A 111,110-nucleotide genomic window follows, 5' to 3' on the forward strand; every position below is an offset into this window, starting at 1 on the left:
CCTACTGGCGTGCGGGTGCTACAGCTGACCCCGCGAAGGGCTCCACCTTCATCTATGCGGCTCCCGCCAAGGGCCGGGGACTAGGGACGGCCATGACCGAGCACCACTACGTCCATCTGGGCAACATCAACGGGACGCTCGCGGTTTATCGGGTGCTCAACCGGGGCACCTTAAAGCGCCTAAAGCGCTGGCCCTCTCCGGTGCTGCGCCCGAACCATGATCGGAACCGAGAAGCCCTGGCGAGCACCATCAAGGGCACGATCGAGGCGTTCATGGGAGACGCCCATGTCTGAGCGTCTGACCGAACAGGAGCACGATGCGCTGCTTCAGCAGGACTTCGGCGGTGACGAAGAGCTGGCCCTAGCCTTCGGCGTCCACTGCCGGGCTCTGCTGGGCGGCAAGCTGCCCGGCAACGCCCACGCTGAGCCCGCCTACAGCTCCACGGCCTCCGACCACCGCAAGGACGGCACGGTGCGCACCTACGCCTGCCTCGCGGATCACCGGGGCCTCGTCGCGGTCTACCGGCTTCGTGCGAGCGGCCGTTTCGTGCGCATGACGCGCTGGCCGGCGTGGATCGTCGCGAACGACCAAGATCCGGAGTGGCGTGAGCACTGCCGGTGCATTGAAGCGAACCGGCGGCGACGGCAGCGGCGGCGCATGGCGAAATTTCAGCAGTGGGCGGATGGGTTCATCGCTCGCACCATGCCTCCGGTCACATCCGCGGTCGCCGCCTCTGGTCTGCTCTGCGCGGGATCACCCTAGTAGGCTGGCGCCTTTGCAGATCGGCTCATTGCGGCCCGGTTCTAGACTGCAGTCCCAAGATAGGCTTTTTGTCTTGTCCGCATGGGCATGCCCCTGCGTACATCACCAGAGCCATCAGAAACCTTGTACGTAAGGGTTGATCCGTCCTTTCGGACATGATTATATAGGGACATTACCTCAACGGACAGATTGCTCGATGAAGACCGTCCTTTACGCCCGGGTCTCGACCACGGACCAGACAATCACGCACCAGCGCACCCAGGCTGAGGCCGCCGGCTTCCAGATCGATACTGTGGTGGCCGACGAGGGTGTCTCTGGCGTCACCACGCGCCTTGCGGATCGTCCAGAAGGTCGCCGGCTGTTCGACATGCTGCGCCAGGGTGACGTGCTGGTGGTTCGCTGGGTTGACCGCCTTGGCCGCGACTACGCTGATGTCACCGAGGTTATCCGCGAGTTCATGCGCCGGGGCGTGATCGTGAAGACGGTCATCAACACCATGGTGTTCGACGGTGCCACCACCGACCCCATGCTGATGGCCGTGCGCGATGCGCTGATCGCCTTCATGGCGGCCACGGCGCAGGCGCAGGCCGAGGCGACCAAGGAGGCGCAGAAGGCTGGCATAGCGCACGCCAAGGGCCGGGAGGATGCCTACCGGGGCCGGAAGCCCAGCTTCACACGGGAGATGTTCGAAGAGGTCGTGCGACGCATCAACAACGGCGAGACCGTTCAGGCCATCGCCAAGGCCACTGGGATCACGCGGCAGACCGCCTATCGGATTCGCGATCACCGGGCTGAGGCTGAGGCCGCGCTGGCCAGGTGGGCGGCATGAAGGGGGCTAGCACCATGCCAGCTTCGAAGCGCGGCTACACCAAGCCCTCGCCGGCACAGTGGGCCGAGATCGTCGCGCAGTGGGAGACGGGTGAATTCACCTTGGCGCAACTGTCCCACCAACACGGCGTCACCGTTCGTGGCATCCAGATGCATCTGGCGAAGCACAAGATCACGAAGGGATCACAGGCGAAGGTCGTTGCCGCCAATGTGATGGCTAAAGTCTACGAGGAGACATTGCCGGATGTAGACGCGACGGTGCAACGTGCCATCGATACTCGAGAAGCTGCCTATCGAAATGCTGTTGCAATCGAGAATATGATTCTCGAACGACTTCAAGGTGCGGCCGCAGACCCGACCACAACCTTTGCAGCCGCTAGCGCAATCAAGATGCTTGGGATCGCAGCGGCGGCACTTGAACGTTTACACGGGCTCAAGCGCGCAGCCTTGGGTCTCAATGACGATAACCTGATCGATGATGATTTGCCGACCCTTCAGATCCAGGATCTGTCAGTCGAGGAGATCGCCGAGATGCATCGGAACCAGCATGAAGATGATCTCGATCCTGGTGCCTTCGCTGCTCTCGATAACGAGGTGCTCGTAGTCGATTGATTGCGTCTCCCCTTCGTAATCGAAGTCACAAAGCCACATACTGAAATCAGTCCGAAGTCCCAGCGAAAATCACGATCCCTTGAAGGGGGTCAACACTGCAGCGACAGGAAAAATTTGAAGGCGAAATTTCTCGGGATCATCACATCCGCAGGACAGGAATAACTTTGGATGGTATAATCACAGGGTATTTGGCAAGGAGGCCTCCCGTGAGCCATTCTACGATCAGTCTACCGCTTGCCCGAGCGGATCAACTCCGACAACTTGGGCGCCATCACCAAGTACCTGCCGCCGAACTGATGGACGGCTACATTAGGCAGGCATGGGACCAGGCCGGCTTCACACCCGAGTTGCCGCCGTTCCAGATAATCGACACCCGCGATGATGCGACCAGCGCGCCTCGCGTCGCGTTCTCTGCGCCGCAAGCCGACATTCTGGAATTCACGCCCGCTCAAGCGATGCAGTTCGCTAACGGCATCACCGATCTATTGGACGGCATCGCAAGCCGGTTCGTTGTCTCGGGCTCATGCGCTGGTGAGCGCGCTGGCGTGGTCGGCGAAAAGCGCGGCCGCGGATTCGCCCTCAAGGTCGCGGGCAGTCTCGTCGCCGGCTCCCAGGTGACAGTGATCGGGCTGACCACCAGCGTCGCCCGTGATCTTGCTCGGCTCCTGGCAGATCGTGCCGCTAAAGCGACGGATTGGGTTTCATGAGGCTCAAACCCCTGAAACCCGGCAAGCCTGCCGGCCCTAAGAAGCCGATCACTCCGAAGGCTCCGCGAACGCCCCTCAAGCCCTGGCGGCGCTGGTGACGCGCGCCCGCGACCAGGCCGCTACAACAAAGCCATGCAGATGATGTCCCCCGCGATCCTCGCCGACGCCCAGCGCCACGCCCGCGCCGAGTACCCGTGCGAGGCCTGCGGGCTCGTCGTCGGTGGCGCCTACCAGCCCTGTCGGAATGAAGCAGCCGATCCGCTGCAAGACTTCGCCATCTCGACCCGGATCGCCGGCATCAACCGTTCGTTCGATCGCTTGGCGCTGGAGTTTGGCATCGCCATGCCGGAGCCCACGCTACTCGAGGAGCTCGACGCCTGGCTTGTTGACTTCGAGGCCGGCGCCTTCGATCACCCGCCGCCGGCTCCTCGCACGGCGCCGGCTAAGTCCGGCATCCCGGCCATCATCGCCAAGCTCGACGCCATGGGAGCGACCAAGGCGAGCACCCGGTCGACCAGGAAGGTCGACGCCGATCCGGCGCCCGCCGCTACCCCGGAACCCGCCAACGACGACACCCGCGCCGGTGATCGGCGAGTGGGACTTTTAGGAACGCGAAAGCACCGCCGTTCCGACGTTCGCAGCCAGCTAACTCGCGAGCGGACAAAGGACTTTTTCTTCGACGACCTGGCCGAGCGAAAGGGAAGCGCCTTTAGTAGGGAAATCACCCCCCTCCCTTTCTCCTCCAATCACACGCCCATCACCAACGACAACACGCCCATCACCAACGACAACACGCCCATCACCAAGCCCATCGCCAACGACAACCGGCTCCCCGAAGACTGGCGACGCACCACCATCATCGGCAAGTTCGGCACCTACCAGCGCGCGCTCTACGAATTCGGCACGCCATGGGCCTGGACCTTGGACATCAGCCCCGACGAGGTCGCCGCCGGCATCGCCTCCAAGAACTTCGCCACCCGGCTCCTGAAGCGCATCGCCAAGCACCTCCGGCTCAAGCTCGGCCGCGACCCGGTGATGACGCTGGCGATCGACGTGACCACGCCGAACAACAACACCAGGCCGCGCCCCCATGCACACGGCGGAATCGCATGCAGCGCCGAGGAGCTCCCGGCGGTGCGACGGGCATTGCAGCGTGCAGGAGGGGCGTGGGCTGGCTCCGGCTCCAAGTACCAGGTGAAGGTGCGGCGCATGTCCGACCCCGATGGGTGGAGCTCCTATTGCACGCGCAATCTGGCCGCGGCCCGGAAGGTCGTCGGCGACAACGTCATCGCCGCGTCCGGTGATCTGAAGGTCGCGGGCCGGACCCTGCATGAGCGTCTTCGAGATCGAGTGATCGCGGCCGCGGCGTAGCCCTGTGTGCCGAGATGGCTCGTCAGGTCGTGCTGCGGGCCCGTACACGGCCGTCAGTCGTTCCCGCGCAGAACTGCCCCGGCATCGCTCACGCCTGCCAGCGGAGCTGTAATGCGATACCCGCTGTGGCCGATCCAGGAGCGTTCCCAGCGCCACCAGATACGGATCGACCGGCACGGTCCATATCCACCTTCGGGATTGACCGCCGTGAACCCTCAAGCGACGACCGGGGATGACATATGCCTCAGCCCTGATCACCCTCCTCGCCATCGGCATCTCGGGATGCGCCAGCCCGCCCCTGGTCGATCTGACCGGCGTGAACATGGGCGCCTACTCGCGCGACCAAATCGCCTGCGACGCGGAGCTGAAGCAAACCACCTTCTACGCGGGCGACTTCATCGCCGACTGCTTGGCCCGCAAGGGCTACAAGGTGGCCAAGACCGGCCGCTAGAAGATGCCCGACCCACGAGCATTCGATCCGTAATCATCACCAAGACGGTAAATCAATTTTGACTGATCTAATATTTAGGCAATGGAGTGCGATGATTTCGCCACTACCCGGTCGATAGCCAGTCTGCAATACGCGTCAAGCACGACGCTCAAGATGGGCCCGAAGCGATATGTACTCTTGCAGGATCACGCTGCCTTAATTCGCCGACATCCACGAACGGATGGCGGTGACGGATCGCAAAGTTGTTGATGGGTTCACGGTAACGACAGGCGTGTGCCCTGGGCTTAGCCAGGTGATCGCAATACAGCTCGACCATGGCGCGATGTTGGTCTCCGACACCCGCTTCGACCCGCCGGGCTACAATGCTGACACCGCGATCTATCGAGACATCGGGTCTCCGCTCTCGAGCGCTTTTGGCTGGAACTGATTGACAGGTGGCGGCGCGGTCCGACACCAGCCGTGGCACCCATCGGACTGTTACGCCTGCAATCTCTCAGGAAGGTCAGATTTCGACCTAAGTCGTTGTAATTATAACCATCCGGCGAGGTTGGCTGGGGCGCCAGGATTCGAACCTGGGAATGGCGGTACCAAAAACCGCTGCCTTACCACTTGGCGACGCCCCATCCTGGCAGGATCGGCGTTGTCTAGACGCCGGGCCTGCGGGTGGCAACAGGACGGGGAGACAGAATCGATGCGGCGGATCGCGGTGGTGACGGGGGCGGGATCGGGGATCGGCAGGGCCGTGGCGGAGGGGCTGGCGCGGGCGGGCTTCGTCGTCGTGCTCGCCGGGCGCCGGGCCGAGCCGCTGGCGGCGGTCGCGGAGGCGATCGCGGCGGCGGGCGGCACCGCGCGGGCCGTGCCCGCCGACGTGGCGGACGAGGCGTCCGTCGAGGCGCTGTTCGCGCGGGTGCGGCAGGAGTTCGGCCGCCTCGACCTCTTGTTCAACAACGCCGGGGTGTTCGCGCCGGCGGTGCCGGTGGACGAGGTCGCCCTCGACGACTGGCGCCGCCTCGTGGACGTCAACCTCACCGGCGCCTTCCTGTGCACGCGCGCGGCTTTCCGGATGATGAAGGCGCAGGAGCCGCGCGGCGGGCGCATCGTCAACAACGGCTCGATCTCGGCGCATGTGCCTCGGCCGAACTCGGCGGCCTATGCCGCCACCAAGCACGCCATGACCGGGCTCACCAAGGCCACGGCGCTGGACGGACGCGCCCACGACATCGCCTGCGGCCAGATCGACGTCGGCAACGCCGCCACCGCGATGACCGGGCCCATGGCCGCCGGCGTGCGCCAGGCCGACGGGTCGATCAGGTCCGAACCACTGATGGACGTCGCGCATGTGGCCGATGCGGTGGTCTACATGGCCGGCCTTCCGCTCGATGCCAACGTCCCGTTCCTCACGGTGATGGCCACCGGCATGCCCTACATCGGGCGGGGCTGAGCCGACGCGGGGCCCCTCCACCGATGGTGGAGCGCGGCCCCCCTCTCCTGTAAGGAGGGGCGGGGTGGGCTCCTCGGCGAGCCGTCGACCTCCGTCAGACCTGAAAAAAGGCCCGCGGACGCGGCCTCGAAAGCAATTCCCCGCGATGTTGATGCAGACCCAGCCCGACGCGAAACCCGCCCGCACCGACGACCCCGTCGCGCGCCGGCGCACCTTCGCGATCATCTCGCACCCGGACGCCGGCAAGACCACGCTCACGGAAAAACTGCTGCTGTTCGGCGGCGCCATCCAGCTCGCCGGCGAGGTCAAGGCCAAGCGCAACCGCGTTTCGACCCGCTCGGACTGGATGGGCATCGAGAAGGAGCGCGGCATCTCCGTTGTCACCTCGGTGATGACGTTCGAGTACGGCGACTGCGTCTTCAACCTCCTCGACACCCCGGGCCACGAGGACTTCTCGGAGGACACCTACCGCACCCTGACGGCGGTCGATTCGGCGGTGATGGTGATCGACGCCGCCAAGGGCATCGAGGCGCGCACGCGAAAACTGTTCGAGGTCTGCCGGCTTCGCGACATTCCCATCGTCACCTTCATCAACAAGCTGGACCGCGAGGCCCGCGACCCGTTCGAGCTCCTGGACGAGATCGAGAAGACCCTGGCGCTGGACGTGGCGCCCGTGACCTGGCCGATCGGGCGGGGCCGCAGCTTTGCCGGCACCTACGATCTCGGCAACGGCCGCGTGCGCCGGCTCGATGCGGCGGACGACGCCGGCACCGTGCCGGTGACCGGGGTCGACGATCCGCTGTTCGACCAGCTGCTCACGGAGGAGGGCGAGGCCGCGACCTGGCGCGAGGAGGCCGAACTCGCCGAGACCGGCCTCAAGCGCTTCGACCTCGACGCCTTTCGCGAGGGCCACCTCACGCCGGTGTTCTTCGGGTCGGCGCTGCGCAACTTCGGCGTGCGCGACCTCATCGACGGCCTGGCGCGCTTCGCGCCGCCGCCGCGCGGCCAGGATTGCGACAAGCGTCTCGTGGAGCCCACCGAACCGAAGATGACCGGCTTCGTGTTCAAGATCCAGGCGAACATGGACCCCAACCACCGCGACCGCATCGCCTTCATGCGGGTGTGCTCGGGCCGGTTGAGCCGGGGCATGAAGGCCAAGCTCGTGCGCACCGGCAAGCCGATGTCGCTGTCGGCCCCGCAGTTCTTCTTCGCGCAGGACCGCGCCATCGCCGACGAGGCGTTCGCGGGCGACGTCGTCGGCATCCCCAACCACGGGACCTTGCGCATCGGCGACACGCTGACGGAGGGCGAGGAGATCGTGTTCCGCGGCGTGCCGAGCTTCGCGCCCGAGATCCTGCGCCGGATCAAGCTCACCGACGCGATGAAGGCCAAGAAGCTGCGCGAGGCCCTGCAGCAGATGGGCGAGGAGGGCGTGGTGCAGGTGTTCCGCCCGCACGACGGCTCCCAGGCCATCGTCGGCGTGGTGGGCGCGCTGCAGCTCGACGTGCTGAAGGAGCGGCTCCAGGCGGAGTACGGCCTGCCCATCGACTACGAGCCGACCCGCTTTTCGATCTGCCGCTGGATCGAGGCCGACACCGAAGCGCCGCTGGACAAATTCGTCGGCAGCCACGGCTCGGCCATGGCCAGCGACCTCGACGGCGCCCCGGTGTTCATGGCGACCACCGCGTTCTCGCTGCGCTACGAGGAGGAGCGCGCGCCAGACGTGCGGTTCACCGACGTGAAGGACTACCAGAAGCGCAAGGCGTAGCGCTCCGTCGCGGATTTTACCGAGGTCGGCGGTCGCGCCGATCCGGCTCCGCGCTGCCACCCCGGCGCCGTTTTCTCCCGGCCGTTTTGACGCCGCTCGATGCGGTCGCGCTAGGCGCCCCGGTCTCGTGACCGAGGCCGGTGGCGTGGATCGCCGGCTTATCCCCCTCCCCCCAAAAATCGTTCTCGGTCGAACGCCGTCGCGATTGACAGCGGGAATTTGCGCGTCCTACAGAGTATAGCAAGAGGCATACTTCACAGCATAGGCGCAGATGAGGCGACTCTCTCCATGGCTTCGGTCGCCCCGATCCGCGCCTCGCCCGCCTGCGATCGGGCCGGGGCAGCGGCCATGGGCCTCGGCGCGCGGCCTTTGCGTCGCGGTCTGCCTCGTCGCTCCCGATTTTCCGGCCGTCGCGCAGCCGGACATCGATTCGCCGCTTGCCGACAGGCCGGTGCAATCGGCCGCGTTAGAGCCCGAGTCGGACTCCGCCCGACCTGCGTCGATCCAGTCGTCCCTCGGGGCGTTCGGCGATCCGGGCGGGTTTCGGGCCGCGCTCGGTGCCCGCGGCATCACCTACAACGCCATCTCCACCAACGAGGCGCTGGGGAACGTCACCGGCGGCTTTGCCCGCGGGCCGATCTACGCCGGAAAGCTCGAGACCATCGTCACCGCTGATCTGGGGACGCTCGCCGGCCTCGATGGCCTCGCCTTCTTCGCCAACGCCTTCCAGATCCACGACACCGGCGGCCTGCGTGACCGCAGCTTCGGGCGCCTGATCACCGTCAGCAACATCGAGGCGCTTCCCTCGACGCGCCTGTCCGAGATCTGGCTGGAGCAGAAATGGGCCGGGGACCGCTTCGCGTTGCGGTTCGGCCAGCTTGTGGCCGATGGCGAGTTCTTCTCGTCCGACACCGGCAAGCTGTTCGTGAGCAACGACTGGCCGACGATCACCGGCGCCAACCTGCCGAGCGGCGGCCCGGCCTATCCGCTCGCCACCCCCGGAGTGCGCCTGCGCTACGACCCGAACGCGGCGGTCTCGGCCCTCGTGGCGATCTTCAACGGCGATCCGGGCGACCAGCGCATCGTCAACCGGACCGGCACGAACTTCCGGCTCGGCGACCCGCCCCTGGTGATGGCCGAGGCGCAGGTCCGCTACAACCAGGGCACGCGGGCACGCGGGCTCGCCGGCAGCCTCAAGCTCGGCGGATACCGGCATTTCGGCCGCTTCGACGACCTGCGGTTCGATACCGCCGGCCTGCCGCTGGCCAGTCCCTTCGCCAACGGCGTCGCCCGGCGCCTGCGCGGCACCGGCGGCGTCTATGGTGTCGTCGACCAGCAACTTCATCGTCCCGAGGACGCGGGCCCCGATGGCGGGGTCTCGGTCTACGCCCGGATCTCGGGCAGCCCGGCGGACCGCAACCTGATCGACCTCTGGGCCGACGGCGGGGTGGTCTGCGCCGGCATGATTCCAGGCCGGCCCGACGACAGGTTCGGCGCGAGCGTCATCTACGCGCGGATCGGCGACGGGGCGCGGGCGGCCGACATCGATGGGGCGCGGTGGGGCCATGCTTACCGGCCGGTCAGGAGCTTCGAAGCGACGGTCGAGCTCAGCTACCAGGCCCGGATCGCCCCCGGCTGGATCGTGCAGCCCGACATCCAGTACGTCGTCAACCCGGGCGGCGGCGTCGAGAACCCCTCCCGTCCCGGAACCAGGACGAGGGGCGGCCTCGTCTTCGGGCTCCGATCGACGGTCGTATACTGACGACGAGGAGGCCCCGGACTCAGTGGGAACCCATAAAAAAAGCCTGCCTCGCGCATCCGGGGATACGCGAGGCAGGCCGATCGTCGGACTTCGAAAGCGTGGCTGCTTTCGACGGAAGGTCCTAGTAGGAGCCGAACTTGTAGTTCAGGCCGGCGCGGGCGATGCTGCCCTCGGTGGCGATGCGGGAGTTGTACCCGACGCCCGGACCACCGACGCTGCCGACGAGCAGGTTGCGGCTGCCGAGGTCGTAGCGCAGGTATTCCGCCTTGATCGTGACGGCGCTGGACTTGAAGAAGTTCAGGAAGGAGTCGGTCGGGAGAGCGTACTCGACGCCGCCGCCGTAGACGTAGCCGGTCTCCATGCTGGAGCGGGAGGCGGCGTAGGTCACCGGGAGGCCGGTGGTGAAGCTGATCCGCTGGGTGACGTCGCCGTAGGCGAAGCCGCCGGTGCCGTAGATCATGAACTTGTCGAAGGCGTAGCCGACGCGACCGCGAACGGTACCGAGGAAGGATAGGTCGGTGCGGTAGGTGTTGGTGAGGTTGTTGGGGTTGAAGGCGGGGAGGAAGATGTTCTCGACCCGGGTCTGCTGCAGGTCCATGTACTGGGCGTCGGCCTCGACACCCACCACCAGGCCCGAGCCCGGGGTGAACTGATAGTTGTAGCCGATCTGGGCGCCGCCGGTGAAGCCTTCCGTGGCGGTCGAGACGTTGGCGCGACGCAGGCCGTTGAGGACGTTGTTGTTGAGCTGGGCGCCGCCGGGAGTGTTGATGCCCGTGGTGCGGATGGTGTCGTTCTCGCTGAAGGCGTAGCCGGCGTTGATACCGAAGTAGAACCCGGTCCAGGTGAAGACGGGGACCGGAACGAAGACCGGCGGCGCGGCGCGGCGCGGCAGATCGGCGGCGGCGGCGGTGCCGACCATCACGGCCAGGGAGGCGCCGGCGAGGAGGATCTTCTTGAACACGGGGGCAGTCCTTCGGAGGGGCTGTTTCACTGCCCCCGTCTTACCGTCAAGCGGCCCGAGCACCTATGACATCAGAGCAACACCGAACGGCCACATGTTGGCCGCCCGGTTTCCGTTTTCCGACACGCGCGTAACGACTTGTTCATCCCCGACCGTCGCCGGACGGATCGGCGCAGGCGATCAGGCCACCTCGTCGCCGCTCTCGTCCTCGCCCTCGATATGCTCCACCGAGACCACGCGCTCGGTCTTGTCGGTGTTGAACACCGTCACCCCCTGCGAGGCGCGTCCGACGATGCGGATGTCGTCGACCGGCACGCGGATGAGCTGGCCGGCATCCGTCACCAGCATGATCTGGTCCGAGGGCTGCACCGGGAAGGAGGCCACGAGGCTGCCGTTGCGGGCATTCACCCGCATGGCGGTGATGCCTTTGCCGCCGCGTCCCGAGGTCCGGTACTCGAATGAGGAGCTGCGCTTGCCGAAGCCGCGCTCGGACAGGGTGAGCACGAACTGCTGGTTCGCCCCCATCTCGGCGTAGCGCTCCTGCGAGAGGAGCGGCGCATCCGTGGCGATCTCCTCGGAATCGGCGTCGCCCCCTTCCGTGTCGCCGATCACCGCCCGCTGCATCTTCAGGAAGGCGCCGCGCTCCTCGGGCGTCGCCTCGAAGCTGTTGAGGATGGTCATCGAGATGACGCGGTCGCCCGCCGCGAGGCTGATGCCGCGCACGCCGGTGGAATCGCGGCCCTTGAACACCCGCACGTCCTCGACGGGGAAGCGGATGCACTGCCCGTCCTTCGAGGTGAGCAGGACGTTCTGGTCGGCGCGGCAGATCTCCACGTGGACGATGTGGTCGCCCTCGTCGAGCTTCATGGCGATCTTGCCGGCGCGGTTCACCTGCACGAAGTCGGAGAGCTTGTTGCGCCGCACGCCGCCCGAGGCGGTGGCGAACATCACGTCCAGCGTCTCCCAGGATGCCTCGTCCTCGGGCAGCGGCATGATCGTGGTGATGCGCTCGGTGCCGGCATCCATGGCCAGGATGTTGACCAGCGCCTTGCCGCGGGCGTTGGGCGCCGCCATCGGCAGGCGCCACACCTTCTCCTTGTAGACCTGGCCCTGGCTGGAGAAGAACAGGATCGGCGTGTGGGTGTTGGCCACGAACAGGCGGGTGACGAAGTCCTCGTCGCGGGTCGACATGCCCGAGCGGCCCTTGCCGCCCCTGCGCTGGGCCCGGTAGGTCGAGAGCGGCACGCGCTTGACGTAGCCGGCGTGGGACACGGTGACGACCATGTCCTCGCGCTGGATCAGATCCTCGTCCTCGACGTTGGAATCCCAGTCGAGAATCACGGTGCGACGCGGCGTGGCGTAGGCCTCGCGGACCTCCGCGAGCTCGTCCTTGACGATCCCCATGATGCGCAGGCGCGAGCGCAGGATGTCGAGGTAGTCGGCGATCTCGTCGGCGAGCTTCTGCAACTCGCCGCCGATCTCGTCGCGGCCGAGCGCGGTGAGGCGCTGCAGGCGCAGGTCGAGGATGGCGCGGGCCTGGACGTCGGAGAGGCGGTAGGAATCGTCGGCGTTGATGCGGTGGCGCGGGTCGTCCACCAGCGCGATCAGGGGCGCGATGTCGTGGGCCGGCCAGTCGCGGCCCATCAGCGCCTCGCGGGCGGTGTTGGGGTCGGGCGAGGTCCGGATCAGGCGGATGACCTCGTCGATGTTGGCCACCGCGATGGCCAGGCCGCACAACACGTGCGCCCGCTCGCGGGCCTTGTTGAGCAGGAACTTGGTGCGGCGGGAGACGACCTCCTCACGGAAGTCCACGAAGGCCTGCAGCAGGTCCTTCAGGTTCATCAGTTCGGGGCGGCCGCCGTTGAGCGCCACCATGTTGCAGCCGAAGGAGGATTGCAGCGGCGTGAACCGGTAGAGCTGGTTGAGCACCACGTCGGCCATCGCGTCGCGCTTGATCTCGACGACGATGCGCATGCCGTCGCGGTCGGATTCGTCGCGCAGGTCGGAGATGCCCTCGACGCGCTTCTCCTTCACCAGCTCGGCGATCTTCTCCATGAGCGTCGCCTTGTTCACCTGATACGGGATCTCGGTGAAGATCAGCGCCTCGCGCTCCTTGCGCAGCTCCTCCACGTGGGATTTCGCCCGCATGATGATGGAGCCGCGCCCGGTGGCGTAGGCCTGGCGGGTGCCCGCCCGGCCGAGGATCGAGCCTCCGGTGGGGAAGTCGGGGCCCGGGATGATCTCGGTCAGGCCCTCCACGTCGATGCTGGGATCGTCGATGAGCGCGACGCAGCCGTCGATCAGCTCGCCGAGGTTGTGGGGCGGGATGTTGGTGGCCATGCCCACCGCGATGCCGCCGGCACCGTTGGCGAGGAGGTTGGGGAAGCGGGCGGGCAGGACGGTCGGCTCCTCGCGCGACTCGTCGTAGTTCGGCTGGAAGTCGACGGTGTTCTTGTCGATGTCGGCCAAGAGCGCGTTGGCGGGCTTGGCCAGGCGCGATTCGGTGTAGCGCATGGCCGCGGGCGGATCGCCGTCGACGGAGCCGAAGTTGCCCTGGCCGTCGATGAGCATCAGCCGCATCGAGAAGTCCTGGGCCATGCGCACCAGGGCGTCGTAGATCGATTGGTCGCCGTGCGGGTGGTAGAGGCCGATCACGTCGCCGACGATGCGGGCCGACTTGACGTATTTGCGCTCGGGCAGGTGCCCGCTCTCGTAGGCCGAGAACAGGATGCGGCGGTGGACCGGCTTGAGGCCGTCGCGGGCATCGGGCAGGGCCCGGCTCACGATCACGCTCATGGCGTAATCGAGATACGACCGCTTCATCTCGTCGGTGATGGAGACGGGGCGGATGTCGCTGGCGGGCGGCGGCGTGCCCGCGCCCGGTGTGTCGTTCTCTGCCAAGGTCTTCGATCTCTGCCTGCATACGGGCCGGCGCGGCCGGGGCCGCGCCGAACGACGTCGCGTTCGTGGGACTGCGGATGTCGGGCGCTCGCCGGCCGGGTCCGCCCCGGTCGCGTCGCGCCACGTCTGTCACCCTGTTTCCATACGCCATTCGCCTGCGGCACGCCACCGCGACCCCTACCGCGGCACGGGGATAAGCGAAGCGCGATAGACCGTCCGGCTCAAGGGCTTACGCAGGGCCGACCGCCGGCAGCGGGGCGTCGCGGGTCCCGCCGGCCACGTCTGTTCGACCGCTCCCGTTGTGGATAGATACGAGGCCGAGCGCGGGATCATCCCGCTCGATCGACAGACACGTCGGGAGATCGTGCATGGTTGCCACCCGCTTGCGCCGCCCCCTTGGGCTGGCCGCCCTCTTCGCCGTCGGCTTCGCGCCGCTGGCCGCCGCCGCCGAGGGCACCACCGCCGAGCGGACCATCGCGGTGATGAACACCCTGTGGGGCAGCCACGCGGGCCTGCGCGCCAACCACGCCAAGGGCGTGGTGGTGGAAGGCAGCTTCACCGCGACCCCGGAGGCCGCGCCGTTGAGCAAGGCCAGCGTCTTCGGCGGCAAGCCGGTGCCGGTGACGGTGCGGTTCTCCAACGCCACCGGCCTGCCCGCCATCGCGGACGGCGCCAAGCCGGCCAACCCGCACGGAATGGCGCTGAAGTTCGCCCTTCCCGACGGCGAGTTCGACATCGTCGCCAACTCGCTGCCGTTCTTCCCCGTCGCCACCGGCGAGGAGTTCCTGGCGCTGCTGACGGCGAATGCGCAGACCAAGCCCGATACCCCCAAGCCGACGCCGCTGGAGCAGTTCGTCGCCGCCCATCCGATGGTGCCCAAGGCGGGAGCCGGCGTGAAGACGCCCTCGAGCCTGGCGCGGGAGACCTACAACGGCATCGACGCCTTCGTGTTCGTGAACGCCGAGGGCAAGAGGCAGCCGTTCCGCTTCCGCATCGTGCCGGTGGCGGGCAACGACCATCTCTCGGCGGAGGAGGCCGGAAAGCAGCCGCCCAACTTCCTGATGGAGGGCCTGCCCGCCACCCTCGCCAAGGGTCCGGTGGCCTTCACGATCCAGGCGCAACTGGCCAATCCGGGCGACCAGACCAAGGACCCGACGCAGGTCTGGCCGGAGGACCGCCGGCTGGTGACCATGGGCACCCTCACCCTCTCGAAGGCCGCGGCCGATACGGCGGCGGCCGAGAAGCCGCTCCTGTTCCTGCCCACCAACCTCGTGGACGGGATCGAGGTGTCCGACGATCCGCTGATCGACGCGCGCACCCAGGCCTATGCGGTGTCCTTCGGCAAGCGGTCGCAATAGCCCACTGCGCGTCAGAAGTACCAGGCCGCCACGGCGTTCAGCCGGGCGGTGCCGCTGAACACCGGGATGGCCACGAGGGTGGTCAGCCCGGCGGCGGCCAGGCTCGCCGCGATCACGGTCGGCTCGTGCGAGAAGTCGGTGGCGATCACCGGCAGGCCGGTGAGCAGGATGCGGCCGATGGTGCCGTCCTCGCGGGTCAGGCTCAGGGGGCCGTAGGACGCCGCGACATCGCCCTGCACCTCGCAAAGCCCCGCCTCGTAGGTGAGGTGCTCGCTGTCGGGCTCCACCTTCCACACCTCGAAGCGCCGGGCGATGGGGGTGCCGAGCGCCGACAGGAAGGTCATCACCCAGTCCCGGTCGCGGTCGCCGTGGCAGGGCAGGCCGAAGGCGGTGGTCCGCCCGATCTTGAGGGCCTCCGCCTTTCGCAGAAACCGGTGCGAGCCGTAGGGCTCCTTGACCACGACGGGCCGGTCCCGCTCCCAGACCTCGCCGGGCAGGCCCTGTCCGCGTCCGAACTGGATCGCCTTCGAGTTGCGCTCGAAGAACTCCGCGTTGCCGTAGTAGCCGTCCTCGACCGCCATGGCGCTCGATCGCGCGGGGTCGTTGCTCCAGACCTCGATCGCCCCGACCTTCTCGTCGTCGTCGGCACAGAAGAACGTCACCACCGCCTGCAGCACGTCGCCGGCGAAGATCGGCAGGGCGAGGCCGCAGGTCAGCCCCGCCGCGGCGGCCGCAGCGCCGCGCTTGAAGTAGGAATTCTGCAGGTCCTTGAGGACGATGGGCCGGCGCGTCGCCCAGGCCTGCCCCGGCAGGCCCTCGCCGTAGCCGAACACGGTCTGGTGGCTCTGCGCATGGAAGCCGTCGAGGCCGCCGTAGCTGCCGCTCCCGAACTCGAGGGCCGTCCCGTCCTTGGAGGGAACCCACACCTCGGTCACGCGGATGAAGGATGCCATGGCGCCGTCTCACTCCCTTTGCACGCAAGGGGAGCAAGAACCGCGCCGGAGGCACCGGGCGTAGGCGGGGTGGAGCGTCGGCTCGCCGACGTGAGCCTGCCTAGAACGGAATGTCGTCGTCGAGGTCGTAATTGGGCTTCGAGCCGCCGCCACCGCCGGACGACGGAGCCGGCCGGCCTCCGCCGCCGGAGCGGCCACCACCACCGCCACCGTAGTCGCCGCCGCGATCCGAACCGCCTCCGGAGCCGCCACGGCCGCCGCCGTAATCGCCGCCTCGGCTGATCTGGCCACCGCCCTCCTCGTCGGCGCCCATCTCGCCACCGCCGCCGCTGCGGCCGTCGAGGAGGGTGAGCTCACCTCGGAACCGCTGCAGCACCACCTCGGTGGTGTACTTCTCGACGCCGGACTGGTCGGCCCATTTGCGCGTCTGCAGCTGGCCCTCGATGTAGACCTTAGAGCCCTTGCGCAGGTACTGCTCGGCGACCTTGGCGAGATTCTCGTTGTAGATCACCACCGAGTGCCACTCGGTCTTCTCCTTGCGCTCGCCGGACATCTTGTCCTTCCAGGACTCCGAGGTCGCGATGCGCAGGTTGACCACCGGGTCGCCGGAGGCGAGCCGCCGCGTCTCGGGATCGCGTCCGAGGTTGCCAACCAAAATCACCTTGTTGACGCTGCCGGCCATGCCGCTCTCTCCTCCGAACCGATCTCACGACGGCGCGGGGCCGGGCTCCACATCGCCGCCCCCGCCGACCCACGTCCTGAGGCTTTCGCGCGCCGCCGACAACCGCATCGGCCGGCGTTGTCCACCACGCAGCGAATCTGTCCCCAGACCTCCGATGTTCTACTCATGTTCTCGTCGCCCAGCAAGGGAACGAGGCCCGTCGCCTACGGCAGCCTGACGAGCATCTTGCCGAAGTTGCGGCCCTTGAGCAGGCCGACGAAAGCCTCGGGTGCCCTGTCGAGGCCCTCCGCGATGTCCTCGCGGTGCTTGACGCGACCCTGCGCCAGCCATTCGCCGACCTCGGCGAGGAAGGCGGCCTCCTGGTCGGCGAAGTCCCAGACGATGAAGCCCTGGATGTGCAGGCGCTTGGTGAGCACCGCCCGCATCAGGATCGGCGAACGATCGGGGCCGGGCGGCAGGTCGGTGAGGCTGTAGCCGGAGACGAGGCCGCAGACCGGCATGCGGGCGAAATCGTTGAGGAGCGGCAGCACGGCCTCGAACACCGCGCCGCCGACGTTCTCGAAATAGACGTCGATGCCGTCCGGGCAGGCGGCGGCGAGGCTGCCCGGCAGGTCGGGGCCGCGGTGGTCGACGGCCGCGTCGAAGCCGAGTTCGTCGACGAGGTAGGCGCATTTCTCCGCGCCCCCGGCGATGCCGACGGCCCGGGCGCCCTTCAGCTTGGCGATCTGGCCGACCAGGGACCCCACCGGGCCGGCGGCGGCGGCCACCACCACGGTCTCCCCCGCCTTCGGACGACCGATGGTGAGGAGGCCCGTATAAGCGGTCATGCCCGGCATCCCGAGGATGCCCAGCGCCGTACCGACGGGGGCCACGCCCGGATCGAGCCGCCGCAGGCCGCTTCCATCGGAGATCGCAAAATCCTGCCAGCCGCCGAAGCCGACGACGAGGGTGCCGGGCGCGAAATCGGGATGGCGCGAGGCCACGACCTCGCTGACCGTGGCGCCGACCATGGTCTCGCCGATCTCGACGGGCTTGGCGTAGGATTTCGCCGCGCTCATGCGGCCCCGCATGTAGGGGTCGAGGGACAGGATGCGGTTGCGCAGGAGCACCTCGCCCTCCTGGGGGGTGGGTGCCCGCACCTCCTCCATCCGGAAATGCGCCGGGCTCGGTTCGCCATGGGGGCGCGAGGCGAGGACGATGCGGCGGTTGAGCTCGGCCATGGGCACTTTCAGAGGTTGGAGACGTTCAGGACACGGCGACCACGGCGCGAACCGGCGCGCCGCTGTGGTGCGGTCCATAGGAGTGCAGCATGGCGCGAATGGGGATGATCGCAGGCCTCGACGGATCGATCTCGGCGAGCCCGAGCGACCTCCGGTCTGTCGCGCGATCCGGGGGCAGGACCGTCGCGCCCGTCTGGACGGTCGGCCTGGCGATGGTCGCGATCGGCTCGGCGGCGGCGGTCAAGGCCGATCCTCTCTCGGAGCATCGCTGGCGGTCGCGGGTCCTCGTGATCTCCGCACCCAGCGCCGACGACCCGCGGGCACGGGCGCAACGCGCCATCGCCGCGGCGGCCGGGAAAGCCATGGCCGAGCGCGACCTCGTGAGCGTGGACGCCTATGGCGACGCCCCATCGGCGGTGGCCCTGAGGAAGAAGCTCGGACTTCCCGAGGGCGCCTTTCGGTCGGTTTTGATCGGCAAGGACGGAGGGGCCAAGCTCGTGGCCACCGATCCGATTACGGCGGCGCAGCTGGCCTCGACCATCGATGCGATGCCGATGCGACGGGACGAGATGCGACGCTAGGCACGACGAAAAAAAGGGGCCGCGCGATCGCGGCCCCCATCGTCGAGATCACCGATGTCGGTCGCTCAGTAGCAGCGCTCGACCAGCACGCGGCGGTAACCGTAGGGCGTCCAGCGGGTGCGCGGCACGGTGTAGCACTCGCCGTAGCCGCCGTAGGATGCCGGGGCATAGCCACCGCCGTAGCCGTAACCGCCACCGTAGCCCACAGGTGCGTAGCCGTAGCTCGGGTAGTAGCCACCACCGTAGAGGCCGCCGGCCGCCAGACCGAGGCCGAGACCCAGGCCGACCGCTCCGATGCCGACGCCGCGTCCATAGCCGCGGCCACCGTAGTAGCCGCCGCGATAGCCGCCGAAGCCACCGCGATAACCGCCGAAGGCCGCCGGACGATAACCGCCGCCGAAGCCGCCACGGTATCCCCCGAAGCCGCCGCGATAGCCCCCGCCGAAGCCGGCTCCGCGGAACCCGCCGCCGCCGAAGCCGCCCCGGAAGCCACCACCGCCGAAGCCACCGCCACCGAAGCCGCCGCCGTGGAAGCCACCGCCCCGGAAGCCCCGGGCATCGGCGGTGGCGGGAATCAGGGCCAGCGCCCCGACCATGGCGGCTGATGCGAGAAGAACACGTTTCATGATCGATCTCCGAAAGACGTCACGTCCCCCATGGGCATGAAACGCTCGGTTGTCGAAAACGGTTCATGCCCCGTTTCGCCCCGTGGGCGCGGCAAGTTTGCGGGGTCCGATCGAACGGTCGGCGCCGGGGCGTTGCATCTCGCGGCCAGAACCATCACACACCACCCAGATTTTCGGGCCGTTCGTGCCGCCGTCCTTCCGGGACGACGCGGCGCGAAGAGTCGGCAGTTCGACGCCGTCCGTGATCGATACCCAAGAGACATGACGATCATGAAGACGCGCGCAGCGGTGGCGTGGGAGGCCAAGAAGCCTCTCACCATCGAGACCATCGATATCGAAGGACCCAAGGCCGGCGAGGTTCTCGTCGAGCTCATGGCCACGGGCATCTGCCACACCGACGCCTACACCCTGTCGGGCCTCGATTCCGAGGGCAAGTTCCCGGCGATCCTCGGCCACGAGGGCGCCGGCATCGTGCGCGAAGTCGGCGCCGGGGTCACCGACCTGAAAGTCGGCGACCACGTCATCCCGCTCTACACGCCGGAATGCCGCAGCTGTAAGTCCTGCCTGTCGCAGCGCACCAACCTCTGCACGGCGATCCGCTCCACGCAGGGCCAGGGCGTGATGCCGGACGGCACCTCGCGCTTCTCCTGCGTCTCCACCGGCGGCAGCCCGGGCAGCGCGAATTCCGTGTTCCACTACATGGGCTGCTCGACCTTCTCGAACTTCACGGTGCTGCCGGCGATCGCCCTGGCCAAGATCCGCGAAGACGCCCCCTTCGACAAGATCTGCTACATCGGCTGCGGCGTCACCACCGGCATCGGCGCGGTCATCTACACCGCGAAAGTCTGGCCCGGCGCCAACGTGGTGGTGTTCGGCCTCGGCGGCATCGGCCTCAACGTGCTCCAGGCCGCCCGGATGGTGGGCGCCGACAAGATCATCGGCGTCGACATCAATCCGGACAAGCAGGAGATGGCCCGCAAATTCGGCATGACCCACTTCATCAACCCGAAAGAGGTCGGCAACGATCACGTCGTCGCGGCGATCCTCGACGCCACGGGGGGCGGCGCCGACTTCTCGTTCGACTGCACCGGCAACGTCAACGTCATGCGCCAGGCGCTCGAATGCTGTCATCGCGGCTGGGGTGAATCGATCGTCATCGGCGTGGCCGAGGCCGGCAAGGAGATCTCGACCCGTCCGTTCCAGCTCGTCACCGGCCGCGTCTGGAAGGGCTCGGCCTTCGGCGGAGCGCGCGGCCGCACCGACGTGCCGAAGATCGTCGACTGGTACATGGAGGGCAAGATCAACATCGACGATCTGATCACCCACACCATGCCGCTCGAAGACATCAACCACGGCTTCGACCTCATGCACGAGGGCAAGTCGATCCGGTCGGTGGTGGTTTACTAGGATGGATCTTGGCTGACACTGCCTCCCTCCCCCTTTGTGGGGAGGGAAAATCCATGCCCCCAATAAAATCCATGCCCCTAGCAGGAGAGCACACATGGAAACCATCTCGAAGGCCCGCGCCCATGGCGGCACGCAGGGCGTCTACAAGCACGATGCGGCGACCACCGGCTGCCCGATGACCTTCGCGGTGTTCGTGCCGCCGCAAGCCGAGAACGGCCCGGTGCCGGTGCTATGGTACCTGTCGGGCCTCACCTGCACCCACGCCAACGTCATGGACAAGGGCGAGTACCGCAAGGCGGCAGCCGAGCACGGCGTCATCATCGTGGCGCCCGACACCAGCCCGCGCGGCCCCGGCATCCCGGACGAGGCGGACAACTGGCAGTTCGGCTCAGGCGCGGGCTTCTACCTCGACGCCACGCAGGCGCCCTACGCCGCGAACTACAAGATGTGGAGCTACGTCACCGAGGAGCTGCCCGCCCTCGTCGCCAAGGAGTTCCCGGCGGACATGACCCGCCAGGGCATCTTCGGCCACTCGATGGGCGGCCACGGGGCCCTCACCATCGCGCTGACCTACCCCGACCGCTTCAAGTCGTGCTCGGCCTTCGCCCCCATCGCCCAGCCCTCCACGGCCGGATGGTCGAAGCCCGCCTTCGAGAAGTACCTCGGGACCGACACCGCCACGTGGCGCGCCCACGACGCCACCGCGCTGATCGAGGACGGCAAGCGCTTCCCGGAATTCCTGGTGGACCAGGGCACGGCCGACAGCTTCCTCGACGACGGCCTTCGCCCCTGGCTGCTCGAAGAGGCCTGCAAAAAGGCCGGGATCGCCCTGACCCTCAACATGCGCGAGGGCTACGATCACTCGTACTACTTCATCTCGACCTTCATGGCCGACCACATCGCCTGGGCCGCCAAGCGGCTGGGATGATCCCGCCCCGCCTCCGAAGGGTCGGACTCCGTCCGACCCTTCGGAGGCCGACGCCGCTTGCCGTGTGTCAAAACAACTTTACACATTCGCCATCAGCGGCTTTGATGCGGTTCGAAGTGCGAGCACGTCGCCCATCCGGCGGCCCCGGGGATCGACCGGGACAGGTGGACGCGCTCCCAGAGTAGAGTCATGGCCGCGTCCCGTACCGAGCGATCCCTCGCATCGCCCCCCTCCCCTCCGGCCTGGCCGGTGCCGGCGCCGCGCGATCTGTGCACCGACTGCGGGATCTCCCGGACGGCCGACCCCAAGCGCTGCGGCACGGCCTGCCAGTTCATCAAGCCGGACTATGCGGGGCTGGAGGCGCGGGTGCACGGCCGGGCGCGCGACGAGGCCCGCACCGACGAACGCTTCTTCGGGCCGTTCCGGCGCATGCTGCGCGCCAACCTCGTCGCGCCGCGCGAGGGCGCGCAATGGAGCGGAATCACCACGCGGCTCGCCGAGCGCCTGCTCGAGACCGGCGCGGTGGATGCCGTGCTGACCATGGCCGCGGACCCGGACGACCGTTGGCGGCCGGTCCCCGTCCTCGTCACCCGCCCCGAGGATCTCGCGGCCTGCCGGGGCATGCGCATGGGCTACGCGCCCCTCCTCGCCCTGCTCGAACCGGCGCGCGAACGCGGCTACCGGCGCCTGGCCGTCGTCGGCATTCCCTGCCAGGTCTATGCCCTGCGCGCCCTCGAAGCCGAACTGGGGTTCGAGCGCCTCTACGTGATCGGCACGCCGTGTTCGGACAACACCACCACCGAGCGGTTCCACGACTTCCTGGCGCTCCTGTCCGAGGATCCCGCCACGATCGTCTACCTGGAGTTCCGGGCGGACTACCACGTCGAGCTGCGCTTCTCCGACGGCCGCGTGAAGGCGATCCCGTTCCTGCAGTTGCCGATCTCGCAGTTGCCGCCCGACTTCTTTCCCCTCACCTGCCGGACCTGCGTCGACTACACCAACGTCCTGTCCGACATCACGGTGGGCTACATGGCCGGGCAGGGCGAGCAATGGCTCATCGTCCGCAACGAGCGGGGCGAGGAACTGCTTGCCCTGCTCGGTGACGAGGTCCGTACCGCGGCCCCCGGCAGCGCCGGCAAGCGGAAGGGGGCGGTGAAGGGGTTCCTCGCCAACGTCGAGCGCGCGGCCGGCGGCCTGCCGCTCCGCCGCATGCCCGACTGGGTGCGCCCCATCGTCGGCTGGCTGATGCCGCGGGTCGGACCGCGCGGGCTCGAATTCGCCCGTACCCGCGTCGAGATGAAGGCCGTCGAGACGGTGCTGCACCTGCGCCGCAACCGGCCGCGGCGCCTGCGCACGATGGTGCCGCCCCACGTCTGGGCCCTGGTCGCCCCCTACGGGCTGACGCCGACGGAGGACGAGACGCCCAGGGCCGCGATCCCCGTCGACCCGGCATGACGCTCTCACCGATGCAGCGGGTCCGGCGGGCCGCCGTGGCCGTGGCCGCGCTCATCGCCATCGCGGCGGCCCTGTGGCACCTGCAGGCGGCCACGCGAGGGCTCGTCGTCGAGGCGGTGTCGGTGGACGGCACGCCGGCCACCGTGTTCCGGGCGGCCGGCGCCCCGCCCGGGCCGGTGGTGGTGATCGCGCACGGGTTCGCCGGTTCGCAGCAGCTGATGCTGCCGTTCGCGACGACGCTCGCGCAAAGCGGCTACGTCGCCGTCACCTTCGACTTTCCCGGCCACGGCCGGAACCCCGCGCCCCTCAGCGGCAGCATCACCAGCGAGGACGGCGCGACCCGAAGCCTCGTGGACGCGACGAAGCGGGTGATCGACCGCCTGCGCGGCCGCGGCGACGGACGCCTGGCCCTCCTCGGCCATTCCATGGCCTCCGACATCGTCGTGCGCGTCGCCCAGAACATCCCGGACCAGGACGTGCCGAAGCAGGACGTGCCGGAGGTCGCCGCCACAGTCGCGGTCTCGATGTTCTCCCCCGCCGTCACCCGCGACAGCCCGCGCAACCTGCTGATCGTCGCCGGGGGCTGGGAGGGCACCCTGCGGGCCGAAGGCCTGCGCGCGGTCGGGCTGAGCTCGGCACCGGACGCGCCGCGCGAGGGCGTCACCTATGGCGACATCGCGGCCGGCACCGCGCGCCGGCTCGCCGTCTCCCCCGGCGTCGAGCATGTCGGCGTGCTCTATGCCCGGGCCGGACTCGAGGAGGCCGCCGCTTGGCTCGACGCGACGTTCTTGCGGTCCGGTCCTATACCGCGTCCCTTCGACGGGCGCGGCCCCTGGATCGTCCTCCTGCTCGCCGGGGTCGTCGCGCTGGCCTGGCCGGCCTCCCGTCTCCTGCCCGTCGTGAGCCCGGTGCCTTTGGGCGCAGGCTTGAGCTGGCGCCGCCTGTGGCCGGCGCTGGCGATCCCCGCCATCGTCACGCCCCTCGTCCTGCGGGTGGTGCCGACCCACGTCCTGCCCGTCCTCGTGGCGGATTACCTCGCCGTCCACTTCGCCGCCTACGGCTTCCTCACCGCCACCTGCCTGTGGTGGATCGGGCGGCGTGGCGCACCGGTGGGGACGAAGGCGCCGATCTCCGTCCCGGCGCTCGCCGCCGGAGCCGCCGCGGTCACGCTCTACGGATTCGTCGGCCTCGTCCTGCGCATCGACGCCTATGCGACCGCTTTCGTGCCCGCCCCGCACCGGGTGGTCCTGATCCTGGCGATGCTGGTGGGGACCCTGTCGTTCTTCCTCGCCGACGAATGGCTCACGCGCGGGCGGGGGGCCGCACGAGGGGCCTACGCCGCCTCGAAGCTTGTCTTCCTCGCGTCGCTGGCGCTCGCCGTCGGGCTCGACTTCGGGCGCCTGTTCTTCCTCGTCATCATCGTGCCGGTGATCGTGCTGTTCTTCCTCGTATACGGCGCCATCAGCGGCTGGAGCTACCGACGCACCGGCCACCCCATGGTGGCGGGCCTCGCCAACGCCATCGCCTTCGCCTGGGCGATCGGCGTCACCTTCCCGCTGTTGGCACGCTGAGACGGAGGCGGACATGAGCGAATCCCAGATCTCGATCGATTCCCGGGTCTCGACGGAGTCTCGAGGCTCGGCGACGACGGCGGCGCCGGGCTTCGCGCACGAGCCGGGCCGCGACGGCACGGCCGCGACGACCCCGGCGAGCACTACGCCGGCCAGGACCACGCCCGCTCCCTCCGCGGTGCTGGAACTCCTCAAGCCGGTGACGTGGTTTCCGCCGATGTGGGCCTTCGGCTGCGGCGTGGTCGCCTCGGGCGTACCGCTCGCCGGGAACTGGCTCGTGGCCGTCGTCGGCATCGTGCTCGCCGGGCCGCTGGTCTGCGCCACGAGCCAGGCGGTCAACGACTGGTACGACCGCGAGGTCGATGCCATCAACGAGCCGAGCCGGCCGATCCCCTCGGGGCGCATCCCCGGCACCTGGGGCCTGCGCATCGCCGTCGCCTGGACGGGGCTTTCGCTCCTGGTGGCGCTCGCCCTGGGGCCATGGGTGTTCGTGGCGGCCGTCGTCGGGCTGGCCCTGGCCTGGGCCTACAGCGCGCCGCCCCTGCGGCTCAAGCGCAACGGCTGGTGGGGCAACGCCGCCTGCGGCCTCTGCTACGAAGGCCTCGCCTGGGTCACCGGAGCGGCGGTGATGGTCGGCGGCGGACTGCCGCCGGCGCCCTCGCTGATCCTCGCCGCCCTCTACAGCGCCGGGGCCCACGGCATCATGACCCTCAACGACTTCAAGTCGATCAAGGGCGACCTCCAGACCGGCATCCGGTCGCTGCCGGCGATGCTGGGTCCGCAGCGGGCCGCGACGGTGGCCTGCTGGATGATGGCGGTGCCGCAGGTGGCGGTGATCGGCTTCCTGCTCGCCTGGGACCGGCAGGTCGAGGCCGCGGTGATCGTGGTCTTCCTGGCCGGCCAGCTCGTGATGATGCAGACGTTCCTCAAGGCGCCGACCGCCCGGGCGATCTGGTACAGCGGCTTCGGCGTACCGCTGTTCGTGTTCGGGATGCTGGCCAGCGCGTTCGCGGTCCGCGGGATGGTGGTGTGACCGGCGGGCGCGCAGACCGAGTCCCGCCGTGCGGTTCCCCGCCCGCTGACCGACCCCGCCCTACTTGGTGATCTTCACCGAGACCGGATCGCTCGAGGGAAACGTCTCCTCCAGCGCCTCGTCGAGGCGCTCGTTGAGGGCGCCCTGGTCGTTCTCCGGGCGGCCCTTGTCCGACGGCGCGGTCTTGGCGCCGCTCGTGGGCTTGGTGTCGTCCTCGTGCGGACCCGGCGGCTGGCCCTTGCCGGGCGTCCTGGCGTCGTCGACCATCGGTTGTCTCCCAAGGTTTCGCGTCGTGCACCGCAGCGGCGATGCTCTCATGCGGTCAACGCGCGGCGGAGCCCAGAGGTGCCAGACGGGTCAGCCGGGGCCGGTCGGGCCTCGCCGCCGCGCTGCGCCGGACGACCTCGTAGACGCCCTGCAGGCGGTCGAGATGGGCGTCGAGGGTCAGCGGGCTGCCCCAGTAGCGGTCGTAGGCGGTCCGTCCCATGCGTGTGGCGAGGTCGTCGTCGCAGAGCCGGCGCAGGTGCGCGGCCAGCGCCTCGGGGTCGCCGGTGCGGAACCAGAAACCGTTTTCGCCGTCCTCGATCGCCTCGCGGCCGGCGCAGTCGTCGCTCACCACCACCGGCGTGCCGCAGGCGAGCGCCTCGTAGACCGTGAGCGGCTGACCCTCGTACCAGACGCTGGGGAACACCAGGGCGCGGGCCTGCCGCATGGCGGCCGCCACCGCCTCGGGGTCCTTCCAGCCGAGCATCACCGCCTCGGGATAGCGCGCGACGAGGTCGTCCCGGCGCGGTCCGTCGCCGATGAAGACCGGGCGCACGCCGGCGAGCCGCGCGGCCTCGGCGAAGACCGGCGCACCCTTCTCGCTGGAGATGCGGCCCACGAACAGGAAGTCCCCGGGCGGCCCCTCGCGCAGGGGCGCCTGGGCGATGCCGATCGGGTTGTCGACCCGGTGGAACGCGGTGCCGGCGGGCAGGTAGGGCGTCACCACCCGCTCCTGCAGGGCGCTGATGGTGACGATGTGGGGAAACACGTCGCGCAGGCCCGCCACGTGGTCGAGGCCGGCGTGGCGCACCAGGCGCAGGACCTTGCGCGGATAGCTGCGCGCGTCGCAGTTCGTGGTGGCGCAATCGAGCGACATCGGCACGCGATGGCAGATGCGTTGGGCGGGAAACTCGTAGAACCCCCCGTTCGGGCAGACGAGGAAGAACTCGTGCATCGTGTAGAGGAGCGGCAGCCCCGAGCGCCGCAGGCTGACCCCGATCGAGGGCGACAACGCCTTGGCGAAGGCATGCACGTGCACGATGGTGTCGTGCGGGTCGCAGACACTCAGCTCCTGCGCGAGGCGCCGGGCCGCGGTCCGGTTCCAGATCGCCTGGACCGCGAAGGCGAGGCGGTTGCGGGTGGTGGCGATGTCGTCCTGGTCGAGGCAGACCACCCGGACGCCGGCGGCCGCGAGGCGCGGATCGGCCGGGCCGACGGCGGCGAACAGCGTGACCCGGTGCCCGCGCCCGACGAGGCCGAGGGCTTCGTCGATGGCGACCTTGGCCTGGCCGCCGTTGATGAAGGCGTGGTCGGCGACGAGGACGACGTGCATGGCGGGTCGACCTTCATCGGGGCGGCGGGGACCCGATCTTTACCATCCGTGCGTTGATCGGCCGTAAACCAGGTTAGATTGTCGACAGTCGGCGACGATGCCGCCCGAGCCGGTGACACGCCCATGCACGTCGTTGTCCTGGCCGAATTCGCGGTGGCGAGCGGGGGCGCCGAGAAGGTCGCGGTGGAATCGGCCAGGGCCCTGGCCGAGGCGGGCGTCGCGGTGACCTACGTCCAGGCCATCGCGGGACCGGCCGATCCGCTGCTCGACCACGCCGGCATCGCCCGGATCGTCCTCGGGAACGCCGACATCTGGGACCGGCCGCGGTTGGCGGGGGCCATGGCCGGCCTCTGGGACCGGGCATCGGCCCGGCGCCTCGCGGCGGCCCTCGACGGCCTGTCGCGCGCCCCCGACGTCATCCACCTGCACCAATGGACACGGAGCCTGTCGCCGAGCGCTTTTCCGGTACTGGCGAAGCGCGGCGTGCCGGTGCTCGTCACCCTGCACGACTACTTCCTCGCCTGTCCCAACGGGGTCTACTACCGGTTCGACCGAAACGAGCCCTGCACCCTCCGGCCGCTCTCGCCGGCCTGCCTGAGCGCACCCTGCGACGGTCGCGGGCGCCTGCACAAGCTCGTCCGGGTCGGCCGCACGGCCGCCCTTCGCGCCACCCTGCGCCGCCGCCGGCTCGACGTCGTGCACGTCTGCGACGCGAGCCTGGACCGGATGGGCGACCTCGTCGGCGGCCTCGACCTGCGCCATCACCGCATCGACAATCCAGTGCGGGCGATGCCCGGCCCGCCGGCCGAGCCGGACCGCGGCGACGCCGTCGCCTACGTCGGGCGCCTCACCCGGGAGAAGGGCGCCGACCTCGTGGCCGAGGCCGCCCGGGTCGCCGGGCTCACCGCCCTGTTCATCGGCGCCGGGCCGCTGGAGGAGGAGCTGCGGGCGCGGCCCGGCGTCGAGGTCGTCGGCTGGCAGGCGCCCGAGGCCGTCGCCGCGATCCTGCGCTCGCGCGCCCGGGCCCTGGCCGCCCCCTCGCGCTGGTACGAGACCGGGCCGCTCACGGTCTACGAGGCCCTGGCCGCCGGCATCCCGGTCGTCGCCTCGAACCGGTCGGGGGCGGCCGAGAAGGTCGTCGACGGGCTCACCGGCTTCGTCACCGCCCCGGAGGTCCCTGCCCTCGCGGCGGCCTTCGGGCAGCTGCACGACGACCGGCGGGTCGCCGACCTCGGGCGGGCGGCCCACGACCACTACTGGGCGAGCCCGATGACGGCCGCGCGCCACGCCGCGGCACTGATCGCCCTCTACGACGATCTGGCGAACCGACGGCCGGATTGACGCGCGTGCGCCCTTGTCCGGCGTTCGGTCATGAATCCGCCCCTTCGGCCGTGGATCAGGGTCGGCGTCGCCCCGTTCCGAGAGCTGAATGACCCGAATCCTCACCGTCGTCGCCGGCCTCTTCGCCCTCGCCCTCGGGGCGCTCGGGCTGTCGGCCTGCTCGCCGCTCGCCCTGTTCGACGCGCTGGGACCCCGCGACGGCGGCGGCCGCCTCGCCCTCAAGGATGCCGTCTACGGCAGCGATCCGCGCGCGAAACTCGACGTGTTCGTGCCGGTGGCCGCGGCCAACCGGGCGCCGGTGCTGGTGTTCTTCTACGGCGGCTCGTGGAAGAGCGGCGCCAAGGAGGATTATGCCTTCGTCGGCCAGGCGCTCGCCGCGCAGGGCTTCGTGACGGTGATGCCCGATTACCGGCTGTACCCGGCGGTGCGCTTCCCCGCCTTCCTCGACGACGGGGCCGCCGCCGTCGCCTGGGTGCGCGACAACATCGCGGCCCTGGGGGGCGACCCGAACCGCATCGTGCTCGCGGGCCATTCGGCCGGGGCCTACAACGCGGCGATGCTCGGGCTCGATTCCCGCTACCTGCGCCGGGCCGGCGTCGACCCCAAGGCGATCCGGGCGGTGGCGGGCCTGTCGGGCCCCTACGATTTCCTGCCGCTGGACGAGGGCACCGCCCGCGAGGTCTTCGGCGAGGCGCCCGACAAGGCCGCGACCCAGCCGATCACCTTCGCCGGGCCGCATTCGCCGCCGGCCTTCCTCGCCACGGGCGAGGCCGACACCATCGTGCGCCCGCGCAACACGCAGAACCTCGCCGCCAAGCTGCGCGCCGTGCGCGTGCCGGTGCAGGAGCGGGTCTATCCCGGTCTCGACCATGCCGACACGCTTCTGGCCCTCTCGGTGGCCTTCCGCTCGAAGGCTCCGGCGCTGTCGGAAATGACCGCCTTCCTCCGGCAATACGCCGAGGAGCGCCCCTCGGTGTCCGCGGCGCGCCGGTAAGACGCCTATCCCCCCCGCAGCCGGGCGCGCACGGCGCGGTGGTCGGGCGCATCGACGAAGGCCGTCCGCATCGCCTGCCAGAGCGGCGTGCGCCCGTAGGCGTCGTCGAGGGGCAGCGCGCGCTGGGGCAGCCCGTCCCGGCGGCGGCGCTGCGGGTTCACGTCGAGCCAGGTGTTGGCGTTTGTGATGTCCCAGGTCGTGACGGCGAGGAGCGCGGGCTCGTCGAGGGCCACGTCGAGGAAGCGCCGCGCGAAGTCGGAGACCTTGCGGTCGCGCACGGCGATGTCGGCCGGATAGGCCCTGTCGTCGACGTCGAACTCGGTGATCTCGATGGAGAGCCCCAACGCCGCGATCTCCGCCAGAAACCGGCGGAAGGCGCGCTCGTCGAACGGCAGCGTGCTGTTGAGGTGCCCCTGCAGGCCGAAGCGGCGGACCGGCACGCCGCGGGCCAGTAGGCCCTCGAGGGTCTTGAGCACCATGGCGCGGCGGCGCTCGACCCAGTCGGCGGCGGGTTCGAGGTCGTTCTCGTTCCAGACCCCTGCGGCGAGGGGATCGACCTCGCGCAGGATCGCGAAGGCGAGGTCGACGTAGCGGGGGCCCAGCGCGTCGAGCCAGGGGCTGTTGCGCAAGCCGCCCTCGCGCCCGTCCTGCGGCCCGCAGATCTCGTTGACCACGTCCCAGGATTCGATGCGGCCGCGGTAGCGCCCCGCGATGAGGCCGATCCAGCGTCGCATCAGTGCCTCCGCCTCGCGCGGCGCCGTCATCCGCTCCCGCGCCCAGGCCGGCAGGGCCTCGTGCCAGACCAGGGTCGTGCCGCGCAGGGACTGGCCGTTGGCCCGCGCGAAGGCCGCGGTCTCGTCGCCGCCGGCAAACGCCGGCCGCTCCGGCTGCGGCCAGGCGTGGGCCATCTTCATCTCGTTCTCGGCCACCACCAGCCCGCACTCCCGCGCGATCGCCCGGCCGTAGGCCGGGTCGCGGCGCAACGGCGTGATGTTGACGGCCGAACCGTAGGCCAGCCCCTTGGCCCGCGCGGCGGCGTGGAGGCCGTCGCGCGCCCAGGCCCGCGCCTGCCCCCCCATCCCGGCGGCGAGCGCGAGCCCCCCGGCGACGACGGCCCGACGATCGGTCCCCCCGCCGGCGGCGCGATCGGGCTCGCGCGCAAAGATCATCGCGCAGCCCTCACCGGAGAGCACGCGGCCGCCGGGGTGGAGGAGCCGAACCAGTGACCATGCCGGCGGATACCGGTTGCACGACGGGCCGTCCTGGCTCTTCCCTTGCGGCGGCCGGGACCGAGCGGCCGGGGGCCGCGCCAGGCGTGCCGAAAACGGTCGGCACAGGCGGGCTGCGGTTCCGAAAGGACCCGTCCGGATGTGCCAGGGGGAGACGGGATCGTCCGATGTGGTGGGTCAAGCCGACGAAGACGGCCGTCTACGCCAACCGTTTCCGCCGCAGGCGGGTGAGCGCGTTCCTGGCGGTCTGCGACGAGATCCTGGCGCGCCAGCCGACCTGCCGCGTCCTCGACCTCGGGGGAGCGGCCGACTACTGGCTCGGGCTGGAATCGCTGTGGAAGGACCGGCCGCTGCATTTCACCCTGCTCAATCTCTACCCGGAGAAGACGCCCGATTCCCGCTTCGTCGCCACCGTGGGCGACGGCTGCGCCCTGACCGACATCCCCGACTTCGCCTTCGACGTGGTGCATTCCAACTCGGTGATCGAGCATGTGGGCAGCTGGGGCAACAAGGTCCGCATGGCCGCCGAGATCCGCCGCGTCGCACCCCGCTATTACGTCCAGACGCCCAACTACTGGTTCCCGGTGGAACCGCACCTGCGCACGCCTCTGATCCACTGGCTCCCCCGCCCCTGGCAACGCAGCCTGGTGATGACGAGCGCCCATGGTTTCTTCCCCCGTGCCGAGACCTTCGAGGAGGCCGACCGTATCCTGTCCGATTCGAGTTTACTCGACGGGCGCGAGATGACGGCGCTGTTTCCCGACGCGCGCATCGAGCGGGAGCGGTTTTGCGGGCTGGTGAAGTCGTTCGTGGCGATCCGGTGAGGGCCGTGTCGCCGGTGGTCCGAGCATGATCGAGGCGTTCGGACCGAGGTCCGACGCGGGTGGATTTCTGCCGGTCCGCATCCGCGTGCCGGAGCATCGGAACGCACATCGAGGTCCAGCACGTTCACGAGCCGCCTCGGTTGGGAGACAGGCAGGCGGCGGAGCGGCGCTTCGGCACGGTCGGTCAAGCGAGCCTTTCCCTCGGACAGGCTCGACATGGGGGCTTCGGTTCGGCGCAGGACGTGGGAGGGAACGCGCCGACGTCGGCAAGGCTCAATCGACCTCCTGGAGACTGCGGAGCTGAGGGCGCCATGCGCGCCCCAAGCCGATTCCGCAGATCGGTCGCGAGACTGGGAAGCCTGAACGACTACTTCGCGCCGAGGATGTTCGGAGGCCCGAGATGCCGAAGAAAATCCGGCTTGGCGAGGCTCACTCCGGCGCTGCGGAGGATCCCGTAGGCTGTGGTCACGTGGAAGAAGAAGTTCGGAAGCGCGAAGCCGGTGAGATAGGCCTGCCCGGTGAAGCGGTATCCCATGCCGTTCGGGAACGTCAGTTCCACCTCGCGCTGCGCGCCTGAGGCCAACGCGGCCGGATCGACGCCTTCGACGAAGGCCATCGTCCTGGCACAGCGCTCCTTCAGTTCGGCGAACGTCGCCTCGACGTCGGGCATCGAGGGCGCTTCGATCCCAGCGAGCCGTGCCACCGCGTTCTTCGCGCTGTCGGACGCCATTTGATACTGGGCAGGCAAGGGCTTCATGTCCGGAGCCAGCCGCCGGATCAGCAACTCGGCTTCCGGCTTCTCCGATGCCGCCTTGTCGAGCCACGCGCTCATGTTGCCAAGCGCGTTGACGAAGATCGGGACGCTGACGTCGTGGATACTGATGCTCATCAGGGCTGGCTAGAGCACATGCGATCGAAGACGCGGTGAGAAGGCGCACACCGCGAAAGGATGCGTCCAGCGACGTCGCCGAACGGCCGCGTCGGAGACGTGACCGGGATGGCCCGGGCGGCGAGCGTGGGTCGCAAGCAGACCCTCACCGCCCCCTCACCCGCGCTCATCCCCTACACGACCTCCGGCGGCACCACCCGCGGCCGCCGCTCAGCGTCGATGGCCACGAAGGTGAACCGCCCTTCCGTCACCTTGATCGTCGCCTCGCCGGTGCGCTCGCGGCGCCAGACCTCCACCTGAATGCGGATCGAGGTGCGACCCACCGCGACGATCCAGGCGTAGAGGCTGACCTCGTCGCCCACGAAGACCGGGGAGTGGAAGGTCATCGCGTCGACGGAGATGGTGGCGCAGCGCCCCCGCGAGCGGCGGGCGGCGACGTTGCCGGCGGCCAGATCCATCTGGCCCATCAGCCAGCCGCCGAAGATGTCCCCGGACGGGTTGGTGTCGGAGGGCATCGCGATGGTGCGGACCACCGGCGGGCCCCGGTCGGTGGGCTGGGCTTGAACTTGAGCCTGGGCCGCGTCCATCCTCGTCTCTCCTCGCCGGGTCAATCGGGCAGCGCGAACACCACCAACGCATCGCCCGTGCCGAAGCCCGAGCCCTTGGTGTAGGAGGCCCCGCCCGCCGCCACCGCGACGTATTGCGTAGCGCCCAGCGAGAAGGTGATCGGCGGGCCGCTGATGCCGGCGCCGCACTGGAAGCGCCAGAGCACGGCGCCGGTGGTGGCGTCGTGGGCGTTGATGTGGCCGTCCTCCTCGCCGGAGAACACGAGGCCGCCCGCGGTGGCCAGCGTGCCGCCCGACAGGCGGGTCTTCGCCTTGACCGACCAGGCGAGGGCGCCCCCGGCGGCGAGGTCGACCTTGGTCAGCGCCGAGAAGGCGGGTTCGCCCGGCGCCTCCGCCGTCTCGGTGTAGCGGATCGCCGGGCGCCCGGCGGCGGCGGGCACCGTCTTGACGACGTAGGTGGTGGCGCTCTGGCGGACCTGGGCGAAGGCCGCGCCCAGGGCCGGATCGTAGGCGACCGGGTGCCAGGAGATCGCGCCGAGCGGGCCGGGGCTCACCACCACGCCGGCTTCCGTGGGCGGCGCGAACAGGTTCTTCTGCTCCACGAGGGAGGCCGAGCGGCCCAGAAGCGCGCCGCTCTCGCGGTCGTTGACGTAGATCCAGCCGGTCTTGCTCGCCTGGGCCACCGCCTTCACCGGCCCCTGCGGGGTCGGGTAGTCGAGGAGGAAGGGCGGGCTGGCGACATCGTAGCCCCATTCGTCGTGGGGCACGTGCTGGTGGTACCAGCGCAAGGCCCCGGTGCGCACGTCGAGGGCGACGAGGCTCACCGAATAGAGGTTGTCGCCCGGCCGCGAGATCCCGAAGTTCTGCGGGGCCGGATTGCCGGTGCCGACGTAGATCAGCCCGAGGCCCGGATCGAAGGCGGGCGTCATCCACAGGGAGCCGCCGCCGACCTTCCAGGCGTCGGGGTACCGCAGGGCGGCCGCCCGCTCGGCCGGCAGGTCGCGCTTCAAGGGCAGCCCGTCGAGGGTCTTGTCGACGAACCCGCCCTCCCAGCCGTCGGCCTTGGTGACGTACCAGCGCCAGCGTTCCGCGCCGGTGGCGGCATCGTAGGCGGCGAGCCAGCCGCGGCGGCCGTAGCCGCCCTCGATGCCCACCACCGCGCCCTCGCCGACGCCGCCCTTGTCGGATTCCACATGGAGCCCGTAGCCGGCGCCCGCGACCCCGACGATGACGAGGCCCTCGGCCACCAGCGGCGGCATCTTGAAGCCGAGCCGGCTCGAACCCTGCACGCCCTTGGCGCCGAGCGTGGCGGCGAGATCCGAGGCGGTCTCGGACTCGCCCTCCTCCGGCCGCACCGCCTCATGGTCCCACACCACCTTGCCGGTCCCGGCGTCGAGGGCGATGAGGCGTCCGTCCATGGTCGCCTCGAACACCTTGCCGCCGGAGACGGCGACGCCGCGGTTCGAGGGCGGCCCGAAGATCTTCTCGGTCCGCGCCTTGTGGGTGTAGGTCCACAGCACCCGGCCGGTGCCGGCCTCCAGGGCGGCGACATGGTTCTGGGTGGTGGAGACGTAGAGCACCCCGTCGACCACCACCGGCTCGGCCTGGAAGTAGCCGGTGATGCCGGTCTGGAAGATCCAGGCCGGCCGCAGGCGCGCCACGTTGGTGCGGTCGATCGCGGTCAGCGGGGAATAGTGCCGGTTGGTGTGGTCGCGCCCGAACATCGGCCAGTCGTCGGCCCGAGCCGGGACGGTGCCGAGGACGACGGCGGCGCCGAGGATGACATGGCGAAGGACCTTGCCACACCGCGCGAGGCCGGCACGCTCGTGGTCGCTGGCCGGAAGTGAGGTGTCGCCGGTCGATGCGGTCATGCCTGGATCTGCCTTTCCGAACCGTCTCCGGCGGTAAAGGCTTATGCCGTCTCCCCGCCGCCGATTCCAGGGGCGGGGCCGCGGTGGAACTCAGCCGCGTGGGCTGGCGGGATTGGCCCCCTCGGCCGCGCCGGCGGTGCTGCGCGGGGCGGCCGCCGATTTCGGTGCCTTGGTCCGGGCGACAAGAGCGCGCAGGGCGACCGTGTTGGCAGCGGCGACGTCCGGCGGCAGGTCGCGGCGTGAGAGTTCCTCGGCCTCGGCGAAGTTGCCGCGCAGGCCGAGCACCAGGGCGAGGTTCTGGCGCACGCGGGAATCGGCCTGCGGCAGGGCCGCCGCCCGGCGCAGGATCGCCTCGGCCGGGTCGAGTTGGCGGGCGAGCGCGTAGGACAGGCCGAGGTTGGACATGACCGACGGCTCTTCGGGCTGGATCTTCAAGGCCGCCTCGTAGAACGCCTGGGCGCGGGCGTGATCACCGAGCTGGTCGGCCACCGCGCCCTGCGCCGAGAGCACGCGCCAGTCCGGCCGGGCCGGGGTGTGGGCGTTCTGGAGGACGTCGGCGGCCTCGGTGAAGCGGCCGACGTCGGAGAGGGCCTTGCCGTAGGCGGCCAGGACCGCGGAATTCTTGGGGTTGCGCAGGGCCGTCTGCTGCAGGACGGCGGCGGCCTGGGGCTTCTGGTCGGTGGCCCGCAGCCCTTGCGCGTAGCGCAGGGCGAGGCCGACGTCGGAGGGGCTGGCGGCATATCGCTCGCCCAGCGCTTCCACGTCGCGGCGGCTCACCGTCTCGCGCTGACGCCCGAAGCCGAGGCCGGGCGAGCCGATCGATCCGGTGGTCTCGGGCGAGCGCGATTGGCAGCCGCCGAGCACCGCGCCGACGAGGATCGCGCCGGCCAGGGGAGCCCGCAGCAGGACGCCCGGACGGCGATGGAACCCGGACCTAGGCGTGGCCATGACGCACTCCGAACTGACTGGCCGGTCTCGCGCTTCACGCCGCCGGCCAGCCGGTGATAGAGCGTTAACCCTAATCCCGGGTTAACCCCGCCCATCCCCCAAGCCCCGCCGGCCCATGCCTTCTCGCCCGCCCGAACTGCTGCCGCCCGGAACCGCGGCGACCCCGATCGCCTGCCTGACGCTCGAGGAGTGGCCGGCGGCGCGCGACGCCTTGAGCCGGGCGCAGGGCGCCTATTGCACGGCCGTGGACTTCACGCCCAAGGCCGGGCGGATCGTCCTCCTGCCCGGCGAGGACGGCACCCTCGCCCGCGTCCTCTACGGGCTCGGGGAAACCGGAGAGGACCGCCTCGTCGCCGGCAAGCTGCCGGGCCTGCTGCCGCCCGGCACCTATCGGTTCGAGACGCGCGACGGCTTCGACGCGGCCGAGGCCGCCCTCGCCTGGCTGCTCGGCGGCTATCGCTTCGCCCGCTACAGGACGGCGAGCCCGAGCCCCGGCCTCGTGGCGCCCGAGGGCGTCGACGCCGCCGAGATCGTGCGGATCGCCGTCGCCGTCGCCATGGGCCGCGACCTCGTCAATACGCCCGCCAACGATCTCGGCCCCGCCGAGATCGAGGCCGCGGCCCGGCTCCTGGCCGAACGGCACGGCGCCGCGGTCGCGGTCACGCTGGGCGAGGATCTCGCCCGCGACTTCCCCCTGGTCCATGCGGTCGGCGCCGCCTCGCCGCGGGCGCCGCGCCTCATCGACCTGACCTGGGGGCCGGCGGATGCGCCCCGCGTGACGCTGGTGGGCAAGGGCGTCGCCTTCGACACCGGCGGCCTCGACATCAAGCCGTCGAGCGGCATGCTACTCATGAAGAAGGACATGGGCGGGGCCGCCGCGGCGCTCGCCGCCGCCGACATGGTGATGGGGGCGGGCCTGAGGCTGCGCCTGCGCCTGCTCATCCCGGCGGTGGAGAACGCCGTCGCCGGCAACGCCTTCCGGCCCGGCGACGTGCTCGCGAGCCGGGCCGGCCTGTCGGTCGAGATCGGCAACACCGACGCCGAGGGTCGCCTGATCCTGGCCGACGCGCTCTGCCTCGCCGACGCAGAGGAACCCGACCTGATCGTCGATTTCGCGACCCTGACGGGGGCGGCCCGGGTGGCGCTGGGGCCGGACCTGCCGGCTTTCTTCACCGAGGACGAGGATCTGGCCGGCGCCGTGATGCAAGCGGGCGCCCGCGCGATCGACCCGGTCTGGCGGATGCCACTGCACAAGCCCTACGCCAAGCTCCTCGACTCGAAGGTGGCCGACATCAACAACGTCTCGGGCGGTCCCTTCGCCGGAGCGATCACGGCGGCGCTGTTCCTGCGCCGTTTCGCGCCCAAGACCCGCCGCCACGTGCACCTCGACCTCTACGGCTGGAACCCGACCACCAGGCCGGGCCGGCCGGAGGGCGGCGAGGTCCAGGGCGCGCGGCTGGTGTACCGCCTCCTGAAGGACCGCTACGGCGCGTGAGCCTCAGGCGCCGAGCGCCGCCCGCTCCAACTCGTAGGCGGCCCGCACCGCCGGCTGGCCGTAGACGCGCTCCAGCCGCCGGACGGTGAAATGGGCCCGGGCGGTGGCCTGGAAATGGTCCATGAAGGCGACGTTGACCGCCGCCCCGCCGACCGCGCCGACGATCGGCACGGCCTGGGCCGCCACCTTCTGCGAGACCACGAGGCCGAAGCGCGAGGCGATCTGCGCCGAGAACCGGATCAGGGCCGGGGCCGCCTCGTCGAGGAGGGCCTTGTTGCCGGCGTAGCGGGCCGCCTCTGCCATGGTCTTGGCCAGGGCGGCGCGCACGGCGAAGTAGCCGCTGTCGCTGAGGGAGGTCTCGGCGCCCGCGCGCCCACCGAGCGCGAACACCTGCATGCAGGCCAGCGCATTCTCGGGCTTGGCGAGATCCTCGCCCTCGCTGCGGGCGATCTCGGCGATGGAGCGCAGCATCAGCGTGGTGGAGAGCGGCAGTTCGACGGCCAGGGTCGCGAGGCCGAAGGCACCGCCCACCGCGCCCGACAGACCGGCGAAGACCTTGTGCTTGGTCTCGCTCGATCCGAACAGGTTGGCGAACCGCTTGGGCGCGGGCGTGTCGAGGGCGTCGATCAGGTCGCGCCCGGTGGCGGGCTTGGCTGCTGGCAGCGACGCCAGGGCGATCCGCAGGGCTGTGCGCATGGCGGCGTCCGTAGACCTCGCCACCACATCGGTGACCGGGGCCGGCAAGGCGCGCCCGATCATGTCGAGGGGCGCGCCCACCGCAGCCGAGAGGCGGGCGGCCAGACCCGGCTTCTCGAGGGCGAGCACAGCCTGGCGCAGGGCCTCGCGATCGTCCGCACTGAGGCCGGGGGCGCCGGCGGGGGCGGCGGGAAGGGTGACGCTGTCGTCGGTGATCAGAGCGATGCTCACGTCTGCCATCTCATGCGCGTAGCGGATCATGGACCGGCATGGTGAGGCCGGGCCTGGGATGAAAGGCCGTTACCGGGACGCAAGCCCGTGCCCCGGCGGATGGTTCCCCGCGGGCAACCCGGCCGGGGCCAGACCGTCGCCGTCGAGCCCCACCGCCGCATCGGGCTCCGGCACCGCCACGGCGGCGCGCTCGCCGGCCCGGCCGACGAACAGGCAGAGGATCACCACCGGGATGCCCACGGCGGCCGTGAAGGCGAAGAACACCGGGTAGCCGTAGGCCGAGGCGATGAAGCCGGAGGTGCCCGCCACCAGCTTGCCCGGCAGCGCGTAGAGCGAGGAGAACAGGGCGTATTGGCTCGCCGCGAAGCCGGGCGCGGTGAGGCTCGACATGTAGGCGATCAGCGCCATGCCGGCGAAGGAGCCGCAGAAGTTGTCGACAGAGATCGCCGTGGTGAGCCGCCAGACCTCCGGCCCGCCGTAGGACAGCCAGGAGAACGACAGGTTGGAGGCGGCGCCCAGGAAGGCGCCCACCACGAGCGTCGGGAACAGGCCGAACCGCGTCATCGCCCAGCCGCCGGCGAAGGCCCCGGCGATGCCGATCCAGATGCCGTAGAGCTTCGATACGGTGCCGATCTCCACGAGGCTGAAGCCGACCTGCCGGTAGAGCGGGCTCGCCATCACGCCGGAGATGAAGTCCGGCATCCGGTAGAAGGCCACGAGCACCAGGATCGCCCAGAGGCCGACTCCCAGGCGGGTGTGCAGCTCCTTCAACGGCTCGAACACGGCGGTGCGGAACGACCATGCTGTCTTGCGGCCGTCCGCGGCGGGGCGGGATGCAGCGGCCAGTGCGGTGGCGTGCCTGGCGTCGAAGGCGGGCGCGAACAGGGCGGCGAGGATGCCGACCCCCATCAGGGCGGCCATGGTCAGGTAGGCGGCGGTCCAGCCGGCGTAGCTCGCCATGAACAGCGCGCCGGCACCCGCCGACATCAGCGCGAGGCGGTAGCCGAGGTTCGAGGTGGCGGCCATCACCCCCTGGAGGTCGGTGCCGGCCGCATCGATGCGCCAGCCGTCGATGACCACGTCCTGGGTGGCGGCGCAGAAGGCCACGAGGAAGGCGCCGAGCCCCAGCAGCGCGAGGCTGGTGGCCGGGTTGGCGAAGGCCATCAGCGTCAGGGAGAGGGCGACCGCGATCTGGGTGGCGATCATCCAGGCCCGGCGGCGGCCGAACCGGCGGGTGAGCACCGGCACGTCGAACTGGTCGATGATCGGGGCCCACAGGAACTTCAGGGTATAGGGCAGCGCGAGGTAGCTGAAGAGGCCGATGGCCTTGATGTCGACGTCGGAGAAGGCGAGCCGGGTCGAGAAGGTGCCGAGCACCAGGAGCAGCGGCAGGCCGGACGAGAACCCGAGGGCCAGCATCAGCAGGATGCGCGGATCCTCGACGATGTCGCGCAGGCGGAACGGCCGCGGCGGCGAGGATTTGGAAGCCTCGTGCACAACGCTGTTGGCCATCGTGTGGAACTCCCGGGTCGCGACGACCCTTGATGGCGGATGATCGTGGCTCTCGCTAGCCCAGACCGACGCCAAGAGAAAACCGACACGGCGGATTCCGCCGGCGCCGTCCCGGCGACCGGTTCGCACGCCAGGACATGCGATGACCGCAAAACCCTGCCAGCATGGCCCCGGCCCAAGGCCATCCATCGCTAGAGTTGTTCGACTGTGGAGATCGGCGCACCGCAATGTCAATTGATCAGGGACGCAGGGAAGGTCTCGCCCGCGCCGATGCTGACTTGCGCGTCGGGAAAGGTCGTGAAACATCAGATCGGGCACGGTCCGTCGACGGCGCCATTGCTCGGAGCAGGGTTTCGGGTCGGAACGGGATGGCCAACGACAACGACTCGAACGATCAGGTCCTCAAGGTCGGCGCCGGGACATTCGTCTCGGCCTTCAGCGCCAGCCGGACACCGATGGTGGTGACGGATCCGCGCCTGCCCGACAACCCGATCATCTGGGTGAACGACGCCTTCCTCGCCCTTACCGGCTATGCCCGCGAGGAGATCGAGGGGCGCAACTGCCGCATGCTCCAGGGCGAGGACACCGACGCGGGCACCGTGAGCCGCATCACGGAGGCGGTGGCGGCGGGCTCTCCCATCGACGTCGAGATCCTGAACTACCGCAAGGACGGCTCGGCCTTCTGGAACGGCATGACCATCGCGCCGGTCCGGAACGAGGAGGGGGCGGTGGCCTATTACTTCGCCGCCCAGGCCGACATGACGGAGAAGCATCGCCTCGAGGCGGCCATGGCGGACGCCAATGCCGAACTCGAACGGCAGGTCCGCGAACGCACCTCGGCCCTCGAGGCGGCGCTGGAGCAGAAGACCGCGCTGCTCCACGAGGTCGACCACCGCGTCAAGAACAACCTCCAGGTCATCTCATCGCTGATGCTGCTGAAGGCCAGGCGGACCCCGCTCGGCGAGGCCCGCGACGCCCTGGAGGCCATGGCCGAGCGGGTGGGCGCCCTCTCCACCGCGCACCGGATGCTGTATTCCGCGGGCGACGCGACGCAGTTCAACATCAAGGACTTCGCCGACGACTTCCTCGGCGACCTCACCGCGACGGTGGACCGCAAGCGCACAACCGTGAGCGCGGAGTTCGACGAGGTCTCGGTCTCCGCCGCCATGGCCGCCCCGCTGGCGCTCCTGATGCACGAGATCGCCAGCAACGCGATCCGGCATGCCTTCCCGGGCGACCGCGAGGGCCGCGTCTCCATCGTGGCGCGCCGAGAGGGCAACATCCTCAACGTGCGGATCGAGGACGACGGCATCGGGATCGGGGCCGGGACGCCGAACCCTGCCGGGTTCGGGCGGTCGCTGGCCGAGATGGTGGTGCGGCAGCTGCGTGGCACCATCGCCTGGACCGAGACCAACCCGGGCACCTGCGTAGCCATCGCCGTCCCCCTCGACGGCGTCAGGCTCAAGGGTGCCTGATCCCGCGGCAGGACCCGACCTCGTCCGCACCGGCGGCCGCGCTTGAGCCCGCTACGCATCCTGGTGGTCGAGGACGAGGCGCTGATCGCCCTCGAACTCGGCAGCCTCCTCCAGGATCTCGGGCACGAGGTGATCGGCACGGCGGTCGGTTCCGCCGAGGCGATCGCCCTGGGCCTCGCCGGCGTGCCCGACGTGGCCTTCGTCGACATCCACCTCATGGACGGTCCGACCGGGGTCCGCGTGTCGGAGGCGTTGAGTGCGGACCCGCGCATCACCCTCATCTTCATGACCGCCAACGACAAGCGCATCCCCGAGGATTTCGCCGGGGCCATCGGGGTGATCGCCAAGCCCTATTCCGAACGGACGGTCATGGCCGCGCTCGATTACGTCGCCGCCCTGCGCGCGGGCGCCGAACCCGGCGGCGGCCGGGTCGAGGGATTCCGCCTCGCGGGCCCCGCTCGCTCAGGGTGACGCCCTCAGGCGACCGGCGCGGTCACGGGACGGCGGCGCAGGACGTCGAGGCGATAGCGTTCGGTGCGCTCCTGGCGGACGAGGTCGAGCCAGTCGTGCCCGAGGGCGATGACGGCCTCGGCCGCCCCGTCCCCGGTCTTGGGATAATGGGTCTCCCCGAGGAAGTTCACGAGCACCACCTCACCCTCGGGGACGAGGGCGATACGAAGGTGCGCCATCAGAGCGGCCATGTCGTCGTCGCTGAAGAAATAGAGCACCTCGGACAGCATCACGAGGTCGAAGCGCCCCTCGGGCCATTGCCCAGGCACCACCATCTGCGCGAACCGCACGTGGGGCTGGTCGGCGCAGCGCGCCGCGGCGGCGGCGATGGCGGGGGCGGCCACGTCGAGGGAGAGGAGGTCGCGACAGCGCGGGGCCAGCCGCCGGGTCAGAACGCCGATGGAGCATCCGATCTCGACGGCCGCGTCGTAGGTCGGCCGCGACAGGGCGGCGAGGGTCGCGTCGTACTTCGCGGTCTCGTAGGCGCTGGTCTCGAAATTCCACGGGTCGGGATTGGTGGAGTAGAGGTTGGTGAAATAGTCCGGCGGGACGGTATCGGCGTGTCGGGTCATGGGTGGGTCGGTCCGTGCCGCTGGCTGTTCCGCGGTGCGCCGACGAGCGCAGCATGGTCGTGCGGGCGCGGTCAAGCGTCGCGTCGGGAGCGGATCGGGGCCGGGACGCGCACGGGCCGGTCCGGGCCGGACCTCGGGGCTGCACGGTGATCTGAGATTGCTTGCGTAGGGCCTCGCCGGGAGGGCGCGTCCGCAGTAGGCTGAACCACGGCCCCATCCTCCGGCGCGCCTGCCGGACCTGGGAGGCCGCGAGGGGTCGGTCATGGCGTTCGCGAGCGTGATGGTTCCGTTGGACCTCGGGGCGTCCGCGGCCGTGCGCCTGCGGCTCGCCAGCACCCTGGCCCGACGCTTCGAGGCCCGGTTGATCGGGCTCGCGGCCCGGCAGGCCCTGCCGCAGCACCTGTACGGCCGGGGCGCCTACATCAGCAGCCAGTTCGTGGACCAGGCCAGCACCCGCGCGTCCGAGGAGCTGTCGCAGGTCGAGGCTCGGTTCCGCGAGGCCACGGCCGGTTCCGACGATGTCGAATGGCGCGCGGCCAAGACCGATCCCATGGCGTTCCTGGTCCGGCAGGCCCGGTCGGCCGACCTCGTCGTGGTCAACCCGTACCGGGAGGAAAGCGCCGGGGACTGGTGCTCGTCCATCGAGCCCGGCGAGCTGGTGCTTCGCCTCGGCCGGCCGGTGCTCATCGCCCCGCCGTCCGTCGAGACCCTCGCCGCACGCAGGATCGTCGTCGCCTGGAAGGACACCCGCGAAGCGCGCCGCGCCGTATCGGACGGGCTCCCGTTCATGCGGATGGCCGAGGAAGTGCTGATCGTCGCCCTCGGCGACGAGGACGACTGGACGGGCGCCGGCGAGACCAGGGCCTATCTGTCCCGGCACGGCGTCACCGCCACCACCGTCCTGCGGCCGCCTCCGAAGCTCGGCGTCGCCGCCGAGGTCATCGCGATCGCGCAACGGGAAGGTGCCGACCTGATCGTCGCCGGGGCCTACGGCCATACCCGGATGCGGGAGGTGATCTTCGGCAGCGTCACCCGCACCCTGCTGGAGCGCATCCCGATCTGCTGCCTGATGAGCCATTGAACGCAAGGCCGCCTGGCATGGCCCGCGCGGCCGGTGGCGGCATCCTCACCCGGGCCCGCCCCCCTGGCGTTGCGCCTTGAGGCGATAGAGCGCCTCCAGGGCCTCGCGCGGGGTCAGGGCGTCGGGATCGATGGTGTCGAGGAGATCGCCCAGCGGGTCGGCCGGTGCGGGTTCCGGCAGCGGCGGCGGCGGGGCGAGGCTGGCGAACAGCGGCAGGTCGTCGATGCGCGGGCGGTTCGGGCGGTCGCGCTCGGCCGTCTCCAGGTTCTTGAGGATGGCGCCGGCACGCGCCACCACGCCGGCCGGCAGGCCGGCCAGGCGCGCCACCTGCAGGCCGTAGGAGCGACCGGCCACGCCGGGCACGACCTCGTGCAGGAACACCACGGCACCCTTGTGCTCGGTCACCTTCAGGGTGGCGTTGTCGAGGCGGGTGAGGCGCTGGCCGAGCGCCGTCAGTTCGTGGAAATGGGTGGCGAACAGGGCCCGGCAGCCGTTCTGCTCGTGCAGGTGTTCGAGGCAGGCCCAGGCGATGGAGAGCCCGTCGAAGGTGGCGGTGCCGCGCCCGATCTCGTCGAGGACGACGAGGGAGCGCCGGGTCGCCTGGTTCAGGATCGCGGCGGTCTCCACCATCTCGACCATGAAGGTCGATTGCCCGCGCGCCAGGTCGTCGGCGGCGCCGACCCTCGAGAACAGGCGGTCGACCACCCCGAGGTGGACCCGGGCCGCCGGCACGAAGGCGCCCATCTGCGCCAGCACGGCGATGAGGGCGTTCTGGCGCAGGAAGGTCGACTTGCCGCCCATGTTGGGGCCGGTGATGAGGCGGATGCGCCCCCGGCCCTCGCCGGAGAGGTCGCAATCGTTGGCGATGAAGGGCTCGCCGGCCCGGCGCAGGGCCGCCTCCACCACCGGGTGGCGCCCGCCCTGCACGACGAAGGCGAAGCCGTCGTCGACGAACGGCCGGGTCCAGTCGAGCTCCACCGCCAGTTCGGCGTGGGAGGCGGTGACGTCGAGGCCCGCGAGCGCCTCGGCGCAGGCGGCGATGGTGGTGGCCTGCCCCATCACGCGTGCGGCCAGCGCGTCGAAGATCGCGCCCTCCAGGGCCAGCACCCGCTCCGAGGCGCCCGAGATCTTCGATTCGAGGGCGCCGAGCTCGACGCTCGTGAACCGCATCGCGTCGATCATGGTCTGGCGATGCACGAAGGTCTCGCGCATCGGACCCTTGAGGCAGGTCTCGCCCACCGCCTGGGGCACCTCGATGTAGTAGCCGAGCTGGTGGTTGTGCTTGATGCGCAGGGTGCGGCAGCCGGTCTCCTCGGCGTAGCGGGCCTGGAGGGCAGCCACGACCTTGCGGGAATCCTGGCCGAGGAGACGGGTCTCGTCGATCTCGGCGTCGTAGCCGGTGCGCACGAAGCCGCCGTCGCGGCGGTTGAGCGGCAGCTCGTCGGCCAAGGCCGCGCGCAGGGTGTCGACGAGGTCGGGGTCGACCCGCGCCAGGGTCTCGGCGATCCCGGCGAGGACGTCCGGCAGCGCGCCGAGGCCGGAGAGCCGGTCGGCCAGAGCCCCGGCCGCGTCGAGGCCGTCCCGAAGGGCGGCGAGGTCGCGCGGGCCGCCGCGCCCCAGCCCGATCCGTGAGAGGGCGCGGGCGAGATCGGGGGCGCGGGCCAGGATCTCGCGGCAGGCCCCACGCGACACCCCGTCGTCCACGAAGACCGCGACCGCCGCGTGGCGACGGCCGATGGCGGCCAGATCGGTGAGCGGACCGGCCAGATGCTCGGCCAGCAGCCGCGCGCCGCCGGCCGACACGGTCCGGTCGATGGCCGCGAGCAGGCTCCCGGCCCGCTCGCCCGAGAGGGTGCGGGTGAGTTCGAGGTTGGCGCGGGTGGCCGCATCGATGGAGAGCGTGGCGCCGCTGGCCTCGCGGGTCGGCGGCGACAGGGCCGGGCGGGCGCCGATCTGCGTACGGGCGATGTAGAGGAGCACCGCGCCGGCCGCGGCGATCTCGGCCCGGCCGAACGTACCGAACCCGTCGAGGGTGGAGACGCCGAACTGCTCGCGGATGCGCCGCTCGGCCGAGGCCGGTTCGAGTTCGGCCTGGGGCAGCGGCGTCACCGCGGCGGCGATCTCGCGCCACAGCCGGGCGAGGCCGGGATCGGCGTGGATCGCCTCCGAGAGGACGATCTCGCGCGGCTCGTGCCGGGCGATGGCCGCGGCGAGTTCGCTGCCGTCGACCTCGCTGAGCGAGAACCGCCCGGTCGAGATATCGATGGCGGCGAGCCCGTAGGCGAAGCCGCCGTCCGGGTTCTTGCGGCGCCCGAGGCCGAGCAGGATGCTGGCCCGGCCCGGATCGAGCAGCCGCTCCTCGGTGATGGTGCCGGGGGTGACGAGGCGCACCACGGCGCGGTTCACCACCGATTTCGGGCCGCGCTTCTTGGCCTCGGCCGGGTCCTCGGTCTGGGCGCAGACGGCGACGCGGTGGCCGAGCGCGATCAGGCGGCTGAGGTAATCGTCGGCCCGCTCCACCGGCACGCCGCACATCGGGATGTCGGCGCCGCCGTGCTTGCCGCGCTTGGTCAGCACGATGCCCAAAGCCCGCGAGGCGATCTCGGCGTCCTCGAAGAACAGTTCGTAGAAGTCCCCCATCCGGTAGAACAGGAGGCAATCGGTGTTGGCGGCCTTGATCTCGATGTACTGGGCCATCATCGGCGTGGCGCCGGCCCTGTCGAAGGGGGCGGGCCCGTCCGGCACAGGCGGGATCTTCGACTGGGATCGGGCGGCACGCTCGGACATGGCGCGACGGTATCAGACCCCGGGTCACGTTTCAGCGCGGCGCCGGCATTGGCCTGTGGAGGCCCTGGAGACGCGACGAGGGCCGATGCGTCGCCGCATCGGCCCTCGACGGATCGACCCCATATCTCCGGTCGGATCGGGGCCGGCGGTGCGCCGGCCTTCCGCCTGACCTCAGTAGCGCGGGCCGCCCGAGGTGTTGCCCTTCTGCTGCTGGTAGCCGGGCTGCGACGGGTTGCGGGAATTCGGGTCGCTCATCATGCGCGGCTGCCGGCGGCGCATCTTGTTGCGGTAGCCGTGGCGATGGCGGGCGCCGTAGCTGCCGCGGTAGGCGACATCGGTGGTGGCCAGGCCCTCGGCGAGGGTCGCGGCCGCCGGCACGGCGGGAGCGGCGGAGGCGGTGGTGAGGCCGAGACCGCCGAGCATCAGGCTCGCGGCGAGGGTGAGGGTCAGCTTGTTCATGTCGTCCAATCCGGTCGGTCCGCGCGATACCGCGCCGGCCTGATAAGTCGCTTGTGCGCGACCTGTTCCCGGAAATCCGACATCGCACGCATGAAAACGGTGTATACAAAGCCTTGAGGCCATTCGGATTTTTGAAGGGCGCGCATCGGATTGTTACGCCGCGCCCGACGTGTCGGTCCGCCGCGCCCGTCCGAGCCACCGTCGCCGTCGCGCCGGCACGCCCCCTTGCGGTTCGCGAAACCGCGTCGCAGGAGCCTGGACCATGGCACCGGTGACTCCCGCCCCGACCGACCACCCGCTCCCCATCGATGCGGTGCTGCCCCGCCTGCGGGCGACCCTGGAGAGGGCGACGAGCGCAGTCCTGGTGGCGCCTCCGGGCGCGGGCAAGACCACCCGCGTCCCGCTCGCCCTGCTCGACGCGCCCTGGCTCGGGGAGAGGGCCCGCATCATCGTGCTGGAGCCGCGCCGCCTCGCAGCCCGGGGGGCGGCCGAGCGCATGGCCGCGACGCTGGGCCAAGCGGTCGGCGAGACCGTGGGCCTGCGCGTGCGCCTGGGCTCGAAGGTCTCCTCCCGCACCCGCATCGAGGTGGTGACCGAGGGCGTGTTCACCCGCATGATCCTCGACGATCCGGAGCTCGCGCGGGTCGGCGCGGTCCTGTTCGACGAGTTCCACGAGCGTTCCCTCGACGCCGACCTCGGCCTGGCGCTGGCCCTCGACGCGCAGGGGGCCCTGCGGCCGGACCTGCGCATCCTCGTCATGTCGGCGACCCTCGACGGGGCCCGCGTCGCGCGGCTCCTGGGCGAGGCCCCCGTGATCGAATCGGAAGGCCGGGCCTTCGGAATCGAGACCCGCCACCATCCCCGCTCTCCCGACGGACGCATCGAGGACGCGATGGCGGAGGCGATCCTGCGGGCCCTGCGGGCCGATCCGGGCTCGGTGCTCGCCTTCCTGCCGGGCCAGGGCGAGATCCGCCGCGTCGCCGGGCTCCTCGACGGGCGGGTTCCGGCCGACACCGAGGTCGCGCCCCTCTACGGCGCCCTGACCCCGGCCGAGCAGGACCGGGCGGTCTCCCCCGCTCCGGCGGGCCGGCGCAAGGTGGTGCTGGCCACCAGCATCGCCGAGACCTCGCTGACCATCGAGGGCGTGCGCATCGTGGTGGATTCCGGGCTGGCGCGGGTGCCGCTCTACGAGCCGGCCACCGGGCTCACCCGCCTCGTCACCGCACGGGCCTCGCGCGCCTCGGTCGACCAGCGCCGGGGCCGCGCCGGGCGCACCGAGCCCGGCGTCTGCCACCGGCTCTGGGCGGAGGCCGCCACGCAGGCCCTCGACCCGTTCGGCCGGCCGGAGATCCTGGCGGCGGATCTCGCCGGGCTCGTGCTCGATTGCGCGTCCTGGGGCGTCCTCGACCCGCGCACGCTGGCCTTCCTCGACCCGCCGCCGGCCCCGGCGCTGGACGAAGCCGGCGCCATGCTGCGGGCCATCGCGGCCATCGACGACGAGGGCCGTCTCACCGCCTCCGGGCGGCGCCTGCGCGCCCTGCCGCTGCCGCCACGGCTGGCCCGCATGGTGGTGGGCGCGGCCGGCCTCGGCGCGGCGGCGCAGGCGGCGCGCCTGGCGGCCGTGCTGGTGGAACGGGGCCTGGGCGGCGACGGCGCCGACCTCGCCGAGCGGGTCGACCGCTTCGCCGGCGACCGCGGCCAGCGCGCCGCCGACATGCGCCGGCTCGCCGACGGCTGGGCGCGGCAGGCCGAGCGACAGGCCGAGTCACACCCCGACGGCAGCGGCGGCCCCGATCTGCGCGAGGCCGGCCCGCTGCTGGCGCTCGCCTATCCGGACCGGATCGCCAGGGCACGGGGACGCGAGGGCGAGTTCGTCCTCGCCAACGGCCGCGGCGGACGGCTCGATCCGGCCTCGGCGCTGGCACGCGAGACCTACATCGTGGTGGCCGACCTCGCGGGGGCCGCGGGCAACGCCCGCATCCTGGCCGGGGCCGCCATCGCCTCGGAGGCGATCGAGGCCCTGTTTTCCGACCGGATCGAGGCGACGACCACCGTGAGCTTCGACACGGCGGCGCGGGCGCTACGCGCCCGCAACACCCGCCGGCTGAGTGCGGTGACGCTGGCCGAGCGCACCCTGCCGGTGCCGGCGGATGCGGCCTCGGCCGAGATCCTGGCACGCGGGGTCGCACGGATCGGCATCGCGGCGCTGCCGTGGACGCCGGCCCTGACGCAGTGGCGGGCCCGCGTCGGCTTCATGCGCGCGGCCGAGGGCGAGCCGTGGCCGGACCTGTCCGACGCGGCACTGGCCGAGACGGCACCGGACTGGCTCGCCCCTGAGCTCGTCGGCGTGACGAGCGTGGACGCGATCCCCGCCGACACCCTCGGCCGCGCCCTGCTCGCGCTGCTGCCCTGGGACCTGCGGGCCCGCCTCGATAGCGCCTGCCCGACCCATGTGGAGGTGCCCACCGGCTCGCGCATCCCGGTGGACTACGAGGTGGAGGGCGGGCCGGTGCTGGCGGTGCGGGTGCAGGAACTGTTCGGCCTCGACCGCCATCCGGCGTTGGCCGGCGGGCGGGTGCTCCTGGTGCTCCACCTGCTCTCGCCGGCCTCCCGCCCGATCCAGATCACCCGCGACCTGCCCGGGTTCTGGCGCGGCTCCTGGGCCGGCGTGCGGGCCGACATGCGCGGCCGCTACCCACGCCATCCCTGGCCCGAGGACCCGATCGCCGAACCGCCGACCCGCCGGGCCAAGCCGCGCGGGACGTGAGCCGGCCTCAGGCCGGCGTCGCGTCGCCCGCGGTCGTGGTTCCCTCCCGGCCGTCGTCGGCCGCCTCGTCGAAGGCCTCGAGCCAGGCGGCCCGGTCGTCGGTCCCCTCGCCGTAGGGGCAGCTCTCGCGGGTCTTGCCATAGAGGCGGGCGTTGCGTCCCTGGATGAAGGGGCTATCGCTGGCGGTGGCGCCGTCGCTCATCGTGTTCTCCTCGCTTGCCGGTACTCGTCGGGTGCTGCGGCAACGCGCGACGAGGGGACATGGGTCACGGACCGACTTCGCCCCGGCGTCGCGCCCACCCGGAATCGCCGGCCGTCGCGGGGGGACCGACATGTTGAACTCCACCCCGCCTTCATGACTTATCGTTCCGGGCAGCGGGACATTTCCGGCTGCGTTCGGACGGGAGCGAGAGCATGAGCTTCTTCTACTTCCTGGTCTTCGTCGGTCCCTGGCTCGGTCTTGCCGTCATGCACCGCATGGCGATGAAGAAGTCCGCACCGCTGTAATCCGGCGCGGGTCCCGACCGGCACGATAGTGCCGGTCGGTCTCATCCCATTTCCGGTTGATCACGTCGTGATGCGGACATGGGCTTCGCTCAGGCGCCGCGCGGGCTCGGTGAGACGGTTCCCGCTTGATTCAAGCGGGCGGGGTCGGACCACGCGGGCGGCGGCCGGTGGCCTTCGCGGCGGCCGTGGCGACGAGGTAGGCCTCGATCGCCGCGTTGGCGGCCCCGCGCATCGCCCGCATCTCGTCGAGGGCGACGAAGACGTCCGGAAAGCGGCGCCCGAGCCAGAGATAGGCGCTGGCGAGCTTGACCAGTCGCTCCTGCTCGGCGAGGTCGCCGGACGCGCCCGGCCGCAGCGCCGGCACCGCCGCGCCGAGCGAACATGCCTCCATCCAGCGGTCGAGGACCGCCACCGAGACGGCGTCGCGCCGGTCGATCGGGCAGACCGCGAAGACGAACCTGTCGGCCAGGGCGAGGGGAACCCGGTCGGTGCGTTCGGCCGCCGCCAGCATCTCGGCCTGGTCGGCGGGCTGGAACGGCGAGCCCTCGTAGAAGGTGGCGAGCGCGAACCGGCTCAGCACCGCGTGCAGGCTGTCGGTGCCCATCTCCGCGGCCAGGGCCTCGATGGCGATGAGGTCGGGCCGGACGTAGAAGCGCGGGTCCGCCGCCGGCGCGGTCAGGGCACCGCCCAGGGCGGCCCGCAACGGCGCGATCCCGGTCTCGTCGAGGGCGGCGACGTAGCCCGCCTCCTGGTGGCCGTAGCGTCCGGCCCGGCCGGCGACCTGCCGGATCTCCGAGTGGGTCAGCGGGCGATCGGCGGTGCCGTCCCATTTGCGCACCGCCGAGAACACGACGCGCTTGAGCGGCCCGAGGTTGAGGCCCATGCCCACGGCGTCGGTGGTCACCAGAACCTGCGCCTCCCCCGACCGGAAGCGGGCGGCCTCGGCCCGCCGCACCTCCGGCGAGAGCGCGCCGTAGATCGTCGCGACGCTGTGGCCGGCGGCGATGAGCGCCTGGCGGTTCTCGTGGACGGCCCGACGCGAAAAGGCGACGACGGCGTCGCCGGCCTCGACGCGATCGAGGGGCACCGGCTCGTCCATCAGGTGGAGCGGCGTCTTGCGCGCGAAGGCGACCACGTCGAGGGATTCGTCGGCCGCTTCCGCGGCGCGGCGCACGTAGGACAGCGCGTCCTCCGAGCCGCAGACGACGACCGTGCGGGCGGGAATGCCGAACAGCGCGTTGGTCCAGGCCCAGCCGCGGTCCGGGTCCATGATCATCTGGATCTCGTCGATCACCGCCACGTCCACCGGGCGGCGCAGGTCGGCGGTCTCGATGGTGCGGGCGGTGTGGCTCGGGTCGGCCTCGCCCAGCACCTCCTCGCCGGTGACCATGCCGGCGCGCAGGCCGCGCTCGACCAGGGTCTCGTAGTTCTCGAGCGCCAGGAGGCGCAGGGGCGCGAGGTAGCAGCCGGTGGCGGCCTGCGAGAGATGGCGCAGCGCGGCGTAGGTCTTGCCCGAATTGGTCGGCCCCATGTGAAAGACGATGCGCCGCCCGAGCCGGCGGGCGGCGCCGAAGCGGTCGATGTAGGTGCCAAAGCCGATCCGGTCGCGCAGGCGGCGCTGGCGGGAGTTTTCCTGCGCCAGCACCCGCCCGCGGCTGCGCACCGGCTTCAGGGTCTCGACGAGGGCGCCCGGCAGGTCGGGGCCGTAGGCGAAGCGGCGCGAGCGCAGCGAGCGGTCGAGGTGGGCGATGTAGGTGACGGCGTCGGCGCCGACCTCGGCGAGGTCCGCGGCGACCTGGCCGCGCAGGCGCTCCACCGGCCGGCGCAGGGCGCGCTCGATCCCCGCCTGCGCGGCCGCCACGAGCCGGACGAGCTCGTCGCGCCGCCAGCTCGGATCGTTGCGCCGTGCCATGGCATCGAGGATCTCGACGGCGCCGGGCTCGGGCGTCGCGTCGATGCGCAGGTCCGCCCGGCCGTCGTCGAGGATCGGGATCGTCGCGGTGACGCGCCACTCCGGACCCCCGTTCGGGCCGAGCCCGCCCCTGATTCCGGGACATGCGCGGACCACCTCGGCCACGCGCTCGGCCGGCACCGGCGCCCGCGTCGCCAGTGCCTGAGCCACCGCCTCGTCCTCGACCCACCCGTCGACGTCGGGCAGGCCGAGCCGGGCCTGGAGGGCCGCGAGATCGACGGCGGCCGCATCGTGTCCCAGCCGCCAGAGCGCCTCCACCAGGATCTCGGCTGTCGCCCGTCTGCGCTTGCGTGCCATCGATCCTCCGTCCCAGAGCGGGTATCGGGGAAAGTGGTCATCGGTTTCCCGACGAAAACCGGCTTCCCCTCGAAAACCCGCGCCGCGGCATGGCTGCCTTGGCGCCCCGACGGTATCCCACGGGAGGACGGGCCGCGGCGAGGGGCGCATCGCCGGTCGCGCGGGAGAAAGCGGGACGGCCCGTCCCGGCGGCGATCGCCGGTCGAAGGCCTGCGCCGCACGGGCCGCGGCGCGCCCTCGCTCTCAGGCGGCGTCGAGATCGCGCACGAAGCCGGCGGTGACCTCCCGCAGGATCTCGACCTGGCGGTGGACGGCATCGGCCGAGCCCTGGACGTCGCCGATGGCGGCCTCGGTGGTGCCGAGCGCCTGGGAGACCGCCGTCACCTGCGTCGTGGCGGCGCGTGCGTCGTCGAGGGCAGCCTCGATGTCGGTGCCCATCGCCCGCGTCGCCGCGCGCTGCCGGTCGATCGCCTCGACCATGGCGCCGGCGGTGCGCTCGACGTCGCCGATGCGCGTGGCGAAGGCACGCATGAAGGCCACCGACTGCTCGGTGGCACCCTGGACGTCGCGGATCTGCGCGGCGATCTCCTCGGTGGAGCGGGCGGTCTGCCCGGCGAGCTCCTTGACCTCGGCGGCGACCACGGCAAAGCCCCGCCCGGCCTCGCCGGCCCGCGCCGCCTCGATGGTGGCGTTGAGGGCGAGGAGGTTGGTCTGCTCGGCGACCGAGCGGATGGTGGTGATCACCGAGCCGATCCTCTCGACGGAGGCCATGAGCTTGGCGACGGTCTCGCCGGTCTGGCGGGCTTCCTCGCCGGCGGCGCGGGTGACGGCGTTGGTCGCCGCCAGGTGCTGCGCGAGCTCCTCGGCCGCCGCCGTCAGGCCGCCGCAGGTGGATGCCACGCGGCTGACGTTCTGCCCGGCGCGGCGGGACGAGTCGGTGGCGCCGTCGGTATCCGCGGCGGTGCGTCCTGCGACCTCCACCATCGCGGCGGTGCTCGCCCCCATCCGGCCGAGCGCCGCCTCGATGGCCGCGACGACGCCGGCGACCGCCCCCTGGAACGCGCGCACCCGGCCCTCCACCGACGCGGCGCGAACCTCCTCCTTGCGCGCCAGGGCCTGCGCCTCCGCCCGGAGAGCGTCGGCCTCGTCCTTCTCGCCCCTGGTCCGAACGAGGGCATCGCCCGCGGCCAGCCCGGCCTGGACCTGGAACACCAGCCACGCCAGCACCGCGGTCTGGGCCACCAGGATCACGGCGTGCACGGCGACACGGTCGAGGCCGCCCCCGTTCGGGAAGACCAGGCTCGGCATCAGCAGCGACAGGCCGAGATGATGCACGGCCACGACGGTGGAAAAGGCCACCAGGGCTTTCCAGTCGACGAAGGCGGCGGTGATGGCGAGGCAGGCGAAGAAGTACATGTGCAGGTCGCCCTGGATGGTGGGCGCACCGCCGGCGGGCTGGAACACCGCCACCAGCACCGCCACGAGCGCGGCCAGCGCCATGCTGGCGACGATGCGGGTGCGCGGGTCGGCCGGGGTCCGGTAGGCCAGCCAGGTCGGCACCGCCGCGAGCGCCAGCGAGGCACCGGCGAGCCCCGGCGCGGCGAAGGTCTCCCGCCAGACGTTGGCGCCGACCACCAGGACGGCGTTGGCCCAGAGGAACCCGATCATCGCCAAACCGGCCGAGGACCGAATGCGATGGAGGGTATCGCCGGATGTGCTGATGGCTACGTGCATCTCGTCAGTCTCTCGCTTTGGTTTCGTCTCGCCTTTGCGGGTCGCAACCGCCGACCCCCGACGCATCGAAGATCATCCAGGCACCGGCGCGCCTCAGCCTCGCCGCGAAATCGGGCCGGTCCGATCGGGCCACGGCGAGCCAGGACATCGCCGTGCCGCGCACGATCTCACCCTCGGCCGCTGCGATCAGGCCGATCGCCCGGTCGGGCCCGGCCCAGGGCGCCACCAGGACGAGGACCGCCGCGCCGGGGCGAGCGGGCGAGACCGCCAGGAGCGGCAGCACGAAGGCTATGGCGGCGGACTGGAGGCAGTTTTCGACGATGCGCCAACTCATGCGGACAGAATTCAACACATAGATCAAGATTGGTTTAAGCCTTTCTCCAATCGTCGCGGCCCGCGCCAGGCTTTTGGGGGGTGCAGCCTCCCGCCAGGCCGCCGGCCGGAGCCCCCTCCCCCCGTGCCATGGACACCGGCGCCCCCCGCCTCTATCGCGCTGAGCCAGATGGACCGCCCCCGCCCCGCCCCGGCCGTGACCGAAAGCCCGTATCCGCGATGCGCGCGCTGATCGACCTCGTCCGCATCCTGCGGCCCCACGAGCGGCGGCGGCTCGCCCTGCTGGCAATGGGGCTGGCCTTCGCCGCCCTGTTCGAAGTCGTGGGCGTCGCCTCGGTGGTGCCGTTCCTGACCCTGGTCGGGGATCCCTCGGCGGCGGCCAAGGTGCCGTATCTGGCCGCCCTGCGCGCCACGATGGGACTGACGGACGACCGCACCTTCCTGATGGCGATGGGGGCGGCGGCGCTGCTCGCCATCCTGACGACGAGCCTGATCAACGCCGGGCTCACCTTCGCGACGCTGCTGTTCACCAACCTCACCGGCTACGGCCTCGCCCGGCGCCTGCTCGCCCGCTACCTCGCCCGCGAGCGCCTGTTCTTCGCCCGCGCCAACAGCGCCGAACTCGCCAAGAACGTGCTCAGCGAAACCGACCGCCTCGTGGTCGGCGTGCTGACGCCGGCCACCGTCATCGCCTCGCGCAGCTTCTCGGCGCTGGCCGTGATCGGCTTCCTGATGGCCTATGCGCCGCGGCTCGCCCTCATCCTCGGCGGCGGCTTCGGTAGCCTCTACGTCGCCCTCTACCTCGTCATGCGCGCCCGCCTCGCACGGCTGGGGGCCAAGGCCGTGGCCGACAACGAGCGGCGCTACCGGGTGGTGCAGGAGACCTTCGGGGCGCTGACCGAACTCAAGCTCTACGGCCGGGCCGAGGCCTTCGCCGCCGGCTTCGACGGCCCCGCCCGCGCCTACGCCAGGGCCACCGCCGCCAGCCTGCTGACCGGCCAGCTTCCCCGGTTCGTCATGGAATCGCTGGCCTTCGGCGGGGTCGTCGCGGTGGTGCTGTTCGCCCTGTCGCAGGGGCTCGACACCGCCGGGCTGCTGCCGCTGCTCGGGCTGTTCGCCTTCGCCGGCTACCGGATGCTGCCGGCCTTCCAGAACATCTTCCTGTCGCTGTCGCTGCTGCGGTTCTACCTGCCGGCGGTGCGGGTGGTGGTGGACGAACTCGCCGGCGAGCGCAGCGTGCCGCCGCGCACGGGTGACACCCTCCCCTTCGCCCGCGAGATCCGGCTGGCGGGCGTGTCGTTCGACTACGAGCCCGGCCGGCGGACGCTCTCGGCCCTCGACCTGACGATCCCCGCCCACACCACGGTGGGCCTCGTGGGGCGCACGGGCTCGGGCAAGTCGACGCTCGTCGGCCTCGTCCTCGGCATCCTGACGCCGACCTCGGGCACCATTGCCGTCGACGGCGTCTTCCTCGACGAGGCGACCCTGCCGGCCTGGCAGAACCGGGTCGGCTACGTGCCCCAGGACGTGTTCCTGATCGACGGCACCGTCACCGAGAACATCGCGCTCGGCGTCCCGCCCGAGGCCGTCGACCACGACGCCGTGCGCCGGGCCGCCGGCCTGGCCGGCCTCGACGCGGTGATCGCCGCCCTGCCCGGCGGCTACGGCGAGCGCGTCGGCGAGCGCGGCGCCCGGCTCAGCGGCGGCCAGCGCCAGCGCCTCGGCATCGCGCGAGCCCTCTACCACGACCCCGACGTGATCGTGTTCGACGAAGCCACCTCCGCCCTCGACGGAGAGACCGAGGCGGCGGTGATGGCCGCCCTCGATGCGCTCGCCGGCCGGCGCACCCTCATCCTCATCGCCCACCGGCTGGCGAGCCTCGAGCGGGCCGACACGGTCCACGTGCTGGAGGCCGGCCGCATCGTCGCCTCGGGGCCGCCGGCCGCGGTGATCCCCTCCCTCTCGCCCGCCGTGCTGGCGCCGGCGCAGGAGGCCGGCGCCGCTACACCGGCGTGACCGGGAACGTCGTCGTCGGGGTCACGAACTCGTCCTGGGCCGCCACCGTGAGGATCTCGCGCGAGCCGGCCTCCGCCGTGCGGCGCAGGAGGCCGTAGACCGAGGCGCCCGCCATCCCCAGCGCGACCGCGGCCGAGCCGGTGCGGGCGTAATGCACCAGGAACAGCGCCGCGATGGCATCCCCGGCGCCGTTGACGCCGAGGTCGAGCCGGGGCGTGCGCAGGAGCCAGTACGCGCCGCCTTCGGCCGCCAGGAGGTCGATGGCATCGGCCGGCGTCGCATCGGTGATGAGCGAGGTCACCAGCACCACCCGCGGCCCCATCGCCTGGACCGTCGCGACGGCGCGCTTGGCCGCCGCGAGGCTGGTGGAGGCCAGGCCCGAGAGGTGGTCGAGCTCGAACTGGTTGGGGGTGACGATGTCGGCGGCGGGTACCGCCTGGCCCCGCATGAAGTCGGGGATGCCGGGGCGGACGTAGACGCCCCGGTCGGTGTCGCCCATCACCGGGTCGCAGCAATAGAGCGCCTTCGGGTTGGCGGCCCGCACCGCCGCCACCGCCCGCACGATGGCGGTGCCGATGTCGGCCGACCCCATGTAGCCCGAGAGCACCCCGTCGCAGGTGCCGAGCACCCCGCGCTCGGCGATCCCCGCCACGAGGTCCTCGATGGAGGGCCCGTCGAAGACGTTGCCGCGCCAGGCGCCGTAGCCGGTGTGGTTGGAGAACTGCACCGTATGGATCGGCCAGACCTCGACGCCCAGGCGCTGCATCGGGAATACCGCCGAGGCGTTGCCGACATGGCCGTAGGCGACGTGCGACTGGATCGAGAGGATGTTCATGGGGGCCGACCGTTTGCGAGCAGCCCGCGCTCTAGCCGGTTCGTGGCGTCCTTGCACCGCCCGCCGGGGAAACGATCTGCGGGCTTGCGGTGCGACCCCGCCCCCGTATGAAGGCGGCCGATGACCTTTTGAAAGCGGACACGATCTGCTGAAAGCCGACATGACCTTCGATTTCATCGACCTCGACGCCATCAAGACCGCGAGCCTCGCCTTCGTAGAAGCCAACAAGGAGTGGACGCCCCTGGTGGTGGGGGTGCTCGCCTTCTGCGAATCGCTGGCATTCCTGTCGCTGCTGGTGCCCTCCACCGTCCTGCTGATCGGAATCGGCGCGCTGATGGGGGCGGTGGGTATCCCGTTCTGGCCGGTGGTGCTGGCCGCCGCCCTCGGCGCGATCCTCGGCGACTGGCTCTCCTATGAGGTCGGGCGCCACTACACCGATGCCACCAAGCGGCTCTGGCCGATGAGCCGCTACCCCGACATGGTGGCGCGCGGCGAGGACTTCTGCCGGCGCTGGGGCGCCATGGGCGTGGCCGTCGGCCGGTTCTTCGGGCCGGCCCGCGCGGTGGTGCCCCTGATCGCGGGCGCCTTCGGCGTGGCCCGCCTGCCGTTCCAGGTGGCCAACGTGCTCTCCGCACTGGTCTGGGCCTTCGCGATGCTGGCGCCCGGCGCCGGGCTGTTCACGTACTTTCGCGGGTGAGGCGCGGGCTGACGGAACGACGCCGCAGGTGACAACGGCGCCGCGACCTGATTCTTGAGGGGCGCCGTCCCGTTTCGGGACGCCGTCACACGCCCCCGCGCCGCGCATGTCCGCCTCCCTCGCCCACGTCGTCCTTCCCCCCGACCGCCGGCAATCGGCCACCGCGCTGCAGGTCCAGCGCGGAGTCCGGCGGCTGTTTCGCGAGATGGGCCACGTCACCATCCCCGAGTTCACCCTCGCGGGCGGACGCCGTGCCGACGTCATCGCCCTGTGCCCGGCCGGGCGGCTCACCATCGTCGAGATCAAGTCGAGCGTGGCGGATTTTCGCGCCGACAGGAAATGGCCGGACTACCGGGCCTATTGCGACCGCTTCCTGTTCGCGATCCCCGAGACCCTGCCCGAGTCGCTGATCCCGGCCGAGACCGGCCTCATCGTCGCCGATGCGTTCGGGGCGATGATCCTGCGCGAGGGGCCGGAGCATCCCCTGAGCGGCGCCCGGCGCAAGGCCGTGACCCTGCGCTTTGCCCACAACGCGGCGCGGCTGCTGCATGCGCTGGCCGACCCCGGAGCGATCCGCGAGGGGGCGTTGTAGGCGAAGGCGCGTTGTGGGATTCCGCAAAGGCCCTTAAGCCTGCCCGCCTGCTGCGGGTTTTCCCTTCTTCCAAAGAAATCGCCCCCACACCATGTGCGAACTGCTCGGCATGAGCGCGAACGTGCCCACCGACATCCGCTTCTCCTTCGCGGCGCTGGCCCGCCGGGGCGGCGAGACCGGGCCGCATGCGGATGGCTGGGGGATCAGCTTCTACGAGGGGCGCGGCTGCCGCGCCTTCCACGAGCCCGAGCCGAGCGCGCGCTCGGAACTCGCCAAGCTCCTGCGCAACGCTCCCATCAAGAGCCGCATCGTCATCGCCCACGTCCGCAAGGCCAACCGCGGCCGGGTCGCGCTGGAGAACACCCACCCCTTCAGCCGGGAGCTGTGGGGCCGGCGCTGGACCTTCGCCCACAACGGGCAACTGCGCGGCGTGAAGGGCTGGCCGCTGACCTGGTTCAAGCCCGTGGGCTCCACCGACAGCGAACACGCCTTCTGCTGGATGATGGACCAGTTGCAGGCGCGCTGGCCGAAACTGCCGACCTCGGCCCAGCTCGACCGGGCGGTGGCCGACCTCTGCGCCGAACTCCACGGGCTCGGCGTGTTCAACATGCTGCTGTCCGACAGCCGCACCCTCTACGCCCATTGCGGCAAGCGCCTGTGCTACCTCACCCGCTGCGCGCCCTTCGGCACCGCCACCCTGGTGGACGAGGACTGGCGGGTCGATTTTTCCCGTGAGACGGGACCGTCCGACGTGGTCACCGTCGTCGCCACCACGGCCCTGACCCGCGACGAGTGCTGGACGCATGTGGAGCGCGGCCATGTCCTGTCCCTGCGCGACGGGGCGGTGCGGGTGCTCAAGCCCGGGGCGCGGCGGGCGGTCGCGGTCCGGCCGGTGGCGACGGGCGCCGTGGCAGGAGCTTGAGCTTGAGCATACGGGGTGCGTCACCGCCCGCGATGCGCTACAACCCTCTTCGACACGATGGGCATCCCGGCCGGTAGCGGACCGCCGCGATACCTCACCCCGCGCCGGGAAGCCGGTCGCCGGTCCCTTTCCGACCAGATCAGAACGCCACGAGCCATGACACGCGACGTGATCGAGACGACCGGCGGTGACGCCGCCGATGGACGTCCCAACCTGACGGCGACCATCCGGACGCACCTCGGCGAGCACCTGCGCACGATCTACGACCGGTTGCCCACGGACGACCAACCGAGCCGATTCGCCGAACTCATCGAGAAGCTGGAAGCGGCCCTCAAGGCCCGCGGCGAGGCGATCGAGCCCGAGTTCCGCAACGGGCTGCTCGCGGCCGTGCCGTCCCTGCGGGCCTTCGCCCTCTCGCTCACCAGCAACCCGGCCCGGTCCGACGACCTCGTCCAGGACACGCTGCTGAAGGGCTGGCAGCACCGCGCCCGCTTCCAGCCGGGCACCAACCTGAACGCGTGGCTGTTCACGATCCTGCGCAACATCTTCTATTCGGACCATCGCAAGCGCGTGCGCGAGGTCGAGGACCAGGACGGCTCCTACGCCGCGCGCCTGGCCACCGCCCCGCACCAGGGCGACCGCCTCGACGTCGAGGACCTGCAGACGGCGCTGGCCAAGCTGCCGCCCGACCAGCGCGAAGCGCTGGTGCTGGTGGGCGCCGAGGGCGTCTCCTACGAGGAGGCCGCCGCGATCATGGGCTGCAAGGTCGGCACCGTGAAGAGTCGGGTCAGCCGCGCCCGCGGGCGCCTCGCCGAACTCCTGGGCTACGACGAGGAAGACCTAAGCTCCGACCGGCTGATCCAGTCGGCGATGCCCAAGGACTGATCGAGCAACCGTATCACCAAGCCCGCGCGGCGCCTGAGCGAAGCCGAAATCCGCAGTGCGAAGCAATCAAGCGGATTTCGGATCACCGACACTTCCGGCGAATCCGGTCGTTCAGAACCGGATCGCCCACGAGAGGACACGCATGACGGGTTTGATGGCAGGCAAGCGCGGCCTGATCATGGGCGTCGCCAACGACCATTCGATCGCCTGGGGCATCGCCAGGACGCTGCACGCCCACGGGGCGGCGCTGGCCTTCACCTACCAGGGCGAGGCCCTGGGCAAGCGCGTGGCGCCGCTGGCCGCCTCCGTCGGGTCGGATATCGTGCTGCCCTGCGACGTCGAGGATCTCGCCAGCGTCGACGCGGTGTTCGCCGCCCTGGGAGAGCGCTTCCCCGAGGGCATCGACTTCGTGGTCCACGCCATCGGCTTCTCCGACAAGGCCGAGCTCAAGGGCCGCTACGTCGACGCCACCACCCGCGAGAACTTTTCGCGCACGATGACGATCTCGTGCTTCTCCTTCACGGAGGTGGCCCAGCGCGCCGCACCCATGATGCGGCCAGGCGGCGCGCTCCTGACCCTGACCTTCGGCGGCGCCACCCGTGTGATGCCCAACTACAACGTGATGGGGGTGGCCAAGGCCGCCCTCGAGGCCTCGGTGCGCTACCTCGCGGCCGATCTCGGCCCCGACCGCATCCGCGTCAACGCGATCTCGGCCGGGCCGATGCGGACGCTGGCCGGTGCCGGCATCGGCGACGCCCGCGCGATGTTCGCCCACCAGAAGGCGCATGCGCCCCTGCGGCGGACCGTGAGCCTCGACGAGGTCGGCGGCTCGGCCCTCTACCTCCTCAGCGACCTCTCCGGCGGCGTCACCGGCGAGGTCCATTTCGTCGATGCCGGCTACAGCATCATCGCGATGCCGCGCCCCGAGGATTTGGGGCAGGATGCGGGGTGAGGCGGGCTCTGTAGCACACCGGATTTTTCCGAAGGCCGGCAGCCGCCCTTCGGTCCGACGCTTCAGGCCGCCGACGCGGTCACCGCCACGGTCGGGCGCTCCTGGGTGAGCAGCACGATGTCGTCCCAGCGCGAGACGAAGGCGGCGATGCAGGCCGGGTCGAAATGCGTGCCGGCGTTATCCTCGAGGTGGCGGCGCGCCTCGTCCACGGGCCAGGCGCGCTTGTAGACCCGCTCCGAGATCAGCGCGTCGAACACGTCGGCCACCGCGATGATGCGGCCCGAGAGCGGGATCTCGTCGCCCGCCAGCCCCTGCGGGTAGCCGGTGCCGTCCCAGCGCTCGTGGTGGGTGAGCGCGATCTCCGAGGCGAGTTGCAGCAGGTGGGACGGGCTGTCGTTGAGCATCTGGTAGCCGCGCAGGGCGTGCTGGTTCATCTCGTCGCGCTCGGCCGGGGTGAGCGGGCCGGCCTTCATGAGGATGTCGTCGGCGATGCTGATCTTGCCGATGTCATGCATGGTCGAGGCGAGCGCGATGTCGTTGGCGTCCGCCTCCGACAGGCCGAGGCCCTCGGCGATGGCGATGACGCAGCCCGCCACCCGGGTCAGGTGGTCGCCGGCCTGGTCGTCGCGGTACTCCGCCGCCAGCATGAGACGGCGGATGATCTCGCGTTCGCGCTGGGCCGATTCCGCCACCGCGCGGTTCACGACCCGATGGATCGACCGGGCCTGGCGCTCCGCCTGCCGGCGCGCCAGCGACAGGGCGGCGAGGTTGCGGGTGCGGATCTGGAGGTCGAAGGCATCGTAGGGCGCCAGGACGACGTCGGTGGCGCCGGCGGCGATGCCCTCCCGCCGCGACGGGCCGCCCTCGGCCGGGACGATCAGGATGATGGGCGTCTCTTCAAGATCGGGCTCGCCGCGCAGCGCCGCCGCGAGGCCGAGCCCGTCGAGGCCGGTGCCGTGTTCGACGACGACCACATCCACCGCCGGGTCGCGCAGGTGATCCGCCGCCGTGCCGGCTCCCTCGATGACCCGCAGGGCGGCGTCGAGGGGGCGCAGGGCCAGGACGAGATCGGTCGGCGTGGCGGCGCAGACGATGGCGATCTGCGAAGGTTCGGGATCTGCCGCCATGCCTGCCTGTCCGAAACCGTCCGCCACGGATCGCGCCGCGCCGCATGGGGCCCGAGAGGCTGCGGCACCGTGAGACCTTGGCTCACAACCGGTTAAGCGAGGCTGAAAGTCGTCGCGAGCCGGCAACGGTCAAGGACGAATTCCGGTGGACCCGAAGCCTCCGGTCCCCCGCGTGCCCGGCGCCTCGCCACCGGAACCGCCGTCCAGGATGGTGATCTGCGGGCGCACGACCCGCGTGAAGACGAGCTGGGCGATGCGGTCGCCGGGCGCGATCACGATGTCGGCATCCGCCGCACCCGGCGGGTTGCGGTTCCAGGCCGAGATCAGGAGCGGGCCTTCGTAATCGGCATCGACGACGCCCACCGTGTTGCCGAGGACGAGGCCACTCCTGTGCCCGAGGCCGGAGCGCGGGACGACGAGGGCGCACCAGTCCGGATCGCCGATCCGCACCGAGAACCCCGCCGGCACCAGCACCGGGGGCGCCTGCGGCAGCAGCGTCACAGGCGCGTCGAGGCAGGCATGCAGGTCGAGGCCCGCGGCCCCGGCCGAGCCCCAGCGCGGAAAGCCCCAGTCCCGCAGCCGCGCGTCGTGAAGGCGGACCGCGATGCGCAGATCCGGCGGCGCCCCGGTCACGCCGAAAGGGCCGCGATCGCCTCGGCCATGGCCACGGTGCGGCCGGCCTCGACCGCGTGCAGGCGCTCGACCATGCGCCCCCGGAACGGGATGACGCCGCGGCCCGCGTTCTCCGGCTCGGCGAAGGCGGCGATGATGGCCCGTGCCTCGGCGATCTCCTCGGCGGTCGGGCCGAAGATGGCGTTGGCGGGCTCGATCTGGCTCGGGTGGATCAGCATCTTGCCGTCGAAGCCGCAATCGCGTCCCTGTTCGCACTCGGCCCGGAACCCCTCGGCATCGGTGAAGGAATTGTAGATGCCGTCGACGATGTCGATCTCGTAGGCGCGGGCGGCCACGAGGGCGGTCATCAGCCAGGGCAGCAGCGCCGCCCGGCCGGGCACGCCCAGGCGCAGGCGGCTGGACTTGGCCAGATCGTTGGGACCCACCATCAGGCAGGCGAGGCGCGAATCGACGTCGCGCGCGGCGCTGGCGATCGATCCGATCTCGAGGATCGCCATCGGGCTCTCGATCATCGCCCACAGCCGGGTCCTGTCGGGGGCGCCGAGCCGCCGCAGGCGCGAGCCGACGCTCACCAGCACGTCGGGGCCGGAGACCTTGGGCACGACGATGGCGTCGGGGCCGGCCGGGGCGATGGCGGCGAGATCGGCCTCGCCGGCGGGAGTGTCGGGGGCGTTGATGCGCACCACCACCTCGCGGCGCCCAAAGCCGCGCGCGGCGACGGCCGCGGCCACGGCGGCACGCGCTTGCGTCCTCACCTCGGGGGCGACGGCATCCTCAAGGTCGATCATCACGACATCGGTGGGAAGGGTCCGGGCCTTCTCCAGGGCTCGGGCGTTGGAGCCCGGCATGGAAAGCACGCTGCGACGCGGGCGGATCTCGGACAAGTGGCTGACCGACGTGGGGCTGACCGACATGGGACTGACCGACCTGGGACTGACCTGCGCGTGAGGGCCGTCCATCGGCACCGGTGCCTCGACATCGCCCGGCTGTCACGGGACGAAGCGCCGAGGTCCGCGGGAGCCCTGGGCCGAAGACGGAATCGCCACGACGGCGATACCGGTCCGGGCAGCGGGTTTCAACCCGCGCGCCGGCGCTTGCCCGGGCAGGAGCGCACGTCCATGGACCGGACCGAGCGTTCACGAGACGCCCGTCGAGGGGCCGGAGCCGGCATGACCTTTCCCATCGCGATCCACCACGGCGCCAGCGTCATCACCATCGACGACGACTGGAGCGGCCATGTCCTCATCGAACAGATCTACGTCGGCCTGCGCCGCGCCAGGACTTTCCGCGACACCGGTCGCATTCCCCCGGCGTCGCCGTCGCCCGGCAGCGAGGCCGAGAACGCCCTGATCGAGACCGCGCTGCTCCACGGGTTTCGCAGGGTCGAGGGCACCGCCACCTACGAGGCGACGGCGAGCCAGATCGCCGCGCTGATGATGGCCGCACGCGAGCAGGGCCGGGCCGAGGCGTCGCGGGACGCGGGCCGCGACACGGCCGAGAACGGCCCGCCCGCCTGAGACGACCGGCCTGCGGTGGCGATCGGAGGCCTCGCCCGGGGCATGCGCCGGGGGCGAGGGCAGGCTATCCTGCGGCCCGATCCGCCACCTCGCCGCAAGGACAGCCCATGGCACGCCGCTTCGTTACCCTCGACGTCTTCACCGAGGCGCCGTTTTCCGGCAATCCGCTGGCCGTCGTCCTCGAGGCCGAGGGGCTCGACGGGGCGGCGATGCAGAGGATCGCGCGCGAGTTCAACCTCTCCGAGACGGTGTTCCTGCTGCCCCCCGACGAGCCCCGGCGCAAGGCGCGGCTGCGCATCTTCACGCCGGCGCGGGAACTGCCGTTCGCGGGCCATCCCACCATCGGCACGGCCGTGTTGCTGGCGCTGCAGGACGGGCGGGCGGGGCTCGCCGACGCCAGCGCCTTCGGCCTGGAGGAGGAGATCGGCGTGATCTCCTGCGTGGTCGAGACCCGCGCGAACGGCGGGCGCGCCCGTTTCACCCTGCCGGTGATGCCCGAGTACCGCGGCGAGGCGCCGGCCCGCGAGGCCCTGGCCGCGGCCCTCGGCCTATCGGCCTCCGACATCGGCTTCGGTCTCCACGTCCCGAGCCGGCACGGCATCGGCCACGGCTTCACCTTCGTGCCGGTGGCCACTGGCGCCGCCCTCGACGCCGCGACGGTCGATCCGGCGGGCCTCGCGGCCCTGGAGACGGTCGATAGCCTCTACCTCTACGCGGTCGATCCGGAGGGGATCGGCCATCGCTACCTCGCGCGGATGTTCGCGCCCCACCTCGGGGTGCCGGAGGATCCGGCCACCGGCTCGGCGGCGGCGGCCTTCGCCGGGGTGATGATGCAGTTCGAGCCCCTCGGCGACGGCACCCACGACGTGGCGATCACGCAAGGGGTGGCGATGGGGCGGCCGAGCGCGATCGGGGTCCAGCTCACGATCGCGTCGGGCGCCCTGCGCACGGTGGAGATCTCCGGCTCGGCGGTGGTCGTGACCGAAGGCACCCTGCATGCCTGAGGCGTTCACCCGGCACGCCGTGAGCCGCATCGCCGCGCGCCGCGTCGCCCACGACTGGCCGTGGGCGCGCGAGGCGGCGGATTTCGTCACCCGGAACTGGGCGCGCCGGATGGCCGAGCGGCCGGGCATCTTCGACGGCCGGGTCTTCCTCGCCTGCGGCTGGGAAGTGACGGAGGGGGCCTGCCGGCTCGATCTGTTCGAGACGCGCTACGCCTGCTTCCTCGGGCACCGCGACGCCGGCTCGCCCGATGGCGGCGTGAAGAACGTCTTCGCCGCGGTCGTGCCGCGTTCGGCGGACGGCGCCGTGATCCTCGGCATCATGGGCGGCCACACCGCCAATGCCGGCCAGGCGTACTTCCCCTGCGGCACCCCCGACCTCGACGATCTGAGAGCGGACGGTCGCGTCGATCTCGCGGGCAGCGCCGCGCGGGAGTTCACCGAGGAGACCGGGATGGCGGTGCCAGACGGCGCGCCCGAGCGCTGGACCCTCTGGCAGGGCGACGGCCAGCTCGCGTTCCTGCGTGAGATCGACTTCTTCGAGGACGCCGATACGCTGGTGGCCCGGATGGACCGCCACCGCCGGGCGGAAGCCGCACCGGAACTCGCCGGCTTCACGATCGCGCGCAGGACCGGCGACATCGATCCCGCGCGGATGCCGGGCTTCGTACGGGCCGCGCTCGGCCACGCCTTCGGTGGGTGATACGGTTTCCGCTTGGATCGAGCGGGAACCGTATCACCGAGCCCGCGCGGCGCCTGAGCGAAGCCCATGTCCGCATCACGAAGTGATCACCCGGAAATGGTACGATGCCCCTTACGGGTAGCCGTAGCGGGCCTTGGCCGCCGCGAGCAGGCCGGAGGCGTCGCGGTCGCGGCCGGCGGCGCAGGCCTGGGCCGCCACGCTCAGGTCGGCCTGGAAGCGGTCGCCGACCGGCTTGTTGAGGTTGCCGGTCGCCACATCGCTCTCCACCACCGCCTGCGTCCTGGCGATGGCCGGGCCGCACCCTGACCCCTGCGGTAGCACGACGGCGGCCGGAGCCGCCGTCACTGCGGCCGGTGGCGGGGCGCTCGCCGTCGATTGGCACCCCGCGAGGGCACCGGCTGACAGGACAAGGGCCAGCAGACGGCTCGATGGCTGGATCGTCACGGCAATGTCCTCATCCGACGGCGACAGAATTGGCGGGGTTGTGCCGCCAGGCTCGGGCCGGGTCAATCTCGGGAGCGGGGACTCGTGGGATCGGAACACGCCGGGGCATTCGCCGGGCTTGCGGTTCAATGACAGCCGCAACCGCTGCCGCAGCTTCCGCCGCCCGCGGGCTCGTCGGTGGCCGGCTTGGCCGCGGCCGGCTTGGCAGCTGTCGGCTTGGCCACCGACCGTCTGGCCGGCTCGCGGGTGAGGCCGCGCTCCTCCAGTTCGGCGAGGTAGATCGGCCAGCGCTTCCGGTACTCGCGGCCGAGGTCGTACAGGTAGCTCCAGCCGAACAGGCCGGTGTCGTGCATGTCGTCGAAGGTGAGCTTCACGGCATAGTTGCCGATCGGCTCCACCGCCAGGATCGCCACGTCGACCTTGCCGCCGATCACCTTGCGCTCGGCCGGCGAATGCCCCTGCACTTCCGCCGATGGGCTGGATACCCGCAGGTATTCCGCCGGCAGCGCGAAGCGGCCGCCGTCCTCGAAGGCCACGGTGAGCGTGCGCTTGTCGCCCGACAGGCGGATCTCGGTGGGCCAGCGTTCGGTGCCGCCGGACACCTGCTGCTCGACGATCGGCCGGGTCGTCGCTTGATCGGTCATGGTCATCCCCAGAAGGCCTGCCCAGAAAGGCCTGCCCAGCAGGCCTGCGGCCGTGACAACCCCGGCGCGCCGAGGCGCGCGCTTGCTCATGGGCCCGCGACGCATCATATGGCGTGGCATGCCAGGTTCGTCACGCGGCAATACCGATACCCTGTCCCCAGGTTCCAGTCGCGAGTCCAGCATGGACGCTCCCCACGCCGTCTCCCGTCCGTCCGCACCGGTGGCGATGCCGCTGATCGACCCGTTCCAGCGGGCGATCACGTACCTGCGCATCTCGGTGACCGACCGCTGCGACCTGCGCTGCGTCTATTGCATGTCCGACGACATGCAGTTCCTCCCCAAGGGCGACCTGCTCTCCCTCGAAGAGCTCGACCGGCTCTGCGCGGTTTTCATCGGGCGCGGCGTGCGCAAGTTGCGCATCACCGGCGGCGAGCCGCTGGTGCGCCGCGACATCATGCACCTGTTCGGCCGCCTCTCGCGCCACCTCGACAGCGGCGCCCTCGACGAACTCACGCTGACCACCAACGGCACCCAGCTCGGGCGCTTCGCCGGCGACCTGGCGGCGATGGGCGTCAAGCGCGTCAACGTCTCGCTCGACACCCTCGACGCGGCCAAGTTCAAGGCGATCACCCGCCGCGGCGACCTCAAGGTGGTGCTCGACGGGATCGAGACGGCGCGCCGCGCCGGCCTCAAGGTCAAGATCAACGCGGTGGCGCTCAAGGGCGTCAACGAGGACGAACTCGCCGACATGATCGCCTGGGCGCACGGCGACGGCATGGACATGACCCTGATCGAGGTGATGCCGCTGGGCGAGATCGAGGGCGACCGCACCGACCAGTTCCTGCCGCTCTCGGTGGCGAGGGCGCGGCTCGAGAGCCGCTTCACCATGGTGCCGCTGCCCGACCGCACCGGCGGCCCGGCCCGCTACGTCCGCATCGCGGAGACCGGCGGCCGCCTCGGCTTCATCACGCCGCTGACCCACAATTTCTGCGAGAGCTGCAACCGCGTGCGGCTCACCTGCACCGGCAAGCTCTACATGTGCCTCGGGCAGGAGGACGCGGCCGACCTGCGCGCGGCCCTGCGCGCCTCGCCCGACGACGCGCTGGTCACCCAGGCGGTGATCGACGCCATCGCCCGCAAGCCCAAGGGCCACGACTTCGTCATCGAACGGGCCCGGCCCGCGGCGGTGCCCCGCCACATGAGCGTGACCGGCGGCTGAGCACGGATTTTTTCAGGTCGACCGTATGACAGACCGTGGAATGAGGCTTAGACCGCTGCGGTAGTTTTACCGTTCGGAGCAGGTCATGGCCAAGGTCGCGTTCTTAGGTCTCGGTGTCATGGGCGGCCCGATGGCCGGGCATCTCGTCAAGCACGGCCACGACGTCACCGTCTACAACCGCACCGCCGCCAAGGCGGAGGCGTGGGTCGCCCAGCACGGCGGCCGCTCCGCGCCGACCCCCTACGAGGCGGCGCAGGGCCAGGAGATCGTGTTCGCCTGCGTCGGCAACGACCTCGACCTGCGCGGCGTGACGATGGGCGAGGACGGCGCCTTCTCGGGCATGGACAAGGGCGCGACCTTCGTCGACCACACCACCGCCTCGGCCGAGATCGCCCGGGCGCTGGCGGCGGTGGCGGAAAAGTCCGGCCTCGGCTTCGTCGACGCACCCGTCTCCGGCGGTCAGGCCGGCGCGGAGAACGGCACCCTCACCGTGATGTGCGGCGGCGAGGAGGCCGTCTACGCGGCCGTCGAACCGGCGATCCTGTCCTACGCCAAGGCGTCGCGGCTGATGGGGCCGGCCGGCTCGGGCCAGCTCACCAAGATGGTCAACCAGATCGCGATCGCCGGCGTCGTGCAGGGGCTCGCCGAGGCGATCCATTTCGCGCAATCCGCCGAGCTCGACGTGGAAGCGGTCCTCGACGTGATCTCCAAGGGCGCCGCCGGCTCCTGGCAGATGGAGAACCGCGGCAAGACCATGAACGCGGCCAAGTTCGACTTCGGCTTCGCCGTCGACTGGATGCGCAAGGATCTCGGCATCGTGCTGGCGGAGGCCCGCCACAACGGCGCGCAGCTACCCGTGGCCGCCCTCGTCGACCAGTTCTACGCCGACGTGCAGGCCATGGGCGGCCACCGCTGGGACACCTCGAGCCTCCTCGCCCGCCTCAAGCGCTGAGGCGGGCCAGCGCCAGGGCGAGGGCCGCGTCGGGGTCCGTCCACAGCCACTCCGATCCCATCTGGTGGCGGAACCAGGTGAACTGGCGCTTGGCGTAGCGGCGGGTGTCGGCCTGCCCCCGGCGGATCGCCTCGTCCCGCCCGATCTCGCCGTCGAGATGAGCGATCAGCCCCGGCACGCCGTGCGCCCGCATGATCGGCAGGAGCGGGTCGAGGCGGCGCTCGCGCAAGGTCGCGACCTCGTCGAGGGCGCCGTCCGCGATCATCGCCACGAAGCGGTCGTCGATGCGCCGGCGCAGGGTCTCGCGCTCCGGCGACAGGAACAGCTTGAGGAGGGGCCGGCCGGCCAGCGGCCCGGGCCTGCGCTCGCCGTGGAAGGCGGCGATCGGCCGGCCGGTGGCGGCATGGATCTCCAGGGCGCGCATGATCCGGGCGCGGTCGCTCGGGCGAAGCGCCGCGGCCCCGGCCGGATCGACGCCGGCGAGATCGGCATGGAGCGCCTCGGTCGGGCATCCCTCGGCCCGCGCGCGGATGGCGGCACGCACCGGGTCCGGCACCGCCGGGAGATCGGACAGGCCCTCCTCCAGGGCCCGGAAGTACAGGCCGGTGCCGCCCACGAAGACCGGCAGGGTCCCCACTGCCTCCAACTCCGTCAGGAGACACGCGGCATCGCGGGCGAAGTGCCCGGCGGAATAATTCACGGCGCCGTCGACGTGCCCGTAGAGGCGGTGGGGCACGCCCTCCTCCTCGGCCGGGCTCGGGCGCGCCGAGAGCCGGCGCAGGTCGGCGTAGACCTGCATCGAATCGGTGTTGACCACGACCCCGCCGAGCCGGCGGGCCAGGTCGAGGGCCAGCCCCGACTTGCCCGAGGCGGTGGGCCCTGCAATGAGGATCGCGGCCAGTCCGTTCCGGGTCGGCAAGGTGGGGACGCTCACGACATGACCCTCGTCGCCACCCTGATAGCAAACGAATCCCGGCCCGCCATCACCGATGCGGTCCTGGCCGAGGCGCGGGCGGTGATGGCCACCGAGCACCAGCCGCGCATCCTCAACGGCGAGATCGCCGCCGAACTGCTGATCCCGGGCGAGGCGGCGGCGGCCCCTGCCCTGGCGCGGCGCCTGCGCGCCGCCTTCGCGGCCGAGCCGTTCGACGTGGCGGTGCTGCCCGTGGGGCGCCATCGGCGCAAGCGCCTGTTCCTCGCCGACATGGATTCCACCATGATCGAGCAGGAGTGCATCGACGAACTCGCCGAGACGATCGGCCTGCGCGCCCGCGTCTCGGCCATCACCGAGCGGGCGATGCGGGGCGAGATCGCCTTCGAGCCGGCGCTGCGCGAGCGCGTGGCACTGCTCGCCGACCTGCCGCTCGCCGCCATCGAAGGGCTGATCCGCGACCGGATCACCCTGACGCCGGGCGCACTCACCCTCGTTCGAACCCTGAAGGCGCATGGCGTCCACACCTGCCTCGTCTCGGGCGGCTTCACCCTGTTCGCCGGACCGATCGCGGCGGCGATCGGCTTCGACGAGGCCCATGCCACGACGCTGGGGGTGCGCGACGGACGCCTCACCGGCACCGTGGAGGAACCCATCGTCGGCCGGGAGACCAAGCGGGCCACGCTGATCGCCCTGCGCTCGCGGTTCGGCCTCGACCCGGCCGAGACCCTGGCGGTGGGCGATGGCGCCAACGACCTCGACATGCTCGCCGAGGCCGGGCTCGGTGTCGCCTTCCGGGCCAAGCCCAAGGTGGCGGCGGCCGCCCGCGTCCAGATCGACCACGGCGACCTCACGGCGCTGCTCTACCTGCAGGGGTTCGCGGCGAGCGAGTTCGTGACGGCGGCCTGAGCGGCTGCGTCGCCAGGCGGCGTTGCAAAACCTTCGCGTTGCCCATCTACTGGTGTGATCGAAGAGCCTGTCTGGGGCCGAGCGCGGAGACGAAGCATGATCCGGCTGAACCTGAACGGTGTCGTCCGCGAGGTCGATGCCGAACCCGAAACGCCGCTCCTCTGGGTCATCCGGGAGCAGGCCGGCCTCACCGGCACGAAGTACGGCTGCGGCATCGCCCAATGCGGGGCCTGCACGGTCCACATCGACGGGGCGGCGGTGCGCTCCTGCTCGATGCCGGTGTCGAGCGTGACGGCGGACCAGAAGATCGTGACGATCGAGGGCCTGTCGGCGGACCGCTCGCACCCGGTGCAGAAGGCTTGGGGCGAGCTCGACGTGCCGCAATGCGGCTTCTGTCAGCCCGGGATGATCATGGCCTCGGCCGCGCTGCTGGCGCAGAACCCACGCCCGAGCGAGGCCGAGATCCGCTCCGAGATCACCAACATCTGCCGCTGCGGCACCTACACGCGGGTGCTGGCCGGCATCAAGCTCGCCGCCGAGCGCGGCGAAGCCGGCCGCGGCTGAGGGGGCAACCATGACCGATCATCGCCCGACCCCCGCCGCCGCCCTGTCGCGCCGCGGTTTCGTCGCCTCCGTGGCGGCGCTCGCCGGGGGCTTCAGCCTCGGCTTCCACGTTCCCTTCGCCGGCGAGGCGATGGCGCAGGACGCGGCCACCATCACGCCCGAGGTCAACGCCTGGGTGGTGATCCGCCCCGACGAGACCGTGGTGATCCGCATCGCCCGCTCCGAGATGGGCCAGGGCACGCTCACCGGCCTCGCCCAGCTGGTGGCCGAGGAGCTCGGCTGCGACTGGTCGCGCGTGGTGACCGAGTATCCGACGCCGGGCCAGAACCTGGCGCGGGGCCGGGTCTGGGGCGATTTCGGCACCGGCGGCAGCCGCGGCATCCGCGACTCGCACGACCTCGTCCGCAAGGGCGGGGCCGCCGCCCGCATCATGCTGGTGGAGGCGGCCGCCAAGGGCTGGGGCGTGGCGCCGGGCGAGTGCCGCGCCGACAGGGGCGTGATCGCCCATGCCGCCTCGGGCCGGACCACCACCTACGGCGCGGTCGCCGTCGAGGCGGCCAAGATCGCGCCGCCCAAGGACGTGGTGCTCAAGGACCCCAAGGACTGGACTATCGCCGGCAAGCCGGTGAAGCGCCTCGACACGGCGGAAAAGCTCGACGGCAGCCAGGTCTACGGCATCGACCTGACCCTGCCCGGCATGCTCAACGCGGCGATCCGCGACTGCCCGGTCACCGGCGGCACGGTGAAAAGCTTCGACGCCAAGGCGGTCAGCGGCATGGCGGGCGTGAAGCGCGTGGTGCAGGTCGGCGACACGGGGGTCGCCGTGATCGCCGACACCTTCTGGCGGGCCAAGACCGCGCTGGATGCGCTGCCGATCGTCTGGGACGAGGGGCCGAACGCCACCGTGTCGAGCGCCACCATCGCGGCGATGCTGCGCGAGGGCCTCGACGCCACCGAGGCCCATGTCGGCAACAAGGGCGGCGACGTGGAGGCCGCCCTCAAGGGTGCCGCCAAGGTGGTGGAGGCCACCTACGGCGTGCCGTTCCAGAACCACGCCACCATGGAGCCGATGAACGCCACGGTGCGCTGGACGCCCGAGCGCTGCGAGGCCTGGGCTCCGACCCAGAGCGGCGAGGCGGCCCTGGCCGCGGTGGCCGAGGCGTCCGGGCTCTCGGCCAAGCAATGCGACGTCCACAAGATCCACCTCGGCGGCGGCTTCGGGCGCCGCGGCGCCACCCACGACTGGCTGCGCCAGGCCGTGCTGATCGCCCGCGAGATGCCGGGCACCCCGGTCAAGCTGATCTGGACCCGCGAAGAGGACATGGCGCACGGGCGCTACCACCCGATCACCCAGTGCCGGATGCGCGCCGCCCTCGACGGGCAGGGCAACCTCACCGGCCTGCACATGCGCATCTCCGGCCAGTCGATCCTCGCCTCGGTGGCGCCCAACCGGATGGTGGACGGCAAGGACCCGGTGGTGTTCCAGGGGCTCAACCCGGGCGGCGCGGAGGCGGCGATCGGCTACACGATCCCCAACATCCTGGTCGATCACGCCATGCGCAACCCGCACATCCTGCCGGGGTTTTGGCGCGGCGTGAACATGAACCCCAACGCCATCTACCTCGAATGCTTCATGGACGAGCTCGCCCACGCGGCGGGGCAGGACCCGCTGGCCTTCCGGTTGAAGCTGATGGGCAACCACCCCAAGCACCGCGCCGTGCTGCAGGCGGTGGCCGACAAGGCCGGCTGGGGTGAGAAGCCCGCGCCGGGGGTGTTCCGCGGCCTCGCTCAGATGATGGGCTTCGGCAGCTACGTGGCGGCGGTGGCCGAGATCTCCGTGACCGACGAGGGCAAGGTCAAGGTCCACCGCATCGTGGCCTCCACCGATCCGGGCCATGCCCTGAATCCGCAGCAGATCGACGCGCAGATCGGCGGATCGTTCGTCTACGGACTCTCGGCGGCGCTCTACCAGGAGTGCACCGTCAAGGACGGCCGTATCGAGCAGACCAACTTCGACAGCTACCCGGTGATGCGCCTCGACGAGATGCCGGTGGTGGAGACCATCGTCATGCCCTCGGGTGGGTTCTGGGGCGGCGTCGGCGAACCGACCATCGCCGTGGCGGCGCCTGCCGTGCTCAACGCGGTCTTCGCCGCCACCGGCAAGCGCGTGCGCCAGATGCCGCTCAAGAACACGGACCTGCGCCGGGCGTGAGGGGGATCGGAGCCGCGTTCCTGCTGCTCGCCGCCGTGCCGGCCGCCGCGCGAGACCTTTCGCCGAAGGCCGCGCAAGACATGCCGGCGGCGGCCGCACAGGACATGCGGCCGCCGCCGGGCGCCTCCTCCTGCGCCGGCTGTCACGCGGCCGGCGCGGCCATGGGGGCCATCGCCGGACGGCCGGAGGCGGAGATCGCCACCGCCCTGGCCGAGTACCGCTCGGGCGCCAGGCCGGCGAGCGTGATGGGCCGCATCGCCAAGGGGTTCTCGGAGGCGGAGAGCCGGGCCATCGCGGCGTATGTTTCGCGCAGGCCGCCGGAATGACCGCCCCGACCCGTCGTGACCTCATCTGCGCCGCCGGGGCCGTCCTGGCGTTCCCGAAGCCCAGCCTCGCCCAGGGCAAGCCCAAGGTCGTCGTCGTCGGCGGCGGGTTCGGCGGCGCCAGTGCGGCCCGCGCGCTTCTAGCCGGCGGCCTCGACGTCACCCTGGTCGAGGCGAACGCCACCTACACCGCCTGCCCGTTCAGCAACGAGGTCATCGCCGGGCTGCAGCCGATGGAGGCCCAGCGCTTCGGCTACGACGGCGTGTCCGGATCGGGGGTCCGGGTGGTCCATGCGGTGGCCGCGGCGATCGATGCCGACCGGCGCCGGGTCACCCTCGCGGACGGCGCGACGCTACCCTACGACCGCCTCGTCCTGTCGCCCGGCATCGACCTGCGCTTCGACGCGATCCCCGGCTACGACGAGGCGGCGGCCGAGGTGATGCCCCATGCCTGGAAGGCGGGGGTGCAGACCGAGCTCCTGAGGCGTCGGATCGAGGCGATGCCGGAGGGCGGCACCGTCGTCCTGTCGGTGCCGGGCAACCCCTACCGCTGCCCGCCGGGGCCCTACGAGCGCGCGAGCCTGATCGCGCATGTGCTCAAGACCCGCAAGCCGAGCGCGAAACTGATCGTCCTCGACGCCAAGGACGTCTTTTCCAAGCAGCGCCTGTTCGAGGCGGCCTGGGCCTCCCTCTACCCCTCCATCCTCGAATACGTGCCCCTGGCGGGCGGCGGGCAGGTGACCGGGGTCGACCGGGCCACCATGACCGTGCGCACCGATTTCTCCGAGTACAAGGCGGACGTGGCCTGCATCATCCCGCCCCAGCGGGCCGGGCGCATCGCGGTCACCGCCGGGGTCGCCGACCGTTCGGGCTGGTGCCCGATCGACCCGGTGACGTTCGAATCCAGGCTGGTGCCGGGCATCCACGTGATCGGCGACGCGGCCATCGCCGGCGCCATGCCGAAATCCGCCTTCTCGGCCGACGCGCAGGCCCAGGTCTGTGCGCTCGCCGTGATCGACCTCCTGGCCGGGCGCGCGCCCGAGGAGCCCAAGCTCATCAACACCTGCTACAGCCTCGTGGCACCCGGCTACGGCATCTCCATCGCAGGGGTCTACCGCCCGTCCGGCGGCGTCCTGGCCGACGTCGAGGGCGCGGGCGGGATCAGCCCCCTCGACGCCCCGGCGTCCCTACGCGAGCAGGAGGCGGCGTATGCCGCCGACTGGTACCGGACCATCACCCGGCGGGTGTTCGGGTGAGGCGGACCGGGCCGCATGAGACCGCCGGAAAGGCCACGCGCCTCGTTCTTACGGCCGGGTGCCTTCTGGCAGTCGATGCATCCTTCGCGGGCGCGACGGACACCCGCCGCCCTCCCATCGCCATCGTCGGCGACGCCATTCCCGCCCCCCTCACCGACACCCCCGGCGACCCCGCGCGCGGCCGCGCGATCGTCGCCGACCGCACCCGGGGGCTGTGCCTGCTGTGCCACGCCGGGCCGATCCCGGAGGAACGGTTCCAGGGCGACCTCGGCCCCGACCTGTCGGGCGCCGGCAGCCGCCACACGGCGGGGCAGCTTCGCCTGCGCCTGGTCGACGGCCGGGCCTTGAACCCGGACACGATCATGCCTTCCTATCACCGGGTCGACCCGAGTCCGCGCGTCGGGGCGGCCTGGCGCGGCAAGCCGGTGCTGGAGGCCCAGGAGATCGAAGACGTGGTCGCCTACCTCGCCACGCTGCGCGACGACACCAGGGAAGGACCCGCCCGATGACGCCCTCCGCCGGAACCCGGAACCGCCGCGACCTCCTCGCCGCCGGGGCGGCGGCCGTCCTGGCCATCACGGTGCGGCCCGTCGCGGCGGCCTCCCCGGTGCGCACCGAGAGCACGGCCGAGGCGATCCGCCGGTTCGCCGGGGAGGCGGCGATCACGCCGGGGCGGATCCACCTCGACCTGCCCCCGCTCGTGGAGAACGGCAACGCCGTGACCATCACGGTGACCGTCGACAGCCCGATGACCGCCGACGACCACGTCCGTCGCATCGCGGTGTTCAACGACAAGAACCCGCAGCCCAACGTGGTCACGGTGCATCTCGGGCCGGCGTCCGGCCGCGCGGCGGTGACCACCCGCATCCGGCTGGCCGACACCCAGCGCATCACCGCCATCGCCGAGACCAGCGACGGGCGCTACTGGTCCACCAGCGCCGACGCGATCGTCACGCTGGCCGCCTGCCTGGAGGGCTGAGCCGATGGCCCGCACCCTGATCAACGTGCCGAAATCCGCCAAGGCCGGCGAGGTCGTCACCATCAAGACGCTGATCTCGCACCCCATGGAGACGGGCTTCCGCCCCGGCGCCGACGGCCGCATCATGGCCCGCGACATCATCACGGATTTCGCCTGCCACTACGACGGGCGCGAGGTGTTTCGCGCAGAGCTGTTTCCGGCCACCGCCGCCAACCCCTATCTCACCTTCACCCTGGTGGCGCAGGCGACCGGCCCGCTCACCTTCACCTGGCGCGGCGACAACGGGTTTTCGCAGACCGAGACCGCGACGCTGACCGTGACGTGAGACGGCTCGCTGCCGCCGCCCTCGGCGCCTTCGCCTCGCTCGCGGCCGTGGCGGACGAGATCCCGCAGGCCGAGCGCCGCTCGGGCTTCGACGCCATGAGCGCCGAGACCCGCGCAATGCAGGTCGACGACACGGCCAACCCCGGCCTGCTCTGGGTGCAGGACGGCGCCGATCTCTGGACCAGGGCGCCCGCCTCCGGCCGGCCCGCCTGCGCCGGCTGCCACGGCGAGGCCGCGACCCTGCGCGGCGTCGCCGCCCGCTATCCGGCCTTCGACGAAGCGAGCGGCGCTGCGATCGACCTGCAGGGCCGGATCAACCATTGCCGGCGCGAGCACCAGGGAGACCCCCCCTACGGTCACGAGAGCCGCGAGCTGCTGGCGCTCTCCGCCTACCTCGGGTTCCAATCGCGCGGCCTTCCCATCGCACCGCCGCGCGACCCTCGCCTCGATCCGGCGCGGGCACAGGGCGCGGCGCTGTTCCGGGAACGGATCGGCCAGCTCGGCCTGTCCTGCGCCGCCTGCCACGACGACAACCACGGCCGGCGCCTGGGTGCGGCGACGATTCCGCAGGGCCATCCCACCGGCTACCCGCTCTACCGGCTCGAATGGCAGGGCCTCGGCTCGGTGCAGCGGCGCCTGCGCAACTGCATGACGGGGATGCGGGCGGAGCCCTTCGCCTACGGATCGGCAGAGTTCGTCGCCCTCGAACGCTACCTGATGGACCGGGCAGCCCCCCTGCCCATCGAGACGCCCGCCGTCAGGCCGTGACGGGCTCGCCGATTGCGGCATCGAGGCAGGCGACGATCGCGTCGAGCATCGCGGTGTCCTCCCCGGCCATGGCGTCCATGGCGGTCATGCGGCGCAGCACCGTGGCGGCGATCGCCTCCTCCACCGTGTCCTCGGCGAAGGCGTAGACGATGGTCGCCGCCTCGCCGTCGCGGTGGCAGCGGCCCTCGATTTGCGCGAGCTGGATGGCGCTATGGCGCAAGTCGTGGACGACGAGGCTGCGCGGTCGCTCGCCGCCGGGCATCTCGTTGCGGTGGAGCGAGATCGACTCGGTCACCGTGAACACCACCACGTCGAGATTGCCGGTCTGGAAGGCGGTGCGCGTCGCCTCGTTGACCTCGGAGGACCGGGTGCCGTCGATGGCCCCGGCCCGCCAGCCCCGCGCCGCGAAAACCTCGCACAGCGCCGTGCGGGTCTCGAGGAAGGCCACCGAGACCGCCACCTGCTGGCCGTCCTCCAGCAACAGCTCGGCGAAATCGGCGGTGCCCGAGACCCGCAGCAGGCTCGCCTTCTGCCGGAAGCGCAGGTCCGCCGCCCAGCCGACCGGCCGGCGGGTGCTGCCGCCGGCTAAGCCCCATTCGCGGCGGAACTCGCGCCAGGTGGCGTCGTAGAGCCGGCGCTCGTCGCGTCCGAGCGCCGTGGCGGCGAGTTCGCGTTGCACCTCCGGCCAGCCGGCGATGTCGCCGGGCCGCCGCCGCAGGCCGATGGCGTCGGGCCCGGCATAGAGGAGACCGGCCATCACGGCGCAATCGTGGGCGTTGGCCTGCCACGACCAGTTCACCCAGCGCCCCTTGGCCCGCCCGATCGCCAGGTGCTGCATCAGGGCACGGAATTCGGCCAGCGTCCCGGCCGGCCGGCCGGCCGCTTCGCCCAGCAGGCGGCCGAGGTAGGACAATTCGTGCGGCGCCTGCCCCGCCGTGGCGCTCATGTAGATGGTGAAGGCGGCAGCCTCCGCGATCTGGCGGCAGACCAGGCTCTGCTGGGCTTGAGGGTTGCGCAGGCGGTGGCTCTCGTCGAACACCACCAGCGGCCAGGACCGCTTGAGGGCGCCGTGCTTGGCCAGGGCGTTGTTCTTCGCCCGCGTCGAGCGACGGACGACGGCGGCCGAGGGCGCCATCAGCGACTTGGTGCGCTCGTAGTTGATCAGCGTCACCGTCTTGGCGGCCAGGCCCGAGCGGGCGATGGTGTGGCGCCACTGCGGCATCGCCCCCTTCGGACAGACGATCAGCACTTCCGCCTCGGGCATCGATGCCAGCGTACTCCAGACCGAGAGCGTCTTGCCGAGCCCGGTCATGTCGCCGAGCAGGAAGCCGCTGCGCCCGGCGGCCCGCGCGCCCAGGATCGCGTCCCGGGCCGCGACCTGATGGGGGCGAGGCGTCAGCATGGTGAGGGCGGCGGGCGTATGGTCGATGGAGGCCATGGGACGGGCCGGCTTATGGCACGGATCGCCGGAGCGGGCCTCGCCCCTGGCGCCGGGAGCCATCAAACTTTAAAACCGGTTCCATCTGACCGGGCAGGATATCCGACCCGACGCTCTCGCTCCTCAGGTCTGGGATCGGATCATCCCGATGAAACCGGTCCGATTCCCCGGCCTCCCGCCTCGCACCCGACCGGACAACGCGACGTGACCATCGACCTCTACAGCGATACCCAGACGCGGCCGACGCCCGGCATGCGCGAGGCCATGGCCCGCGCGGTGGTGGGCGACGAGCAGTCCAACGACGATCCCACCACCCTGGCGCTGTGCGAACGGGTGGCCACGATGCTCGGCCAGGAGGCCGGCGTGTTCATGCCCTCCGGCACGATGTGCAACCTCGCCGCCATCCTGGTGCAGACCCGGGCCGGCGACGAGATCATCGTCGACGACCAGTCCCACATCTACAACACCGAAGCCGCCGGGGCGGCGGCCATCGGCGGCGTCTCGGTGGCGCCGCTCGCGACCCCGGCCGGCCTCTATTCCGTGGCGGCGTTCGAGGCGGCGATCCGGCCGCCGGCCCGCACGGCGCCGCGCTCGGCGCTGGTGTCGATCGAACAGACCACGAGCTTCAGCGGCGGCTCGATCTGGGCGCTCGACGACATGCGCCGCATCCGCGACATCGCCCATGCCCGCGGCCTCAAGGCGCATATCGACGGCGCCCGCCTCCTCAACGCCGTCATGGCCACGGGGATTTCGGCCGCCGACTACGCGCGCGGGTTCGACAGCGTCTGGATCGACCTCAGCAAGGGGCTGGGCTGCCCGGTCGGTGCGGTCCTGTGCGGCACGAACGACTTCGTGGTGGAGGCTTGGCGCTGGAAGTACCGGCTCGGGGGCGCGATGCGCCAGTCGGGCGTGCTGGCGGCGGCCGGGCTCTACGCCCTCGACCACCACCTCGACCAGCTCGCCACCGACAACGCCCACATCCGACTCGTGCACGGGGTCGTGGCCGACGCGCCGGGCCTGAGCTTCGAGCCCACCGCCGGCCAGTCCAACATCCTGTGCTTCTCGGTGCGCGGGCTCGGCGTGACGGCGGCGGATTTCGCCCGCGCCTGCCTCGCCCACGACGTCCGGGTGCGGGCGATCGGCGGGCATCAGATCCGCGTCACCACCCATCTCGACGTGAGCCGCGCGCAGGTGGAGCGGGCCGCGGCGGTCATCCGGGCCGAGGCTGACCGCCTCTTCGAGGAGAGGCAGTCGTCATGAGCGAACGCGAAACGTCCGTCGTCACGAGCGAGCGCGAGACGCCTGTCGCTGCGAGCGGGCGGGCGGATGTCGTGGTGGTGGGTCTCGGCGCGATGGGCAGCGCCGCCCTCTACCAGCTCGCCAGGAGCGGCGCGCGGGTGATCGGCCTCGACCGGTTCGCCCCGCCCCACGCCAATGGGTCGAGCCACGGCGAGAGCCGCATCACCCGCCAGTCGGTGGGCGAGGGCCGCGACTACGTCCCCCTCGTCCTGGCCTCGCACCGGATCTGGCGCGAGCTCGAGGCCGAGACCGGCGAGGACCTGCTCAACGCCTGCGGCGTGGTGGTGATGGCCCCGGCCGGCGGCGCCTCGCACCACGGCAAGCGGGATTTCGTGGCCACCTCCATCGCCGGCGCCGAGGCCTTCGGCATCCCGCACGAGGTGCTGTCGGGGGTGGAGGTCGGGGCGCGGTTTCCCCAGTTCCTCGGCCTGAAGGGCGACGAAAAGGCCTATTACGAGCCCGGCGGCGGCTATGTCCGGCCCGAGCGCTGCATCGCCGCCCAACTGGCACGCGCCGGCGAACTCGGGGCCGAGATCCGCACCGGCACCGAGGTGCTGGCGATCGCCCAGGACGCCGAGGGCGTCGTCGTCACCACCACCGGCGGCACGGTGCGGGCGGCCCAGGCGGTGGTCTCGGCCGGCGCCTGGACGGCTCCCCTGCTCGGCCGGCCGTTCGACCGCCTGCTCAAGGTCAACCGGCAGCTGCTGCACTGGTATGCCCTCGACGACACGAGCGCCTACGGCGCCGATGCGCCGGTCTTCATCTGGATGCACGGCGCCACCGACACGGACTACCTCTACGGCTTCCCCCCGATGCCGGGCGACCCCAGGCTGAAGGTGGCCACGGAGCAATACGACGGCTGGACCACCGCCGACGCCCTCGACCGCGTGGTCAGGCCCGAGGAATCCGCCGCGATGTACGAGCGCCATGTCGCGGGGCGGCTGGCGGGCGCGACCCCGCGGGTGGTCCAGGCGGCGGCCTGCCTCTACACCGTCACCCCCGACCGCGGCTTCATCATCGACCGCCATCCCGTCCATGACCGGGTCCTGGTGGTGGCCGCCTGCTCGGGCCACGGCTTCAAGCATTCCGCCGGCATCGGCGAGGCGGTCGCCCAGGTGATGACGACGGGCCGCAGCACCGTGGACCTGGCCCCGTTCTCGCTGTCGCGGTTCACCTGAGCCGTCGCGCGTGCCTCAGGCCGTGGGCGCATCGTCCTCGGCTTGCGCCAGCCCGTCCTGCAGCGACCGGATGATGGTGCGCATCTCAGGCACCATGGCGATCGCCTTGGCGACGCGGTGGGCCTCCCCGCGCGTCATCGCGCCGGTGCCGGCATCGTCGTCGAAATAGGTCCAGGCGATGCGGCCGCCCTCGGCGTCCTCGACGCAGAATGCCCCCGGCCCCTCCACCACGGTCCAGGGGCTGGGAAAGCTGCGGGCGGTCATGGGCGTCTCCCGGGCATGGGGGTTCACAGGCCCTCGATCTGGGCCAGGAGCGAGTCGGAGATCGTGACGCCCTCGGTGGCGGCGCGGGCACGGGCGGCGACGCGGCGGGCGCCGGGCAGGCGGGCCCCGTCCTGATCCGTGATCGAGCGCGCGAGCCAGGCGAACCGCTCGGTGGCGTCGCCGGCAAAAGCGGTGGCGTCGAACGCCACGATGAGCTGGCCGGTGCCGGGCGGGTCGCCTTGCGCATCCAGGAAGGACGAAGCCTCACCGGCGAAGCGCGCGCCGGTGAGCCCGGCGGCCAGGAGTTCGACCATGAGCGCCAGGGCGGTGCCCTTGGCGTCGCCCAGCGGCACCATGGTACCGGCGAGCGCGGCCGCCGCATCGGTGGTGGGCTCGCCGTTCGCGTCGAAGGCCCAGCCCTCCGGGATCGCCTCGCCGCGCTGGTGGGCGGCGATGATGTTGCCGCGCGCCACCTTCGACAGCGACAGGTCGACGACCACGGGATCGAGGCCCGGCAGCGGGCAGGAGAAGGCGACGGGATTGGTGCCGAAGACCGGGCGCGACCCGCCCCAGGGCGCCATCGAGGCGGGCGCGTTCGCGAACAGGATGGCGACGAGGCCGCGCTCGGCCAGGGCCTCCACCGGGCGTCCCGCCGCGCCGCAATGGTGCGAGCGGCGGATGGCGGCGGCGGCCACGCCCTGCGACCGGGCGATCTCGGGAAGCAGGTCCACCGCGACGTCGAGGGCGGGATAGGCGAAGCCGTGGGCGGCATCGACCGCCAGCAACCCCGGGCGCGGGCGCGCCGTCGTCACCTCGGCGTGCCCCACCACCTTGCCGGCCTTCACCTGCTCGCCGTAGGCGAGGAGGCGCATCAGGCCGTGGGTCCTGAGGCCGTCGGCCTCCGCGCCGACGAGGGCCGCGGCGGTGCTGGCCGCCGCGCTCGGCGCCGTGCCGCAACGGACGAGCGTCTCGACGGCGAGGGTCCGGGCGGCATCGAGGCTGAGGATCGGCATGCCCCATCCCTATGGCGGGCCCTTCGCGAAGTCACCCTCCATCGGGCGTCCATACAAGCCGGCGCCGGTCAGCGGTCGCACCCGATGCAGATGTCGCGCACGACGCGAGGCGGGCGCGGCGGCCCGGTGCGCTGGTTGGGCAGCGACGTATCCGGGACGAGCAGGCTGGGACGCGGCGGCGGCTCGGGCCAGGCGCGCGGGGGCGGCGCCGCATCGACGTGGCCGGGCGGCGTCAACGCCATGTTCTGCGACAGCGCCGGGCCGGCGTGGACCGAGGCGGCGACGAGAGCGAACGCGAGGTGGAGGCGGATGGTCATGGCGGTCCCCGAACCCGAGGCGGGCTCCTGCCGCAAAACCGGTGCCCCCGTTTGCGAACCCTGCCGTGAGGATGCCGCGGCGGGGGCCTTCGGTTCCCCCCGACCGACGCCACGCACCGCGACTGCGGATTCTCCCGCCGCACGGGAGTGGCTATGATCGGGCGGAGGCCGGCCCACCGCCGGCCGGGAGGGGAGCCGTCGCACCATGGTTCGTTTGGCAATCGCAGGGCTGGCCCTGTGCGTAGGGACCGGGTCGGCGCGGGCGGATTTTCCCTGCGACGAACTCTGGGGCGAGCGCAACGCCGCCTACAAGGACGCGGGCTACTGCTTCAAGACGCCCAAGGCGATCCGCGCCTTCGGCAACGCCGGGTGCCGCTACGACGAGATCGGCGACGTGCCGCTGTCCAGCCGCGTCCGCGCCAAGATCGCCGAGATCCAGCGCCAGGAACGCCTCAACGGCTGCGCGCCCTGACGCCCTTCCGGCCGGAGCGACTGCGACCGTCCGGAAGCCCGGCGGGGCGGAACACACCCTCGCCGGGTCACCTTGACGTTGGCGTGTCGCCGCTACCCGCGGCGCTTTCCGCCCTTCGAACACAGGCCGACCATGATCATGCAAGGACGATGCGCCCTCATCACCGGGGCCGATTCGGGAATCGGACAGGCCACCGCCGAGGTCTTCGCCCGCGAGGGCGCCGACGTGGCGATCACCTACAACACCGATGCCGAGGGCGCCCGCGAGACGGCGCGCCGGGTCGAGGCGGCCGGGCGGCGCTGCCTGGTGATCCGCAACGACGTGTCGGACCCGGCCTCGGTGGAGGCCACCTTCGCCCAGGTGGCGGCGGACCTCGGCGTCCTCGACATCCTCGTCAACAACGCCGGCCAGGCCATGAACGGCATGCCGGTGGCCGAGATGGACGACGACACGCTGGAGCGCATCCTGCGCGTGAACCTGATGGCGCCGGTCTATTGCGCGCGGGCCTTCATCAAGGTGCGGCGCGCCAACGGCGGCGGCGGTAAGATCCTGCTGGTGTCCTCGGTGGCCCAGCACCTGCCGACCCCCGAGAGCGCCCCCTACGGCATGTCGAAGGCCGGTGTCGGCTCGCTGTGCCGCAGCCTGTCGCGGGAGCTCGCCGAGGACAGGATCAACGTCAACATCGTCGCCCCCGGCCTGATCCAGACCCCGATGACCAGCGACCGCTTCGAGAACCCGGAGAAGCTCGCGCAATCCCTCGAGCGGATCCCGTGGCATCGCGCCGGCCAGCCCGACGAGATCGCCAAGGCCATCCTCTATTTGTGCTCCGAGGCCGCCGACTACGTCACCGGGCACACCCTGGTGGTCGATGGCGGACTGACCATGCAATGGGGCGGCGCTTGAGGCACCGGCGGCGGGGCGGGTCTGCGGGGAGACCGTCGATTCGCCCCGCCGGGGTTTCCAACCGGGCGCGGCGTCCCACTTAATCGCCTCATGCTCAACGACCGCCGTCTCGCCGACCACCGCCTCTCGACCACGGCGTTCCCCCATCCCGGCCAGCGCAAGATCCTGAGTTGGAACCTGCTGCGGCGGGTCGGCGCCAACGTCGCCGGCATCGCCACCCTGATCGAGCGTGAACAGCCCGACCTCGTGCTGATGCAGGAGGCCACCCGCGACATCGACGGCCTCAAGGCCCGGCTCGGCGGCGACTATGCCTGGGCGCAGCTGCCGGGCCGCATCCACGGCCTGGCGATCTGGAGCCGGACGCCCTTCGTGACGCGGCCGGAGGTCGTCGCCCTGCCGTCCGGCGCTTTGATCGACCGGGTCTGCCAGGTGCTCGACCTCGGCGACTTCGGGGTCGCCAACGTGCATCTGTCCCACGGGCAGGTCCTCAACCGGCGCCAGCTGCGCCGCATCGCCCTGAGCCTGCCCGAGCGCGCCGCGGTCATCGGCGACTTCAACCTGGTGGGGCCGCCGCTGCTGCCGGGCTTCACCGATGCCGGCCCGCGCCGGCCGACCCACGCCATGGGCCGGGTGGTTCCCCTGCGCCTCGACCGCTGCCTCGTGCGCGGGCTGGTCTGCCAGGGCGGGGCGGTGCTGCCACGCGGGGCCTCGGACCATCGGCCCATCGTCGTCCACCTCGCTCCGGCACCGCAGCCGCGCGAGGAGCGGGCGCGCGGCAAAAACCCGATCGATCGCTTCGCGATGCGGATCTCGGCCTCGCTGAAGCGCCGCGCGGGGTTGTGATCCGGCTCCAGCCCGGGCGGATCGACGATCAGAGATACGGCAGCCAGAGGCGGGCGCTGGCGTCACGCAGGCGGATCGGCAGGGATCGGCGCGCCAGATCCTCGCGGGTGAGGAGGGCACCGGTCTTCTCGTCCATGACGGCGCCGAGCCAGCGGGCGAGGTCGGCGTCGTAGATCTCGACGTTGAGTTCGAAGTTGAGGCGGAAGCTGCGCATGTCCCAATTGGCGCTGCCGACGAAACACCAGACCTCGTCCACCACCAGGATCTTCGAGTGGTCGAAGGGCGGCGTATCGAGCCAGATGCGCACCCCCGCCGCCAGCAGGGGATCGACATGCGCCCGCGTCGCCCAGTCGACGAGGCGGTGGTCGCTGGTTTCGGGAACGATCACGTCCACGGCGATGCCGCGGCCGGCGGCGAGCGCGAGGGCGCTCGACAGCACTTCGCTCGGTAGGAAATAGGGCGTCGCGAGCCGGATGCTGCGCCGGGCGCAGGCCACCGCCTGCAGCACCACGAGTTCGATCTTGCGCAGGTCGGCATCGGGGCCGGAGGTGACCACGCGGGCCGAGGTCGGGCCGCCGGCCGAAGGCGGTGCGAACCAGACCGGACCGTCGAGGTCTTCGCCGTCGGCCAATGCCCAGTCGCTGGCGAAGGCCGCCGCGAGCTGCTCCACCACCGGCCCGACGAGGCGGAAGTGGGTGTCGCGCATCGGGTCGGACGGTCGGGCGGAAAGACAGTTCGCGTCGGCGATGTTGATGCCGCCGGTGAAGGCGATCTCGCCGTCGACGATCATCAGCTTCTTGTGGCTGCGCAGGTTGAGGAAGGGCATCCGCCACGGCAGCGCCGAGTGCATGAACCGCGCGACCGGCACGCCGGCCCGGCGCAGGCGCCGATGGATGCCCGAGATCAGGTAGCCGCTGCCGATGCCGTCGATCAGGACGCGGACCTCGACGCCCCTGGCCTTCGCCCCGGCCAGGGCGGCGACGAAGGTGCGCCCGATCCGATCGTCGCGCATGATGTAGCTCGACAGGACCACCGACCGCCGCGCCGCGCCGATCGCCGCCAGCATCATGGGATAAGCCTCGTCCCCGTGGCGCAGGGGCGTCACCGCGTTGCCCGGCGACAGGGGAAGCTGGGTGATCGTCCCCACCACCCGGTCGAGGGGTGCGAGAACGGCGGTGGCCGCGACCTCGGCCGTGGCTTGCCCCCCCTCCCGGCCCTGTCCCGGGGACGACGGCTTGACGCGCAGGCGCCTGGCCCGGCGCGTCACGCGGTTGACGCCGAACAGGATGTAGAGGCTGCCGCCCAGGAACGGCGACAGCCAGGCGAGGCCGATCCAGCCGATCGCCGCCCCGACCTCGCGCTTGCGCAGGAGCACGTGCACCGTGACGGCCACGGCGAGGCAGATCCCCGCCACGGACAGGATGTCGGTACGGATCGCGGCCGTCTGGCCGATCCACCGCAGCATCACCTCTTCCACCGCCGCTCCCCGTCCGCGGATCCTTCGACCGGGCCGGCCGCGTCCCGCCCCCATGTGCGACGTGGGATACGTGAAGCCATGCCACGGACCAACCGCCCCCTCGGCGAGGGGTGCGACGCCATCGCGATGCCGGACCGACGCACCGATCGTGGTCGGCCCGGTTGCGGCGGGCGCCGCGGGCGTCCACTCTGGCGGCCATGACCGAGACCCTCACCGTCGCCGCCCTGCGCGACCTCAACCTGATCTCCGAGGACGAGGTGAATGCGGCCGTCGCCGCCTTCATGGCGAACCCGATGGCGCCGCCGTTCGTGTTCCGGGAAGGCTACCGTCTGCACCTCGCCAAGGCGGTGCGGCGTCATCCGGGCGCCAACGACATCGTCAACAACGGGAGGGCCGGCCCACAGATGCGGCTCCCCTTCGTGCGGGCCGCCATCCTCGAGGCGCGGCCGCTTCGGGAATAGGGGCAACCCACCGGCCGGGACGAAGGCACCATGGCATCCATCTTCGACGCACACAACCTGGCGGTCGTCGCCCACGCCGGCCAGATCGACAAGGGCGGCCAGCCCTACATCCGGCACCTCGAACGGGTGGCCAACGCCGCCGTCGGACGGGCCGGGCACGCGCGGGCGGTGGACCACCTCGACATCGACCCGATGGTCGTGATGCAGGCGGCCATCCTCCACGACGTGATCGAGGACACGGCGACCACCACGACCGACCTGCGCGTGCGCGGCTTCGCCGACGCCGTGATCGCGAAGGTGGTGCTGCTCACCAAGCCGCCGGGCAAGCCCCCTTACGAAGAGGCGATCGACCGGATCGTCGAGAGCGGAAACCTTGGCGCGATCCTCATCAAGATGTCGGACACCGAGGACAACCTGAGTCCCGAGCGCACCCTGCCGGACGGCGAGGATCGCCGGACCCGCTACGCCATCGCCTTCGCCCGCCTGCGGGAGGCCGCGCGGGCTCTGGGCTACACCGGCGACTAGATCCGGCGACTAGATCCGGAATGGTCCACCCTTACGACGCGCCGCTTCCCTCACCGCGTCCCGGATCACCCGACGCGGGGATTCAGGCTCCCGGAACGTCGTCGCGTTTCCTTCAGGGACGACGGCCGAAGCCGGTGGTCACGGATCGCAAACCTGCCAGGCCTCGCAAGCAGCAAGCGTTTCTGTGGTGAGATGGCAAAAGGGCGGCTCACGGACCTGTGCGTGAGCCGCCCGACGATGGTTCGCGCGAAACGACTACTCGAGGCCGATCGCCACGAACCGCACGTCGCCGGTGGCGCTCGCCACGAGCAGGAGCACCGACTTGCGGCCCTCCTTCTTGATCTGGTCGACACGCTTGGTCACGTCGGCGGGGGTGGCGACGGCCTCCTGACCGACCTCGACGATGACCTCGCCGGGCTTGATCTGCTTGTCCGACGCGGCCGAGTTGGCGTCGACCTTGGTCACCACGACGCCCTTGAGGGTGTCCTTGATGCTGTAGCGGCGGCGAAGCTCGTCGGTGATACCCGAGACGCTGAGGCCCAGGACCTGCCGGGCGACGCTCTCGACCTCGGGCTGGCGGACGTTGGCGAGCTGGGGCTTCTCGTTGTCCTCGAGCCGGCCGAGGGTGACGGACTTGGTCGCCTCCTGACCCTTGCGGACGACCAGGACCTCGACGGTCTTGCCCACCGGCGTCGCCGCCACGATGCGCGGCAGGTCGGCGGAGGACTGGACGACGGTGCCGTTGAAGCGGGTGATCACGTCGCCGACCTCGAGACCCGAGGACTTGGCCGGACCCTTCTCGTCGATGCCGGCGATGAGGGCACCCTTGGCGCCTCCCTTGAGGCCGAGTGCATCGGCAGTCACGTCGTCGACGTTCTGGATGCGCACGCCGAGCCAGCCGCGGCGGACCTCACCGAAGTCGCGCAGCTGCTGGATCACCGGGCCGGCGGTGCCCGAGGGGACGGCAAAGCCGATGCCCACGGAGCCGCCGGTGGGCGACAGGATGGCGGTGTTGATGCCGATGACTTCGCCGTTCATGTTGAACAGCGGCCCGCCGGAGTTGCCCTTGTTGATGGCCGCGTCCGTCTGCAGGTAGTTGTCGTAGGGGCCGGACTCGATGTTACGGCCGCGCGCCGAGACGATGCCGGCCGAGACCGAACCGCCGAGGCCGAACGGGTTGCCGATGGCGATCACCCAGTCGCCGGGGCGCATCTTGTCGGAATCGCCGAACGGCACCGCCTTGAGCGGCTTGTCGGCTTCCGGCTTCACCCGCAGCACGGCCAGGTCGAGTTTCGGATCCTTGCCGATGATCTCGGCCTTCAGCTTGGAGCCGTTGTGCAGGATCACCTGGATGTCGTTGGCATCGCCGATGACGTGGTTGTTGGTGATCACGATGCCCGAGGCGTCGATGATGAAGCCCGAGCCCAGGGAGTTCGACTTGCGCTGCTGGCGGGGCGTGCTGTTCTCGCCTTCGCTGCGGTCACCACCGCCGCGCTGGCCGCGCTTGTTGAAGAAGTCCTCGAACAGATCCTCGAACGGCGTGCCCGGCGGCAACTGCGGCAGGGTGCGGCTGGTGGGCGGGCGCGCCTCGACCGTCGTGGAGGCCGAGATGTTGACGACCGCGTCGGTCACCTGCTCGGCGAGGTCGGCCAGGGATTCCGGGCCCTTGGCGAGGGCCGGAAACGGCAGGGCCGCCGCAGCGACCGAGGCGCCGATGACGGCACTGGCCAGCATGGCCCGGACACGGGGCATCTTCACGGCGCTCGCGACGGAAACCATGGATCGACCTCTCGAATGGCGGGGAGGGTGGTAGATCGTCCGGGGCGTGCGCCGATCAAGGGCATCGGATGCCGCTCGGGCGCTTGGCCGCATCGGCGGCCGGCTCGTGGAGAACGGAGCCGGCCGTAACTCGTCTTACCGAGCCGTCGATCCCGTGGCGCCGGGATCGCGGGCGGCCCGCGGCGCGGTGCCGGGTGCCCGGCCCTGCGGATCGCTGAAGTAGCGGAAGAAGTCCGAGTTCGGGCTGATGACGAGGCGGGTGTCGGACCCCTTCAGGCCGGCCTCGTAGGCCTGCATCGACCGGTAGAAGCTGAAGAAGTCGGCGTCCTTGCCGTAGGCCTCGGCCAGGATCCGGTTCTTGTCGCCGTCGCCCTGACCGCGCAGGGTCTCGGAGGATTGGTTGGCCTCCGACAGCAGCACCGTGACGTCGCGGTCGGCCTTCGCCTTGATCGACACCGCCATCTGCTCGCCGTTGGCGCGGATGTCGGCCGCCTCGCGCTTCCGCTCGGTCTTCATCCGCTCGTAGACCGCCGTCGAGTTGGCCGCGGGAAGATCGACCCGGGTCATGCGCAGATCGACGATCTGGACGCCGAGATCCTTGGCCTGGCGGTTCACGTCCTCCTGGATCTCGTTCATCAGCGCCGCGCGGCCGGTCCGCACGATGGCGTCGCGGGTCGAACGGGCCAGGACGTTACGCAGGGCCGAGTTCACGAAGCTGGCGAGCAGCGTGTTGGCGCGGGGGATGTTGTTGGCCGACTGGTAGAACCGCAGCGGATCGATGATGCGGTAGCGGGCGAAGGCGTCGACCTCCAGGTTCTGGCGATCGGCGGTCAAGAGCGTCTGCACCGGCAGGTCGAGGTCGAGCACGCGCTTGTCGAAGAAGACCACGTTCTCGAAGAACGGCACCTTGAAATACAGGCCCGGCTTGTCGATGCCGGTCTGGTTGAGGGCGGCGCGGACGCTACCGAACCGCAGGACGAGGGCCTGCTGCATCTGGCCGACGGTGAAGACCGAGGCGTAGAGCGCCACGGCGACGGCGGCGGCGACGATGGCCGCGCCCGTGCGAATGACCTGGCCGTTCATCGTGCGACTCCCCCCGCCGTCGAGCCGGGGCTCTGGCGCCCGAATTCCGTCAAGGGCAGCACCGGCAGCACGCCGGCCGCGGCTGCGCCGCCGGCGACGCCGGCCCCGCCCTGGTCGATGATGACCTTGTTCACCGAGCCGAGCACGCGCTCCATCGTCTCGAGGAAGATGCGCTCGCGGCTGATGACCGGCGCGGTCTTGTAGGATTCGTAGACCTGCTGGAATCGGGCGGCCTGACCGGTCGCCTCGGCGGTCGCCTGGGTCTTGTAGGCTTCGGCCGCCTGGACGATCTGCGACGCGCGACCGCGGGCCTGGGGCACCACACTGCTGGCGTAGGTGCGGGCCTCGTTCTGCACGCGCTCGGCGTCCTGCTGGGCGGCGTTCACGTCGATGAACGACGGGCGGACCTCGGGCGGCGGGTTCACGCTCACGAGCTGCACGACGACGATCGAAACGCCGGCACCGTATTCGTCGAGGGCCTTCTGGGTCATCTCTTTGACCTCCTGGGCGACGCTCGACTGCTCGTTGGTGAGGATCGGCTGGATGTTGCGACGCCCGATCACCTCGCGCATCGAACTCTCGGCCAACGCCTTGATGGTGCCCTCGGGGTTGGCGAGGTTGAACACGTAGTCGGACGCCTTGAGCGCGTTCACGCGCCACTGCACTTCGAAGTCGAGGTCGACGATGTTCTCGTCGCCGGTCAGCATCAGGCTTTCCTCGGGCACGTCGCGGCCGCGGCTCTGGGCGCTCACCCCGGCACGGTAGCCGATGGCGACGGTGTTGATCTGGCCGACGTTGGGCTTCTCGACGCCGCCGATCGGATAAGGAAAGTTGTAATGGAGGCCGTCGCCGGTCGTGGTGGTGTAGCGGCCGAAGATCGTCTCGATGCCGACCTGCTGCGGCTCGACCTTGTAGATACCGGTGGCGAGCCAGGCGACGACGGCGAGGCCGGCCGCCACGAGCACGCCGCGCCCGCCGCCCATGGAGCCGCCGGGCATCACACCGCGCAGGCGATCCTGGCCGCGCCGCAGGAGATCCTCGAGATCGGGGGGCGTCTTACCGCCACCGCCGCCACCGCCGCCGCCCCAGGGGCCACCGCCATTGCCGCCGCCGCCGCGCCCCCAGGGCCCTCCCCCGTTGCCGCCACCGCCGCCGCTCTGATTGCTCCAAGGCATGCTGGCCGATCTCTCCTACTCAAGCACCATCCCGCTCGAGGCGGGCCGAACCGGTGACGGTAAGCACTGCGTGCGGCCGCTCCGTCCTGTCAAGGCTCGGAAGTGGGCATCGCCGGGGGCAAAGGCAACCGGCCGGGCCGGTTCTGCGCAATGGGTCGCGGGGCCGGATGACAGGGTCACGCCACACGTATCAGGTCGACGAAGGCGAAGGGGTGGTCGTCGTGCTCGGCCGCCGGGTGCGCCTCGCGCCCGACCTCGCGGAAGGCCGAGCGGTCGAAGGCCGGGAACACCGTGTCGCCGTCCGGCGCCGCCTCGACCTCGGTGAGGTGGATCGCGTCCGCCTGCGGCAGGGCCAGCGCGTAGATCTCGGCCCCGCCGGCCACCATCAGCTCGCCGCCCTCCGCAGCCGCCAGGGCCGCCTCCCACCCGTGGACGACCTCGACGCCCTCGGCGGCAAAGCCGGGGTCGCGGGTGAGGACGAGGGTGCGGCGGCCCGGTAGCGGCCGGCCGATCGACAGGAAGGTCTTGCGCCCCATCAGCAGCGGCTTGCCCATGGTGAGCGCCTTGAAACGCCGCAGGTCGCTGCGCAGCCGCCAGATCAGCTGATTGTCGCGGCCGATGACGCCGTTGCCGGCGACGGCGGCGACGACGACGATACGGGGACGGCTCGGTGTCATGGCGGCCCTTTCCTCAGACCGCGATCGGCGCGCGGATCGCGGCATGCGGCACGTAATCGCGGATCGCGATGTCCTCGAACCGGAAGGCGAACAGGTCGGTCACCGAAGGGTCGAGGTGGAGGCGCGGCAGGGGGCGCGGCTCGCGGGTGAGCTGGAGCCGGGCCTGGTCCTCGTGGTTGCGATAGAGGTGCGCGTCGCCCAGCGTATGGACGAAGTCGCCCGGCTCCAGCCCGGTGACCTGCGCTATCATCGCGGTGAGCAGGGCGTAGGAGGCGATGTTGAACGGCACGCCGAGGAAGACGTCGGCCGAGCGCTGGTAGAGCTGGCAGGAGAGGCGCCCCTTCGCCACGTAGAACTGGAACAGGCAGTGGCAGGGCGCCAGCGCCATCCGGTCGAGGTCGGCCGGGTTCCAGGCCGAGACCACGAGGCGGCGGGAGTCGGGGTTGCGGCGGATCTCGGCCAGCACCCAGGCGATCTGGTCGATGGCGCCGCCGTCGGGCGTCGCCCAGGAGCGCCACTGCCGGCCGTAGACCGGGCCAAGGTCGCCGTGCTCGTCCGCCCACTCGTCCCAGATCGTGACGCCGTTGGCCTGGAGCGAGCGCACGTTGGTGTCGCCGGAGAGGAACCACAGCAATTCGTGGACGATCGAGCGCAGGTGGAGCTGCTTCGTCGTGACCAGGGGAAACCCTTGCGCGAGGTCGAACCGCATCTGGTGCCCGAACACGGAGAGGGTGCCGGTGCCGGTGCGGTCGTCCTTGTCGACCCCGGAGTCGAGGATGCGCGCGAGGAGCTGGTGGTAGGGGATCATGGCGGGCCTCGTTTCGGCCCGTTGCGATAGCGCGAAAGGCGGCGCGAGACCATCAGGTCGCGCTCGGCCACAGCACGTAGACGAGGACGGCGAGGTTGCTCCAGGCGTGCAGGGCGATGCAGGGCCAGAGCCGGCCGGTGCGCCAGCGCAGCCAGCCGAGCATCAGGGCCAGGGGCAGGAGCGACACCGGCCGCGCCCAGCCCGCCTGCGACACATGCGCGACGGCAAACAGCAGGCCGGTCGCCAGGATCGCCGCCGCGGGTCCCAGGAAGGCCCGCGCCCTGGCGAAGATCTCGCCGCGCATGAGCAGCTCCTCGGCCAGCGGCGCCAGCAGCGTCGCATAGGCGAGCCAGGCCGCCGCGGCGATCAGCGGCATGCCGGGGGCCAGGGACACGTGCCGGCCGAAGGAGGTGGAGAACATCTCGGCGGTGGCGGTGACCCACAGGATGTGGACCACCGGCCAGGCCAGGAGGATGACGAGGAGGCGCGAGGCGGGAAGACCCGTCGCTCGAGGTAGGTCCGGCTCTCCTCGAAGGCCGGGCTCCTCGGCCCGCGCCAGGGCCAGCGTCCGGCGCCAGCCGTCCCGGTCCCGCCACCACACCGCCCCCACGACGAGGGCCGCGAGCAGCGCCTGCCGGAGGAGGTCGAGGGCGATCTCGCGCATCGCCAGCTGCCGGGGCGGCAGGCGCGGTCGCCGGTCCGGCGACAGGAACGGGTCGATCCCCGCCAGCAGGTCGGCGCCGACGCGCACCACCACGACGGCGAGCAGGCTCGCCGCGGCGAGGTAGAGGAGCGCCCGCAGGGCGAGCCCGGCCAGACCGAGGATCACGCCCCCGAACGATGCGACCTCGCGCCGCTGCGGGACGTCGGGCGGGCCTGGTGCCTGCGCGTTTCGGGCAACAGCCGCATCATCGGGCATGATCGTGCGAGGATCGGGCTTCAAAACCGGCCGGACTCCCTCTATGTTACCTCTGCCGGTCGCAAGACCGGCTATGGCGATAAACGGTCTTCGAAATAAACCTATCGGACCCGGGGGCGGTACCCGGCGCCTCCACCAAGACCCAGGGCCTTTGGACGCAACGTCCGCAAAAGGGCGGGTTGCCTGGGTTTCGGCGGGGGCGAAATAGGATCGACGAGGGCGTAAAGGTAGAGCTTTCGCTCGGCATGGTTCCGCCGTTATCGGGCCTCTGCAATAGTTGCCAATGACAACTTTGCTCCGGTGGCGGTGGCTGCGTAAGCGGTCCCCAATACCAAACCAAAGTCCTACCGGTTAGCATCGGATAGGCGGGGTTCGGAGGCACCTGGCAACAGAAGCCTCCACTTTAGAATTCTGAGCGACCCGGTGCGCCCGACAGCGCGGAACGACCGGCGGGCACCGGCAGGGCGACCGAAGATGGCAGACGATCTCATCCGCTACGATCTTCTGGTGCAGGATGCGTTGCGCGGGGTGGTCCGAAAGGTGCTGACCGATGCGGCGCGCGAAGGCCTGTCGGGCGAGCATCACTTCTACGTGTCGTTCCGGACGGAAGCGCCGGGCGTGCGGATGTCGCAGCGCCTGCGCGAGAAGTACCCGCAGGACATGACCATCGTCCTCCAGCACCAGTTCTGGGACCTCGGCGTCACCGAGCACACCTTCGAGGTCGGGCTGTCGTTCTCCGGCGTGCCCGAGCGGTTGCTGGTGCCGTTCGAGGCCCTGACGGGGTTCTTCGACCCCTCGGTGCAGTTCGGCCTGAAGTTCGACCTCAACGACGGCGTCGAGGAGAGCGCAGAGGCGGACGAGGCCCAGGGGATGGTCCAGAAGGGCGCCCCGCGTGGAGCCGCTTCGGAGCCCACCGAGATCAAGCCGCGGATCACCGGCCAGGGCAACACTCCGGGCCAGGGCGGCCTGACGACGATCGGCGGGGCTCCCAAGCTCCTGCCGGCCGCCGCCCAGAACGCCGAGGCGCCCAAGGAGGCGTCCAAGGCCGCCAGACCCCTCCTCAAGAAGTCGGACGCGAGCGGCGACACCCCTCCCGCGCCCCCGGCGGAAGGCAGCGCCGAGGTCGTGAGCCTCGACGCGTTCCGCAAGAAGAGCTGAGGCAAGAAGAGCTGACGGAAGGCAGGGGCCTTCCGAGGCCCTTTCCTACCGGCGCGCCGCCACGCCCATGCGCAGGCCGCTTTCCGGCCTCAGGGTGACGCGGTGGAGCGGCACCACCGGCGGGTGATCCGCCGCCATCGCGAGCCGCACGGAGCGGACGATGTGGGCGAGCACCAGCGACGCCTCCTGCAGCGAAAAGCTCTGGCCGATGCACACGCGCGGCCCCGCCCCGAACGGCAGGTAGGCGAAACGCGGGATCGCGGCCCGGTTCTCGCCGAGGAACCGGTCCGGCACGAAGGCCTGCGGGTCGTCCCAGAGGGTGCGATGGCGATGGAGCACGTAGGGCGCCACCATCACCAGCGACCCGCGCGGGATCTTGATGCGGCCGATGCGATCCTCGGCGATGGCCTGGCGGCTCATGAAGGGCACCGGCGGGAACAGCCGCATCGTTTCCTCCAGCACCGCCTTGGTGAAGGGCAGGTCCGCCACGTCGAAGTCGCCTGTCTCCCCGGTCGCCGCATCGACCTCGGCTTCCAGCCGCCGCAGGCTCTCGGGATCCTGCGACAGGCAGTACAGGGCCCAGGTCAGGGCGTTGGCGGTGGTCTCGTGGCCGGCGGCGATGAAGGTGACGATGTTGGCCTTCACCTCGAGGTCGGTGAGGCCCTTGCCGGTCTCTGGGTCCTGCGCCCGAAGCAGCAGGGTCAGGAGGTCGGCGGGCGCGTCGCCGCCCGCGATCAGCGCCTTGCGCCGGGCGATCAGCTCGTCCACCACCTCCTCGAAATAGCGGATCGCGGGCTGCGCCCGGATGCGGCCGATGCGCGGCACGAACGCGGGAATTCGGAACACGTCGAGGGGGTCGATCGGCCCGACCGCTTCCAGGAAGCGGGTGATGGCGCGGCCGAGCGCATCGGGGTCGCTCGACAGGCCGCGGGTGAAGATCGTCCTCTCCAGGACGTCGAGGGTGACGCGGGTCATCTCCAGCGCCACGTCGATGGTGGTGCCGTCGCGCCGGGACAGGCGGCGGGCGATGCGAGCGCCCGCACCGTTCATCGCGACCGCGAAATCGACGACGTGGCGGGCGGAGAAGATCGGCGCCAGGGTGCGCCGCTGCAGGCGCCATTCCTCGCCCTCCGCCGTGAGGAGGCCGTTGCCCAGGCCCGGCGCCAGGACCCGGCGCTGGAGGTCGTCCTTGCGGTAGTTGGCGGCATTGTCGACGTAGAGGTAGCGGATCAGGGCAGGGTCGCTGACCACCGTCACCCGGCCGAGCGCCCCCTCCCCCGCCACCACCGGCCGGATGAAATGCTCCTCGAGCCAGGTGGTGATCGGGTTGGCCCGGGCCGCCTTGAGGAAGGCGAACAGGCCCGGCTGTTCGCGCAAGGGGCGCGGCACCACCGGCCGGAAGCGAAGGGCGGGATCGTCGCGAAGGTCGGTGCTGGCCGTCATCGTCGAGATCCTCAAATGGTCCGGCCACGCGCGTGACGGACAAAGGGCGACGGAAACGCGCCGATGTTGCGGCGCGGCGCCCTCGCGCCATCGCCCTGGCGCCCGCCACCCGGTAAGTAGGGTCCCACGATCCCCGACCGAAGAGGCCACGATGTCGCCGCAGGACACGCCCCAGGATATGCGTGAGGGCACACGCCAGGACACACACCAGGACACCTCCGCCACCCGCACCGAATCCGACACCTTCGGGCCTATCGCGGTGCCCGCCCATCGCTACTGGGGCGCGCAGACGCAGCGCTCGATCCAGAACTTCAAGATCGGCACCGAGCGGATGCCCGCGCCCCTCGTCCACGCGCTCGGCCTCGTCAAGCAGTCGGCCGCCCTGGTGAACCGGGATCTCGGCGGTCTCGCTCCGGAGGTGGCCGACGCCATCGCCGCATCGGCGGCCGAGGTGGTGGCCGGTGAGCACGACGACGAGTTCCCGCTGGTGGTGTGGCAGACGGGCTCGGGCACCCAGTCGAACATGAACGCCAACGAGGTGATCGCCAGCCTCGCCAACGAGCGGCTCGGGGGCAAGCGCGGCGGCAAGTCGCCGGTCCACCCCAACGACCACGTCAATCGCGGCCAGTCCTCCAACGACGTTTTTCCCACCGCGATGCACATCGCGGTCTCGCGCGAGATCAACGACCGCCTGCTGCCGGCCCTCACGCACCTGCACGACGCCCTCCAGGCGAAGTCCGAGGCGTTCTCCGCCATCGTCAAGATCGGCCGCACCCACCTGCAGGACGCGACACCCGTGTCGCTGGGCCAGGAGTTCTCCGGCTACGTGGCGCAGGTGGCGCTGGGCGCCGGGCGCGTGAAGGCGACGCTGCCGGGCGTGCTGGCCCTGGCCCAGGGCGGCACGGCGGTGGGCACCGGCCTCAACGCCCACCCGGAATTCGCCGACAAATTCGCGGCCCAGGTCGCCGAACTCACCGGCCTGCCCTTCACCTCGGCCGCCAACAAGTTCGAGGCCCTGGCCACCCACGACGCCCTGGTGTTCACGCAGGGCGCGCTCTGCGCACTGGCCGCCGGCCTGTTCAAGATCGCGCAGGACATCCGCCTTCTGGCCTCGGGTCCGCGCTCGGGCCTGGGCGAACTCTCGCTGCCCGAGAACGAGCCCGGCTCCTCGATCATGCCCGGCAAGGTCAACCCGACCCAGTGCGAGGCGCTGACCATGGTCTGCGCGCAGGTGATCGGCAACGGCACCACGGTGAGCTTTGCCGGCTCACAGGGCCATTTCGAGCTCAACGTGTTCAAGCCGGTGATCGCCAACGCGGTGCTGCAGTCGATCCGGCTCCTGGCCGACGCCGCCGTGAGCTTCACCGACAATTGCGTGGTCGGCATCAAGGCCAACGAGGACAGGATCGCGGACCTCATGAGCCGCTCGCTGATGCTGGTGACCGCGCTGGCCCCCTCGATCGGCTACGACAAGGCCGCCGAGATCGCCAAAACCGCGCACAAGAACGGCACCACCCTGAAGGAGGAGGCCCTGCGCCTGGGCTACGTCACGGCGGAAGAGTTCGAGCGCGTGGTGCGCCCCGAGACCATGCTGGCACCCGGCGCCGAGTGAACCATGGCCGAGATCATCAACCTGCTGGCCGCGCGCAAGGCCAAGGCGCGCGGCGAGAAGGAGGAGACGGCCAAGGACAACCGCATCCTCTTCGGCCGCCCGAAGAAGGCCAGGACCCTGGCGGAGGCCAAGAAGGCCATCGAGGTCTCCCGCCACGAGGGCCACAAGCTCGTGGGGCGGGACGAGGAGGGATGACGACCCCGTCTCCGGCCCTGTCGGTGGCGCGTTCCGGGTCGCGAGGATCGCCGGATGTGTGACGTCGATACCTTGCCACGAGGAAAAGACCCGCGACGAGGAGAGGACCCGCGACGGAGAAAGGACCCGCGACGAGGACATGAGACGTCCTCGCCATGAGCACCGGCATCACCAAACGCTCCGTGATGATCGCCGGCCATCGCACCAGCGTCTCGCTGGAGGACCCGTTCTGGGCCGCCCTGCGCGACATCGCCGGGGCGCGCCGGCGATCGGTCCAGGCCCTGATCGGCGAGATCGACGCCGTGCGCGGTGCACAGAACCTGTCCTCGGCGATCCGGGTTTTCGTCCTCGACGCCGTACGGGGGGATTGCTCAATCGGGCAACCATAGCCTCGCGACGGCACCGATGACCTGCTGGATCCGTCGCGACAAAGGCCCGAGACTGCAACCTTGACCGTTTAGTAACCGGCCTGCAGTAGCGCACTCCGTGTTGATCGGAGATGGGCAGTCATGGCGATTCGGTTCGGTAACGAGGACGAGGACTTCGGCGCCGGCATGCCGATGATGATGGCGCAGAAGGCATCCGCATCAACGCCCGCCCACCGCATTCCCGTCTCCTCGTCCGGGCCGACCTTCGCACAGGAAGTGACCTTCATCAGCGGGCTGAACCCGGACGGGACGCTGTCCGACGAGTCGTTCTCGGGTTTCAACGAAGGCTCGGCCTTCAAATGGGGGTCGTCCACCGCCGGCACGGGCGCCACCATCGGCTACACCTTCGACGTCGATTCCGCCTTCACGGCCCAGGAGAAGGCGACCTTCGTCAAGGCCCTGGCGATCTGGTCGGCCATCGCCGACGTGACCTTCACGCTGAGCACGACGATCCGCGGCATCACGCTGGTACGCGGCGAGACCAATTCGGGCGCCTTCGCCAACACGCCCCAGACGATCGGCAGCGGCAGCAGCCTCGGCAGCGTGACCGGGCAGTCGATGATCAACATGGAGACGTCGGCCGCCGGCTTCGACCTCTCCGGCTCGTTCGAGGTCGCCGGCGGCTACGGACTGTCGACGATCATCCACGAGATCGGCCACGCCATCGGGCTCGGTCACAGCGGCAACTACAACGGCAAGGTCGACCCGGCGACCCAGCAGTACAGCGCCTTCGACGACGGCCAGTACAGCATCATGTCCTACCTCTCGTGGATCAACGGGACCGCGAAGTACCGGGCCGCCAATCCCTTCCCCGGCACGAACTGGGGTTCGAGCCCCGACGGCGCGATGCGCGAAGCGCCGCACACCGCGATGATGGCCGACATCGAAGCGATCCAGCAGCTCTACGGCACCTCGAAGACCGCCACCTTCGCCGGAGGCCAGACCTACGGCTTCAACACCACCGTCACGGGCGTCCTCAGGGAGTTCTTCGACTTCACGGCCAACACGGCGCCGATCGTGACCCTGTACAACAAGGGGCTCGGCAACGTCCTCGACCTCTCGGGCTACACCCAGGCGGCGACCGTCTCCCTGGAGCCGGGAACCTTCAGCAGCGCCGGCGGCCTCGTCAACAACATCGCCATCGCGCTCGGCACGGTGATCGGCACGGTGATCGGCGGGTCGGGCGCCGACACCCTGGTGGGCAGCGGCCTGGGCGACGTGCTCAACGGCGGAACGGGCGCCGACACGATGAGCGGTGGGCTGGGCAGCGACACCTACGTCACCGATGGCGGCGACAGGATCATCGAGGCGGCGAACGCCGGGACCGACCTCGTGCGCAGCTCGGCCGGCCATACGCTGTCGGCCAACGTCGAGAACCTGACGCTCACCGGCACGGCCGCGATCAATGGCTTCGGCAACGCGCTGGCCAACGTGATCACCGGCAATGCCGCGGCCAACGTCCTCAATGGCCTGGTGGGCGCCGACACCATGATCGGCGGGGCCGGATCCGACACCTATTACGTCGACGACGTCGGCGACCGCGCCATCGAGGCCAATGGCGCCGCCGGCACCGATCGCGTCTACGCCGCGGTGTCCTACGCGCTCGGCGGATCGGAACTCGAGACCCTGATCCTGACCGGCACCGCAAACCTGAACGGCACGGGGAACTCCCTGGCCAACGTTCTCACCGGCAACAGCGGCGACAACGTCCTCAACGGCTTGGGCGGCGCCGATACGATGTCCGGCGGGACCGGGTCCGACACCTATTACGTCGACAACGTCGGCGACCGCGCCATCGAGGCCAACGGCGCCGCAGGCACCGATCTCGTCTACGCCACGGTGACTTACGCGCTCGCCGGCTCGGAGCTCGAGAACCTGACCCTCACCGGGGCCGGAGCGATCGACGGCACCGGCAACTCGCTCGCCAACGTGCTGACCGGCAACGCGGCCGCCAACGTCCTCGACGGCCTGACCGGCGCCGATACCATGATCGGGGGGGGCGGATCCGACACCTATTACGTCGACGATGCCGGCGACAGGGCGATCGAGCTCAACGGTGCCGCGGGCACCGACCTCGTCTACGCTTCGGTGAGCTACTCGCTGGGCGGCTCCGCACTCGAGAACCTGACCCTCACCGGCACCGCGAGCCTCAACGGCACCGGCAACTCGCTCGCCAACGTGCTGACCGGCAACGCGGCCGCCAACGTCCTCAACGGCCTTGTCGGCGCCGATACCATGATCGGGGGGCTCGGCAACGACGCCTACGGCGTCGACGACATCGGCGACCGGGTGATCGAGGCGGCGGGCGGCGGCACCGACCGGGTGCTGACGAGCGTCACCTACACGCTGGCGGCCGGCCAGGAGATCGAGCGGCTCGAGACGGCGAGCACAGCGGGCACGACGGCGATCGGCCTCACGGGCAACGCGTTCCACAACGTCCTTGTCGGCAATGCCGGCGCCAACGCCCTCGACGGCGGGGCCGGATTCGACGAGGCCAGCTATGCCGCCGCCGCGGGCGCCGTCACGGTCGACCTCGCCGCGGGTACGGCGAGCGGGGCCGCCGGGTCCGACACCCTCCGCGCCATCGAGGCGGTCCGCGGTTCGGCCTTCGCCGACACGCTCACCGGCGATGCCTTCGTCAACCAGCTCGCGGGCGGCCTCGGCAACGACACCCTCAATGGCGGGGCCGGCTCCGACTTCGCCGACTACAGCGCGGCCACCGGCGCGGTCTCGGTCAACCTCGCCGCCGGAACCGCCACGGGTGCCGACGGCAACGACGTCCTGATCGGCATCGAGGGCGTGCAGGGTTCGCGCTTCGCCGACACGATCACCGGCAGCACCGGGTTCAACCAGCTCTCCTATGCCGCAGCGCTCGGCGCGGTGGCCGTCAACCTCGCCACCGGCAGGGCGAGCGGGGCTATGGGCGCCGACACCTTCACGAGCATCGAGGGCGTGGTCGGCTCGGCCTTCGCCGATACGCTCACGGGCAACGCGGTCGCCAACGTCCTCACCGGCCTCACCGGCGACGATCGCCTCGACGGCGGCGCCGGCGACGATGTGGCGAGCTATCACCTCGCGCTCGCGGCCGTGAGCGTGAACCTCGCCGCCGGCACCTCTTCGGGGGCGGACGGCAACGATACGCTGGTCGGCATCGAGAGCGTGCAGGGCTCGGCCTTCGCCGATACGCTCACGGGCGACGCCGGGCTCAACACGGTCTGGTACGGCGAGGCCACGGGGGCGGTGACGGTCGACCTCGCCACCGGCCTGTCGAGCGGGGCCGCGGGCGCCGACATCCTGGTCGGCTTCGAGCGCGTCGCCGGCTCGATCTTCGGCGACACGCTGTCGGGCGACGCCGGTGCCAACTACCTGACCGGCCTTGCCGGCAACGACATCCTCGACGGCCGCGACGGCCTCGATTTCGCCCTCTACTTCAACGCCGTCGGCGCGGTCACCGTCAGTCTCGCCGCCGGAACCTCCAGCGGTGCGGACGGGACCGACACCCTACGCAACATCGAGGGCCTCGTCGGCTCCTCCTTCGGCGACGTCCTGACGGGCGATGCGGGCGCCAACATCCTCGACGGTCTGACGGGCAACGACAGCCTCGACGGCGGCGGCGGCTTCGACTTCGCCGAATACGAGGTGGCCGCAGGCGGCGTGACGGTGAACCTCGCGACCGGGACCGCGGCCGGAGCCGATGGAGCCGACACGCTCGTCAGGATCGAGGGCGTGACCGGCTCGGCCTTCGCCGACACGCTCACCGGAGACGGCGCCGGCAACCTCCTCGACGGGCGTGGCGGCGCCGACCTGCTCGTGGGGGGGTTCGGCAACGACGCCTTCTCCTTCACCGCCGCCCTCGGGGCCGGCAACGTCGACCGGATCGCCGATTTCGCGGCGAACGAATTCGACCTGATCTACCTCGAGAAGGATGTGTTCACGATGCTGACCACCGCGTCGGGCACGCAGCCCGGCGCGCTCTCGGCCGGCATGTTCGTGATCGGCAGCCAGGCCGTGGATGCCGACGACCGCATCCTCTACGACGGGGCCACGGGCGGGCTGGCCTACGATGCGGACGGATCGGGCGCCCTGGCGGCGGTGCAGTTCGCCATCCTGGAGAACAGGGCCGCCCTCTCGGCTGACGTCATCTTCGTCGTGTGACCGGGCGCCTCCTGCGGATCCTCAGCGCCGCAGGCCCAGGAGGCTGCCCGAGGCGGGTGCGCCGAAGGTCTTGCGGAAGTCGTGGGCGAAATGCGGCTGGTCGGCGAAGCCGGCCGCATGGGCCGCCGTCGTGAAACTGTCGCCGGCGGTGACGGCGGCGATCGCCCGCCGCATGCGCAGCCAGGCGCGGTAACGGCGGAACGGCACGCCGACCTGCGCGGTGAAGAGGTGCTGGAACCGCGACGGCGACAGCCCGACGGCGCTGGCCAGGGCGCCCGCGCCCACCGCCGGGTCGTCGTGGAGGAGCGCCACGGCACGGGCGATCCGCGCATCGACCGACCGCCTGGCGCGTCCGCACGAGAACCGCACCACATCGGCGAGCGCCGCACCGGCTTCGCGCACGCCGTCCCGGCTCTCGTGGAGATCGCGAAAAGCGCGGATCTCCCCGCCCGCGCCCAGCAGCACGCCGCCGGCCTCCTGCCCGCCGTCCACCAGCGGCGACAGCCCGTGCGCGCCGCCCGATCCGGGTTCGAGGTAGAGGACCGCGATGGGGTCGCCGCGCACGTCGAGCTCGTGGGCGACACCCGCGGGGATCATCGCCGTGCGGCACGCGGTCCAGGCGCCCTCGCCGACCCGGATCCGGAAGCGGTCGTAGAGGCCGGCGAGATAGACCGGCGCCCCGTGCCGGTGGCTGGCGTTGTACGACAACGGCCCGGCGAAGAAGGTGTGCGCCCCCTGCACGTGCCAGAGGGGACCGAGGGGCCGAGGGTCAGCACGTTCGTACAAGCGGACCCGCTCCCCCGGATGCTACCGCCATCGGAGGCCGGCACGGCTCGTCGTGATCCGGCCCGGCGAGAAGGGACACCCTGGACATGACCGGATGGACACGGCGGCGGCTCGCCGCATCGGGCGTAGCGATCCTGGCCGCTCCCGCCCTCCTGCGCAATGCCGGCGCGGCGCCGCTGTCCGGCGATCCGTCCGATACGTCCGGTCTCTACCGCTTCACCCTCGGAGCCTTCACCGTCACGGCGATCCTCGATGCCGCCGCGATGATCGACGGCCCCTGGCCCATCGTCGGCGAGGATCGCCCGCGCACCGAGGTCGAGGCGCTGATGCGCGAGAACCGGCTGCCGCCGGACCGCTTCAAGCCGGGGTTCACGCCGATCCTGGTGGACACGGGCCGTGAGCGCGTGCTGTTCGACACCGGCAACGGCGAGGTCGGCTTCGTGAAGCGGCCCGCGGGCGGGCGCCTCGCCGAGCGGCTGCGCGCGGCCGGCCACGACCCCGGCGGCATCGACCACGTCGTGCTCACCCATTGCCACACCGACCATATCGGCGGCCTGATGGAGGCCGGACGCCCGGCCTTCCCGAACGCGACCATCGCCGTCGGAGCGGCCGAGCTCGATTTCTGGACGAAGGACGCGCGCCTCGGTTCCGCGCCGGAGGGCAACGAGCACACGTCGGCGCTCGTCGTCCGCAGCCACCTCGTACCCCAGGTGGCGCGGATCCGCACGATCCGGCCGGGGGAGGAGGTGGTGCCCGGCATCGCGGCGGTGGCCGCCCCGGGGCACACGCCGGGCCATCTCGCCTATCACGTCGAGAATGCGGGCCGGCGGATGCTCATCTGGGGCGATTGCGCCCATCACGAGGTCGCCTCCCTGGCCCGCCCCGACTGGCACGCCCTGTTCGACATGGACAAGGCCATGGGTGCCGCGACGCGGCGCAGCCTCTACGGCATGGCGGCGGCCGACGAGATCCTGGTGGCCGGCTACCACACCGCGTTTCCCTCCCTCGGCTACGTCGTGGCCATGGGGACGGGGTACCGCTGGATTCCCGTCAGCTACCAGCTCGACCCGTGATCCTACGACATCCGTTCGGTGGCCTCGCCATGCGGATGTCGGTCATCTTCGGGCACCGCGCGGGCTCGGTGACACGCTTCCCGCTCGAATCGCGCGGACGCCGTATCACTCGGCCGCGTGGAGGACATGCGCCTCCTCGAGCACCGCCGGCTTGGGGCCGCCGGTGGCCCAGTCCAGCAGTTCCACCGTGTGGACAATGGGGATCGCGGTGCCCTTCCCGATCTGCGTGGCGCAGCCGATGTTGCCGGTGGCGATGACGTCGGGGCGCATCCGCTCGATGTTGGCGACCTTGCGGTCGCGCAGGCGGCCGGCGATCTCCGGCTGCAGGATGTTGTAGGTGCCCGCCGAGCCGCAGCAGATGTGGCCCTCCGGCACGTCCTTGACCGTGAAGCCCGCCGTCTTGAGCAGGGATTTCGGCTCGGTGCGGATGCCCTGGCCGTGCTGCATCGAGCAGGCGGAATGGTAGGCGACCACGAGGTCGCTCGTGACGATCGGCGGCATCAGGCCGAGGCCCGCCATGTATTCGGTGACGTCCTTGGCGATGGCCGACACCCGCGCCGCCTTGGCCGCATAGGCCGGGTCGTCGCGGAACATGAAGCCATAGTCCTTGATCGTGGTGCCGCAGCCCGAGGCCGTGACCACGATGGCGTCGAGGCCGGCCCCGTCCATCTCGGCGATCCAGGCGTCGATGGTGCGCCTGGCGGTGGCGTGCGCCGTGTCCGCCTTGCCCATGTGGTGGGTGATGGCACCACAGCAGCCCTCGCCCTGCGCCTGCACCACCTCGACCCCGTGGCGGGTCAGCAGGCGAATGGCCGCCTCGTTGAAGTCCGGCCGCAGCACGCTCTGGGCACAGCCGCGCAGGATGGCGACGCGGCCGGCCCTGCCCGGCATCGGCTCGCCCTGGAGCAGGGCGCTCGCCTCCCGCGCGCGGGTGTCGGCGGGGAAGGTGCCGGGCCGGTCGGAGGGGTTGCGGTTGGGCAGGAGCGCGGGCGCGAGGTCCAGCATCGCGGCCAGGCGATTGCCCACCCGCGGCAGGCGGGCGACGAGGGGCCGGAACGGCCCGCCGATCTTGGCGCCCAGCAAGGCCAGCCGGAACCGGTTCGGATAGGGCAGGACGAAGGCGAGCACGCTACGCAGGAGGCGGTCGCTCAGGGGGCGCCGGTAGGTCTCCTCGATATGCGTGCGGGCATGGTCGACGAGGTGCATGTAGTGCACGCCCGAGGGGCAGGTCGTCATGCACGACAGGCACGACAGGCAGCGGTCGACGTGCTTGACCACCTCGGGCGTCGCCGGCTTGCCGCCCTCCAGCATGTCCTTGATCAGGTAGATGCGTCCGCGCGGGCTATCGAGTTCGTCGCCCAGCAGCAGGTAGGTCGGGCAGGTCGCGGTACAAAACCCGCAATGGACGCAGGTCCGCAGGATCTTTTCGGAGGTCGCCATCGCCGGGTCGGCGAGCTGGGTGGCTGTGAAACTGGTTTGCACGGCGTTGTCCCGGAGCTCTTTTTCGTTTCTTCCCTGACGTACCTCTACACCAAAATTCGTGCGAGGAGGCGGCTGCGGGCCTCGCGGGTTACCGGGGCAGGCGGAAGCGGAGGAGACGAGGGCGTGGGCAAGCAGTTCGACCGCATCGACGAGGCGCACGAGGCCTTCATCGCGCGCCAGCGGATCTTCTTCACGGCATCGGCGGCGGACGGAACGCGGGTCAACCTCTCGCCGCGCGGCACCGATGCCTTCCGGGTCCTCGGACCGAACGCGGTGGCCTATCTCGACCGGACCGGCAGCGGCAACGAGACGGCGGCCCACCTTCTCGCCGATGGGCGCCTCACCGTGATGTTCTGCGCCCTCGAGGGGGCGCCGCGAATCCTGCGGCTCTACGGGCGGGGCGAGGTGCTGCCCCGCCATGGCGTGCCCTATCGCACGCTCCTGGCGGAGGCCTTCGGCGGCGATGAGCCGAGGGGCGCGCGACAGATCGTGCGGCTCGCGGTCGACCTCGTCCAGACCTCCTGCGGCTTCGGGGTGCCGCTCTTCGACTTCGCCGGCGAACGCGACTCCCTCGATCGCTGGGCGAACGCGAAGACCGACGAGGAGATCGAGGCCTACCGAAAGCTCAAGAACACGCGCAGCCTGGACGGTCTGCCCACGGGACCGGTCGAGGAGATCTGAAGCCGCTACCCTCTCCCGTCAAACCCCCGCATACATCCGCCCGGGGTTGAACACCCCTGCCGGATCGTGCGCCGCCTTGATCCCTGCCGTGATCCGCATCAGCGGCCCGGACAGGGGCTCGAACACCGGGACGGCGGCACGCAAAGGATCGGGGGCGCGCACCAGGGTGGCGTGGCCGCCGTGGACCTTGAGGATCGCGCGGATCGCCTCGGCGCCGGCATCGCCCGTGGCGGGGGTGGACAGCCAGATCAGGCCGCCGCCCCAGTCGTAGAACCAGCGGGCCTCGCGTCGCTCGGCGATGGCCGCGGCGACGGCGGGGCCGTGGCTCGGCGCCGTGGAGATCCGCCAGACCGCGGAATCGCGCGGCTCGGCCAGGGGCACGACGTCGCGGACCGCGCACCAGAGCGCGGCGCCCTGCGCATCCTCGACCACCGTCGGTGCGCCGAAACGCTGGAGGAGGCGGCGCAGTTCGCCCAGGCGATAGTCGATCGAGACGGAAAAGCCTTCGAGCCGCATCAGGGTACGCGGCTCGGGGCCGTGGACGCCCGCCGGCAGGTGGGCGGCACCGGTCAGTTCGAAGGGCGAGCCGAGCGCCGTGGCGAGCGCCTCGACGGCGCGGGCGTCGTCGAGGCCGGCAAAGACCAGGGTGGCGACGCGCTCCTGCACCGGCAGCACCTTGAAGGTGACCTCGGTGAGGAGACCCAGCGTCCCCCACGAGCCGGCCATGAGCTTGACGAGGTCGAGGCCGGTGACGTTCTTCATCACCCGGCCGCCGGACTTGATCGCCTCTCCCCGCCCGTTGACGAAGCGCACGCCGATCAGGCTGTCGCGGGCGGCCCCCGCGTTGATGCGGCGGGGGCCGGCAGTGTTGGCCGCCGCCACGGCGCCGAAGGTCGGCTCGCCGGCCGAGCCCATCAGCGGGCGGTAGTCCACCGGCTCGAACGGCAGCATCTGGCCGCGCTCGGCGAGCAGCGCCTGGACCTCGGCCAGCGGCGTGCCGGCGCGGGCGGCCACCACCATCTCGGCCGGTTCGTAGAGCGTGATCCCGGTGAGCCCGCGGGCCGAGAGCGTCGCCTCGTCCTGCGCCGGCCGGCCGATTCCGGCCTTGGTGCCGCCGCCCACGAGGCGCAGCCGCTCGCCGCGGCCAGCGGCGTCGCGCACCACGTCGGCGGCCGCATCCTCGTCGTGAGGCTCGTATGAACGCATCGCTTCCCGCCCTGGCGTGCGCTGTGGCCGCGCATCCTTGGGACCGTTCTAAAAGGCTTGCGGCCGGAATGCATCCGGGTTTCGCGGGCGATGCCTCAGCCGGCCGGCACCGGCGCGCGGTTGCGCAGGCGCTCCACCGCGATGGTGCGCAGGCCCGCGATGTCGAAGGCCCAGACGAGGCCGGCGTAGAGCAGGATCCCGGCCGGCACCGACAGGCCGAGGGCCTGCCAGGCCGGGAGCGGCCGCAGCGGCAGCAGGCAGACCAGCATGGCGAGGCTGGCGCCGCTCGCCGCCAGGATGTCGCGCCACGGCAGGGCGATCCGGTCCCGCCCGGTCAGGGCCCGCACCGCCAGGACCAGCATCGCCGCGGCCATGCCGAGGCTCTGCGCCATGGCGACCCCGGCCGGCCCGACGAGGCGCGGCAGCACGAGGAGGCCGATCCCGTTCACCGCGAGCCCCAGCAGCGCCGCGCCGATCACCGGCAGGGTGCGTCGCCTGATCTGGAAGACCGGGTTGAGGGCGAAATTGGTGAGCGCGAGGCAGAACAGGCCCGGGATGAGGATGGCGGCATAGGTGACGAAGGGCCCCCGGAAGGCCTCGGGCACGACGAGGTCCTGGAGGGCGGGCAGCACCACCCAGAAGCCGGCCGCGCAGGGCAGCATCAGGGCCACCACGATAGCGGCGTTGCGCCCGATCTGCGCTTCCGCGGCGGCGCGTCCGTGATGCTCCTCGGCCTGGACGGCGAGCTGGAACAGCAGCAGGTCGAGGGCGGTGCCGAGGGTGCCGAGGCTGCGCGAGGCCACGTCGGCGGCCAGCGAGAAATAGCCGGCCTCGGTGAAGCCGGCCTGATCGGCGATCGACCAGCGGTTGAGGAAGGGCAGGAGCTGGTAGAGGCCGTTGGCCGCGATCAGGGGCAGGCCGTAGACCAGGAACAGGCGCCGGGTCTCGGACAGGCGCAGGCGCTGCCTCGGTGCCGGGGCGTCGCGCAGGGGCTCGCGCAGGACGAGGACGGCCACGGCCTGGCTGAGGCCGCCGGCCAGAAGAACGTAGACCGGCTCCGGGTAGAACCAGGCGACGGCCGACATGCTCACGAAGGTGAGGACGTTCTTGACCGCGACCAGGCGCAGGTAGAGGCCGCCGTCGAACCGCGCCCGCGCCAGGGCGGCGTGATAGTCGAACAGGCCGATGCCCACGGCGACCAGGGCCGCCCCGGCCGTGACCGCGGCCCGGCTCTGGGGGGCGTTGCCGCCCCAGAGGTCGAGGCCGCCGTAGAGGAGTGCCAGCCCGATCATGGCCAGCGCCAGGACGGCGTAGGCCCGGTCGAGCCCCTGGCGGATCCACGGCTCCTCCACCCGCACCCGGCCGGAATAGAACCGGGTCGCGGACAGGCGAAGCCATTCGAACAGCAGGGTGTTGAGGACGACAGCACCGGCCGAGGCCAGGGCGAACACCCCGAACTGCGCCGGCCCGAGCAGCTTGGCCACCAAGAGGCCGACCACGAAGTTGAGGCCGGCGTTCAGCAGGAAGGCGACGATGACGGCCATGGCTCCCTGCCCCGAACCCGCGCGACCGTCCCGGTCTAGGCGCGCGGTGCGAAGATTCCGCTAATGCCGCCCTCTCACGCCCGGTTTCATGAACTTCGAGCCATCCGCCCGACACGGATCGTGATCGCAGCGAGCACAGATCGGGAAATCCATATCTGCGGCTTGATCAAATGCGCGCGAGAATGCCCTCACCGCAAGCGTGCTATCACCGACCGTGGTCTTCCGCTCAACGCCCCTTAGATGAGCGCGAAACCGAGCCTACATTGGCATACCACGATCATATATCAGCATTTTGTATTCACTTAAACGTTTCGTTAGAGAGTCGCCGCCAACATATGTTTGTAAGCCTAGGTGAAACTCAATTCTTAGGGGGATTGATTTCATGAAATTTGTACGAAATCGCATAAAAAACATCACGAAAATTGTCGATTGCGCGCAAGGGAATTGTGCTGTCGAATTTGCACTTGTCGTGCCTGTCCTTCTTGCCTTGTTTTCGGGCATCGTCGTGTTCGGGATCTATCTTGGAGCCTGCCACAACCTTCGCCAGATTGCGTCCGAAGCGGCACGGGCGTCGATCGCCGGCCTGAGCGACCAGGAGCGAGCCGACTTGGCATTCCAGCGGGTGAACAGCGCCCTCGCTGATAACGCGATGTTCAAACCGGGGACAGTGGATGTAAAGGTTGGGGCCGACCCGGACGATAACACGATCTATACTGTGACATTGAGCTTCGACACCAAGTCCCTGGGGTTCTCCGGTCTGTCCGGCCTCATCCCGATCCCGCCAGACCTGATCACGAGCAAGGTCACCGTCCGCCGTGGAGGGCTGTGATGCACGGTCGCTCGTTCGGTCGAGACCGGCATGGGGCAGTGGCGGTCTTGACGGCCCTCGGCCTCACGGTCCTGATGGCCGCCGCGGCCGTGGGAATCGATCTCGGTTCCATGGTCCTGGCACGGCGCAAGGCACAGGGCGCCGTCGATCTCGCCGCGACTCTTGCCGCCGCAAACCCCGCCAAGGCCGATGCCCTGGCCCGCCGGTCCCTCGCCGACAACGGTTACGCGTCGGCCCTCATCACGGTGCAGCCCGGCAGCTACTCCGCCGACGCCAAAGTCTCCCTCGATGCACGGTTCAGTGCCGACTCGGCGCTCGCCAGTGCCGTGCGGGTCGCCATGACAACCTCGACGCCGACTTTCTTCGCACCGGCGCTGGGCCTGAACCGCGAGGTCGACATCACGGTCAGGGGAACCG

At 71.0% G+C, this 111,110-nt stretch carries 107 protein-coding genes, 1 tRNA gene and 1 other RNA gene (1 of these 109 running past the window's edge); 63 read left to right on the forward strand and 46 right to left on the reverse strand.

The features are described from left to right. The first annotated feature begins 92 nt into the window (after positions 1-92). From ASF39_RS09300 to ASF39_RS09330, 8 genes are all read left to right on the forward strand, one after another. Positions 93-293 (forward strand): hypothetical protein, encoded by a 201-nt coding sequence (locus ASF39_RS09300; RefSeq protein WP_056283021.1) that lies wholly within the window; start codon positions 93-95, stop codon positions 291-293. Next, positions 286-762: a hypothetical protein gene (locus tag ASF39_RS09305; protein ID WP_056283024.1), complete on the forward strand. Its 477-nt coding sequence runs from the start codon at positions 286-288 to the stop codon at positions 760-762. The genes ASF39_RS09300 and ASF39_RS09305 overlap by 8 nt, the downstream gene beginning before the upstream one ends. A 196-nt stretch (positions 763-958) precedes the next feature. Further along, positions 959-1,591 (forward strand): recombinase family protein, encoded by a 633-nt coding sequence (locus ASF39_RS09310; protein WP_056283029.1) that lies wholly within the window; start codon positions 959-961, stop codon positions 1,589-1,591. A 14-nt stretch (positions 1,592-1,605) separates the two neighbouring features. Continuing rightward, the gene (locus tag ASF39_RS21155) at positions 1,606-2,202 is read left to right on the forward strand and encodes a hypothetical protein (protein WP_156648440.1); all 597 of its coding nucleotides are present in this window, start codon (positions 1,606-1,608) and stop codon (positions 2,200-2,202) included. 296 nt (positions 2,203-2,498) lie between these two features. Beyond that, entirely contained in the window at positions 2,499-2,909 is a 411-nt protein-coding gene (locus tag ASF39_RS09315; protein WP_056283033.1) for a hypothetical protein, read from the forward strand. 132 nt (positions 2,910-3,041) lie between these two features. Next, the gene (locus ASF39_RS21860; protein ID WP_056283037.1) at positions 3,042-4,280 is read left to right on the forward strand and encodes a hypothetical protein; all 1,239 of its coding nucleotides are present in this window, start codon (positions 3,042-3,044) and stop codon (positions 4,278-4,280) included. Positions 4,281-4,512: 232 nt separating this feature from the next. Next, positions 4,513-4,731 carry a hypothetical protein gene (locus tag ASF39_RS09325; protein WP_056283040.1) on the forward strand — a complete coding sequence of 73 codons (219 nt, stop codon included), beginning with the start codon at positions 4,513-4,515 and terminating at the stop codon, positions 4,729-4,731. A 220-nt stretch (positions 4,732-4,951) separates the two neighbouring features. Next, positions 4,952-5,158, forward strand: a complete 207-nt coding sequence (locus tag ASF39_RS09330; protein ID WP_056283041.1) for a hypothetical protein — start codon at positions 4,952-4,954, stop codon at positions 5,156-5,158. A gap of 121 nt (positions 5,159-5,279) precedes the next feature. Here ASF39_RS09330 and ASF39_RS09335 read toward each other — a convergent pair. Then, positions 5,280-5,354 (reverse strand) — tRNA-Gln (locus ASF39_RS09335). 68 nt (positions 5,355-5,422) lie between these two features. Here ASF39_RS09335 and ASF39_RS09340 point away from each other — a divergent pair. The 3 genes from ASF39_RS09340 to ASF39_RS09350 all read left to right on the forward strand — a co-directional run bounded on the left by ASF39_RS09340 (position 5,423) and on the right by ASF39_RS09350 (position 9,702). Next, a complete protein-coding gene (locus ASF39_RS09340) occupies positions 5,423-6,172 on the forward strand; it encodes an SDR family oxidoreductase (protein WP_055886546.1) in 750 nt (249 codons plus the stop codon). 145 nt (positions 6,173-6,317) lie between these two features. Further along, positions 6,318-7,940 carry a peptide chain release factor 3 gene (locus ASF39_RS09345; RefSeq protein WP_056283045.1) on the forward strand — a complete coding sequence of 541 codons (1,623 nt, stop codon included), beginning with the start codon at positions 6,318-6,320 and terminating at the stop codon, positions 7,938-7,940. A gap of 451 nt (positions 7,941-8,391) precedes the next feature. Continuing rightward, positions 8,392-9,702, forward strand: a complete 1,311-nt coding sequence (locus ASF39_RS09350) for a carbohydrate porin (protein ID WP_244472331.1) — start codon at positions 8,392-8,394, stop codon at positions 9,700-9,702. A 121-nt stretch (positions 9,703-9,823) separates the two neighbouring features. On the opposite strand, the gene ASF39_RS09355 is transcribed toward ASF39_RS09350, so the two are convergent. After that, positions 9,824-10,663 carry an outer membrane beta-barrel protein gene (locus tag ASF39_RS09355; protein WP_156387728.1) on the reverse strand — a complete coding sequence of 280 codons (840 nt, stop codon included), beginning with the start codon at positions 10,661-10,663 and terminating at the stop codon, positions 9,824-9,826. A gap of 180 nt (positions 10,664-10,843) precedes the next feature. Continuing rightward, on the reverse strand, positions 10,844-13,564 hold the full coding sequence (gene gyrA, locus ASF39_RS09360) for a DNA gyrase subunit A (protein WP_056283048.1): 2,721 nt from the start codon (positions 13,562-13,564) through the stop codon (positions 10,844-10,846). Positions 13,565-13,932: 368 nt separating this feature from the next. Here gyrA and ASF39_RS09365 point away from each other — a divergent pair, with 368 nt between their 5' ends. Then, on the forward strand, positions 13,933-14,922 hold the full coding sequence (locus ASF39_RS09365; RefSeq protein WP_056283051.1) for a catalase family peroxidase: 990 nt from the start codon (positions 13,933-13,935) through the stop codon (positions 14,920-14,922). Positions 14,923-14,933: 11 nt separating this feature from the next. On the opposite strand, the gene ASF39_RS09370 is transcribed toward ASF39_RS09365, so the two are convergent. From ASF39_RS09370 to ASF39_RS09380, 3 genes are all read right to left on the reverse strand, one after another. After that, entirely contained in the window at positions 14,934-15,875 is a 942-nt protein-coding gene (locus ASF39_RS09370; RefSeq protein ID WP_055886557.1) for a GAF domain-containing protein, read from the reverse strand. A gap of 100 nt (positions 15,876-15,975) precedes the next feature. Continuing rightward, complete coding sequence (gene ssb / locus ASF39_RS09375) at positions 15,976-16,557, reverse strand: single-stranded DNA-binding protein (protein WP_056283054.1); 582 nt, start codon at positions 16,555-16,557, stop codon at positions 15,976-15,978. Between the two features lie 203 nt (positions 16,558-16,760). After that, the gene (locus ASF39_RS09380) at positions 16,761-17,777 is read right to left on the reverse strand and encodes an NADP-dependent oxidoreductase (protein WP_055886561.1); all 1,017 of its coding nucleotides are present in this window, start codon (positions 17,775-17,777) and stop codon (positions 16,761-16,763) included. An 89-nt stretch (positions 17,778-17,866) separates the two neighbouring features. Here ASF39_RS09380 and ASF39_RS09390 point away from each other — a divergent pair, with 89 nt between their 5' ends. Continuing rightward, entirely contained in the window at positions 17,867-18,358 is a 492-nt protein-coding gene (locus ASF39_RS09390; protein ID WP_347379718.1) for a DUF4174 domain-containing protein, read from the forward strand. 65 nt (positions 18,359-18,423) lie between these two features. Here ASF39_RS09390 and ASF39_RS09395 read toward each other — a convergent pair whose 3' ends face one another. Next, positions 18,424-18,984: a hypothetical protein gene (locus ASF39_RS09395; protein ID WP_056283061.1), complete on the reverse strand. Its 561-nt coding sequence runs from the start codon at positions 18,982-18,984 to the stop codon at positions 18,424-18,426. 270 nt (positions 18,985-19,254) lie between these two features. Between ASF39_RS09395 and ASF39_RS09400 the strand changes: the two genes are divergently transcribed. The 5 genes from ASF39_RS09400 (at position 19,255) to chlG (ending at position 25,378) form a co-directional block, all read left to right on the forward strand. Further along, positions 19,255-20,391: an S-(hydroxymethyl)glutathione dehydrogenase/class III alcohol dehydrogenase gene (locus tag ASF39_RS09400; RefSeq protein ID WP_056283525.1), complete on the forward strand. Its 1,137-nt coding sequence runs from the start codon at positions 19,255-19,257 to the stop codon at positions 20,389-20,391. A gap of 94 nt (positions 20,392-20,485) precedes the next feature. Next, on the forward strand, positions 20,486-21,319 hold the full coding sequence (fghA, locus tag ASF39_RS09405; RefSeq protein WP_056283064.1) for an S-formylglutathione hydrolase: 834 nt from the start codon (positions 20,486-20,488) through the stop codon (positions 21,317-21,319). 189 nt (positions 21,320-21,508) lie between these two features. After that, on the forward strand, positions 21,509-22,774 hold the full coding sequence (locus tag ASF39_RS09410; protein WP_056283067.1) for a Coenzyme F420 hydrogenase/dehydrogenase, beta subunit C-terminal domain: 1,266 nt from the start codon (positions 21,509-21,511) through the stop codon (positions 22,772-22,774). Continuing rightward, positions 22,771-24,345, forward strand: a complete 1,575-nt coding sequence (locus ASF39_RS09415; RefSeq protein WP_244472332.1) for an alpha/beta hydrolase — start codon at positions 22,771-22,773, stop codon at positions 24,343-24,345. Before ASF39_RS09410 ends, ASF39_RS09415 begins: the two co-directional genes overlap by 4 nt. Before the next feature lie 13 nt (positions 24,346-24,358). After that, positions 24,359-25,378: a chlorophyll synthase ChlG gene (gene chlG / locus ASF39_RS09420; RefSeq protein ID WP_082494461.1), complete on the forward strand. Its 1,020-nt coding sequence runs from the start codon at positions 24,359-24,361 to the stop codon at positions 25,376-25,378. Between the two features lie 60 nt (positions 25,379-25,438). Here the strand turns inward: chlG and ASF39_RS09425 are convergent, their stop codons facing one another. Both ASF39_RS09425 and ASF39_RS09430 read right to left on the reverse strand, forming a co-directional pair. Continuing rightward, positions 25,439-25,645 carry a hypothetical protein gene (locus tag ASF39_RS09425; RefSeq protein WP_055886581.1) on the reverse strand — a complete coding sequence of 69 codons (207 nt, stop codon included), beginning with the start codon at positions 25,643-25,645 and terminating at the stop codon, positions 25,439-25,441. 55 nt (positions 25,646-25,700) lie between these two features. After that, the gene (locus tag ASF39_RS09430) at positions 25,701-26,975 is read right to left on the reverse strand and encodes a glycosyltransferase family 4 protein (RefSeq protein ID WP_056283075.1); all 1,275 of its coding nucleotides are present in this window, start codon (positions 26,973-26,975) and stop codon (positions 25,701-25,703) included. 123 nt (positions 26,976-27,098) lie between these two features. Between ASF39_RS09430 and ASF39_RS09435 the strand changes: the two genes are divergently transcribed. Both ASF39_RS09435 and ASF39_RS09440 read left to right on the forward strand, forming a co-directional pair. Beyond that, on the forward strand, positions 27,099-28,316 hold the full coding sequence (locus ASF39_RS09435; RefSeq protein ID WP_056283080.1) for a glycosyltransferase: 1,218 nt from the start codon (positions 27,099-27,101) through the stop codon (positions 28,314-28,316). A gap of 88 nt (positions 28,317-28,404) precedes the next feature. After that, complete coding sequence (locus tag ASF39_RS09440) at positions 28,405-29,310, forward strand: alpha/beta hydrolase (protein WP_056283083.1); 906 nt, start codon at positions 28,405-28,407, stop codon at positions 29,308-29,310. Between the two features lie 5 nt (positions 29,311-29,315). On the opposite strand, the gene ASF39_RS09445 is transcribed toward ASF39_RS09440, so the two are convergent. Beyond that, a complete protein-coding gene (locus ASF39_RS09445) occupies positions 29,316-30,479 on the reverse strand; it encodes an endo-1,4-beta-xylanase (RefSeq protein WP_056283085.1) in 1,164 nt (387 codons plus the stop codon). Positions 30,480-30,706: 227 nt separating this feature from the next. Here ASF39_RS09445 and ASF39_RS09450 point away from each other — a divergent pair, with 227 nt between their 5' ends. Continuing rightward, positions 30,707-31,363, forward strand: coding sequence for a class I SAM-dependent methyltransferase (locus ASF39_RS09450; RefSeq protein ID WP_056283088.1), 657 nt, complete (start codon positions 30,707-30,709; stop codon positions 31,361-31,363). Between the two features lie 367 nt (positions 31,364-31,730). Here ASF39_RS09450 and ASF39_RS09455 read toward each other — a convergent pair whose 3' ends face one another. The 4 genes from ASF39_RS09455 to ASF39_RS09470 all read right to left on the reverse strand — a co-directional run bounded on the left by ASF39_RS09455 (position 31,731) and on the right by ASF39_RS09470 (position 35,637). Beyond that, positions 31,731-32,252: a DUF1993 domain-containing protein gene (locus tag ASF39_RS09455; RefSeq protein ID WP_056283090.1), complete on the reverse strand. Its 522-nt coding sequence runs from the start codon at positions 32,250-32,252 to the stop codon at positions 31,731-31,733. Positions 32,253-32,425: 173 nt separating this feature from the next. After that, positions 32,426-32,839 carry an acyl-CoA thioesterase gene (locus ASF39_RS09460; protein ID WP_056283093.1) on the reverse strand — a complete coding sequence of 138 codons (414 nt, stop codon included), beginning with the start codon at positions 32,837-32,839 and terminating at the stop codon, positions 32,426-32,428. 20 nt (positions 32,840-32,859) lie between these two features. Then, complete coding sequence (locus ASF39_RS09465) at positions 32,860-34,689, reverse strand: PQQ-binding-like beta-propeller repeat protein (protein WP_056283097.1); 1,830 nt, start codon at positions 34,687-34,689, stop codon at positions 32,860-32,862. A 90-nt stretch (positions 34,690-34,779) separates the two neighbouring features. Further along, on the reverse strand, positions 34,780-35,637 hold the full coding sequence (locus ASF39_RS09470; RefSeq protein WP_056283101.1) for a tetratricopeptide repeat protein: 858 nt from the start codon (positions 35,635-35,637) through the stop codon (positions 34,780-34,782). Positions 35,638-35,752: 115 nt separating this feature from the next. Here ASF39_RS09470 and ASF39_RS09475 point away from each other — a divergent pair, with 115 nt between their 5' ends. Continuing rightward, on the forward strand, positions 35,753-37,132 hold the full coding sequence (locus ASF39_RS09475; RefSeq protein ID WP_056283104.1) for a leucyl aminopeptidase family protein: 1,380 nt from the start codon (positions 35,753-35,755) through the stop codon (positions 37,130-37,132). Positions 37,133-37,135: 3 nt separating this feature from the next. Here the strand turns inward: ASF39_RS09475 and ASF39_RS09480 are convergent, their stop codons facing one another. Then, positions 37,136-38,068, reverse strand: a complete 933-nt coding sequence (locus ASF39_RS09480; RefSeq protein WP_056283531.1) for an EcsC family protein — start codon at positions 38,066-38,068, stop codon at positions 37,136-37,138. A 60-nt stretch (positions 38,069-38,128) separates the two neighbouring features. Next, complete coding sequence (locus ASF39_RS09485) at positions 38,129-39,571, reverse strand: MFS transporter (protein WP_056283107.1); 1,443 nt, start codon at positions 39,569-39,571, stop codon at positions 38,129-38,131. Between the two features lie 368 nt (positions 39,572-39,939). On the opposite strand from ASF39_RS09485, the gene ASF39_RS09490 reads away from it, so the two are divergent. Both ASF39_RS09490 and ASF39_RS09495 read left to right on the forward strand, forming a co-directional pair. Beyond that, positions 39,940-41,046, forward strand: coding sequence for a PAS domain-containing protein (locus ASF39_RS09490; protein WP_056283110.1), 1,107 nt, complete (start codon positions 39,940-39,942; stop codon positions 41,044-41,046). Positions 41,047-41,088: 42 nt separating this feature from the next. Beyond that, a complete protein-coding gene (locus ASF39_RS09495) occupies positions 41,089-41,517 on the forward strand; it encodes a response regulator (RefSeq protein ID WP_056283112.1) in 429 nt (142 codons plus the stop codon). A gap of 5 nt (positions 41,518-41,522) precedes the next feature. On the opposite strand, the gene ASF39_RS09500 is transcribed toward ASF39_RS09495, so the two are convergent. Beyond that, the gene (locus ASF39_RS09500; protein WP_056283115.1) at positions 41,523-42,128 is read right to left on the reverse strand and encodes an SAM-dependent methyltransferase; all 606 of its coding nucleotides are present in this window, start codon (positions 42,126-42,128) and stop codon (positions 41,523-41,525) included. 262 nt (positions 42,129-42,390) lie between these two features. On the opposite strand from ASF39_RS09500, the gene ASF39_RS09505 reads away from it, so the two are divergent. After that, positions 42,391-43,209 (forward strand): universal stress protein, encoded by an 819-nt coding sequence (locus ASF39_RS09505; protein WP_056283118.1) that lies wholly within the window; start codon positions 42,391-42,393, stop codon positions 43,207-43,209. 45 nt (positions 43,210-43,254) lie between these two features. On the opposite strand, the gene mutS is transcribed toward ASF39_RS09505, so the two are convergent. Then, positions 43,255-45,909: a DNA mismatch repair protein MutS gene (gene mutS, locus ASF39_RS09510; protein ID WP_244472356.1), complete on the reverse strand. Its 2,655-nt coding sequence runs from the start codon at positions 45,907-45,909 to the stop codon at positions 43,255-43,257. A 258-nt stretch (positions 45,910-46,167) separates the two neighbouring features. Next, on the reverse strand, positions 46,168-46,455 hold the full coding sequence (locus tag ASF39_RS09515) for a hypothetical protein (RefSeq protein ID WP_055886631.1): 288 nt from the start codon (positions 46,453-46,455) through the stop codon (positions 46,168-46,170). A gap of 262 nt (positions 46,456-46,717) precedes the next feature. On the opposite strand from ASF39_RS09515, the gene hrpB reads away from it, so the two are divergent. Beyond that, positions 46,718-49,222: an ATP-dependent helicase HrpB gene (gene hrpB, locus ASF39_RS09520; protein WP_056283126.1), complete on the forward strand. Its 2,505-nt coding sequence runs from the start codon at positions 46,718-46,720 to the stop codon at positions 49,220-49,222. Between the two features lie 7 nt (positions 49,223-49,229). On the opposite strand, the gene ASF39_RS09525 is transcribed toward hrpB, so the two are convergent. The 4 genes from ASF39_RS09525 to ASF39_RS09540 all read right to left on the reverse strand — a co-directional run bounded on the left by ASF39_RS09525 (position 49,230) and on the right by ASF39_RS09540 (position 54,066). After that, positions 49,230-49,424: an Rmf/CrpP family protein gene (locus tag ASF39_RS09525; protein WP_055886636.1), complete on the reverse strand. Its 195-nt coding sequence runs from the start codon at positions 49,422-49,424 to the stop codon at positions 49,230-49,232. A 435-nt stretch (positions 49,425-49,859) separates the two neighbouring features. After that, positions 49,860-51,998 (reverse strand): helicase-related protein, encoded by a 2,139-nt coding sequence (locus ASF39_RS09530; protein ID WP_056283129.1) that lies wholly within the window; start codon positions 51,996-51,998, stop codon positions 49,860-49,862. A 243-nt stretch (positions 51,999-52,241) separates the two neighbouring features. Further along, positions 52,242-53,666: a methyl-accepting chemotaxis protein gene (locus tag ASF39_RS21740; RefSeq protein ID WP_156648441.1), complete on the reverse strand. Its 1,425-nt coding sequence runs from the start codon at positions 53,664-53,666 to the stop codon at positions 52,242-52,244. A gap of 70 nt (positions 53,667-53,736) precedes the next feature. Further along, positions 53,737-54,066: a hypothetical protein gene (locus tag ASF39_RS09540; RefSeq protein ID WP_056283138.1), complete on the reverse strand. Its 330-nt coding sequence runs from the start codon at positions 54,064-54,066 to the stop codon at positions 53,737-53,739. Positions 54,067-54,284: 218 nt separating this feature from the next. On the opposite strand from ASF39_RS09540, the gene ASF39_RS09545 reads away from it, so the two are divergent. Beyond that, a complete protein-coding gene (locus tag ASF39_RS09545) occupies positions 54,285-56,081 on the forward strand; it encodes an ABC transporter ATP-binding protein (RefSeq protein ID WP_056283142.1) in 1,797 nt (598 codons plus the stop codon). Here ASF39_RS09545 and pdxY read toward each other — a convergent pair. Then, on the reverse strand, positions 56,068-56,916 hold the full coding sequence (gene pdxY, locus ASF39_RS09550; protein ID WP_056283145.1) for a pyridoxal kinase PdxY: 849 nt from the start codon (positions 56,914-56,916) through the stop codon (positions 56,068-56,070). The two genes, ASF39_RS09545 and pdxY, sit on opposite strands and share 14 nt — an antisense overlap. A gap of 175 nt (positions 56,917-57,091) precedes the next feature. Between pdxY and ASF39_RS09555 the strand changes: the two genes are divergently transcribed. From ASF39_RS09555 to fabI, 5 genes are all read left to right on the forward strand, one after another. Beyond that, on the forward strand, positions 57,092-57,613 hold the full coding sequence (locus tag ASF39_RS09555; protein WP_055887352.1) for a DedA family protein: 522 nt from the start codon (positions 57,092-57,094) through the stop codon (positions 57,611-57,613). Positions 57,614-57,719: 106 nt separating this feature from the next. Continuing rightward, on the forward strand, positions 57,720-58,205 hold the full coding sequence (locus tag ASF39_RS09560) for an MmcB family DNA repair protein (RefSeq protein ID WP_055886651.1): 486 nt from the start codon (positions 57,720-57,722) through the stop codon (positions 58,203-58,205). A gap of 91 nt (positions 58,206-58,296) precedes the next feature. Further along, positions 58,297-59,127, forward strand: a complete 831-nt coding sequence (locus tag ASF39_RS09565; RefSeq protein ID WP_055886654.1) for a class II glutamine amidotransferase — start codon at positions 58,297-58,299, stop codon at positions 59,125-59,127. A gap of 156 nt (positions 59,128-59,283) precedes the next feature. Then, a complete protein-coding gene (locus tag ASF39_RS09570) occupies positions 59,284-60,012 on the forward strand; it encodes a sigma-70 family RNA polymerase sigma factor (protein WP_055886658.1) in 729 nt (242 codons plus the stop codon). A gap of 142 nt (positions 60,013-60,154) precedes the next feature. Continuing rightward, the gene (fabI, locus tag ASF39_RS09575; protein WP_056283148.1) at positions 60,155-60,964 is read left to right on the forward strand and encodes an enoyl-ACP reductase FabI; all 810 of its coding nucleotides are present in this window, start codon (positions 60,155-60,157) and stop codon (positions 60,962-60,964) included. Positions 60,965-61,026: 62 nt separating this feature from the next. On the opposite strand, the gene ASF39_RS09580 is transcribed toward fabI, so the two are convergent. From ASF39_RS09580 to ASF39_RS09590, 3 genes are all read right to left on the reverse strand, one after another. After that, entirely contained in the window at positions 61,027-62,091 is a 1,065-nt protein-coding gene (locus tag ASF39_RS09580; protein ID WP_056283151.1) for an HD domain-containing phosphohydrolase, read from the reverse strand. Between the two features lie 129 nt (positions 62,092-62,220). Next, positions 62,221-62,724, reverse strand: a complete 504-nt coding sequence (gene dut / locus ASF39_RS09585; RefSeq protein WP_055886667.1) for a dUTP diphosphatase — start codon at positions 62,722-62,724, stop codon at positions 62,221-62,223. Continuing rightward, positions 62,721-63,608 (reverse strand): CoA ester lyase, encoded by an 888-nt coding sequence (locus ASF39_RS09590; RefSeq protein WP_056283534.1) that lies wholly within the window; start codon positions 63,606-63,608, stop codon positions 62,721-62,723. Before ASF39_RS09590 ends, dut begins: the two co-directional genes overlap by 4 nt. A gap of 285 nt (positions 63,609-63,893) precedes the next feature. Here ASF39_RS09590 and ASF39_RS09595 point away from each other — a divergent pair, with 285 nt between their 5' ends. From ASF39_RS09595 to ASF39_RS09605, 3 genes are all read left to right on the forward strand, one after another. Further along, the gene (locus tag ASF39_RS09595) at positions 63,894-64,241 is read left to right on the forward strand and encodes a hypothetical protein (RefSeq protein ID WP_056283153.1); all 348 of its coding nucleotides are present in this window, start codon (positions 63,894-63,896) and stop codon (positions 64,239-64,241) included. Positions 64,242-64,348: 107 nt separating this feature from the next. Further along, positions 64,349-65,245 carry a PhzF family phenazine biosynthesis protein gene (locus ASF39_RS09600; protein WP_056283156.1) on the forward strand — a complete coding sequence of 299 codons (897 nt, stop codon included), beginning with the start codon at positions 64,349-64,351 and terminating at the stop codon, positions 65,243-65,245. Beyond that, the gene (locus tag ASF39_RS09605; protein WP_056283161.1) at positions 65,238-65,945 is read left to right on the forward strand and encodes a hypothetical protein; all 708 of its coding nucleotides are present in this window, start codon (positions 65,238-65,240) and stop codon (positions 65,943-65,945) included. The genes ASF39_RS09600 and ASF39_RS09605 overlap by 8 nt, the downstream gene beginning before the upstream one ends. A 111-nt stretch (positions 65,946-66,056) precedes the next feature. On the opposite strand, the gene ASF39_RS09610 is transcribed toward ASF39_RS09605, so the two are convergent. Then, positions 66,057-66,383: a hypothetical protein gene (locus ASF39_RS09610; protein ID WP_056283537.1), complete on the reverse strand. Its 327-nt coding sequence runs from the start codon at positions 66,381-66,383 to the stop codon at positions 66,057-66,059. Between the two features lie 131 nt (positions 66,384-66,514). After that, positions 66,515-67,033, reverse strand: a complete 519-nt coding sequence (locus ASF39_RS09615) for a DUF971 domain-containing protein (RefSeq protein WP_056283166.1) — start codon at positions 67,031-67,033, stop codon at positions 66,515-66,517. 181 nt (positions 67,034-67,214) lie between these two features. Between ASF39_RS09615 and moaA the strand changes: the two genes are divergently transcribed. Then, the gene (moaA, locus tag ASF39_RS09620; protein ID WP_055886681.1) at positions 67,215-68,252 is read left to right on the forward strand and encodes a GTP 3',8-cyclase MoaA; all 1,038 of its coding nucleotides are present in this window, start codon (positions 67,215-67,217) and stop codon (positions 68,250-68,252) included. Between the two features lie 85 nt (positions 68,253-68,337). Further along, the gene (locus ASF39_RS09625; protein ID WP_055886683.1) at positions 68,338-69,204 is read left to right on the forward strand and encodes an NAD(P)-dependent oxidoreductase; all 867 of its coding nucleotides are present in this window, start codon (positions 68,338-68,340) and stop codon (positions 69,202-69,204) included. On the opposite strand, the gene miaA is transcribed toward ASF39_RS09625, so the two are convergent. After that, positions 69,194-70,138, reverse strand: a complete 945-nt coding sequence (miaA, locus tag ASF39_RS09630; protein WP_056283169.1) for a tRNA (adenosine(37)-N6)-dimethylallyltransferase MiaA — start codon at positions 70,136-70,138, stop codon at positions 69,194-69,196. The genes ASF39_RS09625 and miaA overlap by 11 nt on opposite strands. Before the next feature lie 3 nt (positions 70,139-70,141). On the opposite strand from miaA, the gene serB reads away from it, so the two are divergent. The 9 genes from serB to soxA all read left to right on the forward strand — a co-directional run bounded on the left by serB (position 70,142) and on the right by soxA (position 77,470). Beyond that, positions 70,142-71,044 carry a phosphoserine phosphatase SerB gene (gene serB, locus ASF39_RS09635; protein WP_055886688.1) on the forward strand — a complete coding sequence of 301 codons (903 nt, stop codon included), beginning with the start codon at positions 70,142-70,144 and terminating at the stop codon, positions 71,042-71,044. 96 nt (positions 71,045-71,140) lie between these two features. Continuing rightward, on the forward strand, positions 71,141-71,608 hold the full coding sequence (locus tag ASF39_RS09640) for a (2Fe-2S)-binding protein (protein WP_055886691.1): 468 nt from the start codon (positions 71,141-71,143) through the stop codon (positions 71,606-71,608). Between the two features lie 10 nt (positions 71,609-71,618). After that, on the forward strand, positions 71,619-73,820 hold the full coding sequence (locus tag ASF39_RS09645) for a molybdopterin cofactor-binding domain-containing protein (RefSeq protein WP_056283171.1): 2,202 nt from the start codon (positions 71,619-71,621) through the stop codon (positions 73,818-73,820). Then, entirely contained in the window at positions 73,817-74,146 is a 330-nt protein-coding gene (locus ASF39_RS09650) for a cytochrome C (RefSeq protein ID WP_244472334.1), read from the forward strand. Before ASF39_RS09645 ends, ASF39_RS09650 begins: the two co-directional genes overlap by 4 nt. Further along, the gene (locus ASF39_RS09655; RefSeq protein ID WP_056283173.1) at positions 74,143-75,399 is read left to right on the forward strand and encodes an NAD(P)/FAD-dependent oxidoreductase; all 1,257 of its coding nucleotides are present in this window, start codon (positions 74,143-74,145) and stop codon (positions 75,397-75,399) included. The genes ASF39_RS09650 and ASF39_RS09655 overlap by 4 nt, the downstream gene beginning before the upstream one ends. 116 nt (positions 75,400-75,515) lie before the next feature. Next, positions 75,516-75,908: a sulfur oxidation c-type cytochrome SoxX gene (gene soxX / locus ASF39_RS09660; RefSeq protein WP_244472357.1), complete on the forward strand. Its 393-nt coding sequence runs from the start codon at positions 75,516-75,518 to the stop codon at positions 75,906-75,908. Further along, positions 75,905-76,378, forward strand: a complete 474-nt coding sequence (locus ASF39_RS09665) for a SoxY-related AACIE arm protein (RefSeq protein WP_056283176.1) — start codon at positions 75,905-75,907, stop codon at positions 76,376-76,378. The genes soxX and ASF39_RS09665 overlap by 4 nt, the downstream gene beginning before the upstream one ends. Positions 76,379-76,382: 4 nt before the next feature. Further along, positions 76,383-76,703, forward strand: coding sequence for a thiosulfate oxidation carrier complex protein SoxZ (gene soxZ, locus ASF39_RS09670; RefSeq protein WP_055886703.1), 321 nt, complete (start codon positions 76,383-76,385; stop codon positions 76,701-76,703). Beyond that, positions 76,700-77,470, forward strand: coding sequence for a sulfur oxidation c-type cytochrome SoxA (gene soxA, locus ASF39_RS09675; protein ID WP_056283179.1), 771 nt, complete (start codon positions 76,700-76,702; stop codon positions 77,468-77,470). The genes soxZ and soxA overlap by 4 nt, the downstream gene beginning before the upstream one ends. On the opposite strand, the gene ASF39_RS09680 is transcribed toward soxA, so the two are convergent. After that, positions 77,460-78,908, reverse strand: a complete 1,449-nt coding sequence (locus tag ASF39_RS09680; RefSeq protein WP_244472335.1) for a DEAD/DEAH box helicase family protein — start codon at positions 78,906-78,908, stop codon at positions 77,460-77,462. The genes soxA and ASF39_RS09680 overlap by 11 nt on opposite strands. A gap of 204 nt (positions 78,909-79,112) precedes the next feature. On the opposite strand from ASF39_RS09680, the gene ASF39_RS09685 reads away from it, so the two are divergent. Together ASF39_RS09685 and solA are read left to right on the forward strand one after the other, a co-directional pair. Continuing rightward, positions 79,113-80,168: a threonine aldolase family protein gene (locus ASF39_RS09685; RefSeq protein WP_280137203.1), complete on the forward strand. Its 1,056-nt coding sequence runs from the start codon at positions 79,113-79,115 to the stop codon at positions 80,166-80,168. Beyond that, on the forward strand, positions 80,165-81,385 hold the full coding sequence (gene solA, locus ASF39_RS09690) for an N-methyl-L-tryptophan oxidase (RefSeq protein WP_082494464.1): 1,221 nt from the start codon (positions 80,165-80,167) through the stop codon (positions 81,383-81,385). Before ASF39_RS09685 ends, solA begins: the two co-directional genes overlap by 4 nt. Before the next feature lie 15 nt (positions 81,386-81,400). Here the strand turns inward: solA and ASF39_RS09695 are convergent, their stop codons facing one another. From ASF39_RS09695 to ASF39_RS09705, 3 genes are all read right to left on the reverse strand, one after another. Then, complete coding sequence (locus ASF39_RS09695) at positions 81,401-81,649, reverse strand: hypothetical protein (protein WP_056283551.1); 249 nt, start codon at positions 81,647-81,649, stop codon at positions 81,401-81,403. 23 nt (positions 81,650-81,672) lie between these two features. Then, a complete protein-coding gene (locus ASF39_RS09700; protein ID WP_056283183.1) occupies positions 81,673-82,662 on the reverse strand; it encodes an Ldh family oxidoreductase in 990 nt (329 codons plus the stop codon). Positions 82,663-82,730: 68 nt separating this feature from the next. Next, entirely contained in the window at positions 82,731-82,979 is a 249-nt protein-coding gene (locus tag ASF39_RS09705) for a hypothetical protein (RefSeq protein ID WP_055886712.1), read from the reverse strand. A 205-nt stretch (positions 82,980-83,184) separates the two neighbouring features. On the opposite strand from ASF39_RS09705, the gene ASF39_RS09710 reads away from it, so the two are divergent. The 3 genes from ASF39_RS09710 to ASF39_RS09720 all read left to right on the forward strand — a co-directional run bounded on the left by ASF39_RS09710 (position 83,185) and on the right by ASF39_RS09720 (position 85,197). Beyond that, positions 83,185-83,451, forward strand: coding sequence for a YARHG domain-containing protein (locus tag ASF39_RS09710; protein ID WP_055886715.1), 267 nt, complete (start codon positions 83,185-83,187; stop codon positions 83,449-83,451). A gap of 132 nt (positions 83,452-83,583) precedes the next feature. Next, positions 83,584-84,354 carry a glucose 1-dehydrogenase gene (locus ASF39_RS09715; RefSeq protein ID WP_056283186.1) on the forward strand — a complete coding sequence of 257 codons (771 nt, stop codon included), beginning with the start codon at positions 83,584-83,586 and terminating at the stop codon, positions 84,352-84,354. Positions 84,355-84,444: 90 nt separating this feature from the next. Further along, a complete protein-coding gene (locus ASF39_RS09720) occupies positions 84,445-85,197 on the forward strand; it encodes an endonuclease/exonuclease/phosphatase family protein (protein ID WP_244472336.1) in 753 nt (250 codons plus the stop codon). 28 nt (positions 85,198-85,225) lie between these two features. Here the strand turns inward: ASF39_RS09720 and ASF39_RS09725 are convergent, their stop codons facing one another. Then, entirely contained in the window at positions 85,226-86,674 is a 1,449-nt protein-coding gene (locus ASF39_RS09725) for a phospholipase D-like domain-containing protein (protein ID WP_056283188.1), read from the reverse strand. 197 nt (positions 86,675-86,871) lie between these two features. Between ASF39_RS09725 and ASF39_RS09730 the strand changes: the two genes are divergently transcribed. Both ASF39_RS09730 and ASF39_RS09735 read left to right on the forward strand, forming a co-directional pair. After that, the gene (locus ASF39_RS09730; RefSeq protein WP_055887378.1) at positions 86,872-87,135 is read left to right on the forward strand and encodes a hypothetical protein; all 264 of its coding nucleotides are present in this window, start codon (positions 86,872-86,874) and stop codon (positions 87,133-87,135) included. A gap of 30 nt (positions 87,136-87,165) precedes the next feature. After that, the gene (locus ASF39_RS09735; protein WP_056283191.1) at positions 87,166-87,660 is read left to right on the forward strand and encodes an HD domain-containing protein; all 495 of its coding nucleotides are present in this window, start codon (positions 87,166-87,168) and stop codon (positions 87,658-87,660) included. A gap of 255 nt (positions 87,661-87,915) precedes the next feature. Here ASF39_RS09735 and ASF39_RS09740 read toward each other — a convergent pair whose 3' ends face one another. The 6 genes from ASF39_RS09740 to ASF39_RS09765 all read right to left on the reverse strand — a co-directional run bounded on the left by ASF39_RS09740 (position 87,916) and on the right by ASF39_RS09765 (position 94,011). Then, positions 87,916-89,439, reverse strand: coding sequence for a Do family serine endopeptidase (locus tag ASF39_RS09740; protein ID WP_056283193.1), 1,524 nt, complete (start codon positions 89,437-89,439; stop codon positions 87,916-87,918). Between the two features lie 135 nt (positions 89,440-89,574). Further along, complete coding sequence (locus ASF39_RS09745) at positions 89,575-90,522, reverse strand: protease modulator HflC (RefSeq protein ID WP_055886732.1); 948 nt, start codon at positions 90,520-90,522, stop codon at positions 89,575-89,577. Further along, positions 90,519-91,697: an FtsH protease activity modulator HflK gene (gene hflK / locus ASF39_RS09750; protein WP_055886734.1), complete on the reverse strand. Its 1,179-nt coding sequence runs from the start codon at positions 91,695-91,697 to the stop codon at positions 90,519-90,521. Before hflK ends, ASF39_RS09745 begins: the two co-directional genes overlap by 4 nt. Before the next feature lie 176 nt (positions 91,698-91,873). Next, entirely contained in the window at positions 91,874-92,374 is a 501-nt protein-coding gene (locus tag ASF39_RS09755) for a dihydrofolate reductase (RefSeq protein WP_056283198.1), read from the reverse strand. Between the two features lie 13 nt (positions 92,375-92,387). Continuing rightward, positions 92,388-93,182 (reverse strand): thymidylate synthase, encoded by a 795-nt coding sequence (locus ASF39_RS09760; protein WP_056283201.1) that lies wholly within the window; start codon positions 93,180-93,182, stop codon positions 92,388-92,390. A gap of 52 nt (positions 93,183-93,234) precedes the next feature. Continuing rightward, positions 93,235-94,011, reverse strand: coding sequence for a CPBP family intramembrane glutamic endopeptidase (locus tag ASF39_RS09765; RefSeq protein WP_244472337.1), 777 nt, complete (start codon positions 94,009-94,011; stop codon positions 93,235-93,237). Positions 94,012-94,116: 105 nt separating this feature from the next. On the opposite strand from ASF39_RS09765, the gene ssrA reads away from it, so the two are divergent. Then, positions 94,117-94,504: a transfer-messenger RNA gene (gene ssrA, locus ASF39_RS20405) on the forward strand. A gap of 71 nt (positions 94,505-94,575) precedes the next feature. After that, a complete protein-coding gene (locus ASF39_RS09770) occupies positions 94,576-95,259 on the forward strand; it encodes an SspB family protein (RefSeq protein ID WP_056283208.1) in 684 nt (227 codons plus the stop codon). 45 nt (positions 95,260-95,304) lie between these two features. Here the strand turns inward: ASF39_RS09770 and ASF39_RS09775 are convergent, their stop codons facing one another. Then, entirely contained in the window at positions 95,305-96,702 is a 1,398-nt protein-coding gene (locus ASF39_RS09775) for a cytochrome P450 (RefSeq protein WP_056283211.1), read from the reverse strand. 178 nt (positions 96,703-96,880) lie between these two features. On the opposite strand from ASF39_RS09775, the gene fumC reads away from it, so the two are divergent. From fumC to ASF39_RS09795, 4 genes are all read left to right on the forward strand, one after another. After that, a complete protein-coding gene (gene fumC / locus ASF39_RS09780; RefSeq protein WP_056283557.1) occupies positions 96,881-98,314 on the forward strand; it encodes a class II fumarate hydratase in 1,434 nt (477 codons plus the stop codon). Between the two features lie 3 nt (positions 98,315-98,317). Beyond that, a complete protein-coding gene (locus ASF39_RS09785; RefSeq protein ID WP_056283214.1) occupies positions 98,318-98,509 on the forward strand; it encodes a DUF4169 family protein in 192 nt (63 codons plus the stop codon). Positions 98,510-98,664: 155 nt separating this feature from the next. After that, positions 98,665-98,898 carry a ribbon-helix-helix domain-containing protein gene (locus ASF39_RS09790; protein ID WP_055886757.1) on the forward strand — a complete coding sequence of 78 codons (234 nt, stop codon included), beginning with the start codon at positions 98,665-98,667 and terminating at the stop codon, positions 98,896-98,898. 120 nt (positions 98,899-99,018) lie between these two features. After that, positions 99,019-103,092: a M10 family metallopeptidase gene (locus ASF39_RS09795; RefSeq protein ID WP_056283217.1), complete on the forward strand. Its 4,074-nt coding sequence runs from the start codon at positions 99,019-99,021 to the stop codon at positions 103,090-103,092. 21 nt (positions 103,093-103,113) lie between these two features. Here the strand turns inward: ASF39_RS09795 and ASF39_RS09800 are convergent, their stop codons facing one another. Further along, positions 103,114-103,878 carry a helix-turn-helix transcriptional regulator gene (locus ASF39_RS09800; protein WP_056283220.1) on the reverse strand — a complete coding sequence of 255 codons (765 nt, stop codon included), beginning with the start codon at positions 103,876-103,878 and terminating at the stop codon, positions 103,114-103,116. Positions 103,879-103,964: 86 nt separating this feature from the next. Here ASF39_RS09800 and ASF39_RS09805 point away from each other — a divergent pair, with 86 nt between their 5' ends. Continuing rightward, positions 103,965-104,951: an MBL fold metallo-hydrolase gene (locus ASF39_RS09805; protein ID WP_056283222.1), complete on the forward strand. Its 987-nt coding sequence runs from the start codon at positions 103,965-103,967 to the stop codon at positions 104,949-104,951. Between the two features lie 105 nt (positions 104,952-105,056). On the opposite strand, the gene ASF39_RS09810 is transcribed toward ASF39_RS09805, so the two are convergent. Beyond that, positions 105,057-106,433, reverse strand: a complete 1,377-nt coding sequence (locus ASF39_RS09810) for a heterodisulfide reductase-related iron-sulfur binding cluster (protein WP_056283225.1) — start codon at positions 106,431-106,433, stop codon at positions 105,057-105,059. 123 nt (positions 106,434-106,556) lie between these two features. Here ASF39_RS09810 and ASF39_RS09815 point away from each other — a divergent pair, with 123 nt between their 5' ends. Continuing rightward, positions 106,557-107,114: a pyridoxamine 5'-phosphate oxidase family protein gene (locus ASF39_RS09815; RefSeq protein ID WP_056283228.1), complete on the forward strand. Its 558-nt coding sequence runs from the start codon at positions 106,557-106,559 to the stop codon at positions 107,112-107,114. Positions 107,115-107,132: 18 nt separating this feature from the next. On the opposite strand, the gene glcE is transcribed toward ASF39_RS09815, so the two are convergent. After that, complete coding sequence (glcE, locus tag ASF39_RS09820; protein WP_056283230.1) at positions 107,133-108,320, reverse strand: glycolate oxidase subunit GlcE; 1,188 nt, start codon at positions 108,318-108,320, stop codon at positions 107,133-107,135. Between the two features lie 95 nt (positions 108,321-108,415). Beyond that, positions 108,416-109,864, reverse strand: a complete 1,449-nt coding sequence (locus ASF39_RS09825) for a lipopolysaccharide biosynthesis protein (protein ID WP_056283233.1) — start codon at positions 109,862-109,864, stop codon at positions 108,416-108,418. Between the two features lie 382 nt (positions 109,865-110,246). Between ASF39_RS09825 and ASF39_RS09830 the strand changes: the two genes are divergently transcribed. Together ASF39_RS09830 and ASF39_RS09835 are read left to right on the forward strand one after the other, a co-directional pair. Beyond that, the gene (locus ASF39_RS09830; protein WP_056283235.1) at positions 110,247-110,693 is read left to right on the forward strand and encodes a TadE/TadG family type IV pilus assembly protein; all 447 of its coding nucleotides are present in this window, start codon (positions 110,247-110,249) and stop codon (positions 110,691-110,693) included. Then, positions 110,693-111,110: the beginning of a TadG family pilus assembly protein gene (locus tag ASF39_RS09835; protein ID WP_056283238.1), read on the forward strand. It continues 1,229 nt past the right edge of the window; 418 of the gene's 1,647 nt are visible here — the first part of the coding sequence; its start codon is at positions 110,693-110,695; its stop codon lies beyond the right edge, outside the window. The genes ASF39_RS09830 and ASF39_RS09835 overlap by 1 nt, the downstream gene beginning before the upstream one ends.

Source organism: Methylobacterium sp. Leaf108 (genome assembly GCF_001423265.1).
GTDB lineage: Bacteria > Pseudomonadota > Alphaproteobacteria > Rhizobiales > Beijerinckiaceae > Methylobacterium.

Bases quoted from the DNA above. Each gene is read 5' to 3' on its own strand.
- ASF39_RS09455 (WP_056283090.1), bottom strand. From the start codon at position 32,252: ATGAGCATCAGTATCCACGACGTCAGCGTCCCGATCTTCGTCAACGCG.
- hflK (WP_055886734.1), bottom strand. From the start codon at position 91,697: ATGCCTTGGAGCAATCAGAGCGGCGGCGGTGGCGGCAACGGGGGAGGG.
- ASF39_RS21860 (WP_056283037.1), top strand. From the start codon at position 3,042: ATGCAGATGATGTCCCCCGCGATCCTCGCCGACGCCCAGCGCCACGCC.
- ASF39_RS09435 (WP_056283080.1), top strand. From the start codon at position 27,099: ATGCACGTCGTTGTCCTGGCCGAATTCGCGGTGGCGAGCGGGGGCGCC.
- serB (WP_055886688.1), top strand. From the start codon at position 70,142: ATGACCCTCGTCGCCACCCTGATAGCAAACGAATCCCGGCCCGCCATC.
- soxZ (WP_055886703.1), top strand. From the start codon at position 76,383: ATGGCCCGCACCCTGATCAACGTGCCGAAATCCGCCAAGGCCGGCGAG.
- ASF39_RS09720 (WP_244472336.1), top strand. From the start codon at position 84,445: ATGCTCAACGACCGCCGTCTCGCCGACCACCGCCTCTCGACCACGGCG.
- ASF39_RS09310 (WP_056283029.1), top strand. From the start codon at position 959: ATGAAGACCGTCCTTTACGCCCGGGTCTCGACCACGGACCAGACAATC.
- ASF39_RS09605 (WP_056283161.1), top strand. From the start codon at position 65,238: ATGCCTGAGGCGTTCACCCGGCACGCCGTGAGCCGCATCGCCGCGCGC.
- ASF39_RS09445 (WP_056283085.1), bottom strand. From the start codon at position 30,479: ATGATCTTTGCGCGCGAGCCCGATCGCGCCGCCGGCGGGGGGACCGAT.
- moaA (WP_055886681.1), top strand. From the start codon at position 67,215: ATGGACGCTCCCCACGCCGTCTCCCGTCCGTCCGCACCGGTGGCGATG.
- ASF39_RS09440 (WP_056283083.1), top strand. From the start codon at position 28,405: ATGACCCGAATCCTCACCGTCGTCGCCGGCCTCTTCGCCCTCGCCCTC.
- ASF39_RS09560 (WP_055886651.1), top strand. From the start codon at position 57,720: ATGTCCGCCTCCCTCGCCCACGTCGTCCTTCCCCCCGACCGCCGGCAA.
- ASF39_RS09755 (WP_056283198.1), bottom strand. From the start codon at position 92,374: ATGACACCGAGCCGTCCCCGTATCGTCGTCGTCGCCGCCGTCGCCGGC.
- ASF39_RS21155 (WP_156648440.1), top strand. From the start codon at position 1,606: ATGCCAGCTTCGAAGCGCGGCTACACCAAGCCCTCGCCGGCACAGTGG.
- ASF39_RS09710 (WP_055886715.1), top strand. From the start codon at position 83,185: ATGGTTCGTTTGGCAATCGCAGGGCTGGCCCTGTGCGTAGGGACCGGG.
- ASF39_RS09330 (WP_056283041.1), top strand. From the start codon at position 4,952: ATGGCGGTGACGGATCGCAAAGTTGTTGATGGGTTCACGGTAACGACA.
- ASF39_RS09680 (WP_244472335.1), bottom strand. From the start codon at position 78,908: ATGGCCTCCATCGACCATACGCCCGCCGCCCTCACCATGCTGACGCCT.
- ASF39_RS09325 (WP_056283040.1), top strand. From the start codon at position 4,513: ATGACATATGCCTCAGCCCTGATCACCCTCCTCGCCATCGGCATCTCG.
- ASF39_RS09770 (WP_056283208.1), top strand. From the start codon at position 94,576: ATGGCAGACGATCTCATCCGCTACGATCTTCTGGTGCAGGATGCGTTG.
- ASF39_RS09390 (WP_347379718.1), top strand. From the start codon at position 17,867: ATGGCGCGAATGGGGATGATCGCAGGCCTCGACGGATCGATCTCGGCG.
- ASF39_RS09785 (WP_056283214.1), top strand. From the start codon at position 98,318: ATGGCCGAGATCATCAACCTGCTGGCCGCGCGCAAGGCCAAGGCGCGC.
- ASF39_RS09745 (WP_055886732.1), bottom strand. From the start codon at position 90,522: ATGAACGGCCAGGTCATTCGCACGGGCGCGGCCATCGTCGCCGCCGCC.
- ASF39_RS09580 (WP_056283151.1), bottom strand. From the start codon at position 62,091: ATGGCGGCAGATCCCGAACCTTCGCAGATCGCCATCGTCTGCGCCGCC.
- ASF39_RS09305 (WP_056283024.1), top strand. From the start codon at position 286: ATGTCTGAGCGTCTGACCGAACAGGAGCACGATGCGCTGCTTCAGCAG.
- ASF39_RS09490 (WP_056283110.1), top strand. From the start codon at position 39,940: ATGGCCAACGACAACGACTCGAACGATCAGGTCCTCAAGGTCGGCGCC.
- ASF39_RS09615 (WP_056283166.1), bottom strand. From the start codon at position 67,033: ATGACCGATCAAGCGACGACCCGGCCGATCGTCGAGCAGCAGGTGTCC.
- ASF39_RS09730 (WP_055887378.1), top strand. From the start codon at position 86,872: ATGACCGAGACCCTCACCGTCGCCGCCCTGCGCGACCTCAACCTGATC.
- ASF39_RS09565 (WP_055886654.1), top strand. From the start codon at position 58,297: ATGTGCGAACTGCTCGGCATGAGCGCGAACGTGCCCACCGACATCCGC.
- ASF39_RS09340 (WP_055886546.1), top strand. From the start codon at position 5,423: ATGCGGCGGATCGCGGTGGTGACGGGGGCGGGATCGGGGATCGGCAGG.
- ASF39_RS09415 (WP_244472332.1), top strand. From the start codon at position 22,771: ATGACGCTCTCACCGATGCAGCGGGTCCGGCGGGCCGCCGTGGCCGTG.
- ASF39_RS09665 (WP_056283176.1), top strand. From the start codon at position 75,905: ATGACGCCCTCCGCCGGAACCCGGAACCGCCGCGACCTCCTCGCCGCC.
- ASF39_RS09805 (WP_056283222.1), top strand. From the start codon at position 103,965: ATGACCGGATGGACACGGCGGCGGCTCGCCGCATCGGGCGTAGCGATC.
- ASF39_RS09300 (WP_056283021.1), top strand. From the start codon at position 93: ATGACCGAGCACCACTACGTCCATCTGGGCAACATCAACGGGACGCTC.
- ASF39_RS09700 (WP_056283183.1), bottom strand. From the start codon at position 82,662: ATGCCGATCCTCAGCCTCGATGCCGCCCGGACCCTCGCCGTCGAGACG.
- ASF39_RS09740 (WP_056283193.1), bottom strand. From the start codon at position 89,439: ATGGTTTCCGTCGCGAGCGCCGTGAAGATGCCCCGTGTCCGGGCCATG.
- fabI (WP_056283148.1), top strand. From the start codon at position 60,155: ATGACGGGTTTGATGGCAGGCAAGCGCGGCCTGATCATGGGCGTCGCC.
- ASF39_RS09450 (WP_056283088.1), top strand. From the start codon at position 30,707: ATGTGGTGGGTCAAGCCGACGAAGACGGCCGTCTACGCCAACCGTTTC.
- ASF39_RS09715 (WP_056283186.1), top strand. From the start codon at position 83,584: ATGATCATGCAAGGACGATGCGCCCTCATCACCGGGGCCGATTCGGGA.
- pdxY (WP_056283145.1), bottom strand. From the start codon at position 56,916: ATGAACATCCTCTCGATCCAGTCGCACGTCGCCTACGGCCATGTCGGC.
- ASF39_RS09545 (WP_056283142.1), top strand. From the start codon at position 54,285: ATGCGCGCGCTGATCGACCTCGTCCGCATCCTGCGGCCCCACGAGCGG.
- ASF39_RS09795 (WP_056283217.1), top strand. From the start codon at position 99,019: ATGGCGATTCGGTTCGGTAACGAGGACGAGGACTTCGGCGCCGGCATG.
- ASF39_RS09760 (WP_056283201.1), bottom strand. From the start codon at position 93,182: ATGATCCCCTACCACCAGCTCCTCGCGCGCATCCTCGACTCCGGGGTC.
- ssb (WP_056283054.1), bottom strand. From the start codon at position 16,557: ATGGCCGGCAGCGTCAACAAGGTGATTTTGGTTGGCAACCTCGGACGC.
- ASF39_RS09540 (WP_056283138.1), bottom strand. From the start codon at position 54,066: ATGAGTTGGCGCATCGTCGAAAACTGCCTCCAGTCCGCCGCCATAGCC.
- ASF39_RS09570 (WP_055886658.1), top strand. From the start codon at position 59,284: ATGACACGCGACGTGATCGAGACGACCGGCGGTGACGCCGCCGATGGA.
- ASF39_RS09595 (WP_056283153.1), top strand. From the start codon at position 63,894: ATGACCTTTCCCATCGCGATCCACCACGGCGCCAGCGTCATCACCATC.
- fumC (WP_056283557.1), top strand. From the start codon at position 96,881: ATGCGTGAGGGCACACGCCAGGACACACACCAGGACACCTCCGCCACC.
- ASF39_RS09460 (WP_056283093.1), bottom strand. From the start codon at position 32,839: ATGGACGCGGCCCAGGCTCAAGTTCAAGCCCAGCCCACCGACCGGGGC.
- ASF39_RS09705 (WP_055886712.1), bottom strand. From the start codon at position 82,979: ATGACCATCCGCCTCCACCTCGCGTTCGCTCTCGTCGCCGCCTCGGTC.
- ASF39_RS09365 (WP_056283051.1), top strand. From the start codon at position 13,933: ATGGTTGCCACCCGCTTGCGCCGCCCCCTTGGGCTGGCCGCCCTCTTC.
- ASF39_RS09410 (WP_056283067.1), top strand. From the start codon at position 21,509: ATGGCCGCGTCCCGTACCGAGCGATCCCTCGCATCGCCCCCCTCCCCT.
- fghA (WP_056283064.1), top strand. From the start codon at position 20,486: ATGGAAACCATCTCGAAGGCCCGCGCCCATGGCGGCACGCAGGGCGTC.
- ASF39_RS09395 (WP_056283061.1), bottom strand. From the start codon at position 18,984: ATGAAACGTGTTCTTCTCGCATCAGCCGCCATGGTCGGGGCGCTGGCC.
- ASF39_RS09735 (WP_056283191.1), top strand. From the start codon at position 87,166: ATGGCATCCATCTTCGACGCACACAACCTGGCGGTCGTCGCCCACGCC.
- ASF39_RS09485 (WP_056283107.1), bottom strand. From the start codon at position 39,571: ATGGCCAACAGCGTTGTGCACGAGGCTTCCAAATCCTCGCCGCCGCGG.
- ASF39_RS09370 (WP_055886557.1), bottom strand. From the start codon at position 15,875: ATGGCATCCTTCATCCGCGTGACCGAGGTGTGGGTTCCCTCCAAGGAC.
- ASF39_RS09315 (WP_056283033.1), top strand. From the start codon at position 2,499: ATGGACGGCTACATTAGGCAGGCATGGGACCAGGCCGGCTTCACACCC.
- ASF39_RS09480 (WP_056283531.1), bottom strand. From the start codon at position 38,068: ATGGCAGACGTGAGCATCGCTCTGATCACCGACGACAGCGTCACCCTT.
- hrpB (WP_056283126.1), top strand. From the start codon at position 46,718: ATGGCACCGGTGACTCCCGCCCCGACCGACCACCCGCTCCCCATCGAT.
- ASF39_RS09790 (WP_055886757.1), top strand. From the start codon at position 98,665: ATGAGCACCGGCATCACCAAACGCTCCGTGATGATCGCCGGCCATCGC.
- ASF39_RS09830 (WP_056283235.1), top strand. From the start codon at position 110,247: ATGAAATTTGTACGAAATCGCATAAAAAACATCACGAAAATTGTCGAT.
- chlG (WP_082494461.1), top strand. From the start codon at position 24,359: ATGAGCGAATCCCAGATCTCGATCGATTCCCGGGTCTCGACGGAGTCT.
- glcE (WP_056283230.1), bottom strand. From the start codon at position 108,320: ATGCGTTCATACGAGCCTCACGACGAGGATGCGGCCGCCGACGTGGTG.
- ASF39_RS09530 (WP_056283129.1), bottom strand. From the start codon at position 51,998: ATGGCACGCAAGCGCAGACGGGCGACAGCCGAGATCCTGGTGGAGGCG.
- ASF39_RS09505 (WP_056283118.1), top strand. From the start codon at position 42,391: ATGGCGTTCGCGAGCGTGATGGTTCCGTTGGACCTCGGGGCGTCCGCG.
- ASF39_RS09825 (WP_056283233.1), bottom strand. From the start codon at position 109,864: ATGGCCGTCATCGTCGCCTTCCTGCTGAACGCCGGCCTCAACTTCGTG.
- ASF39_RS09345 (WP_056283045.1), top strand. From the start codon at position 6,318: ATGTTGATGCAGACCCAGCCCGACGCGAAACCCGCCCGCACCGACGAC.
- ASF39_RS09525 (WP_055886636.1), bottom strand. From the start codon at position 49,424: ATGAGCGACGGCGCCACCGCCAGCGATAGCCCCTTCATCCAGGGACGC.
- ASF39_RS09465 (WP_056283097.1), bottom strand. From the start codon at position 34,689: ATGACCGCATCGACCGGCGACACCTCACTTCCGGCCAGCGACCACGAG.
- ASF39_RS09500 (WP_056283115.1), bottom strand. From the start codon at position 42,128: ATGACCCGACACGCCGATACCGTCCCGCCGGACTATTTCACCAACCTC.
- ASF39_RS09400 (WP_056283525.1), top strand. From the start codon at position 19,255: ATGAAGACGCGCGCAGCGGTGGCGTGGGAGGCCAAGAAGCCTCTCACC.
- ASF39_RS09640 (WP_055886691.1), top strand. From the start codon at position 71,141: ATGATCCGGCTGAACCTGAACGGTGTCGTCCGCGAGGTCGATGCCGAA.
- ASF39_RS09775 (WP_056283211.1), bottom strand. From the start codon at position 96,702: ATGACGGCCAGCACCGACCTTCGCGACGATCCCGCCCTTCGCTTCCGG.
- ASF39_RS09645 (WP_056283171.1), top strand. From the start codon at position 71,619: ATGACCGATCATCGCCCGACCCCCGCCGCCGCCCTGTCGCGCCGCGGT.
- ASF39_RS09470 (WP_056283101.1), bottom strand. From the start codon at position 35,637: ATGGCCACGCCTAGGTCCGGGTTCCATCGCCGTCCGGGCGTCCTGCTG.
- solA (WP_082494464.1), top strand. From the start codon at position 80,165: ATGAGCGAACGCGAAACGTCCGTCGTCACGAGCGAGCGCGAGACGCCT.
- ASF39_RS09380 (WP_055886561.1), bottom strand. From the start codon at position 17,777: ATGGCCGAGCTCAACCGCCGCATCGTCCTCGCCTCGCGCCCCCATGGC.
- ASF39_RS09430 (WP_056283075.1), bottom strand. From the start codon at position 26,975: ATGCACGTCGTCCTCGTCGCCGACCACGCCTTCATCAACGGCGGCCAG.
- ASF39_RS09475 (WP_056283104.1), top strand. From the start codon at position 35,753: ATGCCTTCTCGCCCGCCCGAACTGCTGCCGCCCGGAACCGCGGCGACC.
- ASF39_RS09515 (WP_055886631.1), bottom strand. From the start codon at position 46,455: ATGAACAAGCTGACCCTCACCCTCGCCGCGAGCCTGATGCTCGGCGGT.
- ASF39_RS09695 (WP_056283551.1), bottom strand. From the start codon at position 81,649: ATGACCGCCCGCAGCTTTCCCAGCCCCTGGACCGTGGTGGAGGGGCCG.
- mutS (WP_244472356.1), bottom strand. From the start codon at position 45,909: ATGATGGCCCAGTACATCGAGATCAAGGCCGCCAACACCGATTGCCTC.
- ASF39_RS09425 (WP_055886581.1), bottom strand. From the start codon at position 25,645: ATGGTCGACGACGCCAGGACGCCCGGCAAGGGCCAGCCGCCGGGTCCG.
- ASF39_RS09625 (WP_055886683.1), top strand. From the start codon at position 68,338: ATGGCCAAGGTCGCGTTCTTAGGTCTCGGTGTCATGGGCGGCCCGATG.
- ASF39_RS21740 (WP_156648441.1), bottom strand. From the start codon at position 53,666: ATGATCGGGTTCCTCTGGGCCAACGCCGTCCTGGTGGTCGGCGCCAAC.
- ASF39_RS09655 (WP_056283173.1), top strand. From the start codon at position 74,143: ATGACCGCCCCGACCCGTCGTGACCTCATCTGCGCCGCCGGGGCCGTC.
- ASF39_RS09600 (WP_056283156.1), top strand. From the start codon at position 64,349: ATGGCACGCCGCTTCGTTACCCTCGACGTCTTCACCGAGGCGCCGTTT.